Origin of the sequence: Corticibacter populi (assembly GCF_004217315.1) — a bacterium.
Lineage (GTDB): Bacteria > Pseudomonadota > Gammaproteobacteria > Burkholderiales > Burkholderiaceae_C > Lampropedia > Lampropedia populi.
In genome coordinates this window covers 171606-286081 of the sequence record NZ_SGWR01000005.1, presented here as the reverse complement: position 1 = coordinate 286081, position 114476 = coordinate 171606, and the positions used below count along the sequence as shown (strand labels likewise).

104 protein-coding genes, 3 tRNA genes, 4 pseudogenes and 2 riboswitches (2 of these 113 cut by a window edge) are annotated in these 114476 nt (G+C 65.0%); of the genes and pseudogenes, 51 read left to right on the top strand and 60 right to left on the bottom strand.

The window, feature by feature from the left end; all coding sequences use genetic code 11:
• On the top strand, window positions 1-513 hold the 3' portion of the coding sequence (locus EV687_RS17820) for a TauD/TfdA family dioxygenase (protein ID WP_122225714.1). It extends 480 nt beyond the left edge of the window; 513 of the gene's 993 nt are visible here — the last part of the coding sequence; its start codon lies off the left edge, out of view; its stop codon occupies window positions 511-513.
• A gap of 302 nt (window positions 514-815) precedes the next feature.
• Here EV687_RS17820 and EV687_RS17815 read toward each other — a convergent pair whose 3' ends face one another.
• Window positions 816-1289 carry a MarR family winged helix-turn-helix transcriptional regulator gene (locus EV687_RS17815; protein ID WP_207226501.1) on the bottom strand — a complete coding sequence of 158 codons (474 nt, stop codon included), beginning with the start codon at window positions 1287-1289 and terminating at the stop codon, window positions 816-818.
• Between the two features lie 320 nt (window positions 1290-1609).
• Here EV687_RS17815 and mfd point away from each other — a divergent pair, with 320 nt between their 5' ends.
• From mfd to EV687_RS17760, 11 genes are all read left to right on the top strand, one after another.
• A complete protein-coding gene (mfd, locus tag EV687_RS17810) occupies window positions 1610-5146 on the top strand; it encodes a transcription-repair coupling factor (protein WP_122225713.1) in 3537 nt (1178 codons plus the stop codon).
• Between the two features lie 123 nt (window positions 5147-5269).
• Complete coding sequence (fabI, locus tag EV687_RS17805) at window positions 5270-6034, top strand: enoyl-ACP reductase FabI (protein ID WP_122225712.1); 765 nt, start codon at window positions 5270-5272, stop codon at window positions 6032-6034.
• Between the two features lie 11 nt (window positions 6035-6045).
• Window positions 6046-8727 carry a DUF3141 domain-containing protein gene (locus EV687_RS17800; RefSeq protein ID WP_122225711.1) on the top strand — a complete coding sequence of 894 codons (2682 nt, stop codon included), beginning with the start codon at window positions 6046-6048 and terminating at the stop codon, window positions 8725-8727.
• A 1-nt stretch (window position 8728) separates the two neighbouring features.
• Entirely contained in the window at window positions 8729-10117 is a 1389-nt protein-coding gene (locus EV687_RS17795) for a bifunctional enoyl-CoA hydratase/phosphate acetyltransferase (RefSeq protein WP_122225710.1), read from the top strand.
• Entirely contained in the window at window positions 10114-10767 is a 654-nt protein-coding gene (locus EV687_RS17790; RefSeq protein WP_122225709.1) for a CoA transferase subunit A, read from the top strand. Before EV687_RS17795 ends, EV687_RS17790 begins: the two co-directional genes overlap by 4 nt.
• 94 nt (window positions 10768-10861) lie before the next feature.
• Entirely contained in the window at window positions 10862-11581 is a 720-nt protein-coding gene (locus EV687_RS17785; protein ID WP_122225708.1) for a 3-oxoacid CoA-transferase subunit B, read from the top strand.
• A gap of 349 nt (window positions 11582-11930) precedes the next feature.
• The gene (locus EV687_RS17780; RefSeq protein WP_122225707.1) at window positions 11931-13016 is read left to right on the top strand and encodes a branched-chain amino acid aminotransferase; all 1086 of its coding nucleotides are present in this window, start codon (window positions 11931-11933) and stop codon (window positions 13014-13016) included.
• 19 nt (window positions 13017-13035) lie between these two features.
• Window positions 13036-13908 (top strand): NADPH-dependent 7-cyano-7-deazaguanine reductase QueF, encoded by an 873-nt coding sequence (gene queF, locus EV687_RS17775; protein WP_122225706.1) that lies wholly within the window; start codon window positions 13036-13038, stop codon window positions 13906-13908.
• A gap of 154 nt (window positions 13909-14062) precedes the next feature.
• Window positions 14063-14170, top strand: a riboswitch (glycine riboswitch).
• Window positions 14171-14204: 34 nt separating this feature from the next.
• Window positions 14205-14310: riboswitch (glycine riboswitch) on the top strand.
• A 91-nt stretch (window positions 14311-14401) separates the two neighbouring features.
• On the top strand, window positions 14402-15631 hold the full coding sequence (locus tag EV687_RS17770) for a D-amino acid dehydrogenase (protein ID WP_122225705.1): 1230 nt from the start codon (window positions 14402-14404) through the stop codon (window positions 15629-15631).
• A gap of 288 nt (window positions 15632-15919) precedes the next feature.
• The gene (locus EV687_RS17765) at window positions 15920-17089 is read left to right on the top strand and encodes a Dyp-type peroxidase (protein ID WP_122225704.1); all 1170 of its coding nucleotides are present in this window, start codon (window positions 15920-15922) and stop codon (window positions 17087-17089) included.
• Between the two features lie 83 nt (window positions 17090-17172).
• Window positions 17173-17982 carry a family 1 encapsulin nanocompartment shell protein gene (locus tag EV687_RS17760; protein WP_122225703.1) on the top strand — a complete coding sequence of 270 codons (810 nt, stop codon included), beginning with the start codon at window positions 17173-17175 and terminating at the stop codon, window positions 17980-17982.
• A 150-nt stretch (window positions 17983-18132) separates the two neighbouring features.
• Here the strand turns inward: EV687_RS17760 and EV687_RS17755 are convergent, their stop codons facing one another.
• From EV687_RS17755 to EV687_RS17740, 4 genes and pseudogenes are all read right to left on the bottom strand, one after another.
• Window positions 18133-18768: an IbrB-like domain-containing protein gene (locus tag EV687_RS17755; RefSeq protein ID WP_122225702.1), complete on the bottom strand. Its 636-nt coding sequence runs from the start codon at window positions 18766-18768 to the stop codon at window positions 18133-18135.
• On the bottom strand, window positions 18761-19192 hold the full coding sequence (locus EV687_RS17750) for a GNAT family N-acetyltransferase (protein ID WP_122225701.1): 432 nt from the start codon (window positions 19190-19192) through the stop codon (window positions 18761-18763). Before EV687_RS17750 ends, EV687_RS17755 begins: the two co-directional genes overlap by 8 nt.
• A gap of 30 nt (window positions 19193-19222) precedes the next feature.
• The gene (locus EV687_RS17745; protein ID WP_242612712.1) at window positions 19223-20476 is read right to left on the bottom strand and encodes a phosphoadenosine phosphosulfate reductase; all 1254 of its coding nucleotides are present in this window, start codon (window positions 20474-20476) and stop codon (window positions 19223-19225) included.
• A gap of 305 nt (window positions 20477-20781) precedes the next feature.
• Window positions 20782-21630: pseudogene (locus EV687_RS17740) on the bottom strand (IS3 family transposase).
• A gap of 666 nt (window positions 21631-22296) precedes the next feature.
• Here EV687_RS17740 and EV687_RS17735 point away from each other — a divergent pair.
• Window positions 22297-23106 (top strand): response regulator transcription factor, encoded by an 810-nt coding sequence (locus EV687_RS17735; RefSeq protein ID WP_130466552.1) that lies wholly within the window; start codon window positions 22297-22299, stop codon window positions 23104-23106.
• 45 nt (window positions 23107-23151) lie between these two features.
• Window positions 23152-23694, top strand: a complete 543-nt coding sequence (locus EV687_RS17730) for a flavin reductase family protein (RefSeq protein ID WP_122225698.1) — start codon at window positions 23152-23154, stop codon at window positions 23692-23694.
• 35 nt (window positions 23695-23729) lie between these two features.
• Here the strand turns inward: EV687_RS17730 and EV687_RS17725 are convergent, their stop codons facing one another.
• The 4 genes and pseudogenes from EV687_RS17725 to EV687_RS17710 all read right to left on the bottom strand — a co-directional run bounded on the left by EV687_RS17725 (window position 23730) and on the right by EV687_RS17710 (window position 27360).
• Window positions 23730-24392, bottom strand: coding sequence for a methionine ABC transporter permease (locus EV687_RS17725; RefSeq protein WP_122226989.1), 663 nt, complete (start codon window positions 24390-24392; stop codon window positions 23730-23732).
• Window positions 24382-25485, bottom strand: a complete 1104-nt coding sequence (locus EV687_RS17720; protein ID WP_242612711.1) for a methionine ABC transporter ATP-binding protein — start codon at window positions 25483-25485, stop codon at window positions 24382-24384. Before EV687_RS17720 ends, EV687_RS17725 begins: the two co-directional genes overlap by 11 nt.
• A 32-nt stretch (window positions 25486-25517) precedes the next feature.
• Complete coding sequence (gene rnhA / locus EV687_RS17715; protein WP_122231716.1) at window positions 25518-25958, bottom strand: ribonuclease HI; 441 nt, start codon at window positions 25956-25958, stop codon at window positions 25518-25520.
• A gap of 157 nt (window positions 25959-26115) precedes the next feature.
• A pseudogene (locus EV687_RS17710) lies at window positions 26116-27360 on the bottom strand (DesA family fatty acid desaturase).
• 262 nt (window positions 27361-27622) lie between these two features.
• Here EV687_RS17710 and EV687_RS17705 point away from each other — a divergent pair.
• From EV687_RS17705 to EV687_RS17685, 5 genes are all read left to right on the top strand, one after another.
• Window positions 27623-28651, top strand: a complete 1029-nt coding sequence (locus EV687_RS17705) for a phosphoglycerate mutase (RefSeq protein WP_130466550.1) — start codon at window positions 27623-27625, stop codon at window positions 28649-28651.
• A gap of 120 nt (window positions 28652-28771) precedes the next feature.
• Complete coding sequence (recJ, locus tag EV687_RS17700) at window positions 28772-30478, top strand: single-stranded-DNA-specific exonuclease RecJ (protein WP_122231650.1); 1707 nt, start codon at window positions 28772-28774, stop codon at window positions 30476-30478.
• A 161-nt stretch (window positions 30479-30639) separates the two neighbouring features.
• Window positions 30640-32706, top strand: coding sequence for a DNA primase (gene dnaG, locus EV687_RS17695; RefSeq protein WP_122231648.1), 2067 nt, complete (start codon window positions 30640-30642; stop codon window positions 32704-32706).
• Between the two features lie 372 nt (window positions 32707-33078).
• On the top strand, window positions 33079-35559 hold the full coding sequence (rpoD, locus tag EV687_RS17690) for an RNA polymerase sigma factor RpoD (protein WP_122231646.1): 2481 nt from the start codon (window positions 33079-33081) through the stop codon (window positions 35557-35559).
• Between the two features lie 349 nt (window positions 35560-35908).
• Window positions 35909-37213 (top strand): MFS transporter, encoded by a 1305-nt coding sequence (locus EV687_RS17685; protein WP_122231644.1) that lies wholly within the window; start codon window positions 35909-35911, stop codon window positions 37211-37213.
• 642 nt (window positions 37214-37855) lie between these two features.
• Here EV687_RS17685 and EV687_RS17680 read toward each other — a convergent pair.
• The 23 genes from EV687_RS17680 to earP all read right to left on the bottom strand — a co-directional run bounded on the left by EV687_RS17680 (window position 37856) and on the right by earP (window position 53454).
• Window positions 37856-37932: transfer RNA gene (locus tag EV687_RS17680), tRNA-Met, on the bottom strand.
• 24 nt (window positions 37933-37956) lie between these two features.
• Window positions 37957-38361, bottom strand: a complete 405-nt coding sequence (gene rplQ, locus EV687_RS17675) for a 50S ribosomal protein L17 (RefSeq protein ID WP_122231642.1) — start codon at window positions 38359-38361, stop codon at window positions 37957-37959.
• An 82-nt stretch (window positions 38362-38443) separates the two neighbouring features.
• Complete coding sequence (locus EV687_RS17670) at window positions 38444-39436, bottom strand: DNA-directed RNA polymerase subunit alpha (protein ID WP_122231640.1); 993 nt, start codon at window positions 39434-39436, stop codon at window positions 38444-38446.
• A 103-nt stretch (window positions 39437-39539) separates the two neighbouring features.
• Window positions 39540-40163 carry a 30S ribosomal protein S4 gene (gene rpsD / locus EV687_RS17665; protein WP_122231638.1) on the bottom strand — a complete coding sequence of 208 codons (624 nt, stop codon included), beginning with the start codon at window positions 40161-40163 and terminating at the stop codon, window positions 39540-39542.
• An 81-nt stretch (window positions 40164-40244) separates the two neighbouring features.
• The gene (gene rpsK, locus EV687_RS17660) at window positions 40245-40643 is read right to left on the bottom strand and encodes a 30S ribosomal protein S11 (protein ID WP_122231636.1); all 399 of its coding nucleotides are present in this window, start codon (window positions 40641-40643) and stop codon (window positions 40245-40247) included.
• Between the two features lie 29 nt (window positions 40644-40672).
• The gene (gene rpsM / locus EV687_RS17655; RefSeq protein WP_122231634.1) at window positions 40673-41026 is read right to left on the bottom strand and encodes a 30S ribosomal protein S13; all 354 of its coding nucleotides are present in this window, start codon (window positions 41024-41026) and stop codon (window positions 40673-40675) included.
• Between the two features lie 16 nt (window positions 41027-41042).
• Window positions 41043-41156 (bottom strand): 50S ribosomal protein L36, encoded by a 114-nt coding sequence (rpmJ, locus tag EV687_RS17650; protein ID WP_122231632.1) that lies wholly within the window; start codon window positions 41154-41156, stop codon window positions 41043-41045.
• A 32-nt stretch (window positions 41157-41188) separates the two neighbouring features.
• On the bottom strand, window positions 41189-42502 hold the full coding sequence (gene secY, locus EV687_RS17645) for a preprotein translocase subunit SecY (protein ID WP_122231630.1): 1314 nt from the start codon (window positions 42500-42502) through the stop codon (window positions 41189-41191).
• Window positions 42503-42532: 30 nt separating this feature from the next.
• Window positions 42533-42964, bottom strand: coding sequence for a 50S ribosomal protein L15 (gene rplO / locus EV687_RS17640; RefSeq protein WP_122231628.1), 432 nt, complete (start codon window positions 42962-42964; stop codon window positions 42533-42535).
• A gap of 10 nt (window positions 42965-42974) precedes the next feature.
• Window positions 42975-43157 carry a 50S ribosomal protein L30 gene (gene rpmD, locus EV687_RS17635; RefSeq protein ID WP_122231714.1) on the bottom strand — a complete coding sequence of 61 codons (183 nt, stop codon included), beginning with the start codon at window positions 43155-43157 and terminating at the stop codon, window positions 42975-42977.
• A 13-nt stretch (window positions 43158-43170) separates the two neighbouring features.
• Window positions 43171-43692, bottom strand: a complete 522-nt coding sequence (gene rpsE / locus EV687_RS17630) for a 30S ribosomal protein S5 (RefSeq protein ID WP_122231626.1) — start codon at window positions 43690-43692, stop codon at window positions 43171-43173.
• Between the two features lie 15 nt (window positions 43693-43707).
• Window positions 43708-44061, bottom strand: a complete 354-nt coding sequence (gene rplR / locus EV687_RS17625) for a 50S ribosomal protein L18 (RefSeq protein ID WP_122231624.1) — start codon at window positions 44059-44061, stop codon at window positions 43708-43710.
• Window positions 44062-44072: 11 nt separating this feature from the next.
• Window positions 44073-44606 carry a 50S ribosomal protein L6 gene (gene rplF, locus EV687_RS17620; RefSeq protein WP_122231622.1) on the bottom strand — a complete coding sequence of 178 codons (534 nt, stop codon included), beginning with the start codon at window positions 44604-44606 and terminating at the stop codon, window positions 44073-44075.
• A gap of 24 nt (window positions 44607-44630) precedes the next feature.
• The gene (rpsH, locus tag EV687_RS17615) at window positions 44631-45026 is read right to left on the bottom strand and encodes a 30S ribosomal protein S8 (RefSeq protein WP_122231620.1); all 396 of its coding nucleotides are present in this window, start codon (window positions 45024-45026) and stop codon (window positions 44631-44633) included.
• 20 nt (window positions 45027-45046) lie between these two features.
• A complete protein-coding gene (gene rpsN / locus EV687_RS17610) occupies window positions 45047-45352 on the bottom strand; it encodes a 30S ribosomal protein S14 (RefSeq protein WP_122231618.1) in 306 nt (101 codons plus the stop codon).
• An 8-nt stretch (window positions 45353-45360) separates the two neighbouring features.
• On the bottom strand, window positions 45361-45900 hold the full coding sequence (gene rplE / locus EV687_RS17605; protein WP_122231616.1) for a 50S ribosomal protein L5: 540 nt from the start codon (window positions 45898-45900) through the stop codon (window positions 45361-45363).
• Complete coding sequence (gene rplX, locus EV687_RS17600) at window positions 45901-46233, bottom strand: 50S ribosomal protein L24 (RefSeq protein WP_122231614.1); 333 nt, start codon at window positions 46231-46233, stop codon at window positions 45901-45903.
• 8 nt (window positions 46234-46241) lie between these two features.
• A complete protein-coding gene (gene rplN / locus EV687_RS17595) occupies window positions 46242-46610 on the bottom strand; it encodes a 50S ribosomal protein L14 (RefSeq protein WP_122231612.1) in 369 nt (122 codons plus the stop codon).
• A gap of 210 nt (window positions 46611-46820) precedes the next feature.
• Window positions 46821-48473 (bottom strand): glycerol-3-phosphate dehydrogenase/oxidase, encoded by a 1653-nt coding sequence (locus tag EV687_RS17590; RefSeq protein ID WP_122231712.1) that lies wholly within the window; start codon window positions 48471-48473, stop codon window positions 46821-46823.
• A gap of 206 nt (window positions 48474-48679) precedes the next feature.
• On the bottom strand, window positions 48680-49678 hold the full coding sequence (miaA, locus tag EV687_RS17585; protein WP_242612710.1) for a tRNA (adenosine(37)-N6)-dimethylallyltransferase MiaA: 999 nt from the start codon (window positions 49676-49678) through the stop codon (window positions 48680-48682).
• A gap of 59 nt (window positions 49679-49737) precedes the next feature.
• Window positions 49738-51081 carry an NADP-specific glutamate dehydrogenase gene (gdhA, locus tag EV687_RS17580; RefSeq protein WP_122231710.1) on the bottom strand — a complete coding sequence of 448 codons (1344 nt, stop codon included), beginning with the start codon at window positions 51079-51081 and terminating at the stop codon, window positions 49738-49740.
• Between the two features lie 225 nt (window positions 51082-51306).
• Window positions 51307-51861: an elongation factor P gene (gene efp / locus EV687_RS17575; protein WP_122231608.1), complete on the bottom strand. Its 555-nt coding sequence runs from the start codon at window positions 51859-51861 to the stop codon at window positions 51307-51309.
• 282 nt (window positions 51862-52143) lie between these two features.
• Window positions 52144-53454, bottom strand: coding sequence for an elongation factor P maturation arginine rhamnosyltransferase EarP (earP, locus tag EV687_RS17570; protein ID WP_122231606.1), 1311 nt, complete (start codon window positions 53452-53454; stop codon window positions 52144-52146).
• Window positions 53455-53474: 20 nt separating this feature from the next.
• Here earP and uvrC point away from each other — a divergent pair, with 20 nt between their 5' ends.
• The 7 genes from uvrC (at window position 53475) to EV687_RS17535 (ending at window position 59741) form a co-directional block, all read left to right on the top strand.
• Window positions 53475-55613: an excinuclease ABC subunit UvrC gene (uvrC, locus tag EV687_RS17565; RefSeq protein ID WP_122231604.1), complete on the top strand. Its 2139-nt coding sequence runs from the start codon at window positions 53475-53477 to the stop codon at window positions 55611-55613.
• 189 nt (window positions 55614-55802) lie between these two features.
• Entirely contained in the window at window positions 55803-56372 is a 570-nt protein-coding gene (pgsA, locus tag EV687_RS17560) for a CDP-diacylglycerol--glycerol-3-phosphate 3-phosphatidyltransferase (RefSeq protein ID WP_122231602.1), read from the top strand.
• Window positions 56373-56575: 203 nt separating this feature from the next.
• Window positions 56576-56848 carry an HU family DNA-binding protein gene (locus tag EV687_RS17555; RefSeq protein ID WP_122231600.1) on the top strand — a complete coding sequence of 91 codons (273 nt, stop codon included), beginning with the start codon at window positions 56576-56578 and terminating at the stop codon, window positions 56846-56848.
• 13 nt (window positions 56849-56861) lie between these two features.
• A tRNA-Val gene (locus tag EV687_RS17550) sits at window positions 56862-56937 on the top strand.
• Between the two features lie 165 nt (window positions 56938-57102).
• Window positions 57103-59016, top strand: coding sequence for a peptidylprolyl isomerase (locus EV687_RS17545; RefSeq protein ID WP_162846672.1), 1914 nt, complete (start codon window positions 57103-57105; stop codon window positions 59014-59016).
• Between the two features lie 28 nt (window positions 59017-59044).
• Window positions 59045-59120: transfer RNA gene (locus EV687_RS17540), tRNA-His, on the top strand.
• A 219-nt stretch (window positions 59121-59339) separates the two neighbouring features.
• Entirely contained in the window at window positions 59340-59741 is a 402-nt protein-coding gene (locus EV687_RS17535) for a hypothetical protein (RefSeq protein ID WP_130466549.1), read from the top strand.
• A gap of 65 nt (window positions 59742-59806) precedes the next feature.
• Here EV687_RS17535 and EV687_RS17530 read toward each other — a convergent pair whose 3' ends face one another.
• Window positions 59807-61678, bottom strand: coding sequence for a gamma-glutamyltransferase family protein (locus EV687_RS17530; protein WP_122231594.1), 1872 nt, complete (start codon window positions 61676-61678; stop codon window positions 59807-59809).
• Window positions 61679-61831: 153 nt separating this feature from the next.
• Between EV687_RS17530 and EV687_RS17525 the strand changes: the two genes are divergently transcribed.
• The 3 genes from EV687_RS17525 to adk all read left to right on the top strand — a co-directional run bounded on the left by EV687_RS17525 (window position 61832) and on the right by adk (window position 63673).
• Window positions 61832-62014 (top strand): Trm112 family protein, encoded by a 183-nt coding sequence (locus tag EV687_RS17525; RefSeq protein ID WP_122231592.1) that lies wholly within the window; start codon window positions 61832-61834, stop codon window positions 62012-62014.
• The gene (gene kdsB, locus EV687_RS17520) at window positions 62011-62847 is read left to right on the top strand and encodes a 3-deoxy-manno-octulosonate cytidylyltransferase (protein WP_122231590.1); all 837 of its coding nucleotides are present in this window, start codon (window positions 62011-62013) and stop codon (window positions 62845-62847) included. The genes EV687_RS17525 and kdsB overlap by 4 nt, the downstream gene beginning before the upstream one ends.
• 169 nt (window positions 62848-63016) lie before the next feature.
• Entirely contained in the window at window positions 63017-63673 is a 657-nt protein-coding gene (gene adk, locus EV687_RS17515; protein ID WP_122231588.1) for an adenylate kinase, read from the top strand.
• 56 nt (window positions 63674-63729) lie between these two features.
• Here the strand turns inward: adk and EV687_RS19315 are convergent.
• The 8 genes and pseudogenes from EV687_RS19315 to EV687_RS17475 form a co-directional block, all read right to left on the bottom strand.
• A pseudogene (locus EV687_RS19315) lies at window positions 63730-64267 on the bottom strand (LysR family transcriptional regulator); the annotation flags it as partial.
• A gap of 25 nt (window positions 64268-64292) precedes the next feature.
• Window positions 64293-66437, bottom strand: a complete 2145-nt coding sequence (locus tag EV687_RS17505) for a xanthine dehydrogenase family protein molybdopterin-binding subunit (protein ID WP_122231586.1) — start codon at window positions 66435-66437, stop codon at window positions 64293-64295.
• Window positions 66434-66898 carry a (2Fe-2S)-binding protein gene (locus EV687_RS17500; protein ID WP_122231584.1) on the bottom strand — a complete coding sequence of 155 codons (465 nt, stop codon included), beginning with the start codon at window positions 66896-66898 and terminating at the stop codon, window positions 66434-66436. Before EV687_RS17500 ends, EV687_RS17505 begins: the two co-directional genes overlap by 4 nt.
• Window positions 66899-66929: 31 nt before the next feature.
• Window positions 66930-67829 (bottom strand): SMP-30/gluconolactonase/LRE family protein, encoded by a 900-nt coding sequence (locus EV687_RS17495; protein ID WP_122231582.1) that lies wholly within the window; start codon window positions 67827-67829, stop codon window positions 66930-66932.
• A 39-nt stretch (window positions 67830-67868) separates the two neighbouring features.
• Window positions 67869-68549 carry a hypothetical protein gene (locus EV687_RS19055; RefSeq protein WP_207226499.1) on the bottom strand — a complete coding sequence of 227 codons (681 nt, stop codon included), beginning with the start codon at window positions 68547-68549 and terminating at the stop codon, window positions 67869-67871.
• A gap of 34 nt (window positions 68550-68583) precedes the next feature.
• Window positions 68584-69756, bottom strand: coding sequence for an MFS transporter (locus EV687_RS17485; protein WP_122231580.1), 1173 nt, complete (start codon window positions 69754-69756; stop codon window positions 68584-68586).
• A 47-nt stretch (window positions 69757-69803) separates the two neighbouring features.
• Window positions 69804-70331 (bottom strand): MarR family winged helix-turn-helix transcriptional regulator, encoded by a 528-nt coding sequence (locus tag EV687_RS17480; protein WP_242612709.1) that lies wholly within the window; start codon window positions 70329-70331, stop codon window positions 69804-69806.
• Window positions 70332-70760: 429 nt separating this feature from the next.
• Entirely contained in the window at window positions 70761-71270 is a 510-nt protein-coding gene (locus EV687_RS17475; protein ID WP_242612708.1) for a hypothetical protein, read from the bottom strand.
• A 44-nt stretch (window positions 71271-71314) separates the two neighbouring features.
• Here EV687_RS17475 and EV687_RS17470 point away from each other — a divergent pair, with 44 nt between their 5' ends.
• Entirely contained in the window at window positions 71315-72010 is a 696-nt protein-coding gene (locus tag EV687_RS17470) for a TetR/AcrR family transcriptional regulator (RefSeq protein WP_242612707.1), read from the top strand.
• Here EV687_RS17470 and EV687_RS17465 read toward each other — a convergent pair.
• The 3 genes and pseudogenes from EV687_RS17465 to EV687_RS17455 form a co-directional block, all read right to left on the bottom strand.
• A pseudogene (locus EV687_RS17465) lies at window positions 71977-72132 on the bottom strand (DUF3363 domain-containing protein); the annotation flags it as partial. The gene EV687_RS17470 and the pseudogene EV687_RS17465 overlap by 34 nt on opposite strands.
• Before the next feature lie 35 nt (window positions 72133-72167).
• A complete protein-coding gene (locus EV687_RS17460; RefSeq protein ID WP_122231578.1) occupies window positions 72168-72872 on the bottom strand; it encodes a type 1 glutamine amidotransferase domain-containing protein in 705 nt (234 codons plus the stop codon).
• Window positions 72873-73239: 367 nt separating this feature from the next.
• Window positions 73240-73989, bottom strand: a complete 750-nt coding sequence (locus tag EV687_RS17455) for an SDR family oxidoreductase (protein ID WP_122231576.1) — start codon at window positions 73987-73989, stop codon at window positions 73240-73242.
• 100 nt (window positions 73990-74089) lie between these two features.
• On the opposite strand from EV687_RS17455, the gene EV687_RS17450 reads away from it, so the two are divergent.
• Both EV687_RS17450 and EV687_RS17445 read left to right on the top strand, forming a co-directional pair.
• Window positions 74090-74464: a winged helix-turn-helix transcriptional regulator gene (locus tag EV687_RS17450; protein ID WP_122231574.1), complete on the top strand. Its 375-nt coding sequence runs from the start codon at window positions 74090-74092 to the stop codon at window positions 74462-74464.
• 99 nt (window positions 74465-74563) lie between these two features.
• Window positions 74564-75475, top strand: coding sequence for a LysR family transcriptional regulator (locus EV687_RS17445; RefSeq protein WP_122231572.1), 912 nt, complete (start codon window positions 74564-74566; stop codon window positions 75473-75475).
• 129 nt (window positions 75476-75604) lie between these two features.
• Here the strand turns inward: EV687_RS17445 and EV687_RS17440 are convergent, their stop codons facing one another.
• The 4 genes from EV687_RS17440 to EV687_RS17425 all read right to left on the bottom strand — a co-directional run bounded on the left by EV687_RS17440 (window position 75605) and on the right by EV687_RS17425 (window position 78504).
• Window positions 75605-76468: a sigma-70 family RNA polymerase sigma factor gene (locus EV687_RS17440; protein ID WP_122231570.1), complete on the bottom strand. Its 864-nt coding sequence runs from the start codon at window positions 76466-76468 to the stop codon at window positions 75605-75607.
• Between the two features lie 15 nt (window positions 76469-76483).
• On the bottom strand, window positions 76484-76822 hold the full coding sequence (locus EV687_RS17435; protein ID WP_122231700.1) for an antibiotic biosynthesis monooxygenase family protein: 339 nt from the start codon (window positions 76820-76822) through the stop codon (window positions 76484-76486).
• A 151-nt stretch (window positions 76823-76973) separates the two neighbouring features.
• Window positions 76974-77591: a nitroreductase family protein gene (locus tag EV687_RS17430; protein ID WP_122231568.1), complete on the bottom strand. Its 618-nt coding sequence runs from the start codon at window positions 77589-77591 to the stop codon at window positions 76974-76976.
• 40 nt (window positions 77592-77631) lie between these two features.
• Entirely contained in the window at window positions 77632-78504 is an 873-nt protein-coding gene (locus EV687_RS17425) for an EamA family transporter (protein ID WP_122231566.1), read from the bottom strand.
• Between the two features lie 69 nt (window positions 78505-78573).
• On the opposite strand from EV687_RS17425, the gene EV687_RS17420 reads away from it, so the two are divergent.
• Both EV687_RS17420 and EV687_RS17415 read left to right on the top strand, forming a co-directional pair.
• The gene (locus EV687_RS17420; RefSeq protein WP_122231564.1) at window positions 78574-79113 is read left to right on the top strand and encodes a MarR family winged helix-turn-helix transcriptional regulator; all 540 of its coding nucleotides are present in this window, start codon (window positions 78574-78576) and stop codon (window positions 79111-79113) included.
• 416 nt (window positions 79114-79529) lie between these two features.
• Window positions 79530-80462, top strand: a complete 933-nt coding sequence (locus EV687_RS17415; RefSeq protein ID WP_122231562.1) for a YihY/virulence factor BrkB family protein — start codon at window positions 79530-79532, stop codon at window positions 80460-80462.
• Between the two features lie 25 nt (window positions 80463-80487).
• Here EV687_RS17415 and upp read toward each other — a convergent pair whose 3' ends face one another.
• The 3 genes from upp to EV687_RS17400 all read right to left on the bottom strand — a co-directional run bounded on the left by upp (window position 80488) and on the right by EV687_RS17400 (window position 83053).
• Window positions 80488-81129: a uracil phosphoribosyltransferase gene (gene upp, locus EV687_RS17410; protein ID WP_122231560.1), complete on the bottom strand. Its 642-nt coding sequence runs from the start codon at window positions 81127-81129 to the stop codon at window positions 80488-80490.
• 214 nt (window positions 81130-81343) lie between these two features.
• Window positions 81344-82354, bottom strand: a complete 1011-nt coding sequence (locus tag EV687_RS17405) for an inorganic phosphate transporter (protein WP_122231558.1) — start codon at window positions 82352-82354, stop codon at window positions 81344-81346.
• A 51-nt stretch (window positions 82355-82405) separates the two neighbouring features.
• The gene (locus EV687_RS17400; protein WP_122231556.1) at window positions 82406-83053 is read right to left on the bottom strand and encodes a DUF47 domain-containing protein; all 648 of its coding nucleotides are present in this window, start codon (window positions 83051-83053) and stop codon (window positions 82406-82408) included.
• Between the two features lie 291 nt (window positions 83054-83344).
• Between EV687_RS17400 and EV687_RS17395 the strand changes: the two genes are divergently transcribed.
• From EV687_RS17395 to EV687_RS17360, 8 genes are all read left to right on the top strand, one after another.
• The gene (locus EV687_RS17395) at window positions 83345-84439 is read left to right on the top strand and encodes an ABC transporter substrate-binding protein (RefSeq protein ID WP_122231554.1); all 1095 of its coding nucleotides are present in this window, start codon (window positions 83345-83347) and stop codon (window positions 84437-84439) included.
• A 3-nt stretch (window positions 84440-84442) separates the two neighbouring features.
• Window positions 84443-85351, top strand: a complete 909-nt coding sequence (locus EV687_RS17390; protein WP_122231552.1) for an ABC transporter ATP-binding protein — start codon at window positions 84443-84445, stop codon at window positions 85349-85351.
• A complete protein-coding gene (locus EV687_RS17385) occupies window positions 85348-86259 on the top strand; it encodes an ABC transporter permease (protein WP_122231550.1) in 912 nt (303 codons plus the stop codon). Before EV687_RS17390 ends, EV687_RS17385 begins: the two co-directional genes overlap by 4 nt.
• Window positions 86260-86331: 72 nt before the next feature.
• Window positions 86332-87357 (top strand): D-cysteate sulfo-lyase, encoded by a 1026-nt coding sequence (gene cuyA, locus EV687_RS17380; RefSeq protein WP_122231548.1) that lies wholly within the window; start codon window positions 86332-86334, stop codon window positions 87355-87357.
• Window positions 87358-87609: 252 nt separating this feature from the next.
• Window positions 87610-89001, top strand: a complete 1392-nt coding sequence (locus EV687_RS17375; RefSeq protein ID WP_122231546.1) for a dicarboxylate/amino acid:cation symporter — start codon at window positions 87610-87612, stop codon at window positions 88999-89001.
• Between the two features lie 377 nt (window positions 89002-89378).
• Window positions 89379-91256, top strand: coding sequence for a S9 family peptidase (locus EV687_RS17370; protein ID WP_423201109.1), 1878 nt, complete (start codon window positions 89379-89381; stop codon window positions 91254-91256).
• Between the two features lie 71 nt (window positions 91257-91327).
• A complete protein-coding gene (locus EV687_RS17365; protein WP_162846670.1) occupies window positions 91328-93145 on the top strand; it encodes a sensor histidine kinase in 1818 nt (605 codons plus the stop codon).
• Between the two features lie 16 nt (window positions 93146-93161).
• Window positions 93162-94559, top strand: a complete 1398-nt coding sequence (locus EV687_RS17360) for a sigma-54-dependent transcriptional regulator (RefSeq protein ID WP_122231542.1) — start codon at window positions 93162-93164, stop codon at window positions 94557-94559.
• 217 nt (window positions 94560-94776) lie between these two features.
• On the opposite strand, the gene ppc is transcribed toward EV687_RS17360, so the two are convergent.
• On the bottom strand, window positions 94777-97581 hold the full coding sequence (ppc, locus tag EV687_RS17355; RefSeq protein ID WP_242612706.1) for a phosphoenolpyruvate carboxylase: 2805 nt from the start codon (window positions 97579-97581) through the stop codon (window positions 94777-94779).
• 326 nt (window positions 97582-97907) lie between these two features.
• On the opposite strand from ppc, the gene EV687_RS17350 reads away from it, so the two are divergent.
• Window positions 97908-98510, top strand: a complete 603-nt coding sequence (locus EV687_RS17350; RefSeq protein ID WP_122231538.1) for a nitroreductase family protein — start codon at window positions 97908-97910, stop codon at window positions 98508-98510.
• Window positions 98511-98834: 324 nt separating this feature from the next.
• Here the strand turns inward: EV687_RS17350 and EV687_RS17345 are convergent, their stop codons facing one another.
• The 6 genes from EV687_RS17345 to EV687_RS17320 all read right to left on the bottom strand — a co-directional run bounded on the left by EV687_RS17345 (window position 98835) and on the right by EV687_RS17320 (window position 103108).
• Window positions 98835-99488 (bottom strand): hypothetical protein, encoded by a 654-nt coding sequence (locus EV687_RS17345; protein WP_122231536.1) that lies wholly within the window; start codon window positions 99486-99488, stop codon window positions 98835-98837.
• 26 nt (window positions 99489-99514) lie between these two features.
• Window positions 99515-100150, bottom strand: a complete 636-nt coding sequence (locus tag EV687_RS17340; RefSeq protein ID WP_130466547.1) for a hypothetical protein — start codon at window positions 100148-100150, stop codon at window positions 99515-99517.
• A gap of 72 nt (window positions 100151-100222) precedes the next feature.
• Entirely contained in the window at window positions 100223-100972 is a 750-nt protein-coding gene (locus EV687_RS17335; protein WP_122231532.1) for a phosphate/phosphite/phosphonate ABC transporter substrate-binding protein, read from the bottom strand.
• The gene (locus EV687_RS17330) at window positions 100969-101463 is read right to left on the bottom strand and encodes a PAS domain-containing protein (protein ID WP_122231530.1); all 495 of its coding nucleotides are present in this window, start codon (window positions 101461-101463) and stop codon (window positions 100969-100971) included. The genes EV687_RS17335 and EV687_RS17330 overlap by 4 nt, the downstream gene beginning before the upstream one ends.
• Before the next feature lie 27 nt (window positions 101464-101490).
• Window positions 101491-101853 carry a roadblock/LC7 domain-containing protein gene (locus EV687_RS17325; protein WP_122231528.1) on the bottom strand — a complete coding sequence of 121 codons (363 nt, stop codon included), beginning with the start codon at window positions 101851-101853 and terminating at the stop codon, window positions 101491-101493.
• A 238-nt stretch (window positions 101854-102091) separates the two neighbouring features.
• Window positions 102092-103108 (bottom strand): SdiA-regulated domain-containing protein, encoded by a 1017-nt coding sequence (locus EV687_RS17320; protein WP_122231527.1) that lies wholly within the window; start codon window positions 103106-103108, stop codon window positions 102092-102094.
• Between the two features lie 117 nt (window positions 103109-103225).
• Between EV687_RS17320 and EV687_RS18995 the strand changes: the two genes are divergently transcribed.
• The 7 genes from EV687_RS18995 (at window position 103226) to EV687_RS17290 (ending at window position 112252) form a co-directional block, all read left to right on the top strand.
• Window positions 103226-103402 carry a hypothetical protein gene (locus EV687_RS18995; protein ID WP_165392840.1) on the top strand — a complete coding sequence of 59 codons (177 nt, stop codon included), beginning with the start codon at window positions 103226-103228 and terminating at the stop codon, window positions 103400-103402.
• 409 nt (window positions 103403-103811) lie between these two features.
• A complete protein-coding gene (gene prpC, locus EV687_RS17315; RefSeq protein WP_122231523.1) occupies window positions 103812-104990 on the top strand; it encodes a bifunctional 2-methylcitrate synthase/citrate synthase in 1179 nt (392 codons plus the stop codon).
• A 151-nt stretch (window positions 104991-105141) separates the two neighbouring features.
• Entirely contained in the window at window positions 105142-107799 is a 2658-nt protein-coding gene (acnD, locus tag EV687_RS17310; protein WP_122231521.1) for a Fe/S-dependent 2-methylisocitrate dehydratase AcnD, read from the top strand.
• Window positions 107800-107878: 79 nt separating this feature from the next.
• Window positions 107879-109066, top strand: coding sequence for a 2-methylaconitate cis-trans isomerase PrpF (prpF, locus tag EV687_RS17305; RefSeq protein ID WP_122231519.1), 1188 nt, complete (start codon window positions 107879-107881; stop codon window positions 109064-109066).
• Window positions 109067-109120: 54 nt separating this feature from the next.
• Window positions 109121-109990, top strand: coding sequence for an isocitrate lyase/PEP mutase family protein (locus EV687_RS17300; RefSeq protein ID WP_122231517.1), 870 nt, complete (start codon window positions 109121-109123; stop codon window positions 109988-109990).
• A gap of 185 nt (window positions 109991-110175) precedes the next feature.
• On the top strand, window positions 110176-111633 hold the full coding sequence (locus EV687_RS17295; protein WP_122231515.1) for a bifunctional 2-methylcitrate dehydratase/aconitate hydratase: 1458 nt from the start codon (window positions 110176-110178) through the stop codon (window positions 111631-111633).
• 67 nt (window positions 111634-111700) lie between these two features.
• Entirely contained in the window at window positions 111701-112252 is a 552-nt protein-coding gene (locus EV687_RS17290) for a nucleoside 2-deoxyribosyltransferase (protein ID WP_122231513.1), read from the top strand.
• Here EV687_RS17290 and EV687_RS17285 read toward each other — a convergent pair.
• Complete coding sequence (locus tag EV687_RS17285) at window positions 112241-112843, bottom strand: uracil-DNA glycosylase family protein (RefSeq protein WP_207226498.1); 603 nt, start codon at window positions 112841-112843, stop codon at window positions 112241-112243. The genes EV687_RS17290 and EV687_RS17285 overlap by 12 nt on opposite strands.
• A gap of 24 nt (window positions 112844-112867) precedes the next feature.
• Entirely contained in the window at window positions 112868-113599 is a 732-nt protein-coding gene (locus EV687_RS17280) for a helix-turn-helix domain-containing protein (RefSeq protein ID WP_122231508.1), read from the bottom strand.
• 159 nt (window positions 113600-113758) lie between these two features.
• On the opposite strand from EV687_RS17280, the gene EV687_RS17275 reads away from it, so the two are divergent.
• On the top strand, window positions 113759-114476 hold the 5' portion of the coding sequence (locus tag EV687_RS17275; protein WP_165392839.1) for a hypothetical protein. The gene runs 107 nt beyond the window's last position; only the first 718 of its 825 coding nucleotides appear in the window; the start codon lies at window positions 113759-113761; its stop codon lies off the right edge, out of view.

Genomic DNA, 114476 nt, shown 5'->3' with positions numbered 1-114476 from the left:
ATCCGCAAGGCCCAATCCGGCGGCCTGAGCAGCCTGGTGAGCGCCGGCGCGATCTACAACGAAATCCTCGAGAAATATCCCGAGTACCTGGGCCTGCTGTACCGCCCGATCTACTTCGACCACCTCGGCGAGGAACTGCCCAGCCTCTCGCCCATATTCAGCCACCACGCCGGCAAGCTCAGCTGCCGCTACCTGCGCTACTACATCGAGGTGGGCCAGGAGCGGCGCGGCGTCCAACTCTCGCGGGTCGAGGTGGAGATGCTGGACCTGTTCGACGCCATCATCCACGACCAGCACATCCGGCTGGACATGATGCTCGAGCCCGGCGACATCCAGTTCGCCAACAACTACGCGGTGCTGCACTCGCGCACCCGGTTCGAGGACGCCGAGGATCTGGCCCAGCGCCGCAAGCTGCTGCGCCTGTGGCTGAAGATGCCCAACGCGCGAACGCTCGCGCCCGATTTCCCGGGCCGCAATGGCATTCCGGTACGCGCCCAGCAACCGGCCTACTAAGAACCTGTTTACGATCTTTTCATGGGTTACGCGGGAGGTCAAAAATGCAGTGGGCAAGACGCCCGTCGCAGCCCAGACTGGCCGTCTGGGCCAGGCGGGCAACGCCGCCCGGTGGTTTTTTGACCTCCCGCCCTTCGGGTTGTCCCGGCAGGCGCGCGCTGCGGCGTGACAAATCCTCGCCGGGCCACCAGGCCCGGCTGCGGTTTGCGCATTGCATCGCATCGCTTGTCGGGGCAACGTGGCCCATGAAAAGATCGCAAACAGGTTCTAAGCGAACCGGCGAACGCCAGCGCGACGCCGGTTCAGTCGTCTCGCAGGTTCTCGAACATCTGTTCGAGCATCTGGTTCAGCCGTGCGATCTTCACCGAGGACATGCCGCTGAAACCCTTGGCAAAGACCTTTTCGGTGGCCCGCTGCATCTCGACGATCATCTCGTCGCCATGCGCGGTCAGCGCCACCTCGGTGACGCGCCCGTCCATGGCCGAGGTGCTGGTCTCGACCAGCCCATCGGCCTTCATGCGGTAGACGATCTTGGTGATGGTAGAGAGCTTGACCACCGCATGCAGCGAGATCTCCGACATGCTGCAAGTGCCGTTCTGCTTGAGGATGAAGAGCACGCGCCAGGTCGGCACATCCGCACCGACCTTGCGCAGAGCCTTTTCCATGTGATGGATGTAGATGTTGTTCAGGCGGGCGATCCAGTAGAACGGAAAGTCTTCCTTGCTGAAGTCCTCGCTGGCCGGGTTGTAGCGGCTTACTCTTTTGTGAATGGTCATGATCGGCACCGATGTCGCCGCGCAGGAGATGAATGCGGCGGGGCGAAGGGATTCTATCCAACTCACTGCATCCGGCCGGCAAGCCCATCCAGCCAAACTCACGTGAAAGACGCACCACTGAAAACCATCGAAGCATGCCGCATCCCGTCCCGCGCCATCCCACCGCCGGTGTGCCCCGGGGACCTGCGCATACAATGTATTGATCTCCCGCCTGCCGACAGGGTGCGCCACGGCGCAACCCTGCTCCTGCAGGCCTTTTGCCGTTTTCTCCACGTCTGCACGCGCCCAGGGGCCCCTGATGCGCGCCACTGCCACTGGTTATGAATCTTCCCAAACTCGCCACCGGCCAGCGCTACACCATGCCGATGCCGGTGGGCTCCGCCGACGCCCTGCTGCTCGCACGCCTTGCCAACCGTGAAAAGTCCGCCGGCCGGCAACTGGTCGTGGTCACCGCCGACGCGCGTGACGCGCTGCGCCTGCTGCGCGAGATGGCCTTCTTCTCGCCCGAACTCAAGCTGGTGCTGTTTCCCGACTGGGAGACCCTGCCCTACGACAGCTTCTCGCCGCACCAGGACCTCATCAGCGAGCGCCTGGCCACGCTCTGGAGCATCCTGCAGGGCGAGGCCGACGTGCTGCTGATTCCGGCCACCACGGCGCTGTACCGGCTGGCACCGCCGTCCTTCCTGGCCGGCTACACCTTCCAGTTCAAGACCGGGCAGAAGCTCAACGAATCCCGGCTCAAGGAACAGCTCACCATGGCCGGCTACCAGCATGTCGGCCAGGTGGTCAGCCCCGGCGAATACGCGGTGCGCGGCAGCCTGATCGACCTGTTTCCCAACGGCAGCGCGATGCCCTACCGCATCGACCTGTTCGACGACGAGATCGACTCCATCCGCACCTTCGATCCGGACACCCAGCGCAGCCAGTTTCCGGTACCCGAGATCCGCCTGCTGCCCGGCCGCGAATTCCCGATGGACGAGGCCGCGCGCAAGCTGTTTCGCAGCCGCTGGCGCGAGCTGCTCGAAGGCGATCCGACCAAAAGCCGCATCTACAAGGACATGGGCAACGGCGTGGCCACCGCCGGCATCGAGTACTATCTGCCGCTGTTCTTCGAGGAAACCGCCACGGTGTTCGACTACCTGGGTGGCGCCAGCGCCCGGGATGCCGGCCCCGCCACCACGCTGGTGCTGCACGGCCCGCTGGATGCCGCGCTGCGGCGCTTCTGGGACGACACGCAGGAGCGCTACCGCCTGATCGCCGGTGACGAAGAACGCCCGGCTCTCTCGCCGGCCTCGCTGTTTCTCAGCAACGAGCAGTTCTATGCACTGTGCAAGCCGTTCGCGCAGCTGTCGCTGCGCCCGCCGGCCGATGGTGCCAGCGCCGAGAGCGAGGCCCAGCACAGCGCCGAGTTCACGCCACTGCCGGATGTCTCGGCGGTGCGCGGCGCCGACGACCCGCTCACGCGCCTGCAGGCACACATGCAGCACACCGCCCACCGCGTGCTGGTGCTGGCCGAGAGCGCCGGGCGGCGCGAAAGCCTGGCGGACTTCCTGCGCGCCAGCAGCGTGGACACGCCCGCCTTCGATTCGCTGGCGGAATTCCGCGCCAGTGACGAGAAAATCGGCCTGGCCACCAGCGCGCTGCAGCGCGGCTTCGGCTGGCCCGAGGGCGGCATCGACTTCGTCACCGAAACCGAGCTTTTCAACACCGAGCCCAGCACCCGCAAGCGCAAGCGCCACGAGCACACCACCAGCGTCGAGAACATGGTGCGCGACCTCGCCGAGCTCAAGATCGGCGATCCGGTGGTGCACGCCCAGCACGGCATCGGCCGCTACCGCGGCCTCGTCGAGCTGGACATGGGGCAGAAGAATCCCGACGGCAGCGCCGCGCTGCAGGAGTTCCTGCACCTGGAATACGCGGGCGAGGCCGTGCTGTACGTGCCGGTGAGCCAGCTGCAGCAGATCAGCCGCTACAGCGGAGTCGCCGCCGACGAAGCGCCATTGCACAAGCTCGGCTCCGGCCAGTGGGACAAAGCCAGGCGCAAGGCCGCCGAACAGGTGCGGGACGTGGCTGCCGAACTGCTCAACATCTATGCGCGCCGTGCCGCCCGCGAGGGCCATGCGTTCCGCTTCAACGCGGCCGAATACGAGGTGTTCGCCAAGGACTTCGGCTTCGAGGAAACGCCCGACCAGCTGGCCGCCATCCACGCCGTGATCCACGACATGGTCAGCCCCCAGCCGATGGACCGCCTCGTCTGCGGCGACGTCGGTTTCGGCAAGACCGAGGTGGCGCTGCGCGCCGCCTTCGTGGCGATGCTGGGCGGGCGCCAGGTGGCGTTTCTTGCCCCCACCACGCTGCTGGCCGAGCAGCACTACCAGACGCTGGTGGACCGCTTCTCCAAGTGGCCGGTGAAGATTGCCGAGATGAGCCGCTTTCGCACCACGAAGGAAATCAACGCTGCCGCCAAGGGCCTGGCCGAGGGCACGGTGGACATCGTGGTCGGCACGCACAAGCTGCTCTCGTCCTCCATCGACTTCAAGAACCTGGGCCTGCTCATCATCGACGAGGAGCACCGCTTCGGCGTGCGCCACAAGGAGGCCATGAAGGCGCTGCGCGCCGAAGTGGACGTGCTCACGCTGACGGCCACCCCCATCCCGCGCACGCTGGGCATGGCGCTCGAGGGCCTGCGCGATCTCTCGGTGATCGCCACCGCGCCGCAGAAGCGCCTGGCCATCAAGACCTTCGTGCGCAGCGAAAACCAGGGCGTGATCCGCGAGGCCGTGCTGCGCGAGCTCAAGCGCGGCGGCCAGGTCTACTTCCTGCACAACGAGGTCGAGACGATCGAGAACCGGCGCGAGAAGCTGCAGGAGATCCTGCCCGAGGCGCGCATCGCCGTCGCGCACGGCCAGATGCCCGAGCGCGAGCTGGAGAAGGTCATGCGCGACTTCGTCGCCCAGCGCCACAACCTGCTGCTGTGCTCGACCATCATCGAGACCGGCATCGACGTGCCCACGGCCAACACCATCGTCATCAGCCGCGCCGACAAATTCGGCCTCGCGCAGCTGCACCAGTTGCGCGGACGCGTCGGCCGCAGCCACCACCAGGCCTATGCCTACCTGATGGTGCCGGACATCGAGGGCCTGACCCGGCAGGCCCAGCAGCGCCTGGAGGCCATCCAGCAGATGGAGGAACTGGGCTCGGGCTTCTACCTCGCCATGCACGACCTGGAGATCCGCGGCGCCGGCGAGGTGCTGGGCGAGAACCAGAGCGGCAACATGATGGAGATCGGCTTCCAGCTCTACAACGAGATGCTCTCGGACGCCGTCAGCGCCCTCAAGGCCGGTCGGGAGCCGGACCTGCTCGCGCCCATGCAGGCAGTCACCGAGATCAACCTGCACGTGCCCGCACTGCTGCCCAGCGACTACTGCGGTGACGTGCAACTGCGCCTGTCGTTCTACAAGCGACTGGCCACCGCGCACGGCCTGGACGCCATCGACCTGCTGCTCGAGGAAATCGTCGACCGCTTCGGCAAGCCGCCCGAGCAGGTCCAGTCGCTCATCGACACGCACCGCCTTCGCATCCTCTGCGAGCCCTATGGTGTGCAGAAGGTCGACGCCAGCCCGGCTGCCATCACCATCAGCTTCCGCCCGAACCCGCCGATCGAGCCGCTGCGCATCATCGAGATGATCCAGAAGAACCGCCACATCAAGCTTGCCGGCAACGACCGGCTGCGCATCGAGCGCGAACTGCCCGCCATGCGGGACCGCGTTCAGATGGTGCGCGACGTGCTGCGCAACCTGGGGGTGCCGCTGGCCCAGGCTGCCGGCACGGCCGAGACCGCCAGGACGACTGCTTGACGCCAGTGGGCAGCCTCTATCCGGACTGCCCACTGGCGGCGCCGGGGATGCCGCGGAGCTGACACAGGAATGGCTTATCATGCTGCAACGCATCATGATTTCGCACCATTTCGAAAGGCGACGATGTTCTCCCTGCACGGACAGCATGCCTTGATCGTCGGCATTGCCAACCAGGACTCCATCGCCTGGGGCTGCGCACAAGCCCTGCATCAGCAGGGCGCGCGGCTGGCCATCACCTGGCTCAATGACAAGGCCGAGGCGCACGTGCGGCCGCTGGCCGAATCGCTGGGTGCCGAGCTCATGATGCCGCTCGATGTCACGCAGCCCGGCCAGCTCGAAGCGGTGTTCCAGGCGATCGGCGCGCGTTGGGGCCGGCTCGACACGCTGCTGCACTCGATCGCCTTCGCACCCAAGGCCGACCTGCACGGGCGCGTGGTGGACTGCTCCGCCGAAGGCTTTGCCCAGGCCATGGACGTCTCGGTGCACTCGTTCCTGCGCATGATCCGCCTGGCCGAGCCGCTGATGGCCACCGGCGGCACCTGCATGGCGGTGTCCTTCCTCGGCGCACAGCGCGTGGTACCGCGCTACAGCCTGATGGGGCCCGTCAAGGCCGCGCTGGAATGCGCGGTGCGCTACGCCGCCGTCGAACTCGGCGCCAAGGGCATCCGGGTGCACGCGCTCTCTCCGGGGCCGATGCCCACGCGCGCGGCCTCGGGCATCGACCAGTTCGAAACCCTGCTCGAGGCGGCGCGCCAGCACGCCCCCACCCACCAGCTCGCCAGCCTCGCCGACGTGGGCGCACTGGCGGCTTTTCTTGCCTCGCCAGCGGCGCGCAACCTCACCGGCGGCGTGTACGACATCGACGGTGGCTTTTCGCTCATTGCCTGAAGGAGTTCCACATGGCCAATGTTTTTGATTTCTTCGATCCGCGTCAGCCGTCCCCCGAACTGCCCCGTCTCGACAATGACGTGGCCAACGCCGTCGACGGCAACCTGACCAGGCTGCAGCAGGAGGTCGATGCCGCTACCGGCACCGGCGAGATACTCACCACGGCGGTACGCCGCCACGGCCAGCACATGCTCGCCGAGCACTCCAGGCGCGGGCGCCAGCAGGCCGAGGATGCGCGCGCGCTGTTCGAGAACCTGCGCCAGCAATACGGCAGCCACACGCTGGCGGGCAGTTGGCTGGAGTACCTGCGCGATGCCTCCGAGCGCGCCATCCTCACGGCCGACACGCTGAGAAAACGCGGGGACATCTTCCTCGAGCACGAGGCGGCCAACTGCCCGCCGGTGCTGATCTACGACTATGAAGTGGTCATGGATGGCAAGGATCTGCCCTACCCCTGCAACTACTTCCTGCTCAAGATCCTGCCGCCCGAAGGCGTGACCATCGACGACACGCGCCGGCCCTACGTCATCATCGACCCGCGCGCCGGCCATGGCCCCGGCATCGGCGGCTTCAAGCCCGACAGCCAGGTGGGCGTGGCGCTGCGCGCCGGCCACCCGGTCTACTTCGTGGCCTTTCGCAGCCGGCCGGAACCGGGGCAGTACCTCTCCTACGTGACGCGCGCCGAAGCCGCCTTCGTGCGCGAGGTGATGCGGCGCCACCCAAAGGCCTCCAAGCCGGTCATCATCGGCAACTGCCAGGGCGGCTGGGCCACGCTGCTGCTGGCAGCCATCAACACCGACCTCACCGGCCCCATCGTCATCAACGGCGCGCCGGTGGCGCCCTGGGCCGGCAAGGTCGGCGAGAACCCGATGCGCTACAACGGCGGCGTGCTCGGCGGCACCTGGGTGCCGATGTTCTTCTCGGACCTGGGTGGCGGCATCTTCGATGGCGCCTGGCTGGTGCAGAACTTCGAGCTGCTCAACCCGTCGCGCACGCTGTACCGCAAGTACACCGACCTCTACCGCGACATCGACAAGGGCGACAAGGTCTTCCTCGAATTCGAGACCTGGTGGGGCGGCTTCTTCCTGCTGACTGAGGCCGAAATCCGCTGGGTGGTCGAGCAGCTCTTCGTCGGCAACCGCCTGGCCAAGAATGAGGCACGCATCGAGCCGGGCCGGCCGGTGGACATCAAGGCGATCCGCGCGCCCATCATCGCCTTTGCCAGCCACGGCGACAACATCACGCCGCCGCAGCAGGCGCTCAACTGGATCGTCGACACCTACGCCGACGTGCAGGAAATCCGCATCCGCGGCCAGCGCATCATCTACATGGTGCATGAGCAGGTCGGCCACCTGGGCATCTTCGTGTCCTCACAGATCGCGCGGCGCGAACACACCGAGATGGCCTCGACGCTGCAGACCATCGAGGCGCTGGCGCCCGGCCTCTACGAGATGATCATCGAGGACATCCAGGAGCAGGACGGCCGCACCACCTTCACTGTCGGGTTCGTCGAGCGCTCGCTCGACGACATCCGCGGCCTCGACGATGGCGTGGCCGACGAACGCCCCTTCGCCGCCGTGGCGCGTGCCTCGGAGGTGCAGGCCCAGTTCTACGACGCGCTGGTGCGCCCGGCCGTCAAGGCCGCCGTCACGCCCACCAGCGCCGAGCTCAGCCGCGCGCTGCACCCCAAGCGGCTCGAGCGCGCGCTGGCCTCCTCGCAGAACCCGGCCATGGCGACCGTCGAGAATGCTGCCAAAGTGGTGCGCGAGAGCCGCCACAGGGCCGCTGCCGGCAACCCGTTCGTGGCCGCCGAAAATCTCTGGTTCCAATGGGTCGAGCAAGGCATCGACTTCTGGCGTGACAGCCGCGACGCCGCCTACGAGTTGAGCTTCCACAGCCTCTGGGGCTCGCCCTGGGCGCGCGCCTTCGGCCGCACTCATGAGGCGCGCCGCACGCTCAAACACATCGATGAACTGCGTGGTCTGCCGGAAGTGGCGGCAGCGCTCTACAACGTCAATCGCGGCGGCTTCGTCGAAGCGGTGATCCGCATGCTGATCCTGCTGGCCGAAAGCCGCGGCGGCGTGCGCCGCGACCGGCTCGAACGCTCCAGCAAAGTGCTCACGCAGGATGAGCCGTTCAAGTCGCTGGGCGCCGAGCGCCGCGCCATGATCATCCATGAGCAGACGCTGATCGTCACCTACGAGCCCGAACGCGCCATCGAAACCCTACCGCTGCTGCTGCCCACCCCTGCCGAGCGCGAGTTGGCCGCACGCATCGTGCGTTTTGTGCCGGGCCACCGCAGCGAAATGTCGCCCGGCACGCTGGCCTTGCTGCGGCGCCTCGAAGAGGTGCTGGGACTGCCAGTCAGCAGCGAGGATGTGGATGCCGATCCGCTGGAGGCCGCCGCCGCAGTGGAGTCGATGGCCCCGGTGGCCGCTGTCAACACCGAAACTGCCCAGGCCGCCAGCGCCGCACGCCGGCCACGCCGCGCCCCGAGCGCGGCAGTCCGCCCGAAGCCCAGAACCGACACCAAAACCGAAACTGTAGCGGGGGCCGATCCGCAGCCCGAAAGCCAGGCCGCCGCGGCACGCGACCCCAAGACCGAGGCCGGCCCAGCCACCAACGTTCCCGAAACCGCGCCAGGCACCCCCGCCAAACCAAGCCGCCGGGCCCAACCCGCCAAGAAAGCCTGAGATGCGCCTGACCAACCGAACCTTCGACGAACTGCAGGTGGGAGATAGCGCCGAGTTGCGCCGCCTGCTCACCCTGGACGATCTGTACGTGTTTGCCGCCGCGTCGGGCAACTACAACCCCATGCATCTGCCCAGCGAGGACGTGGACGGCGACGGCGTGCCAGAGAACGTGGCACCCTCGATGTTCGTGGCCGCGCTGATCGCCAGTGTGCTGGGCAACCTGCTGCCCGGCCCCGGCACGCTGATCCGCCGCCACAGCTTCGAGGTGCACACCCGCGCCCACGCCGGCGACGAACTGCTGTGCCAGGTCAAGGTGCAGGACAAGACCATCGACGGCACCGTGCGCCTGGAGACCCGCGCCACCCGCCTGGGCGACAATGCCCCCATCCTCAGCGGCATCGCCGAAGTCATCGCCCCCGCGCAGAAGTTCGACCGTGACGACATCGAGGTGCCCGGCCTGCTGGTGCAGCGCCACCGCCATTTCGAGGCACTGGTCGAGCGCACCCGCCAATTGCCGGCCGTGCCCGTGGCGGTGGTCTGCCCGGATGACGCCAATTCGCTCGGCGGCGCGCTGCTGGCCGCGCGCGAGGGCCTGATACTGCCGATTCTGGTGGGCAACGCCGCCGCCATCCACGCCGCGGCCGACGCCATGGGAGCCGACCTGGCCGGCCTCGAGGTCATCAACGTCAGTGCCGGCGATGCCGCCGCCTCTGCAGCGGCCTGCCAGCTCGTGCATGAAGGCCGCGTCGCCGCGATGATGAAGGGCCACATGCACACCGACGACCTGCTGCGCCCCATGCTCGACAAGGCACTGGGCCTGCGCATCGGCCGGCGCTTCACCCATGTGTTCCTGATGGATGTGCCTGGGCGCCCCGAGCCGGTGATGGTCACCGATGCGGCCATCAACATCGCACCGGATCTGCTCACCAAGGTGGACATCGTGCAGAACGCCATCGACCTGGCGCTGGCGCTGGACATCGAGCCGCGCGTGGGCGTGCTCTCGGCAGTGGAGACCGTCAACCCCGCCATCCAGTCCTCGATCGATGGCGCGCTGCTCTCCAAAATGGCCGAACGCGGCCAGATCAAGGGTGGTCTGGTCGACGGCCCGCTGGCCATGGACAACGCGGTGGACCTGGGCGCCGCGCGCACCAAGGGTCTCAAGGGCGGCGTGGCCGGCCACGCCAACATCCTGGTGGTGCCCGGCATCGACGCCGGCAACATGCTGGCCAAGCAGCTCACCTTCGTCAGCCACGCGGAAAGCGCCGGGCTGGTGCTGGGCGCGCGCGTCCCCGTCATTCTCAATTCCCGCTCGGACAGCCCGATGTCTCGCCTGGCCTCCTGCGCCGTCGCCGCGCTGCACCACGCTGCCACGCAAAAGTCACTCGCATGAAAAGCACCCTGAACGCCGCCGCCGCGGCGGCCTTGATTCCCGATGGCGCCAGCCTGCTGATCGGCGGCTTCATGGCCGTGGGCACGCCCGAGCACCTCATCGACGCCCTGGTCGAGCGCGGCGCCCGCCAGCTCACCGTCATCGCCAACGACACCGCCCTGCCAGGGCATGGCATCGGCAAGCTCATCAGTGCCGGCGCTGTCGCGCGGGTGGTGACCTCGCACATCGGCCTCAACCCCGAGACGCAGGCGAAGATGCTGGCCGGCGAGATCGACGTGGAACTGGTGCCACAGGGCACGCTGGCCGAGCGCATCCGCGCCGGCGGCGTGGGCCTGGGCGGCGTGCTCACCCCCACCGGCCTGGGTACCGAAGTCGAGGAAGGCAAGCGCGTCATCGAAGTCGAGGGCAAGCGTTTTCTGCTGGAGACTCCCATCACCGCCGACTTCGCGCTGCTGGGGGCCTGGCAGGCGGACTATATTGGCAACCTCACTTACACGCTGACCGCGCACAATTTCAACCCGGTCATGGCGATGGCCGGCCGCACCGTCATCGCCGAGCCCGATGCCATCGTGCCCACGGGCGTGATCGGTCCCGACGCCGTCAAGACCCCGGGCGTACTGGTCGACCACCTGGTCAGCCATACCGCCTGAGACACAAGGCCAACAAGGCCGGATGCCGGCCTGGGTGGACATCGCCACGCCCCCAAGCACAGCACAAAGAGAAAAACAACAAGGAGAGAATCCAATGGATGCCAAGGAGCTCATCGCCCGCCGCGTGGCGATGGAAATCGAACCAGGAATGCTGGTCAATCTCGGAATCGGCCTGCCGACCATGGTGGCCAGCTTCGTGCCCGCCGACAAGGGCGTGTTCTTCCAGGCGGAGAACGGCATCATCGGCCAGGGCGGGCGGGCGCCCAAGGGCATGGAGAACCCACACCTGACCGATGCCGGCCGCGGTTTCGTCACCGCCGTGCCGGGAGCCGCCAGCATCGACAGCACCATGAGCTTCGGCCTGATCCGCGGCGGCCACCTGGACGTGACCGTGCTCGGTGGCCTGCAGGTCGATGCCGCCGGCCATCTGGCCAACTGGAAAGTGCCCGGCCAGATGGTACCCGGCATGGGCGGCGCGATGGACCTCGTCACCGGTGCTGCGCGCGTCATCATCGCCATGCAGCACACTGCCAGGGGCGAGCCCAAGATCGTGCCGCAATGCACGCTGCCGCTGACCGCGTTGCGCCGCGTCGATCTGGTGATCACCGAACTGGCCGTCATCGAACCCGGTAACAGTGGCCTGATCCTGCGCGAGCGGGCCCCCGGCGTGCGCATCGAGGACATCCTCGCCGCCACCGCCGCCACGCTGATCGTGCCGGGCGAAGTGCCGGAAATGGCCTTGGGGCAGCCAATTGAGACAGGCATTGAGACAGGCATTCGAATAGGCATTGAAACAGGCGTTGACGGGCGTTGAAATACGCCTTGGCTCGGGCACCACGCCATCATTGCCTCCCATCCGGATGAAGCGGCTCCGCGCCAGGCGGGCTCACAATCGGTATCATGTGCGGATGGCTCTGAACACCAGAATTCCGGGCAGACAGCCACTGCGGATGATTGCATTCGACCATCCCCCGGCCGTAGCGCGCCTCATGACAGTTGCATCGCGATCCGATGGACGCCAGAAGCGCGGACTGCCTGCCCCATGCTGACCAGACCATGGCCGCAAGCCCGCGCTTGGGGCCAGCAGTTTCGGCGCCTGGATGGCGCCCGGTTGTTTTTGACGGCTCGCGTCCAACGCGGGTTCCCTGTTTTCCGGAGGCTCCATGCCTGACACCCTGACATTCACGCACATTCCCACCCCGACTCCGACACCTGCCGCCGAACGCGAAGCCATCCTGGCCAAGGGCGGCTTTGGCACCGCCTTCTCCGACCACATGGTCACCATCGAATGGACCGAAGGCCGCGGCTGGCACGACGCCCAGATCCGCAAGCGCGAGCCGTTCCAGATTGACCCGGCCGCCGCCGTGCTGCACTACGCGCAGGAGATTTTCGAGGGCCTCAAGGCCTACCGCGCCGAGAGCGGCGGCGTGACCCTGTTCCGTGCCGACCAGAACGCCAAGCGATTGAACAACTCCGCCACACGCCTGGCCATGCCGCAACTGCCGGAGGCCAGCTTCCTCGAAGCCGTGGAATCGCTGGTGCGCATCGACAAGGACTGGATTCCCGGCGGCAACGGCAGCCTTTACCTGCGCCCCTTCATGTTCGCCAACGAACCGTTCCTGGGTGTGCGTCCGGCCCACCACTTCATCTTCAGCGTGATCGCCTCGCCGGTGGGCGACTACTTCAAGCACGGCCCCAAGCCGGTCAATGTCTGGCTCTCCAAGGAATACACGCGCGCGGCCGTCGGCGGCACCGGCGCCGCCAAGTGCGGCGGCAACTACGCGGCCAGCCTGATCGCGCAGGGCCAGGCCTATGACAACGGCTGCGACCAGGTGCTGTTCCTCGATGCCGCCGAACACCGCTGGATCGAGGAACTCGGCGGCATGAACATCTTCTTCGTGCGCGACGACGGCAGCCTCTTCACCACGCCGCTGGGCACCATCCTGCCGGGCATCACCCGCGCCTCGCTGATCGAACTGGCCACCAGCAAGGGCATCCAGGTCGAGGAGCGCAAATACTCGTTCGAGGAGTTCCAGGCCGACGCGCAAAGCGGCAAGGTCACCGAGGCCTTTGCCTGCGGCACGGCCGCCGTGCTCGCCGCCATTGGTGAAATCCGCTTCACCGGCGGTTCCTTCAAGATCGGCGACGGCAATGGCGGCCCGCTGACGGCCACGCTGCGCGACGAACTGGTGGGCATCCAGCGCGGCCGCATCGCCGACACGCGCGGCTGGGTGCGCAAGGTACTCTGAGAGGCCCGAGCATTCAGCAATGAACAGCAGCCAGCCTGACCAGCCCATTCCAGCCGATCTGCCGCTGGGTCGGGAGGTCGCCTACCCCGGCGCCTACGACCCCGGCCTGCTGTTCCCGATTGCGCGCGCCGCGCAGCGCGCGGAACTGGGCCTGGACGCAGCCCGCCTGCCCTTCGTCGGTGCCGACGTATGGACGGCCTTCGAACTGAGCTGGCTCAATCCACACGGCAAGCCGCAAGTGGGCGTTGCGCATTTCACCTTCCCGGCCGAGACGCCCAACATCATCGAGAGCAAGTCCTTCAAGCTCTATCTGAACAGCCTCAACAACGCCGTGTTTGCCGACACGCAGGCGCTGCGCGAGCGTCTGCGTGCCGACCTCTCCGAGGCGGCCTGGCGTGGCAGCGAAAGCGGCCTGCGCAGCATCGGCGTGCGCATCGTCGAGGCGGCCGGCTTCGATGCCGAACCCATGGCCGAACTGGACGGCCTGGACCTGGACCGGCTGGATGTGGAATGCACCCACTACCTGCCCGCCCCCGAACTGCTGGGCAGCCGCCGCAGCGAGGCCCTCGTCACCGAGACGCTCACCAGCCGCCTGCTCAAGAGCAACTGCCCCGTCACCGGCCAGCCCGACTGGGCCAGCGTGCAGATCCATTACAGCGGCCACCCCATCGACCAGGCCGGGTTGCTGCGCTACATCGTCAGCTTCCGCAACCACACCGGCTTTCACGAGAACTGCGTCGAGCGCATGTTCATCGACATCTGGCAACGCTGCCAGCCCCTGCAGCTCGCCATCTGGGCCCGCTACACCCGTCGTGGGGGCCTGGACATCAACCCCTTTCGCAGCAGCCACCCACAGGCCATACCGGCCAACGTGCGCACGGCACGGCAATGAGGTCCTGCTGGAAAACTGGGTGCCTGCGATAAAGGCCGCGAGCCTTTGCCTCATGGTCCCGCGCGTTCTTTTTGCAGCACAGGCCTGCGCGGATGCCTGAACGGATGCGCGGGTGGCTCCGATTTACGCCATAATCCGCAGGCGGCCCAGTGCCGCGTCGATACCGGGAGAGACGGGCCCTGCCGCCACATGCTGCGGCAGGGCCCGCGCCGAAGGAGCAACCGCCCCGGAAACTCTCAGGCAAAAGGACCGGTATCGACTTCCGGCCAGGCTGAACGGATCCGTTCGTTCAGCCTGGCCTTCACTCTGAAGAGTGGCAGGCGCAACCATGCACCGGCCCACCGAAGGAGCAAACCCGGGCCTGCCGGGTGAATCTCTCAGGTTGAACACAGAGGGGGTGCCCAGCGCAACAGTCACACTGGCGCTGATTTCCCCACCTGTGGCGTCCGGGCTCCCATCCCGCCGTACGCCCGCCCCTTCTGGAGTGCATTGCATGAAAAACCCTTCGATCGCCGTCATTGGCAGCGGCATCACCGGCACCACCAGCGCCTACGCATTGGCGCGGCGCGGCTACCGGGTCACCCTGTACGAGAAGCACCGCTACCCGGCCATGGATACCTCCTACGCCAATGGCGGACAGCTTTCGGCCTCCAACGCCGAAGTCTGGAACCAGACCTCCACCGTGCTCAAGGGCCTCAAGTGGATGTTGCGCAAGGACGCACCGCTGCTCGTCAATCCCCGTCCCACCTGGCACAAGCTGAGCTGGTTTGCCGAATTCCTCGGCCACCTGCGCGACTACGAAGCGAATACCGTGGAGACCACGCGCCTGGCCATTGCCGCACGCCAGCACCTGTTCTCCTGGGCCGAGGCCGAAGGCATCGAGTTCGGGCTGCGCCGCCAAGGCATTCTGCACTTCTACCGCGACCGCCAGTGGTTCGAGCATGCCGGCCGCGTCAATGCCATGCTGGCCAAAGGCGGGCTCGAACGGCGGGCTGTCACGCCCGAGGAAATCCGCGCCATCGAACCCACCCTCAGCGGGAACTACTACGGCGGCTACTACACCGAGAGCGACGCCAGCGGCGATATCCACCTCTTCACCAATGGCCTGGCCGCTGCCAATGCACGGCTGGGTGTGCGGCAGCGCTTTGGCGCCGATGTCGCACGGTTGGCGGCCACCGATTCGGGCGCGACCGTGGCGCTGGCCGATGGCGAGCAGGCCAGCTTCGATGCATTGGTGGTGTGCGCCGGCGTTGCCAGCCGCGCCCTGGCCGCCCAGCTGGGCGACCGCATCAACATCTATCCGGTCAAAGGCTATTCGATCACCGTGAACCTGCGCGACGAAGCCAGCCGCCGCGCGGCACCCACCGTGAGCCTGCTCGACGACGAAACCAAGCTGGTGGCCAGCCGTTTCGGCGATGACCGCTTTCGCGTGGCCGGCACGGCCGAGTTCAATGGCATCAACCGCGACATCCGGCTTGACCGCATTCGCCCGCTGGTCGAGTGGGTCGAGCAATGCTTCCCGGACGTCGACACGCGCAGTGTCGTGCCCTGGGCCGGCCTGCGGCCGATGACACCGAGCATGATGCCCAGGGTTGGTCCGGGGCGCACCCCCCATGTGTTCTACAACACCGGCCACGGCCACCTCGGCTGGACGCTCTCGGCCGCCACGGCTGACATGGTGGCCAGCCAGGTGGCCCAGCATCTGCCTGTTCCCGCAGCCTGAGCGGGAGCGCTTCATACCCGCCAACCACGATGGTTGCCATCGATTTCAGGAATCGGAAGCCAGTGTCGTGAATTGGAAGTTCGTTGAATCAACAAAGATGTCGAAATCGTTGTCAGGCAAGGCGCAAACCGCAGCGATAGCCATAGCTATCGCGAGGATTTGCAACGCGGCATGGCGGCGATTCTCGGCATCTTTATGAGACGAACTTCTGATTCACGACACCAGTACGGTGTTTCCCAAAGTGAGTGCTAGACTCAGAACCAATTCAAGGTCAGATTCTCCCCACTCATGACAGCATCCTCCATCCCGCCCCTGAGCGAGACCACCGTCGCCAGCGGCCAACCCGGCCCGCAGCCGGTCGTCGAACAACAGGGCATGGCCGCCCACTTCATCGTGCTCAACATCGCCCCGGGTGCCGCTGCCGAAGAGACGGTGCGCGCCTTCTTCGGCAATGCGGCCGCCCTGGTGCGCAGCGTCGGGCGGCGCCTGCCGGAGCTGCGCCTGAGCATGGTCGTCGGCATCGGCTCCAACGCCTGGGATCGCCTGTTCGGCACGCCCCGCCCGGCCCACCTGCATGTCTTCAAGGAGCTGCAGGGCGGCAAGCACCGAGCGCCATCCACTCCGGGCGACCTGCTGCTGCACATCCGCGCGCAGACCGTGAGCATGTGCTTCGAGCTGGCCATGCAGGCCATGCGTGCGCTCGAAGGCGCGGTCGAGCCGGTCGACGAGGTGCACGGCTTTCGCTACTTCGATGCACGCAGCATGGTCGGCTTCGTCGACGGCACCGAAAATCCCGAAGGCCAGGAAGCGCTGGAGGCCACGCTGATCGGCACCGAAGACCCCGACTTTGCCGGTGGCAGCTACGTGATCGTGCAGAAGTATCTGCACGACATGACGGCCTGGAACCAGCTCCCGACCGAGGAGCAGGAGCGCGTGATCGGCCGCACCAAGCACGATGACATCGAACTGGCCGACGACGTCAAGCCCAGCAACTCGCATGTGGCGCTGAATGTGGTCGAAGACGAGAATGGCAACGAACTGGCCATCGTGCGCAACAACCTGCCCTTCGCCACCCCGTCGCGCGGCGAGTATGGCACCTACTTCATCGGCTATGCGCGCGATCCGGCGGTGACGGAGCTGATGCTCACCAACATGTTCATCGGCCGCCCACCCGGCAACTACGACCGGCTGCTGGATTTCAGCGTGGCCGTCACCGGCACGCTGTTCTTCGTGCCCTCGCAGGCATTGCTGGAGGCGCTCGCCGATGGCAACCCGCTCGCCGGCGACGATGCGCCGGATGCGGCTGAAACAGCTGAAACGGCAGCCAGCACGCCCAGCCCGGTGGCGGCATCCGCCGCCGGCACACTGCAGATCGGCTCGCTCAAGGGGCAGCCGCAGTTGAACCGCACAACCAGCAGCGGTGGTTCCGCCCAGCCTGGCAGCGAGCCCGCGCCTTGACGGCCGGCCCGCAACATGCCTCTGGCGATCCACCAGCATTCATCACTCAAATCCTCCCATCATTCCCCGTCAGGAGCACCCACATGAACAATCTCCACCGTGAACTAGCCCCCATTTCCGCCAGCGCCTGGGCGCAGATCGAAGAGGAAGTGGCGCGCACCTTCCGCCGCAACCTCGCCGGCCGCCGCGCCGTGGACGTGAAGGTGGCCGAAGCCGGCGGCAAATGCTCGGCCATCGGCACCGGCCACCTGAGCACGCTGACACCGCCACAGGACGGCGTGCTCGCGCGCCAGCGCATCGTCATGCCGCTGGTGGAGCTGCGCGTGCCATTCGAGCTCTCGCGCGAGGCCATCGACGACGTCGAACGCGGTGCCGACGACTCCGACTGGCAACCCGCCAAGGATGCCGCAGAACAACTGGCCTACGCCGAAGACCGCGCCATCTTCCTCGGCTACGGCGCCGCCGGTATCGAGGGCATCCGCGAAGGCAGCTCCAACCCGGCGCTGAACCTGCCCGAGGCTGCCATCGACTACCCCGACGTGATCGCCGCCGCGCTCAAGCAGCTCAAGCTGGTGGGCGTGGATGGCCCCTACGTGACCGTGCTGGGTGCCAACGCCTACACCGCGCTGCAGGAAGCCAACGACAAGGGCTATCCGGTACTCAACCACATCCAGCGCCTGGTCGGAAGCGACAACATCATCTGGGCCCCGGCAATTGAAGGAGCCTACGTGCTCTCCACTCGCGGCGGTGACTTCGAGCTGCACCTCGGGCGCGACCTCTCGATCGGCTACCTCAGTCACAACGACGTCAGTGTCAAACTCTACCTGGAAGAGACACTCACGTTCCGCCTGCTCACCGCCGAGGCGGCCGTGGCCATCCTGCCCAAGGCCTGATCGGCCAGCCCGCTGCCAGAAACTGCGCTGAACAGCCCCACTGGCTCTCGCCACCGCCTCCTGCGGCGGCAGGCGGGCCGAACTCCAACGTGAAACCATTCGCAGCGCGCCAGCTGCGAGCAGGTCCTGGCAAAGATTGACTGGGGCTGATCACTCCCACGATGACGAATAGACATGGTGGCGAAACAGCTCCGGCAGGCCGGAGACCTGCTTGAAGCGCAGCACCTCATCCTCGTCCATTCCCAATTGGCGGACCACCTCCTGTTCGCTCCAGCCGGACTGCAGCAGCCTGACTACCACGTCCGTCATCGGCAATACACCATGCACGCCTCGCGCGCGGTTGTGCCGGATGGTTGACGCAATTCGGTCCCGCAGGTCGCTGCGCTCAGGCTGTATCGCCACCACCGGCAGATAGCCCTGCAGGCGCTGACGGATACGGCGGGACTTCTTGCCCACCCGCTGCCGGTGGAAACCATCCACCACCTCGTATTGCTGCGCATCGCCCGGATGCACCACGATGGGCTGGGTAAAGCCATCCGCCTCAATGGACAGCTCCAACAGCCGCATCTCCGGCGGCGCCACCGTGTTCGGGTTGTACGCATTGCCCTCGACCTGCTCCGCAGGGACCCATTGCACGCAATCCACCGGTTCTCGCATGAAGGGGCTGTGATCACGCAGCTTTCGGCGAATTCGGTTGATGGCATCGATGCGCCGGTCGACCGGCAATGCATCCAGTTCACGAAACAGGTCTTCGGCACGGCGGGCGAGTTGTGCGACTTCAGGCATTCTTGTTGCTCCTGTACATGGTGATCCATTCACCCCGGGTGGTTTTGATAACAAAACCGTATTTTTCCAAGAATGGCGCACTGGCGCACTGAACCCGGGTCGAACAATCCAGGCCTGCCGAGTCGGCATGGGCCAGCGCTTGCGTCAACAGTTCGCGAAACAGTCCGATGCCACGAACCTCGGCACGCACATAGCCTTGCCGCAGGTGCAGTACCTTCTCCTGCCGCTCCACACTGATGAACCCCAATACTCGCCGATCATGGCGAGAACGCAGTATGAACCACCGGTAGAAGGGCCCATCGTTGAGCGGGTAGCCGCCACATTCGCGCCGCACCATCGGGCTGGCAAAGAACCGCCCCATGGCGGCGAAAAAGGTGCTCTCGTCATCGAACGAGCGCCACTCCACAATTTCCAGCGCGTCCATTTGCCTCACGTTTGTCTCACATTTTTTGTCTCATGCAACGCAATCACGGGAAAACGCCAATGCTCGCGTGTCACGCCTGGCATAGCCGAACGACAGCGACCGGGCCATATCCTGCTTGAGCAGCGACGTCGCAACACGCCGCCACGAGGGCTGCTGCTTGCGGTTCTCCAGCTCCGGAATTCCTGCATCGGGCCACTGTGCCAGTGGATACCCATGCTGTTCCCACCAGCGGATGAACACATCGATGCGACGGCGGTACACCTCGCGTACCTGCTCTGGCATGCTTTGCAGCAGGAACTGGCTGTACTGCTGCCAGCTCGAGAACGTGGCAGGCAAACCCAATCCGCCCCGGTATCCCAGGAAGCGCTGGCGGCTGTAGCGCGCGCCATAGTTCGCGCCAGCGACCCGGCTCACGACGCGAAACCACGTATCCGGCTCCAGCCGGTGGAACAAATCCAGTCCCTTGCGCTGGTCATCCCCATAGGGCTGGCAGATGCGCATCTGCGAGAACGGCACGCCGGCACGGTACATGTGATCATAGAGACGGTTGTATGCATGACCATGTTCCGCCACATAGCGCCACAGATCGGCAAACTTCCAGTCGTAGATCGGGAAAAAGCTGACGGCACGGCCTCGCGGATCGCGCGAGCTCCATGGAATCGGGATTTGCGAACCAGGCGCCGTCCAGGCCCGCTTCTTGCCGCTCTGGCGCGGTTTGACAGCCAGATAACGGCTGAGCGATTCATCCGAGCGGATGCCTACCAGGAACGCTGTCGACACATCTGCCGCCATCCATTCGTTGAAAGCCGGCACGAACTCCTCAAACTCCATCCGATAGCGGTAGAACGGGAAAAAACCCTGGTCGCTGATGACTGCCGGATGCTCCGGCATGGGCCGAACCCAATCCGTCTCCCTTCCAGGCTCCCAGGCACACCAGTACGGCTCCTGCAGACTGGAGGCATTGCGCAGATTGATCGGCAGGCAAATCCACCATGGACGGACATCTTCACGGCCGAACATCTCGCGCACATGGTCGATCGTGCTGCGATACTGGCCCTCCAGATCGATGAACAACGCATGCACGGGCCCCTTGCCGAGCTCTCGCGCCACCTCCAGCGCCAGATGCAGCGTGACAGAACTGTCCTTGCCGCCTGAGAACGCCACGCAGACCCGGTCGAAGTGCTTGAAAGCCAGTCGAATCCGCTTTCTAGCGGCTTCAAGGACATTGCTGTCGCAATGATGTTTATCGACCATGCCTCTCTCATTCACCGTTGGCAGCCCCACGCTCGGCGAGCAATCACCGCAATCACAGAGCAAGGCCTGATGGCGGCAAGATCCCCTTCTCAGAGGACAAGAACACCTGGGTACATGCCCACCAGTCGGGCATGTTCACTGCGACGCGGAATCGTAACGCATTTTCCCGAAACGCCCGCGCCCGAGACCACAAACCCACATCCACGCGGCGCAATATGTGGCACACCACCAAAATCCACGCATCCATGGAAGGCATCCGGCTTTCGGTCATATCGACACATCTCCATGGACCACTCATCGAAACGATGCCGGCCGGTGCTGACCCTGTACCCGACTCAGTACCGCCCTGAAGTAGAAACTTCCTGCTCCTCTGATATCGCCGTTGCTGTCTGCAGGCAGCAACGGCGGGCGAATTCGGCAGGTGTCGCCCACCTCAGCGCAGAGTGGGGGCGACTCTCGTTGTAGTCCCTGCGCCAAACCCCGATCTTGGCCTGCGCATCGGCCAATGACAAGAACCAATGTGCATTCAGGCACTCCTGGCGCAACCGGCCATTGAAGCTCTCCACAGCCGCGTTGTCGGTCGGCCTGCCCGGTCGGCTGAAGTCGAGCTCCACACCACGCTCATAGGCTCATCTGTCCATCACCCTGGAGATGAATTCGTTGCCGCTGTCGGTCCTGATCGTAGCCGGCAAGCCGCGCTGAGCCGCGATCGCATTGAGTGTTCTCACGACATCTTCCCCTTTGAGGCTCTGCCCGACATCAATGGCCAGGCACTCGCGCGTGTACAGCTCAACAACCGTCAACATGCGCAGCTTGCGCCCGTCGAACAGCGCGTCGGCCACGAAATCCATGCTCCAGATCTCGTTGCATCCGAAACGCTGCATCAATTCGGGCACCAACGCCAGGCGCTGCGAAGGCCTCAAAGCTTTTTTCGACCACCGCCTGCAGCATCGCCTTGTCCAGGCTCAGGTCGGCCACGATCTGCTTGAGCTTGCGCTTCTCTTCTTCGAACTGGCGCAGCCGACGCAGCTCCGATGGCCCCACGCCCGCGTACTTCTTGCGCCACACATAGAAGGTGCATCGCTGATGCCCATCTTGCGGCACACCTCCTCGACGCTGATGCCCAGTTCCGCCTGCTTGGGCGCAAAGGCCATCTGATCCTCAGTGAACATGCTCTTCCTCATGACATGCTCCTGGCCCGATCCGGGCCTTCAATCATGCCGGTCGTTCTGCTACCGAACGGTTCGAAATCATGGGACAGGGTCACTCCAGGACTTTCGAACGAGCTTGACTGCCCGGAGAATGGACCAGTTACGCGTGTCGGCCCGAAACCAGCATTGCCCCGGGTGAGACAAGCTGTTGATTTGAAAACAGCACAGCTGACGCCATACCGTCAGCGGCGCCCCGAGAAAGGGTGCGCAGCGATCAGAAGCATCCAAAGTAATCACGAATATCGCGTATCAAAATGTATATGCCATCAACCTGGCTCGTCTTTTGCATGCGCGCACCTATGCCTCCACGCATTCTGTTAGCCATTGCGCAGGAGTAATGTTTATAAGTTCCAGTGACGAACCGTTGGCAAGGCAACGCGTATCAGATACTTACAACAGAAGTTCAAAGAGAATTTTGTCCTTCGATTGTCAACCATTCAGCATGGCCGTAATGACCAAAGCAGTGCCGTCATTTCAGGACGATACAAACAATACATAAATCACGATTCTCGAAAGCTTCCACGAACAAGACAGTTTTTCTGCTCGCGACTAGAATCGCCTTCCACTTCTTCCGACATGCCGCTTCGCCTGAACTCCAGTATCTCCAGAGCACCGATCACCGAGCCAGTGGTACTGACCATGAAGACCATGACCGGTATTGCCATCGGCGCGCTGGATGCCCTCCCTGACTTGCTCAGGCAAGTAGGCGTGCGCGTTCGCACATGCACCAGCAGGCGGGATCTCCTGATCGAATGCGGAAGTCCGGGCACGGCCGTCGTGATACTGCACGCTTCGATGAGCCAGAGCGAGGACATCCATTCACTGTGCCTTCATCTGCAAGCCTCGCTGCGGCTGCGCGTCGTGATGCTCGGTGTGGACGATGTAGCCGCGCGTGCCAGGATGCTGTACTCGGGCGCTGATGTCTGCCTGCCCGGTGACGCTGGCGAAGAAGAAATCATCGCCACCATACTCGCGATGACACGCCGCTTCCTGCAGTGGAGTGCGGCAGAAGCATCATGGCGAGCCTGTGACAGGCCCGTCACGCATCCCCGGCCTGAGCCGGCATTGACATCAGGCACCTGGGAGCTTGATCTGGATGCGAAGCTGTTGCGAGCCCCGTCGGGCGCCACCATCGTCCTGACCCCGTTCGAATGCTGCATTCTGGATATCACCGCGCGCCATGCACAGCGGCTGTTGCGTCACTCGACCTGGGCTCGGCTGAAAGAGCGCCTGCTGCCAGATGACACCGGCCATACGCCGCTGAAAGTTTCCGTCAGCCGGCTGCGCAGCAAGGTAAGGCGCAAGACTGGCGAGGAGCTTCCCCTGCGCACCTTCCACAGAGTGGGCTACCAGCTCACCGAGCCGCTGAATGTACGCGGCACGGTGCGGCTGTCGCGACTCGAAGAGGCATCTGAGCCTGCCGCAGCCACTGTCATGCCAGAGCGGTGATATAACCAGCTATGGCCGGGCGCCCTCCGGTCTGGAGGGACATGCATGCAAACGCTGCCACTTGCCCAAGCCTTCACGCTGCTGGAGCCCGGCCCGGTGGTCCTGGTCACCACGCACGACGGACATCGGCCCAACGTCATGACCATCTCGTGGACGATGGTGATGGATTTCACGCCGGTGTTCGCCATCACCACCGGGCCATGGAACCATTCGTTCGCCGCACTGCGCCAGCAGCGCGAATGTGTCATTGCCATTCCCACTGTGGACATGCTCGATACGGTCGTCGGCATCGGCACCTGCTCGGGGCTGGATACCGACAAGTTCGTCCAATTCGACCTGCACTCGGAGCCGGGCCGCCAGGTCAAGGCACCGCTGATTGGTCAATGCCTGGCCAATATCGAGTGCCTGGTGACAGACATCATCGAGCCCTACTGCATCGTGGTGCTTGAAGCCGTGGCCGCGCATATCGATCCCTTGCGCAAGGAGCGCCGCGCCATCCATGCCATCGGCGATGGCAGTTTCATCGTCGACGGCCGCAAATTCGACCGCCGCGCCATGATGGCGTCGAAGCTGCCACCGGGAGTCTGAGAACCTGTTCTCAGGACTGGGTGTCCTGCCGGCAATCACCGGCTCTTGAGCCAGCGCACGTAGCGGTCCCCGGCAAACTGCACCAGCGTGACCATGGCCACCAGCAGCACGATGACGATCAGCATCACCTGCGTGTCAAAGCGCTGGTAGCCGTAGCGGATTGCCAGGTCGCCAAGCCCGCCGGCACCCACGGCCCCGGCCATTGCCGAAGAGCTGATCAACGCCACCAGCGTGATCGTGAAGCCGCCGATGATCCCCGGCAGCGCCTCGGGCAGATAGACGTGGCGGATGATGTGCCACTTCTTGCAACCCATCGCCTGCGCCGCCTCGATCAGGCCCGGATCAACCTCGCGCAGGCTCACCTCCGCAATCCGCGCAAAGAACGGCGTGGCGCTGATCGCCAGTGGCACGATGGCCGCCCACACGCCGATCGTCGTGCCGACGATCAGCCGTGTGAAAGGAATCAGCGCCACCAGCAGCACGATGAAGGGGACCGCGCGGAATCCATTGACGACATAGCCGACCACGCGGTTGAGCCTGGGTGATTCGAGGAAGCCGCCCGGCGCTGTGACGATCAACACAATGGCCAATGGAATGCCACAGACGAAGGCGATGGCTGCCGACGCGCCGACCATGGTCAGCGTATCGAGCAGGGCCTGCCAATAGCGCATGGCAGGAATGGAGAGTTCAAACGGCATGGGCAGGGACATAACCGAGCACCTCGATATGGTGGGCAATGGCACCCGCGCCTTGCGTGAGTGCGTGAAGGTCGGGCAGCACCGCCGCGCCATCGACGGCCAGCAACAGGCGCCCGTGCGCATGGCCCTGGATGCGGTCGACACCGCCGTGCAGCAGCCGCACACCAGGCAGCGCCTGGCCGATGCGCACGAGGTCGGGCTCCAGCCCGCCCTCGCCGCTGTAGGAGAGCTGCAGGATCTGTTCGTAGCGCCCCGCCTGTGGCGCCTCTTTGACCAGCCGCGTCTGCAGGTCATCGGGCAGGCCATGCTGCAGCGGCGCCAGCAAGGCCCTGGTGGCCTCGTGCTGCGGTGCCCCGAAAACCTTCCAGACTGCGCCCAGCTCGGCAATGCGCCCTTGTTCGAGCACCAGCACCTGGTCCGCAATTTCCCTGATCACGCTCATCTCGTGGGTGATCAGGATCACCGTGATGCCCAGACGCCGGTTGATGTCCCGCAGCAGTTGCAGGATGGATTGCGTGGTCTCCGGGTCCAAGGCCGAGGTGGCTTCGTCACACAGCAGGATCTCCGGGCCGGTGGCGAGCGCACGGGCAATGCCCACGCGCTGCTTTTGCCCGCCCGAGAGACGCGCCGGGCGCACGTGGTGCTTGTCCTGCAGGCCCACCAGCGCCAGCAGTTCGTTCACGCGCCGCGTGACTTCGGCCCGAGGCACTCCCGCCACCTGCAGCGGCAGCGCCACGTTCTCGTACACGGTCTTGGCCGAGAGCAGGTTGAAGTGCTGGAAGATCATGCCGATGCGCCGGCGCAGCGCAACGAGTTCGGCCTCGCCCAGCGTGCCAATGTCCACGCCGTCGACGATCACCTGCCCGCTGCTGGGTTTCTCCAACCGGTTGATGGTGCGCAGCAGGCTCGACTTGCCCGCGCCGCTGCGTCCGATGATGCCGAATATGCTGCCTGCAGGCACCTCCAGGCTGATCTCCGCCAGCGCATGCACCGGTCCGCCCGATGACGGGTAGGTTTTGCCCACGCTCTTGAACACCACGGCGGCATGACCCGGTGCAACTGCCCCATTGTCATTGTTGTCGTCGCAACCCATGGTTCTCCACATTCCTGCGATGCCGCCGGCGTTCAGGCCAGCTCCTGCACACCCAGATTGGCCAACTCGTCGGCCCGCTCATTGCCGGGAATGCCGGCATGGCCCTTGACCCAGCGCCAGTCGATCTGGTGTCCCTGCTGCTGCACCAGCGCATCGAGCTCGCGCCACAGCTCGGCATTCTTGACCGGCTGCTTGCTGGCGGTCTTCCAGCCCTTGGCCTTCCAGCCATGGATCCACTCGGTGATGCCTTTGCGCACGTACTGGCTGTCCAGGTACAGCGTGATGCGGCAAGGCCGCTTGAGCAACCGCAGCGCCTCGATCACGGCACGCAGCTCCATGCGGTTGTTGGTCGTCTCGTGCTCACCGCCATGGATCTCCTTGATGGAACCACCGGACTGCAACACCGCGCCCCAGCCTCCCGCGCCGGGATTGCCCTTGCAGGCGCCATCGGTGTAGATGGTCACCGCCGTCAGCTTGTCATTCATGAATCGTTCTGTCCTTGCCTGTTGCTCTCTGATGGGACACTGCCGGCGCGGGCAGACCCATGCGCGCGCATCGCGCGAAAACGTCCGATTGTCGGGTTTTTTGGCAGGCCGCCAGGGAATCCGGGGCGCTGCCAGTCCGAAAGGATCAGCAGGCCGCGCACAGCTTGCGCGAGAAATCCTGCAGCGCGGCGATGCCGCTGTCCTCGGCCTGCTGGCACCACAAGCGCAGCCGCTCGAGCAGTTGGTCGCGGCCGAGCGTGGTGTTGAGCCAGAGCTGGCGCAGCTCTTCGCGCATGTGCACCATGGTGTCGATCACCGGTGAGAGGCTGCGCAGCTGCTGCACGCGCGGCAGCACATGGCCGGGAATCCTGTCGGCATCACGGTGCCACCAGCGCCGTGCCAGGCGCGCCAGTTGGCGGTCCGCCCCTGCGCGGTGTTCGCCCAGGCGTTGCAGTTCGGTCTTGCAGGTGCTGCGCAGGCCACGGGCGTAGCGGGCCATCATTTCGTAGCGGTTGGCGATCAGCGTCTCCAGCGTGCCGGCATCAAGCACGGCCACCGGCCGCACGGCTCCCAGCCGCAGGCGCGGCGGTACCTTCTTGACCCTGACCAGCCGCAGCGCCTGCAGCACGCGGATATGGCACCAGCCCAAATCGAATTCATAAGGACGCACGGAAAAACGCGCCGAAGTCGGATAGGTATGGTAGTGGTTGTGCAGTTCCTCACCGCCGATGAGGATGCCCCAGCGCGAGATGTTGGTGCTGGCGTCCTGCACCTCGAAATTGCGGTAGCCCCAGTAATGGCCAAGGCCGTTGACCACGCCAGCCGCCCAGAACGGAATCCACACCATCTGCACGGCCCACACCAAAAGCCCAATGGCGCCCAACAGCAGCACGTCGATCACCAGCATCAGGCCCACGCCCAGCAACGTGTGACGGCCATACAGCCGGTTTTCGAGCCAGTCGTCGGGCGTGCCATGGCTGAATTTCTTCAGCGTCTCGGCATTGGCGGCCTCGTCACGGTACAGCTCGGCACCCTGCCACAGCACCTTGCGAATGCCCTTGACCTGCGGGCTGTGAGGATCGTCCGCAGTCTCGCACTTGGCGTGGTGCTTACGATGTACCGCCACCCACTCGCGCGTACTCATGCCGGTGGAGAGCCACAGCCAGAAGCGAAAAGCATGCGCCAGTGCCGGACGTACCTCTAGTGTCGTGAATCAGAAGTTCGTTGAATAGATAAAGATGTCGAAATCGTTGTCAGGCAAGGCGCAAACCGCAGTGATAGCCATAGCTATCGTGAACAGCAGGACCTGCCACCAGGCCCAGTCCAGCCCCCCCTGCGAGAGCCACTGCAAAAGTCCCTGCCAGGCTGAGGAGAACGAAAAATCCGTCATGGCAGGCCCTCCTTGCAAACCGTGAATGCGCCACCCGCCCCGGCCGAGCCGGCTCTCGCCGGGCCGATCTGGCGATCGGTCGCGAACAAATTCCAGTGGCCTCGTCAGGCTCGCGGCCCCATGGCCGGAGCGATGCCCATACAGTCCATCGGTGATGGTACGAAATACGCGCACCGGAGTGTCAAGACAGCCGGACAGGACAAGTCGCCCCGGACCCGGACGCACTGTTCGCAAGCCGCATCACTACAATGGCGCACCTGCCATGAATATGCCCATCCACATCCTGCCCTTTGCAGCCATCGACGGCCTGCAGGAGTACGGCACCACCACCGGCCACCGGCCGGCCCTGCCGCAACTGAACCGGCTGCTTGCCCGGCTCCCGCAGCGCCATTGGCTGCGCATCGGCGCCGATACGCCGACTGCGCCGCATGAGTTCGCGCTCTCGCACCTGCTGGAGACGCTCGGGGGTCCCGCACGGGAATTTTCGGCAGAGCACCCACCGCTTTCGCTGGCCGCCCTCCAAGCCCATGCGCTGAAACTGGCCGGCAGCGCCGGCCAGCCTGCCGGCTGGGCCTTCGTCACCCCCAGCCACCTGCAAATCACAACCGACCGCATCCAGCTCACCGATCCCGCGCAACTGCAGCTCTCGCCCGCGCACAGTCAGGCCTTGCTGGCATCCGTGCAGGCCCTGTGGGAAGAGGATGGCATCACCCTGCATGCCATCGCCCCCGACCGCTGGCTGGCAGGTGCCGACTGGCTGGACGGCCTGCCCACCACCTCGCTGGACCGCGCCATCCACCGCGACGTGCGCCAGTGGATGCCCGCGCTTGGCCAGACCGGCCGTCTGCAGCGCCTGCAGACGGAAATCCAGATGCTGCTCTACCACCATCCGGTCAACGACGCGCGCGCCGCCACCGGGCTACCCGCCATCAATGCGCTTTGGTGCTCGGGCACCGGACGCAACGACCATCTGGATGCACTGACGCCGGGCCTCGCCCGGCTGCATGTCGAGGAGAGCCTGCGCCAGCCCGCACTGGCCGGCCATATCCAGGCCTGGCTGAACCAGTGGCAGACGCTCGATGCCGACTGGCTGCCCCAGCTCGAGGCGGCCCTGGCGCGCGGCGAAGACCTGCAGCTGGTACTCTGCGGCGAACGCCATGCGGTGATCCTCGCCGCCGCAACCTCACCGGCAAGCCGCTGGCACCAGTTGGGTACCCGCCTGCGGCAGTGGCGACCGTGGGCCACGGCGCGCCGGACGGACCCCGTCACCGATCTGCTGCTGGAGCTGTAGATGTCGCAGTGCTGATCGCCGCAGCGCGGCAACCCGCGCAACGCTACCCTCCCCTTCCACCTTTTCTTCCAGGCGCGACCTGCCCAATTTGAGGCACGCGCCCCACTGATCGCATCGACCATGCAATTTCGCCAACGCGAAATCCCCGACGCCATCGCCCTGCAACTGCAACAGGCCGGTGTTCATCCATTCCTGGCGCGGCTGCTGGCCGCGCGCGGCATCGCGTCGGCCAGCGAGCTCGACCACCAATTGCGCAGCCTGCTGCCACCCCAGGGTCTCAAGGGCATCGACGCGGCGGCCGCGCTGCTCGCCGAAGCCATTGCCGCCGACTGGCGCATCTGCATCGTCGCCGACTATGACTGCGATGGCGCCACCGCCTGCACCGTGGCGCTGCGCGGTCTGCGCATGCTGGGCGCCAGGCACGTCGACTACCTGGTGCCCAACCGCATCCAGGACGGCTACGGCCTGACCGCCCCGCTGGCCGAGCGCGTGCACCAGCGCGGCGCCGAGCTGCTGCTGACGGTGGACAATGGCATCGCCAGCATCGAGGGCGTGGCACGCGCAAGGGAATTGGGCCTGAGAGTGCTCGTCACCGACCACCATCTGCCCGCCGCGCAACTGCCCGAGGCCGATGCCATCGTCAATCCCAACCAACCCGGCTGCGCGTTTGCCAGCAAGCATCTGGCCGGGGTAGGCGTGCTGTTCTATACGCTCCTGGCGCTGCGCAGCCGGTTGCGCGCGCAGGGTGTCTTCACCACCGCCAGCCAGCCGCGCCTGGATACGCTGCTGCCACTGGTGGCGCTGGGCACGGTGGCCGATGTCGTGCCGCTCGACGCCAACAACCGTCTATTGGCCGGCCAGGGACTGGCGCGCATCCGCGCCGGGCAGATGCCGGCCGGCATGGCGGCCCTGTTCGAGGTGGCCGGCCGCAACCCCGCACACGCCCAGGCCAGCGACATGGGCTTTGCGCTGGCGCCACGACTGAACGCCGCCGGACGCCTCACCGACATGACCATCGGCATCGAATGCCTGCTCACCGACGACGCCCAGCGCGCCGCCGAACTGGCAGCCATGCTCGATGACATCAACCGCGCCCGCCGCGAGCTGGAAACCGACATGAAGCAGGTGGCCATCGGCGGCCTGATCCAGCGGCTGGCACGCAACCAACGCATGCCGGCCGTCATCACCGCCTGCGACGCCTCCTTCCATGAAGGCGTGGTCGGCATCGTTGCCGCCCGCATCAAGGAGCAGTTCCACCGTCCCACCTTCATCTTCGCGCCCAGCGCCTCGCCGGACAGTCCCGGGCTGCTCAAGGGTTCGGGGCGCTCCATTCCCGGCTTTCACCTGCGCGATGCGCTGGACCTGCTGGCCAAGCGCCACCCGGGCGTACTCGACAAGTTCGGCGGGCATGCCATGGCGGCCGGCTGCAGCCTGGCCGAAGCGCAGTTGCCGATCTTCCAGCAAGCCATCGAGACCATCGCGACCGAATGGCTCGATGCCGCCGCGCTGCAGGGCGAAACCTGGGTCGACGGCCCGCTGCCGCCCGAGCACCGCTCGATCGCCACCGCCGAGCTGCTGCGCCTGCAGATTTGGGGCCAGGGCTTTGCAGCGCCGCTGTTCCTCGAAGAGCTGGACGTGCTCGAGCAGCGCGTGGTTGCAGGCAAGCACCTGGCCATGAAGCTGCTGCACCACGGGCAGGTGATCGATGCCATCTGGTTTGGCCATACCGAGCGACTGCCGGCGCGCGCGCGCCTGGCCTACCGGATGGAAACCGACGAATGGATGGGCCGCAAGCGCTTGCGCTTTCTCGTCGAGGCGCAGGCATGAGAAGGTTCGCACGGATCCGGCGCGCCCTCCTTCTGACCTCAGAACCTGTTCCCGATCTTTTCGTGAACAGGTTCTGAAAGCCGCACCGCACACCATCCTCCCGTCACGCCGGTTCATAATCGTCACCTTGGCGTTTCGTTTCTCCCTCCGCATCCTCCACCGTGGCCATCCCGCAGAACTTTCTCGATGACTTGCTCGAGCGCGTCGACATCGTCGATGTGGTCGGCCGCTACGTCACGCTCAAGAAAGGCGGCGCCAACCTGCTGGGACTATGTCCGTTCCATGACGAGAAATCGCCCTCCTTCACCGTCAGCCCCAGCAAGCAGTTCTACCACTGCTTCGGTTGCGGCAAGCATGGCAACGCCATCGGCTTTCTGATGGACTACACCGGTGTCGGCTTCGTCGATGCCGTGCACGATCTGGCCCAACAGGCCGGCATGCAGGTGCCGCAGGAAGATATCTCGCCAGCCCAGGCGGTCGAGCGCCAGCAGCGCAAGGCCGAGCAGCAGACCCTCTCCGGCATCAACGACCGGGCCGCCAAGGCCTACAAGCAGTTGCTGCGCCAGGCCCCGCAAACCATCCAGTACCTCAAAGGCCGCGGCGTCTCGGGCGAGATCGCGGCGCGCTTTCAGCTTGGCTACGCACCACCGGGCGAACACAGCCTCGCGGCGGTGTTCCCCGACTATGCCGACCCGCTGCTGGAGACGGCCGGCCTGGTGATCTACAAGAGCGAGACCAACCAGCGCTACGACCGCTTTCGCGACCGACTGATGTTTCCCATCCGCAACGTGCGCGGCGAATGCATCGGCTTTGGCGGGCGCATTCTCGGGCAAGGCCAGCCCAAGTACCTGAACTCGCCCGAAACCCCCATTTTTCACAAGGGCCGCGAGTTGTACGGCCTGTTCGAAGGCAAGCAGGCCATCCGGCAAATGGGCTATGCACTGGTCTGCGAAGGCTACATGGACGTGGTCGCGCTGGCCCAGTGGGGCTTTGCCAACGCGGTGGCGACGCTGGGCACGGCCAGCAGCGAACAGCACGTGCAACTGCTGCTGCGGCACACCGACAGCGTCGTGTTCGCCTTCGATGGCGACAACGCCGGCCGCAAGGCCGCCACCAAGGCACTGCTGTGCGCCCTGCCTTTTGCCACCGACACGCGCAGCATCCGATTCCTGTTTTTGCCCAAGGAGCACGACCCCGACAGCTTCATCCGCGAGCGCGGCCAGCCCGCATTTGCGGAGCAGATCGAACTGGCGCTGCCGCTGAGCCAGTACCTGCTGCAGGTCGCCGGCCAGGACTGCAACCTGGCCACCCCGGAAGGGCGCGCGCGCATGGCCCACCAGGCCCGTCCCCTGTGGGCAGCACTGCCCGAAGGTGGGCTCAAACTGCAGATCCGTGCCGAAGTCGCCCGCATCGCGCAGATGGACAGCGCCGACCTGCAGCAATTGTGGCAACAGGCCGGAGCAGCCCAGGGCGCCTCCCCCCGCCGCTCGCAGCCCCATGCGACGTCCAGCGCAGCACCTGGCATGCCAGGCATGCCGGCAGCACCCGACGCCCCGGAAGCCTACGCGCCATTCGACGCCTACGAGCACCCCGACTACCCGCCGCCTGCCGACGCCCACGGCGAGACGGGGGCACCATGGCCGCCCTATGAATACGAGGCGCCATCGCAGTCTCACCAACCCAACGGCCCACAGACATCGAGTCGGGCCAGCTCATGGTCGCCGGCCGGCCATGGCACCGGGCGCAACTGGCGCAACAACAAGGCCAACCAGGGTGGACGCGGCGGCACCCCCACCGGCCCGCTGCGCCAGCGGCCACTGCGCAGCGAGGAACACGCCGCCTGCATTCTGCTGGCCCACATGGGTCTGCTCGAGACACTGAGCGAACAGGACTTGGCGCTGCTGTGCCGCCTGCCGCAGCCCGATGGTACGCTGTTCGCCTGGGTTGACGACCACTACCAGCATCATGGCGTGCAAGACTGGGAGACACTCAAGCCGCTGCTGCTGACCACGCGCCAGGGCGCCATCGAGCGCCTGCTCGCACGCATCGAGGACATCGCCCGCCAGCCAGCGGACAATTACCGCAGCGAATTCACCAGCGTGCTGCGGCAGATCATGAAAAAGCAGCTGGCATGGGAGATCGAGCAGGCCACCCGCGCCTACGAAACCGACAGCCAGGCGGGTGTGCGCCTGCGCCAGCTCACCAGCCACCTGGCAACACTGAAGTGAAGTGAAACGGCCCGCATGCCGGCGCTTGCGCGCCGACGGCCGGGGAATACCGTATCAGCCCCGTATCAGCCCTGCCTATTGAAAAAGGGCGTGTTGGTATAATATGCGTTCTTGTCAGCAAGAGCGACAGCAGCACCTCCGGGGCAGGCAAGCGTGCAACAGGACAGCACCGCCTCCAAATCCGCAAGGACTGTACGCCAAATGTTCGCCCTCATCTTGCTTCGAAAATCTCAACCAGCACGCAGCGCCTGATGGGCGGTCGCGCAGCCGTGAGGCCGGTTTCACCGTACCCACGCAGCAGGCCCCATGCCCTGGACGACGTGCGTGCTGGGATATGTTTTGATTTGTCCGGATCACCAGCGAGATTGCACCATGGCCAAAGCCTCCAAGACGACGACTGCCACTCCCCAAGCGCGTACTGCAGCCAGCAAGAGAGCCGCTGCCGCCGCACCAGTGACGGCCAAAGCAGTCAAGGCCCCGAAGGCCGCAACGGGAGCAAGCGCCAATGAACCGGACAAGACCGCCAGCAAAACCACAAAATCCACCAGGGGCACCGGCAAGGCCCCGGCCTCATCATCCACAGCGAAAACCGTGACAACCGAGAAGAAAACCACCCCATCCAGGACTGCCGCCAAGGCCAGCAAGGCCACGGCCTCCAAGCAAGGCGCAGCCGCAGACATCGAGCAACTGGATGATGCACCAGTGACGCCGGCCAAGGCCGCCAAGACGGCCGGCAAGCCCAAGGCCGCAGCCAAGAAGACCGGCAAGACCACCGCCGCCAAGGGCAAGAAGACGGCTGACAAGAAGGCCAAGGACGATCTGGACGACGACTTTGTCGATGACGACCTGGATGTCGGTGGCGACAGCGAGTTGGAGATCGAAGAGGAAGTCGTCGCGGAAGAAAGCGAAGCCAGCGAGACGGCCGAGAAGGTCAAGCCGCTGCGCATGAAGATCAGCAAGGCCAAGGAACGCGCCTTGATGAAGGAATTCGGCCTGGACGATTCGGTGGTCTCCGAGGAGGAAGACCGCGAGCGGCGCGAACGCCTCAAGACCCTGATCAAGATGGGCCGCACACGTGGCTACCTCACGCACGGCGAGATCAACGATCACCTGCCCGACAAGCTGGTCGAGGCCGAGACCCTGGAAGTCGTGGTCGCGCTGCTCTCTGACATGGGCGTGGCCGTCTACGAACAGACGCCCGATGCCGAAACCCTGCTGCTGACCAACACGGCGCAGAACGTCACCACCGAGGAGGAGGCCGAGGAAGAGGCCGAAGCCGCGCTCTCGAACGTCGACAGCGAGTTTGGCCGCACCACCGACCCGGTGCGCATGTACATGCGCGAGATGGGTACCGTGGAGCTGCTCACGCGCGAGGGCGAGATCGAGATCGCCAAGCGCATCGAGGGTGGCATGCAGGACATGATGGAAGCCATCAGCACCTCGCCTGCGGTGATTGCCGCCATCCTGGGCATGGGTGAGGAAATCCGCGAGGGCAAGGTGTTGATCACCACCATCGTCGATGGCTTCAGCGACCCCGATGAGGCCGACGACTTCGTCGCCGAGGAAGACTTCGACGAGTTCGACGAAGAGGACGATGACGATGGCAAGGGCGGCTCCAAGGCCATGACCAAGCGCCTCGAAGAGCTCAAGAACAAGGCCATGGAGCACTTCGACCACCTGCGCGAGCTGTTCGAGGGCCTGCATCAGGCCTACGACAAGCACGGCTGGGGCTCCCGGCAGTACAACGATCAGCAGGCCGTGCTCACGCGCGAGTTGATGTCGATCCGCTTTACCGCCAAGACCATCGACACGCTGTGCGACATGGTGCGCGAGCAGGTCAAGTCGATCCGAGACTCGGAACGCAAGATCAAATCCATCGTGGTGGACAAGTGCGGCATGCCGCAGGAGCGCTTCATCCAGGAATTCCCGCCCAACCTGCTCAATCTCGCCTGGGTCGAGCAGCAAGCTGGCGCGGGCCACGCCTGGAGCGACGTGCTTAGCCGCAACATCCCCGACGTACAGGAGTTGCAGCAGGGTCTGATCGAGTTGCAGCGCCAGATCGTCGTGCCGCTCGACGAGCTCAAGAACATCAACAAGCGCATGCTCGCCGGCGAGAAGACGTCTCGCGACGCCAAGAAGGAGATGACCGAGGCCAACCTGCGCCTGGTGATCTCGATCGCCAAGAAATACACCAACCGCGGCTTGCAGTTCCTCGACCTGATCCAGGAAGGCAACATCGGCCTGATGAAGGCGGTGGACAAGTTCGAATTCCGCCGCGGCTTCAAGTTCTCGACCTACGCCACCTGGTGGATCCGCCAGGCCATCACGCGCTCGATCGCCGACCAGGCGCGCACCATCCGCATCCCGGTGCACATGATCGAGACCATCAACAAGATGAACCGCATCTCGCGTCAGCACCTGCAGGAATTCGGCTACGAGCCCGATGCCTCGATCCTGGCCGAGAAGATGGAGATGCCCGAGGACAAGATCCGCAAGATCATGAAGATCGCCAAGGAGCCGATCTCGATGGAAACCCCCATCGGCGACGACGACGACTCGCACCTGGGCGACTTCATCGAGGACACCAGCAACGTTGCGCCGATGGATGCAGCCATGCAGGCCGGCTTGCGCGACGTGGTCAAGGACATCCTCGACTCGCTGACGCCGCGCGAGGCCAAGGTGCTGCGCATGCGCTTTGGCATCGAGATGAGCACCGACCACACGCTTGAGGAAGTGGGCAAGCAGTTCGACGTCACGCGCGAACGCATCCGCCAGATCGAGGCCAAGGCGCTGCGCAAGCTCAAGCACCCGAGCCGCTCGGACAAGCTGCGCAGCTTCATCGACAACCTGTGAGAAACCGGTTCACGATCTTTTCGTGAACCGCTTCTCAGCACTGCCATCAGGCCAATTGCCCGGGCTTCGACCAAGTCCAGGCAGACCATGAGATGATGCCCGCGAGAGGCTTGTTGCCCCGGGAGCGGGCGGCAACAGGCCTAGCGGACGCTTCGAACAACGACCATACCGTGCCGCAGACATGCCTGCGGATATGCGTCGTGGGCCGACAAATTCTCGCAGGCATTCCGCCGTATGCATGGGCATGACGGCATCGGTACTGCTACCCCGCGCCAACGCATCACTGGCACAGGAAATGGATACATAATCGCATCTCATTCTTATTGATGCACGTTGCCGCATTTCATCCATGCCCCCCGCTCCTGCCCATCCAAGCCCCAGCACAGCCCTGACACCACCGCTGGGACCGGTCCGCAGCCAATGGCTGGTTGTCGCGGCCTGCTGCGTCATCATGATGACCGAAGGCTTCGACCTGCTGATCTACAGCAACGCCATTCCATCCCTGCTGATGGACAAGGACATGGGCATCGACAAGGCCCAGGCCGGAACCATCGGCAGCATGATCTTTCTGGGCATGCTGCTCGGTGGCGTCATGGCGGGGCGCCTGACGCAATCGCTCGGCCTGGCCCGAACCGTGAGCTATGGCTTTGCCGGCTTCACTGCCGCGACCACCTTGATCGCCCTGGTGCAAAGCGGCTGGCAGTTCGGGGCACTGCGCCTGCTGGCAGGTTTCGGGCTGGGCGTCGTACTCCCCGCCGGACTGTCGCTGGCCCGCAAGCACAGCCAGCAGCACCACGGAGCCATGGCCATCAGCATCGTGATGTCCGGCATCCCGCTGGGGGGCATGCTGGCTGCCGTGGTCTCTCACGCCATCATTCCCCACTGGGGGTGGCGCCCGCTGTTTGTGGCCGGGGGCATCATCGGCTTGCTCGCGATATTGTCCATTGCCCCCTATCTCGGCAGGATCGAACGGCAAGCCCGCCACTCGGACGCCAACCAGACGGTGCGGCAGCATGACTGGCGCACGATCCTCCGCGGCGCCAGCCTCGGTGTGCTGGTACTCGGCACCCTGGCCACGCTGGCCGACCTGCTGACCTGGTATGGCGTCAGTGTCTGGCTGACGCAGCTGATGCGCGAGTTCGACGTGCCCTTCACCGATGCCATGCAGATGATGTTCACCCTCAACACAGGTGCCATTGTGGGCTCACTGCTCACGGCCAGCCTGGCGTTTCGCTGGGGCTCCCGTCCGGTAGCCATCGTCGCCGGCCTGCTGGCCAGCGCGTGCCTGGTGCTGGTTGCGGCACGCGTACTCAACGGTTGGGGTCTGTTCGCCGTTATCGCCCTGCTGGGCATGAGCGCCATCAGTGCCCAGAACCTCGTCAATGCCTTGGTGGCCGATGCCTTTCCGGAGCATTATCGCGCCGCCGCCATTGGCATCACCCTCGGCCTGGGTCGTCTGGGCGCCGTCATCGCACCCGTGCTCGGCGGACATATCCTCGCCGCCGGCTACGGCCCTTCATCGGTGCTGCTGGTGTTTGCCGTTTCAGCCGGCGTGGGTGCGCTGGTGTTGCTGGGCCTCTCCACTACCTTGAGCCGCCGCTGTCTCGCCAGCCTCTCACCGCCCCGGTCACGCACCGAAGACCAGCATCCATAACCGGTGCATGCCGCGATGGTGAAACCCGCTCCTATTTCCCGCGCGGGGGATTTTTTCCCCACTCCAGTGGACCGGGCTTGTTCCATCCACTCCCTCTGCTAGCAGCGCAAACGCAAGACATCTCGCCTGCCCGCCGTCGAAGTCACCGACTCACCGAGTGCCGCCCCAACCACCGAGTATTTCGGCACCTTCTTCGCCACCGGTCCGAGTACCACGGCCCTCGCCTGGGCCTGAGCCTGCGCGAGACGCCCCAGTGGGTCAGACTGATCACGTGCTCGCGCAACTCGGCGACCAGGGTCTGTAGACCATCGACGACGTGCGCCTGCAAACCGCCCAGGATTTACCTGAGCCAGATTGGCGGCGGCTGCAGCTACCAGTTCACGGCGCGCGGATTCAAGAAGCTGCAGCACGGCCAGCCGAGTCATTGCCGACTGGATCACAGCTGCAATCAACAGTGCCGGCACCAGACGCTTGGCATGAGGCCCCCGCTGAGCCATTTGCATAAGTGTGGCTTGACCTCTGAGCAGGTTGAACCGAACCAAATACATCAGAACGCTGGATGCCCATCAAGAATGGCACCAAGCATCAATGATTTCTGCAAAAAAAAGAAGCCTGCTGGCATTCCAGCAGGCTTCTTGAATTTGGTTGCGCGAGGAGGATTTGAACCTCCGACCTTTGGGTTATGAGCCCAACGAGCTACCAGACTGCTCCATCGCGCGGTAAGCAAAAATTATAACACAGCTTTATGCGTTGTCCTGAACATTTGCAGAATTCTCTGCTTCGGCCTCTTCTGGACGGTCCACAAGCTCGACCAACGCCATCGGAGCATTATCACCCACGCGGAAGCCCATCTTCAGAATGCGGGTGTAGCCACCGGGACGGGTCTTGAAACGCGGCCCCAGCTCATTGAACAGCTTGGTCACGGCATCACGGCTGCGCAGGCGGCTGAAGGCCAGGCGGCGATTCGCCACCGAGTCTTCCTTGGCCAGCGTGATCAGCGGCTCGACGACACGGCGCAATTCCTTGGCCTTGGGCACCGTCGTCTTGATCAGCTCATGCTCGATCAGCGAGTTGCTCATGTTGCGCAGCATGGCCTGGCGGTGGGCACTGGTGCGGTTGAGTTTACGAAGTCCATTACGATGTCGCATGGTAGTTTCCTTTTTAGATTAAATAACTGCGGGCCGTATCAGGTACCCGCAGGTGCAACAAAAGTGGCGCGGTGGAAAGGGTTTACTCGAGTCCGGCGGGCGGCCAGTTCTCGAGCTTCATACCCAGCGTGAGGCCACGCGAGGCGAGCACCTCCTTGATTTCGTTGAGCGACTTGCGACCCAGGTTCGGCGTCTTGAGGAGTTCGTTGTCGGTGCGCTGGATCAGGTCACCGATATAGTAGATGTTCTCGGCCTTGAGGCAGTTGGCCGAACGCACAGTCAGTTCCAGTTCGTCGACCGGACGCAGCAGGATCGGATCGAAGGTTGCAGCGCTGCGCGAAGCGGTCGTGGTCGTCGTGAAGTCGGCCAGGTCACTGTCGTCCAGCTGCGCGAACACCGCCAGCTGTTCAACCAGGATCTTGGCCGAGGTGCGCACGGCATCCTCGGCAGTGATCGCACCATTGGTCTCGATCTCCATCACCAGCTTGTCCAGGTCGGTGCGTTGTTCCACACGGGCGTTCTCGACCGTGTAGTTCACTCGCAGCACCGGCGAGAACGAGGCGTCGAGCACGATGCGCCCGATCGACTTGCTGGTGCCTTCGTCGGCAAAGCGTCGCACTGTGCCGGGCACATAGCCACGACCCTTCTCGACCTTGATCTGCATGTCGAGCTTGGCCCCTTGGGACATGTGGGCAATCACATGCTCGGGGTTGACGATCTCGACGTCATGCGGCGTCTGGATGTCAGCGGCGGTCACCACGCCCTCGCCTTCCTTGCGCAGGCTCAACGTCACTTCATCACGGTTGTGCAGCTTGAAGACCACGCCCTTGAGGTTCAGCAGAATGCTGACCACATCTTCCTGGACACCATCGATGCTGGAGAATTCGTGCAGAACGCCAGCAATCGTCACTTCGGTGGGTGCATAACCGACCATCGAAGACAGCAACACGCGACGCAGCGCATTACCCAAGGTGTGTCCATAGCCACGCTCGAACGGTTCGAGCTCGACCTTGGCGCGGTTGGTTGCGATCTGTTCAACGCTGATGGTCTTTGGTTTTAGCAAGTTGGTCTGCATAGATACTTCCTGTCAATACCCCCGGCTCGTTACACCGGTAAGGCTGGTGAAGCGAGTAAACCGCGAACGAGTCGCGGTTCTTTATTGAATGAATCAAAAACGATCAACGCGAATACAATTCGACGATCAGCGACTCATTGATGTCAGCGCCGAATTCATCACGATCCGGGGCCTTCTTGAACACGCCTTCGGCCTTGTCGAGGGCCACTTCCACCCATGCCGGGAAACCGACTTGTTGGGCCAGCTGCAGGGCTTCCTGCACACGAGCCTGGTTGCGCGACTGCTCGCGCACGGCGATCACGTCGCCAGCCTTGACCTGGTAGGAAGGGATGTTGACCTGCTGGCCGTTGACCAGAATGGACTTGTGCGAGACCAGCTGACGGGCTTCGGCACGGGTCGAGCCGAAACCGAGGCGATACACCACGTTGTCCAGGCGCGATTCCAGCAGTGACAACAGGTTCGAGCCGGTGTTGCCACGGCGGCGATCGGCCTCGGCAAAATAGCGGCGGAACTGCTTTTCCAGGATGCCGTACATGCGCTTGACTTTTTGCTTTTCGCGCAGTTGCAGGCCGTAGTCGGAAGTGCGGCTGCCGGAGATGCGGCCATGTTGACCAGGCTTGCTGTCGAACTTGGCCTTGTCGGCGATGGAGCGGCGAGCGCTCTTGAGGAACAGATCGGTGCCTTCGCGGCGGGAGAGTTTGGCCTTCGGCCCAGTGTAACGTGCCACTTGATTTTCCTAGGTTCATCTGCTGCGCACATAGGCACAGGAGCCATTTCTCGACAGAAATGGCGGTGGTCTTGAATGAAATTAGATGCGACGGCGCTTTTGCGGACGGCAGCCGTTGTGCGGAACCGGCGTCACGTCGGAGATCGAGGTGATGCGGATGCCCAGTGCGCCCAGTGCACGAACCGAGGATTCGCGGCCGGGACCAGGACCCTTGATCTCGACATCCAGGTTCTTGATGCCGTGCTCGATGGCGGCGCGGCCGGCCACTTCGGAAGCCACCTGGGCTGCGAACGGCGTGGACTTGCGAGAGCCCTTGAAACCCTGACCACCCGAAGAAGCCCAGGACAGCGAGTTGCCCTGGCGATCGGTGATGGTGATGATGGTGTTGTTGAACGAGGCGTGGATGTGGGCAATACCGTCCGCAATATTCTTGCGGACCTTTTTGCGCACCCGTTGCGACGCGGAAGAAGTCTTAGCCATTGTTATCCTTGCTAACTTTAATCAGCGATTTATTTGACACCCTTGCGCGGGCCCTTGCGGGTGCGTGCGTTGGTACGAGTGCGCTGGCCGCGCATCGGCAGACCACGACGATGACGGAAACCACGGTAGCAGCCGATGTCCATCAGGCGCTTGATGTTCATCGTGGTTTCGCGACGCAGGTCACCTTCGATGGTGAACTGCGCGATCTGGTCACGGATCTTTTCCAGGTCGCCATCGGTCAGATCCTTGACCTTCTTGGTGTACTCGATGCCTGCAGCCTCGCAGATCTTGCGAGCGCGGCTGCGGCCGATACCGAAGATTGCCGTCAGACCGATTTCGGTATGCTTATGCGGCGGTACGTTGATACCAGCAATACGTGCCATATACGTCCTTTAATTATCAACCTTGACGCTGCTTGTGACGCAGGTCGCTGCAGATCACGCGCACCACGCCGTTGCGGCGGATGATCTTGCAATTTCTACACATCTTCTTCACAGAAGCTGAAACTTTCATAGCTAACTCCCAAATTTCCCAAATGCGTCCACTTAACGCGAAACCGGCTTGAAGTTGGACTTCTTCAATAGCGACTCATACTGCTGCGATACCAGGTAGTTCTGGACCTGTGCCATGAAGTCCATGGTCACGACCACCAAAATCAGCAGCGAAGTGCCCCCGAAATAGAACGGCACGTTGTAACGCAGCATCAGGAACTCTGGGAACAAGCAAACCGCCGTGATGTAGATAGCACCAGCCAGTGTCAAACGGGCGAGGATTTTATCAATATATTTGGCAGTCTGCTCACCAGGGCGAATTCCTGGCACGAACGCTCCACTTTTCTTCAGGTTGTCTGCCGTCTCGCGGCTGTTGAAAACCAGGGCCGTGTAGAAGAAGCAGAAGAAGATGATGGCCGATGCGTACAAGAGCACATAGATTGGCTGCCCCGGCGTGAGCTTAGCAGCAACGTCCCGCAGCCAGCGCACCGACTCACCGGTACTAAGCCAGTTCACCAAGGTGGCGGGCAACAGGATGATGGACGAAGCGAAGATCGGTGGGATCACGCCCGCCATGTTGAGCTTGAGCGGCAGGTGCGAGGACTGGCCGGCGTACACCTTGTTGCCAACCTGCCTGCGGGCATAGTTGACCAGGATGCGACGCTGCCCGCGCTCGACGAACACCACGAAGTAGGTCACCAGCACCACCAGCAGCGCGATCACCAACAGCGTGATGATGTTCATCGCACCGGTGCGCACCAGCTCCAGCGTCCCCGAGAGGGCATTGGGCAGGCCGGCGGCAATACCTGCAAAGATCAGGATCGATATGCCATTGCCCAGACCACGTTCGGTGATCTGCTCGCCCAGCCACATCAGGAACAGCGTGCCAGCCGTCAGGGAAACCATGGTGGTGACCATGAAACCCATACCCGGCGCCAGCACCAGGCCAGGCTGGCTCTCCAGTGCGATGGCAATACCCATCGACTGAAACAGCGCCAGCACCAGCGTCCCGTAACGGGTGTACTGGGTGATCTTGCGACGTCCGGCTTCCCCTTCCTTCTTCAGGGCCACCAGGCTCGGCACCACGTAGGTCATCAGCTGCATGATGATCGATGCAGAGATGTACGGCATGATGCCCAGCGCCAGAACCGAGAAGCGCTCCAGCGCACCGCCGGAGAACATGTTGAAGAGGTTCAGGATGCCCTGCTGCCCGGAAAACAGCCGCTCGAGTTCGAGCGGATCGATACCGGGCACCGGAATGTGCGTGCCGATGCGGTAGACAACCAGCGCCAGCAGCAGGAAAACCAGCCGGCGACGCAGGTCACCGAATTTTCCCGACTTCGCCAGTTGTGCAGTGTTGGTAGCCAAAATCCAGCCTCGCTTGCGCTAGTTGTCCGATTACGCCACGGCGCCGCCGGCAGCCTCGATGGCAGCCTTGGCACCAGCGGTCGCGCCGATGCCGCTGAGCTTGACCGCACGGGTCAACTCACCGGACTTGACGACCTTGACGACCTTGGCGATCGAGCGCACCAGACCGGCTTCCTTGAGCGCCAGCAGATCCACTTCGGCGGCGCCGAGCTGCTCGAGGTCAGCCAGAGTCACTTCGGCGTTGTACTTCAGCGTCGTGGACTTGAAGCCGCGCTTGGGCAGGCGGCGCTGCAGCGGCATTTGACCGCCTTCGAAACCGACCTTGTGATAGCCACCGGCACGGGACTTCTGGCCCTTGTGACCGCGACCGGCCGTCTTGCCGAGACCGGAGCCGATACCGCGCCCAACACGGCGCTTTGCATGCTTGGCGCCTGCAGCCGGCTTGATTGTATTGAGTTGCATCGTCGACCTCTTACAGGACTTTGACCAGATAGCTGATCTTGTTGATCATTCCGCGCACTTCAGGCGTGTCTTTGAGTTCGCTCACGCTGTTGAGCTTGCGCAGACCCAGGCCACGCACGGTGGCGCGGTGGGATTCCTTGGTACCAATCGGGCTACGCACCAACTGGACCTTGATGGTTTGATTCGTGGACATGTGCATCACCTCTTCAAGCCAGCAGCTCTTCGACAGTCAGGCCACGCTTGGCGGCGATTTCCGCCGGCGTCGTCGACCGCTTCAGTGCGTCCAGCGTGGCACGCACCATGTTGTAGGGGTTGCTCGAGCCGTGGCTCTTGGCCACGATGTCCGTGATACCCACGACTTCGAAAACGGCGCGCATCGGGCCGCCGGCGATGATACCGGTACCCTGGGGAGCCGGTGCCAGCATGACGCGCGCGGCGCCGTGCTGACCGACCACACCGTGGTGCAGGGTACCGTTCTTGAGCGACACCTTGACCATGTTGCGACGCGCTTCTTCCATCGACTTCTGCACGGCGGCGGGCACTTCCTTGGACTTGCCCTTGCCCATGCCGATGCGGCCATCGCCGTCACCAACCACGGACAGTGCAGCGAAGGCCAGAATACGACCGCCCTTGACCACCTTGGTGGTGCGGTTGACCGCGATCATCTTCTCGCGGAAACCGTCATCGCGGCCTTCGTCCTGCGTTCTTGCTTGATTCTTTGTAGCCATTGCCATTCGCCTCGATCAGAACTGCAGACCTGCTTCGCGCGCAGCCTCTGCCAATGCTTTTACACGACCATGATATGCAAAGCCTGCACGATCAAAAGCCACTTTCTCAACACCAGCCGCCTTGGCCTTCTCGGCAATGCGCTTGCCGATCAGGGCAGCCGCCTCGGCGTTGCCGCCCTTGACGTTGCCGCGCACTTCGCTCTCTTGCGTAGAGGCGGTGGCCAGCACGCGGGCACCATCGCCGGAGATGATGGTCGCGTAGATATGCTGGTTGGTGCGGTGCACAGTCAGGCGGGCCGCGCCAAGCTTGGCGATGCGGATACGGGTCTGGCGGGCACGACGCAAACGCTGTTCTTTCTTGTTCAACATCTTGCAGCCTCTTACTTCTTCTTGGTTTCCTTGATGACCACCGTCTCATCCGAATAACGGATGCCCTTGCCCTTGTAGGGCTCGGGGGGACGCACTTCGCGCACGATGGCGGCGAACTGGCCCAGCACCTGCTTGTCGGCACCCTTGAGAATGATCTCCGTCGGTGTCGGTGTTGCAGCGGCCACGCCTTCCGGCAGGTCGAACTCGACCGGGTGCGAGAAGCCGACCGAGAGGTTGAGCTTCTTGCCGTTGACAGCAGCCTTGTAGCCCACGCCCACCAGGTTGAGCTTGCGCTCGAAACCCTTGGTGACGCCGATCACGAGGTTGTTGACCAGCTGGCGCAATGTGCCAGCCAGCGCGTCGGCTTCGCGGGAGTCATTGGCCGGCGCAAACCTCAGGGCGCCGTCTTCCTGGGAAACCTTGACCAGAACATTCTCGGCGACCGACAGCTGCGCTGCGGAGCCCTTGACCGAAATCCGTCCATCCTTGATGGCGACTTCAACGCCGGAGGGAATGACCACCGGCAGTTTTGCTACTCGAGACATTTCAGTATTCCTTCCATTCCCGGCTTAGGCCACGTAGCACAAGACTTCGCCGCCGACACCGGCAGCGCGGGCCTTGCGATCGGTCATCACGCCCTTGGGGGTGGTGACGATCGCCACACCCAGGCCATTCATGACCTGCGGAATGGCCTTGCTGGGCTTGTAGACGCGCAGGCCAGGCTTGCTGACGCGCTCGATGCGCTCGATCACCGGGCGACCGGCGTAGTACTTGAGGTCGACGCGAATGTCGGACTTGCCGCCTTCGCTCTTGACCTCGAAACCGTCGATGTAGCCTTCATCCTTGAGCACTTGCAGGATGGCCAGCTTCAGCTTGGAAGACGGGACGTTGACGGATGCCTTGGACACCAGCTGCGCATTGCGGATGCGGGTCAGCAGGTCGGCAATCGGATCACTCATACTCATAATCTATACTCCTACCGTGCTTACCAGCTTGCCTTGATGACACCAGGGATGTCACCCGACATGGCCAACTCGCGCACCTTGGCGCGCGCCAGACCGAATTGGCGGAAGGTGCCGCGCGGACGCCCCGTCAGTTCGCAGCGGTTGCGCTGGCGCGTCGGGTTGGCGTTGCGGGGCAGCTTCTGCAGCAGCAGACGGGCCTGGTAGCGCTCTTCGTCGCCACGCTTGGCATCGTCGATGATGGCCTTCAGCTCGGCGCGCTTGGCGGCATACTTGGCAGCCAGCTTCTCACGCTTGAGCTCACGTTCAATCAATGCTTTCTTAGCCACGTTGCACCTCAGTTCTTGAATGGGAAGCGGAAAGCAGCCAGAAGCGCCTTGGCTTCCTCATCCGTTTTCGCCGTAGTGGTGATGCTGATGTTCAGACCGCGCAGAGCATCGACCTTGTCGTATTCGATTTCCGGGAAGATGATCTGCTCTTTCACGCCGACGTTGTAGTTGCCACGGCCGTCGAAGGACTTGCCGGAGATACCACGGAAGTCACGCACGCGCGGCAGCGCGATGGTCACGAAGCGGTCCAGGAATTCGTACATGCGCACGCCACGCAGCGTGACCATGCAGCCGATGGGCTGGCCTTCGCGGATCTTGAAACCGGCGATGGCCTTGCGCGCCTTGGTTACGACGGGCTTCTGACCAGCGATCTTGACCAGATCGGCCACGGCGTTGTCCAGCACCTTCTTGTCGGCAACCGCTTCGCCCACACCCATGTTCAGGGTGATCTTGGTGATGCGAGGCACCTCCATCACCGACTTGTAGCCAAATTGCTTGGCCAGATCGGCAACCACTTTCTCACGATAAAAATCTTGCAGTCGTGCCATTTACGCCACCTTGATTGCTTCACCACTGGAGCGGAACACACGCACGCGACGTTCGCCCTTCTCCGCAGACAGATCGACCTTGACGCCCACGCGATCACCCTTGCCGGTGCTCGCGTTGTAGATCGCCACGTTGGACTGGTGAATCGGCATCACCTTGTCGACGATACCGCCAACCTCACCCTTCATCGGGTTCGGCTTGACGTGCTTCTTGACGACATTGACACCCTCGACCAACAGGTAGGAATCATCCTTGCGCGACAACACAACGCCACGCTTGCCCTTGTCACGGCCTGCCAACACGATGACTTCATCGCCCTTGCGAATCTTGTTCATGCCACACCTCAAATCACTTCGGGAGCCAGGGAGACGATCTTCATGAAGCGCTCCGTGCGCAACTCACGAGTCACCGGCCCAAAAATACGCGTGCCGATCGGCTCGAGCTTGGCATTGAGCAGGACGGCAGCATTGCCGTCGAACTTCACCAGCGAGCCATCTTGGCGGCGGATGCCCTTGGCGGTACGCACCACCACAGCGTTGTAGATCTCGCCCTTCTTGACGCGGCCACGCGGAGCCGCTTCCTTGACGCTGACCTTGATAATGTCGCCCACGCTGGCATAGCGACGCTTGGAGCCGCCGAGCACCTTGATACACAGGACGGATTTAGCGCCCGTGTTGTCGGCAACCTCTAACCGAGATTCTGTCTGGATCATTGTTTAAATTCCCAACTTTTCCTGCGCAATGAACGAGGCAAAGCCTCGCCACACAGTCAGTCTTGGACCCGTCACCGGACGCTGTTCGCGCCCGGCGTTTGGGCAGAAAATCACCCTAAAAAAGGTGAAGCCGCCAATTATCACTACTTTCAAATGGACAGTCAACACCTTTCTTCACAGCGCGCAGCTGTTCGGCAATGGGCCAGTGGCTCAGCCCACGTCCTGCAGCGCGTACTGCCCCGCCAGCGCAGCGAAGTCCTCGCCTTGCGGCCGCTGGCCGAGTTCCTCTTCCAGCAGTGCGGCCACCCGGGGGGCCACCTGGACCGCCAGACGGGCATCGAGGAACAACAGGCGGCTGCGGCGCGCCAGCACATCCTCGACGCTGCGCGCGTATTCATGCCGCACGGCAAAACGCACCATGGCCTCGGTCAGGCCCAGGTCAGGCGCCAGCGGTGCATCGGCGCCCGGCAAGGCCTGTACCCAGGGTGCATCGGCTCCATAGGCCTGCAGGCCCTGGGACAGTGCCAGGCTGTGCGTCAACTGTGGACGGCCTGCCTCGCGCGCACCGGCACCGGCCAGTGCCAGGTTGCGGGTAATGCTGCCCGGCAGCTTGACCGGCAGCACGCCGGCCAGCTGGCAGTGCCGGATCACGTCCTCCGCCATGGCCCGATAGGTGGTCCACTTGCCGCCGGTGACGGTGACCATGCCACTGGCCGACGTCTGCACCGTGTGCTCGCGGCTGATGCCCTTGGTGTTGCCGCCTGCATCGGCGGTCGGCCGCACCAGTGGACGCAACCCGGCCCAGGCGCTCAGCACATCGCTCAGTTCCGGCGCTTCGGCCAGGTAGCGGCCAGCCTCCTGCAGGATGAACTGCAACTCCTGCACCAGGGGGCGCGGCTCCAGCGGCAGATCGCTGCGGGGATGATCAGTGGTGCCCAGGATCACCTTGCCCAGCCACGGCACCGCGAACAGCACACGGCCATCGTGTGTCTTGGGCACCAGCAGCGCATGTTCGCACGGCCAGAAGCGGCGATCGACCACCAGGTGGGCGCCCTGGCTCGGGCTGACCATGGGCGCGACGCTGCGGCCAGCCGCCTGCTCGTCGAGCGCGCGCACCGCATCCACCCAGACTCCCGTGGCATTGACGACACAGCGCGCCTGGATTGCAAAATGCTGCTGCGTCTCGGCATCCACCACGGTGGCTCCACAGGCGCGGCCCTGGCCATCGTGCATCACGGACGCGACACGGCAGTAATTGGCCAGCAGCGCTCCGTGCTGCGCTGCCGTGCGTGCCAGCGCCAGCGCCAGCCGCGCATCGTCAAACTGGCCATCCCAGTACTTGACGCCGCCACGCAGTCCATGCCGCTGCACATTGGGCAGCAGCGCCGTCACTGAGCGGGTCGACAGCAGCTCGGTCGCGCCCAGTCCGGCCGCGCCGGCCAGCGCGTCATAGGCGCGCAGGCCGGCGCCATAGAACGCCGTCTCCCACAATTTGTACGATGGCATGACGAAGGGCAGTGGCTGCGCCAGATGCGGGGCATTGGCCAGCAGGCTGGCACGTTCGTGCAGGGCTTCGCGCACCAGGCCGATGTTGCCCTGGGCCAGGTAGCGTACGCCGCCATGCACCAGCTTGGTGGCGCGTGACGAGGTGCCCTTGGCGAAATCGTGCGCCTCGACCAATGCCACCGAGAGGCCTCGCGTGACGGCATCCACGGCCACGCCAAGGCCGGTGGCGCCGCCACCGATGACCAGCAGATCGAAACCAGGATGATTGGCCAGTTGCGAGAGCAGTTGCGCGCGCCGGGTCGGCAATGGCGCCGGGCCTGCCGGCACCGGGTTGGGGTGGTAGGAATCCGTGTTCATGGTATCGATGCGCAGGCCGTCCATGCCGGCGCCGGGTATTGACGGTGTATGGGCCGAACCGGGTCCGTGCATCAGCCGGGCACGCCAGCCACAGGCGCGGGCGGTGGAGCCAAAGGCTGCGGCAGGCGTTCAGACGAACCTGTTCCAAGCCGCAACGATACTACGCTTTGGCGCCTGTGGGCGCCTGCGCCGCACACGTTCCCTTGCTAGCGCTGACTGTCGGCCAGCAGCGGGCGCAGCAGTGCCAGTGCCTGCGCGCGCAGCTGCGCCGCATCGAGTTGGTCGCTGGCGGCGATCTGGCGGCCGGTCATGGCGCGCAGCCAGGTGATCTGGCGCTTGGCCAGCTGGCGCGTTGCCGCCTCGGCGCGGGCGGACAGCTCGGCCATGGGGAAAACGCCATCGAGCGCCTGCCAGGCCTGGCGATAACCGACACTGCGAATGGATGGCAGCTCCGCGTGCAGCAGCGGATCGGCGCGCAGCCGCTCGACCTCGGCCAGAAAGCCTTGCCCGAGCATGGCCTCGAAGCGCCGGCCGATGCGCTCGTGCAACCAGGTTCGTGAGGCAGGCTCCAGCGACAGCATGTGGGTGCGCAACCAGTCGGCTTGCCAGGCCGATGATTGCGGCGTACGGGTCTGCAGGGCCGAGATCGGCTGACCGCTGACCAGCCAGACCTCCAGCGCGCGCTGGATGCGCTGGCTGTCATTGGGTGGCAGACGCGCCGCGGCGACCGGATCCACCTGCGCCAGCCAGGCATGCATGGCGGGCCAGCCACGTGTGGCGGCCTCGGCCTCCAGTTGCGCGCGCACCGCGGCATCGGCCTGCGGCAGCGCATCGAGACCATGGAGCAACGCGTGGATGTAGAGCATGGTACCGCCCACCAGCAGCGGGAAGGCGCCACGCGCATGGATGGCGTCCACCAGCGCCATGCAGTCGCGCACGAACTCGGCCGCGCTGTAAGGCTGGTGCGGCGCGCGGATGTCGATCAGGTGGTGCGGCACCTGGGCCAGCTCCGCCGCGCTGGGCTTGGCCGTGCCAATGTCCATGCCACGATAGACCAGCGCCGAATCCACGCTGATGATTTCGAGCGGGCGCTCGGCCGCCACCGCCTCGGCCAGTGCCAGTGCCAGTGCCGACTTGCCGCAGGCGGTCGGGCCGGTGAGGATGAAAAAGCGCAGATCATCCGGGCGGCGCGGCATATCGCTCATTGCTTCACGTCCTTGCGAGTTCGGTTCACGATCCCCACGGCCGCTCCATCAGGCAGCCATCAGACCACGCCCTGCGCCAGCATGGCATCGGCCACCTTGACGAAGCCGGCGATGTTGGCGCCATTGATGTAGCTGACACTGCCGTCGGGCTTGCGACCATATTCGATACAGGCAGCATGGATGCCGCGCATGATCTCCAGCAGGCGGCGATCAACTTCCTGGCGCGGCCAAGCCAGACGGGCGGCGTTCTGACTCATCTCCAGCCCCGAAGTCGCCACACCACCGGCGTTGGAGGCCTTGCCGGGCGCGAACAGCACGCCAGCGGCCTCGAAGGCCTTGGCCGCCTCCATGGTGGCGGGCATGTTGGCTCCCTCGGCCACGCAAACCGCACCATTCTTGATCAACGCCAGCGCATCCTGCTCGTCCAGTTCGTTCTGCGTCGCGCACGGCAGCGCCACCTCGACCGGGATCTGCCATGGGCGTTGCCCTTCCAGGTAGCGTGCGCCGACACGCTCGGCGTAATCCTTGATGCGGCCGTACTGCTGGTTCTTGACCTCCATCAGGATCGCCAGCTTTTCGGGGGTGAAGCCTTCCGGGTCGTACACGGTACCGCTGGAGTCGGAGGCGGTGACCACCTCGGCGCCCAGCGCCATGCATTTCTCGATGGCGTACTGCGCCACATTGCCCGAGCCGGAGATCGCCACCTTCATGCCCTGCAGCGACTTCTTGACCGCACCCAGCATTTCCTCGGCGAAGTACACCGTGCCGTAGCCGGTGGCCTCGGGGCGGATCAGCGAACCGCCCAGCTGCAGCGGCTTGCCGGTGAACACGCAGTCGGCCCGGTTGCTCAGCTTCTTGATGTAGCCCGAGAGAAAACCGATCTCGCGCGCGCCTACGCCGATGTCGCCAGCCGGCACATCGGTGTCGGCGCCGACGTGGCGGAACAGCTCGCTGGCAAAGGCCTGGCAGAAGCGCATGATCTCGCCGTTGCTCTTGCCTTTGGGATCGAAGTCCGAGCCGCCCTTGGCGCCGCCCATCGGCAGCGTGGTCAGCGCATTCTTGAAGGTCTGCTCGAAGGCCAGGAACTTCAGCACCGACAGGTTCACGGACGGATGAAAGCGCAGGCCGCCCTTGTAGGGGCCGATGGCCATGCTGTGCTGGATGCGAAAGCCCCGATTGACGCGCACCTGATGGTTGTCGTCGACCCAGCTGACGCGAAAGATGATGATGCGCTCGGGCTCGACCAGGCGCTCGAGCAGCCCATGCCCGGCGTAGCGCGGATTCTTGGCGATGAAAGGCCACAGGCTCTCGAACACCTCCGTGACAGCCTGGTGGAATTCGGGCTGCAGCGGATTGCGGGCGGCGACATCGCCAAGGAATTGGGTCAGTGACAGTTCGGACATGATGATTACCAGAAAGGAACGAAAGAACGCATGCGGTGGCCCTTGCTGCCCCATTTCCGTGAACACGTTCTGCATCCGGCGGCTCGAAACCGCCGTGCAGGCGCGAAAAAAAGCTCCGCGATACGGAGCCTTTTCGAATGAACGTCCAACAAATGCACCAGTACGGCGCGCAGGCCAGACGGAAGTATGCACCATTCAGGTGCCATGCAACAATACGCCGGCGACTCAGACGCGCTTGCGGTATTCACCCGTGCGGGTATCGATTTCGATGCGGTCGCCCTGGCTGACGAACAGCGGCACTGCCACTTCGAAGTCGGTGGCGATCTTGGCCGGCTTGAGCACCTTGCCCGAGGTATCGCCCTTGACGGCCGGCTCGGTCCAGGTGATTTCGCGTTCCACGCTGGTTGGCAGTTCGACCGAGATGGCCTTGCCGTCGTAGAACACCACTTCGGCGGTCATGCCGTCTTCGAGGTAGTTCAGCGCGTCGCCCATGTTGGAGGCTTCGACCTCATACTGGTTGTAGTCGGCATCCATCCAGACGTACATCGGATCGGCGAAGTAGGAATAGGTGCACTCCTTCTTCTCCAGGATCACGTTGTCGATCTTGTCGTCGGCCTTGAAGACGACTTCGGTGCCCATGTTCGAGAGCAGGGCCTTGAGCTTCATGCGCACCGTGGCGGCGCCGCGACCACCGCGGGCGTATTCGGTTTTGAGGACGATCATCGGATCCTTGCCGTGCATGATGACATTGCCGGCACGGATTTCTTGCGCGATTTTCATAAAGACTGTGTGGTGTGTTGCGAAACGAAGGCCTGCTGCAAATGGAGACAGGCAAAGAACAGCATGGCCGGTGAAGGCGCCGGTGCGGCGCGATCAACGCGCTCCAGCGTTCCTTGCGGTCCCGGAGCTGACGAAGGCACTTGCGAAAGGCACTTGCATGCTTGGGCGCGGATTTTAACCGCAGGGAACCGATTCCCCAAATTTGGCCCCGGTGAAAGCCGGTCCGCTCCAATGGCGGCAGCGAGCATCGCTGGCGCCATCCGTGGGCCATGCGCTCTTGCGCTATGGCGATGGATGGCGCTGCAGCCAGGCCATCAACTGGGTCACCAGGTCGGGCCGGGCCAGCAACCGCTGCTGTGCGGCCTGCAGCGCAGCCCGCCAGCGCCCCTGCGGATCGAAAGCCGGCCCGCCCGGCACGGCCGCCGACGCCTGGCCAATGCCATTGAAGGCAAACATGCAGTCGCGCCAGTCCTGCGGTGCCTGCAACCAGTCCAGCAAGGCGGCCAGCTTGGCGTGATGGGCATCGTCATGCTGCGGATAAATGTGCCAGAGAAAAGGCCCTCCGGCCCACAGTGCCCGCACCAGCGAATCCTCGCCGCGCACGATGTTCGCGTCACAGCCCCACAGCAGTTCGTCGAAGGCGGCCTGCGGCATGAAGGGCAGGCCGTGCACCGTGAGCGCGCCAGACCTCCCCCATGCCAGGCCGGCGCCATCCGCACGCTCTGCATTCCCCTCTGCGCGCTGCCACTGCGGCCAGCCCAAGGCCTGCCAACAGGCCTTCAGGTGCGTCTGGGACCGTCCGGCAGCAGCCAGCAGATGCACCGGCCGGGGGCTGGCAGCCCAGGCCTGCAGCCAGTCGGGCAGGCCGGGCAGCTCGTAGCTGAACAGACTGATCCACTGGGCCTGGCTGTTCGTCTCGGCATCCTGCTCGGCGATGGTGTGTGCCAGTCCGGCCTGCGCCAACCGCGCACGGCGCCAGGCAGACACATCAAAGCGTGCGCGCCGCGCCAGCAGACCCGGCTCGCGCAGCAGGCCGCCGGTGCGCTCCGTGAAGCCCGGGTAGAAGAAGGTCTTGGTTTGCCCGGCCGCCGGGCCGAACATCACCGGCGACGCGAGCAGATGCATGCGTTCGACATAGGCCTCGGCACTGAGGTATTCCAGATTCAGCCAACGCGGCCAGCGCCTTGGCGCAGCGCCGGGGCCGCCATCGCGGCGCTGGCTGGCGAGATGGCGCAGATAGGCCTCGGGAATCTCACAGCCGAAGGCCTCGATCAGCACCTCCGGTGGCCCCAGTGCCTGCAAAGCGGCACCGCCCTCCTGCGCGCGGCGCCAGGGCAGCACCTCAACGCGGCCAGCACCGGCATCGAAATGGGCCCCGCCATCAGCCGTCGCGGCAGCAGCGCCCATCCATTGCAGCGGCGTTGCATCATCCACCCACAGGCGCACCGTCTGGCCCCGTGCGGCCAGATCGCAAGCCAGCCGCCAGCAAACACCGGCATCCCCATAGTTATCGATGACCTGACAAAATACGTCCCAGCGCACGCGCCCTCCTTCCAGCCATTGCCCACCACTCCTGCGCCGGCCTTTTGACATCCGAACCGGTTCCTTCCCCGATGGACGAATCCTCCCTCCTGATCCTGCTGCAGCAGGTGGCCTCGCTGCCAGGCCTGCCCGGTGTCTACCGCTATTTCGACGAGAACGGACAGTTGCTGTATGTCGGCAAGGCCAAGAACCTGAAGAAGCGCGTCTCCAGCTACTTCCAGAAAAACCACGATGGCACACGCGTCGGCCACATGGTCTCGAAGATCCGGCGCCTGGAGACCACCGTGGTGCGCTCCGAGGCCGAGGCGCTGCTGCTGGAAAACAACCTCATCAAGACCCAGCACCCCCGCTATAACATCCTGTTCCGGGACGACAAGAGCTACCCCTATCTGAAGATTTCGGCGCACGCCGCCCACCGCCCTGGAGGCGCGGAGACCGACGCCGTTCAGGCTGCGCATTATCCGCGCATCAGCTATTACCGCGGCGGCACCGACCGGCGGCACGACTACTTTGGTCCCTACCCCAATGCCTGGGCCGTCAAGGAAACCATCCAGCTGCTGCAGCGCGTCTTCCTGTTGCGCACCTGCGAAGACACGGTGTTCAACAACCGCACCCGCCCCTGCCTGCTCTACCAGATCAAGCGCTGCACCGCCCCTTGCGTGGGCTTCATCAGCGAGGCCGGCTACCAGAGCGACGTGGAAGAAGCCAAGGCGTTGCTGCGCGGCCAGACCGATGGCCTGCTGCGCAAACTGGAGGCCCGCATGATGCAGCATGCCGAGGCGATGGAGTATGAGCAGGCCGCGCAGGTGCGCGACCGCATCGCCTCGCTCTCGCAAGTGCTGCACCAGCAGGCCGTGGACACCTCCGGCGACAGCGATGCCGACATCATTGCCGTGCACATCCAGGGCGGCAAGGCCTGCGTCAACCTGGCCATGGTGCGCGGCGGCCGCCACCTGGGCGACCGCCCCTACTTTCCCAGCCAGATCGACGCGGCCCTCGGGGTGCATGCCGCCGGTGGCATGGATGCCGAAGAGAGCGATGAAGCCGGAGAGGACCCCGTCGATGCCACCAGTGCGGCGGCCACGCCCGCACAGGATGCGGCAGCCCCCGAGCGGCTGCCCGAACAGGCCCGCCAACTGGTGCTGGAGGCCTTCATGGCGCAGCATTACCTGCACTACCCGCCACCGCCGCTGATCATCACCAGCAGCCGGGTCGAGCCGGGCCTGGTCGAGCTGCTGTCCGAGCATTGCGGGCGCAGCGTACGCTGCATCCACCAGCCGCGCGAACAGCGCCGCGTGTGGCTGGAAATGGCACAGCACAATGCCCGGCTGCAACTGGCCCGGCTGCTCTCCGAGGAGGGCTCGCAGAAGGCCCGCACCCAGGCGCTGGCCAAGGCCCTGCGGCTCGACCTCGACGATGCGGCGCTGGACGACTGGCGCATCGAATGCTTCGACATCTCGCACACCGCCGGCGAAGCCACGCAGGCCTCCTGCGTGGTGTTCCAGCACCACCGGATGCAAAGCGGCGAATACCGCCGCTACAACATCCGCGGCATCACCGGCGGCGACGACTACGAGGCCATGCGCCAGGTGCTGCTGCGCCGCTATGGCAAGCTGGTCGAGGCCATGCAGGCGCGGGAAGCCGCCGCAACTGCCACAGTGACAACCGCGGCAGACGACCCGGTGCCGCCTCCGACGAGCGGGGAACCCGGCGCGGGCGCTGAGCCGAACCAGGCACAGCCCCTGCAGCGCAGCGCGCTGCGCATGCCCGACCTCGTCCTCATCGACGGCGGCAAGGGGCAGATCTCCGCCGCGCGCGAAATCTTCGAACAACTCGGCCTCGACATCGGCCTGCTGGTGGGCGTCGAGAAGGGCGAGGGGCGCAAGGTCGGCCTGGAAGAGCTGGTCTTCGCCGATGGGCGCCCCAAGGCCAGCCTGCCCCATGACAGCGCCGCGCTGATGCTGGTGGCGCAAATACGCGACGAGGCCCACCGCTTCGCCATCACCGGCATGCGGGCCCAGCGCGCCAAGATCCGCACCGGCGCCAGCCGCCTCGAAGACATTGCCGGCATCGGCCCCAAGCGGCGGGCGCGCCTGCTGCAACGCTTTGGCGGCATCCAGGGCGTGGCCGATGCCAGCGTGGATGACCTGGCCTCGGTCGAGGGAGTCTCCCATGAACTGGCCGCCAGCATCTACCGTGCCCTGCATTGAGCAGGCGGAACACCTGGTTGCACCCACCGCCGCCGCAACGCGGCGATAGCGCCGATAATGTGCACTGCACAGACCCCGACAATCGACCGGCCGTCCTTTCGTCCCCGCTCTCCACTTCCTGTCCGTTCCGTCAGTTTCTTCTCAGCGGCCGGCGCACCGCTGCCCCGCCCGGGCGGCTTTGGCACCACCATGTTCTTCACCATTCCCACCCTGCTGACCTGGAGCCGCATCATTGCCATTCCGGTGATCGTGCTGGTCTTCTACCTGCCTCTGGGCACCTCCCAGGCCAACATCATCGCCACGCTGCTGTTCATTGCCTTTGCGATCACCGACTGGCTCGACGGCTATCTGGCCCGCAAGCTCGGGCAAACCTCCGCATTCGGCGCCTTCCTCGATCCGGTGGCCGACAAGTTCCTGGTCTGCGCCACCCTGCTGCTGCTGGTGCACCTGCAGCGCATCGACGTGTTCGTGGCGCTCATCATCATCGGCCGCGAGATTGCCATCTCGGCGCTGCGCGAATGGATGGCGCAGATCGGCGCCTCCAGAAGCGTGGCCGTGCACATGATCGGCAAGCTCAAGACCACCGCGCAAATGGTGGCCATCCCGTTCCTGCTCTATGACGGGCCGATCGGCACGCTGTTCCACACTGCCCATATCGGCCTGGTGTTGCTGTGGATCGCAGCCGTGCTGACCATCGCGTCGATGGTCTATTACATGCGGCAGGCCATGCCGGAAATCCGCGCCAGGGTCGGCCATTGAGCCAGCCTGGCACTGCCCGGATAAGCGAAACCCGCGAATCCTTGACAGCGCCTCCCGAGCCGCTATTTAATGGACGCTTTGGATTCGGGCCGTGTTTATTTCCGCTGCCGGGCCATTTGCGGCGTGGGTTTGGTGATACAGTTGCTCGCCTAACATGCCGGTACTGAAATGCTTGGCATCCATTTCTTTGAGAGAGGCACATCGTGAACAAAACAGAACTTGTCGAACACATCGCAGCCAACGCAGACATCTCCAAGGCCGCCGCCGCACGCGCGCTCGAGGCCACCATCGGCGCCATCAAGACCACCCTCAAGAAGGGCGGTGCCGTCTCCGTGATCGGCTTTGGCACCTTCGAGGTCTCCAAGCGCGCCGCCCGCAAGGGCCGCAATCCGCAGACCGGCGCCGAAATCAAGATCAAGGCTGCCAAGGTGCCCAAGTTCCGTGCCGGCAAGGCCCTCAAGGACGCTGTAAAATAACCGTTTCCAGGTTGGGTGCTTAGCTCAGTTGGTAGAGCGGCGCCCTTACAAGGCGTAGGTCAGCGGTTCGACCCCGTTAGCACCCACCAACCGATCCAGCCCGATCATCCGGGCAAGACCAGGGCAGGCAATGACAAAGGGCGACCTTCCGGGATCGCCCTTTTGCTTATGCGCACATCGATGCGCTAGCCCCCATGCAGGCGCGTTCCCTCCGGGTGACGCGCGTGGCTTCACTCTATCTCCTGCAGGCAAGCATGTTTGAATTCATCCGCAAGCACCTCACGGTGGTCATGATCATCTTCTTTCCACTGGTGATCTTTGCCTTTGTTTTCGTTGGCGTGGACACAAGCTTTCTGACCCAGCGCAGCCCGGTGGTGGCGCGCGTGGCCGGCCAAGACATCACGCAGGCCGACTGGGATTTCGCCCACCGCCAATGGGCCGACCGCAACCGCAACATCCCCGTCCAGCAACTCGATTCGCCGACGGCGCGCTACGGCACGCTCGAGCGCATGGTGCGCGATCAGGTCATCAACGCCGCCATCCGGGATCGCCACTACCTCGTCAGCGATGCCCAGCTGGCGCGCGAGCTGCAGAATCAGCCCGAGATCGCCGCGCTGCGCGGTGCCGACGGACGCCTGGACATCGAGGCCTACCGGGCCCTGCTGGCCCAAAGCGGCCTCTCACCCGAAAGCTATGAGGCCAACGTGCGCTACCAGCTCGCCACCCAGCAGGTGCTGGGCGTGGTCCAGGAAGCCTCGCTGACCACGCCGCGCCTGGCCCGCAACGCGGCTGGCAGCGTGTTCCAGCGCCGCGACGTGCAGCTCGCGCACCTGCAGCCTGCCGACTATGCGGACAAGGTCGAGGTCACGCCAGCGGCCCTGCAGGACTACTACCAGGCCCATCTGGCGCTGTTCCAGCAACCCGAGCAGGTCGACGTCGAATACGTGGTGCTCGATCTCGACAGCATCATGCCCAGCATCCAGATCAGCGAGGACGAGCTGCGCCAGTACTACGAAAGCAACAAGGGGGGCTATGCGCGCGCACCCGAGCAGCGCCGCGCCAGCCACATCCTGATCAACTCCGATGCCAGCATGTCAGAGAGCGAGCGCGAGGCCGCGCGCGCCAAGGCGGAGTCGCTGCTGGCGCAAGTGCGCGAGAATCCCGCCCGCTTCGCCGAGCTGGCACGCGCCGAGTCGGAGGATCCCGGCACCAGGGACAATGGCGGCGACCTCGGCTTCATGGGCCGCGGTGAAATGGTCAGCGCCTTTGACGATGCCGTCTTCAACATGAGCAAGGGCGCCATCAGCAATCTGGTGGCCACCGAGTATGGTTTTCACATCATCGAGCTGACCGACATCAAGCCTGCCGACATCCCGTCGTTCGAGGAAGTCCACGAGCGCCTCGAACAGGATGTCAAGAGGAACCTGGCCAACACCCAGTTCATCGAAGCTGCCGACCAGCTGCGCAACCTTGCGCACGAGCAGCCTGACAGCCTGGAGCCGCTCGCCGGCGCACTGGGCCTGCAGATCCAATCTGCCAAGGCCGTCGAACGCGACAATGCCGCCAGCGCCCCCGAGGCATTGCGGAACCCGGCCGTCCTCGATGCCCTGTTCAGCAGCCGCGCCACCCAGGAAAAGCTCAACATCGACGCCGTCGACACCGGCAGCAGCCAGGTCGTCACCGCCCGTGTCAGCGAGTTCCACCCCGCCCGCCAGCAATCCTTCGAGGAAGTGCAGCCACAGGTGGAGGCTCAGTTCCGCGCCCAGGAGTCCGCCAAGCTGGCGCAGGCCGACGGCGAGGCCAAGCTCAAGGCCTGGCAAGCCAGCCCGGACGACGCCCAACTGGCCGAATCGGTCACCGTCTCGCGCGTCAATCCGCAAGGCCTCGATGAAACCAGCCTGCGCCAGGTCATGGCCACCCCGACCGATGCGCTGCCGCAGTTCCTGGGCTTTGTGCAATTCGACGGCAGCTACCTGATCGTCAAGGTCACGGCCATCGCGCCGCTGGAGAACCCCGACATGCCAGCGCAGGAACAGGCCCGCCTGACCAGCGCCTATGAGCAGCAGATTGCCCAGATGCAGGCCGTGGCCGAACTCGAGGCTTACTACGAAGTGCTGAAACAGCAATACAAGGTCCAGATTCGCGTACCGAATCCGATTGGTGGCTGATTTATCCGCTATAATTTCGAATTCTCCGGTGGCTGTAGCTCAGTTGGTAGAGTCCCAGATTGTGATTCTGGTCGTCGTGGGTTCGAGTCCCATCAGCCACCCCACCGAATATCCAGCAGAATCAAGGCCCTCCGGGGCCTTTTCTGTTTTCTGGGGGTACGCAGGGGATCATCAGGCGCCGCTTTCTCTGCCACGCCAACGCAGCAGCAGCCAGTCGGCCGCGCCATCGCGCCTTGCCCTGACCATCCCGTCCTACAAGCATGGGCAGCCGATCGGCCTACACTGAGCATTCCTTCATCGTTTTCGAGCAAAGGAGCACATCCATGCAAGCCAAACCCACCGGAGCCACACTGGCACTCACGATGGCGGCACTGCTCATTGCCTCCGCGCCTGTAGCCCATGCGCAGCAACGCAGTGGCACCGGCCAGTCCCAGTCAGTCTGTGAAGACGGCGAACAGGACCGCACCGCCTGTCGCCGCGAAATGGCCACCGTGCAGCGCACCGCGCCCATCGACCCGCACGGCGCCAACGCCGACACCTTCACAGAGAATGCGCTCAAGCGCTGCGCCGTGCATGCCGCCGGCTCCGCCGACCGCAGCGCCTGTGAAGCACGTGTGCTGGGTACCGGCAATGCAAGGGCCAGTGGCAGTGTCATGGGCGGCGGCCTGTGGCGCGAGGACACCGTCACGCTGCCGCCCGAGACTCCTGCAGGCAGGCAGCCCTAGGAACCTGCCCACGATCGCCTCATGAACAGGCTCTAAGCGCCACACCAAGCGGGAGCGCACCAGCCTCAATCCCCCATCACAATTCCTTCCCGCCGGGGGTCGGCTCCACCAAACCACAGCTTGCGGCCATGGGCCACGCCCTGCGTGATGGCCTGCAGACCGCTGGTCATGTCCACTTCCCGCACCTCGGAGCCTCGGGTCTTGAGCTGCTCGACCAGAGGAGCCGGGAACATTCCAGCCTCAAGCAAGGTGGGTCCATTGAGCGAACCGAAATTGGGCAGGTCAATGGCCTGCTGGGGTGTCAGGCCCCAATCGAGCACGCCATACAAGGTCTTGGCGGTGTAGTGGATGATCAACGCCCCGCCAGGGCTACCCAGGCTGGCCAGCAACGCACCACGGCTGCCATCGGAATTGCGGGCATACACCAGCGTCGGCGCCATTGAAGAGCGCGGGCGCTTGCCCGGTTCCACGCGGTTGGCCACCGGCCGGCCTTCGGCGTCGCGTGGCGCAAAGCTGAAGTCCGTCAGTTCGTTGTTGAGCAGAAAACCGTGCACCATCTGACGTGCGCCGAACTGTGCTTCGATGGTGGTAGTCATCGCCACGGCATTGCCCTGGCCATCAACGACGCTGATGTGGCTGGTGCCATATTCGGGTTGCTCCGCCATGGGCGCGAAGGCCTGCGGTGCAGCCGGCCCCGGCGGCACACCGGGCAGCGCGCTCCCCATGCTGGTGGTGCCAACAAGGCCGGCCCGCTGGCGCAGGTAAGCACCATCGAGCAGGCTGTGCCAGCTGCCCCCCGGTGGCACCACGAAGTCAGGGTCGGCCACATACTGGGCACGGTCGGCAAAGGCCAGGCGCGCCGCCTCGCCGTAGGCATACAGCCAGTCGGCGGAGGGCAGGCCATCGACCAGCGGCAGCCCGGCCGCCGGTGTGTGCTGCAGAATGCCAAGGATCTGCCCGATCGCCAGCGCACCGGAGCTTGGCGGCGGAAAGCCGCAGATGACATAGGCGATCTGCTGGGCCGTCACATGGTCGTGACACAGCGGCTCACGCTTTTGAGGCTGATAGCCGGCCAGATCGGCCAGGCTGAGTAGCCCCGGATTGGCGGGATGGGAACGCACCTTCTGCACCATGGCCTCGGCAAGCTCCCCTTCATGCATGACCTGTGCGCCCTCACGGGCGATGCGGCGCAACACCTCCGCCAGCGCGGGATTCTTCAGCACATGCCCGACCGGCCATGGTTGGCCTTTGGCGTCGTAGAAATACCGGCGTGCCTCCGGGTCCTGCCGCAGCGCCGTCTCCCCCGCCAGCATCTGGTGCAAACGCGGGCTGACGGCGAAGCCCTGCTCGGCCAACGCGATGGCCGGTTCGATCAGTTGCGCCCAGGGTAGCTGGCCATGCTCGCGGTGCGCCAGCTCCAGCATGCGCACCACGCCCGGCGTGCCGACCGAACGGCCGCCAACCACGGCTTGCTCGAAAGACATGGGCCCACCATCAGGCTGCAGGAACAAGTCCTCGCCAACTGCAACGGGTGCCGTCTCGCGCCCGTCGTAGGCCTGCACCACGGCGTCATTGCCAAACAGCAGAAAGGCCCCGCCACCAATACCGCTCGATTGGGGCTCCACCAGCGTCAACACCATTTGCACGGCAATGGCCGCATCCACCGCGCTGCCGCCTGCCTTGAGCACCTGATAGCCGGCATCGGTGGCCAGCGGGTTGGCCGCAGCCACCGCAAAGGATTGGGTCACCCAGCCGGGTTTCTCGCTGCGCCCGGTAGCCACCTCGGGCTGCGTGGGTATCTGGTACTGGAAATTCGTCGCCCTGCCCTGGGAGGCTCCGTCCGGCAACCAGGACGCGCAGCCAGCCAATGTGGCGGCCAGCAGCCAGATGGCGCAGGCGGCGCCCTGGGCGCGCCATGAAGGGATGGGGTGATGCATGGGGCGTACTCCTTGATGCAGGGTCAGGCGGAGGAAGAGTCCGGTGGAGCGAATGCGACCGGAACGATCGGGGCGGCGCATGCCGGCAGGGCCGTGCCCATCCCGTATCATTGCGTTTTCCATTCGAACCCCACAAGCATAAGGATCACCGCCATGGACAGCAAGCTGCTGGAACTGCTGGTTTGCCCGGTCACCAAGGGCCCGCTCAGCCTGGACCGCAAGCGCCAGGAGCTGGTCTCGCGCAGCGCGCGCCTGGCCTATCCGGTGCGCGACGGCATTCCCGTCCTGCTCGAGAACGAGGCCCGTCCCCTGACCGACGAAGAACTCGCCCAATGACCATCCCCAGCCGCTCCCCGGCGGCAGCTTTCACGGTGCTGATTCCGGCCCGCATGGCGTCGAGCCGCCTGCCGGACAAGCCACTGGCCGACATCGGCGGCCTGCCGATGGTCGTGCGGGTGGCTCGCCAGGCCGAGCGAAGCCATGCCACCCAGGTCGTCGTGGCCGCCGACGATGCCCGCATCGAGCAAGCCTGCGCGGAGCACCGGGTGCGCTGCCTGCGCACCCGCGCCGACCACCCGAGCGGCAGCGACCGGCTGGCCGAGGCGGTGGAACTGCTCGGTCTCGATGACCAGGCCATCGTCGTCAACGTGCAAGGCGACGAGCCTTTCATCGAGCCGGCCCTCATCGATGCCACCGCGGCGCTGCTGGCCGCCCAGCCCGATGCGGTGATGGGCACGGCCGCGCATGCCATCGATGACGCCGCGGACTTCCAGAATCCCAACGTGGTCAAGCTGGTGCTCAACGGCCAGCAGCAGGCCCAGTACTTCAGCCGCGCCCCCATTCCCTGCTGCCGCGATGCCCGTCAGCCCGACTGGTGGCATGACGCGTCAGCACCGGGCGCAACCGCATGGCATGCCCCGCTGCGGCACATCGGCATCTACAGCTACCGCGCCGGCTTTCTTCGCACGTTCCCCGCCCTGACGGCGGCGCCAACCGAGCAAACCGAATCGCTGGAACAATTGCGTGTGCTCTGGCATGGACACCGCATTGCAGTGCACGTCAGCACGGCCGCGCCCTTGCCGGGGGTCGATACCCAGGCCGACCTGGAGCGGGCTCGCCAGCACGCGCTGGCGCTTGTTGCCGCACAGCCGCGCACGCAACACAAATAAGGCGGCTCAAGGCACCAAGGCGGCCACTGCATGCTATTCTTGCGACGGTCTGAAAGACCGCGCATGCACGGCCCTGGCCAAGCAGCCGCGGGCGCACTGCAAACCATGGTGCCGACGGCACCGTCTGGCTGGCGCGCTTTCATCCACAACAAAGAATTTGAGGACATCCATGAGATTGATTCTGCTCGGTGCGCCAGGTGCCGGAAAAGGAACCCAGGCCGCATTCATCACGGAAAAATTCGGCATTCCACAGATTTCCACCGGTGACATGTTGCGCGCCGCCGTCAAGGCCGGCACGCCGCTGGGGCTGCAGGCCAAGGCCGTCATGGACGCCGGCCAGCTCGTCAGTGACGACATCATCATCGGCCTGGTCAAGGAACGCATCACGCAACCCGACTGCGCGGGCGGCTTCCTGTTCGATGGCTTTCCACGCACCATTCCGCAGGCCGATGCGCTCAAGGATGCGGACGTGCCGCTCGACTACGTGGTCGAGATCGACGTGCCATTCGAGCACATCCTCGAGCGCGCCACCGGCCGCCGCCAGCATCCGGGCAGTGGCCGCACCTACCATGTGCGCTTCAACCCGCCCAAGGTCGAGGGCCTCGACGACGTCACCGGCGAGCCGTTGATCCACCGCGACGACGACAAGGAAGAGACCGTCAAGAAGCGCCTGGAAGTCTATGATGCGCAGACGCGCCCGCTGGTCGACTACTATTCGCAATGGGCCGCGCAGGAGCCGGCCAAGGCACCCAAGTACCGCAAGGTCTCGGGGGTCGGCTCGGTCGACGAGATCACCCAGCGTGTCTTCGACGCACTGGCTTCCTGAGCCACTGGCATCGCCACGTCTCCATGGCCGCGTCACGACGCGGCCTTTTTCATTTCATCCACGGTGCGAAGTACGCGCGCGATTTCGCAGCAGTAGCCCTTGCAGATGCGCGGATCACACATCACCAGCGGATAGCGCGACACTTCCTCCGGCGGGACACGCTTGTGAGTCAGCAGGAGAAGATGGCGCAAGGGCACGGACACCACCAGCGGATCGCATCGGCCTCGTGGATCGGCCTCGGGGCCATCCTCGCGGCACTGCACCAGGAAAGCGCATGGGCGCGACGGTGTGAGGCCATCGGAGATGGGCAACATGTGATTGGCCGCCCTGACCGGCCGCAGCTGCTTTGACGCTCTCGCGGGCCTGCTGCAAGGTGATGAAGATGCGCAGGACGTGCCCCAGGAACATTTGCCCGACGCGCGCCAGGCAGGCGCTGCGCGCGATGCAGATGAATAGCCGCATGCCCAGGTCTTCTTCCAGTTCCTTGATGGCGCGCGACAAGGACGACTGTTCGATGTGCAGCCGCTCGGCGGCGCGAGCGAAGTGGCGTTCTTCGGCTACGGCCAGGAAGCAGCGCAAATGACGCCGTTCCACACCACATCTCCCGATGTCCCGCCCTTCATGGCGACCGCACCAGTGGCAATGTCCTGGTGCGATAACCACGCAGCATTGCGACGGCGTTGGCCACCGCTGCGCCACCCGGGCCTTGCGCGGCTTCCCCAAGGCCGAGATAGGCTTGGCCTGGCTGGTCGATCAGGTGAACTTCTACCTGCGGCGAGTCCCCGAATCGCAGGATGGGATAACTGCTCCAGTCGGTGCTGGTAATGCGGGTCTGATCGAACCCGACCTGCTCATACAACGTCCAGCTTGCGGCCTGTACCAGACCGCCTTCGATCTGATTGCGTACCGAATCGGGATTGACGAGTTCGCCGCAGTCAACAGCGGCCACCATGCGGGTGATGCGCGGCTGTTCCCTCTCGTTATGCACGGCTTGAACACAGACCGCGACATAGGCGCCGTATCCGTTGAGACGGGCAAACCCGACCCCTTGCCCCACTGCTGGCGATCTGTCTGCGCGCCAGCCGAAACGTTGGGCGGCCAGCCGCAGTACGCTCGTGGCTCTCGGATCGTCCAAGTGCGCGAGGCGAAACGCGACGGGATCGACGCTTGCCAGTGCCGCCAGTTCGTCCATGAAGCTCTCGATGGCGAACACGTTGGCGTAAGCGCCCAGGCTGCGCAGCGCCGAGGAACGCAGCGGCGCCCGGCGCACGAAACGGTTGTCCACCATGGCCGGAACGCGATAGTAGGGCTGTGCGTTGTAACTTCCGCCGCCAGCCCAGGTCGTCAGGCTGTCGAGAAACCCCGGCGCGATCGGCGGATCGAGATGCCGGGCTGCCAGCAGGCGCTGTGCGCCACCAGGGCGGGACGAATGTGTGGGGCTGGCAACCACATGCCGCCATTGAGCGATGCGTCCAAGCTCATCGACCGAGCCTTCCAGGCGCATCACCATCGCCGGGCCATAGGGCTCCCAGCGGTGTTCGTCTTCTCGTGACCACTGAACGCGCACCGGCACGCCCGGCAGAGCACGTGCGATCAAGGCGGCGTCGGCGGCTGCATCGTCAGCGCCATTGTGGCCATAGCATCCGGAGCCTTCGAGATGAATGCAGCGAATGGCGCGCGCAGGCAAATCCACGAGTCCAGCCAGAGATGAGCGCAGCGGAAAAACACCCTGGGCATGCGTCCAGACGGTAAGCTGTCCCTGGTTGAACTGCGCCACCGCGCAGCTTGGCCCGATCGAGCCGTGCATACGGTACGGCACTTCGTAAGTCGCCGTGAGCCGCCGCTCTCGGGACAAGTGCCTGGATTCGGGTTTGGGTTCGGGCAGGCCGGCTTCCCGGCGCAGATAGGCGTACAAGTCCTGCGGTTCGGGCAAGCTCGCCGGTTCGCTCCATACGCACGAGGCGCGCAGCGTTTCCAACGCGGCGATGGCCTGTTCCTCGCGCTGCGCCACCACTGCCAGGAAACTGCCATTGCGCAATACCTGCTGCACGCCCGGACATGCTTGTGCCGCAGCCAGATCGGCACGGCGCAATACGGCACCGGGGCTGGGTGGGCGCAGTACGCGCGCATGCAGCATGCCGGACAGGCGAAGATCCTGCACAAAGGCGGGCGCCCCCCTTACCTTGGCCGGAAGATCAGGACGCGGAGCCGGGCGGCCCAGCAGACGGTACTCGTTTGGACGCTTGAGTGTGCCGTGTGCTGACGGCAATGTCCGGACGCCGGCCAGCAACTGCCAATAGTCGGTATTGCGGCCATCTTCGGTTCGCACCGTGCCATCCTCAACGCGCAGGCTGGCAGCGGGTACGCGCCATCGCTGCGCTGCCAATGCCAGCAGCACGGCCCGCGCGTCGGCAGCGGCGCGGCGAACGGCCATACCGGCGCCGCGCATCGACGCACTGGAATCGGTGAAACCCTCGTCGGGCGCGCTGGCGGTATCGACGGGTGCCACCTGGATGCGAGCCATATCCAGGTCGAGTTCCTCGGCCGCAAGCTGAATCACGGCGGCGTAGAGCCCCTGGCCCATCTCAATGCGGCCAAGATGCAGCCGTACCGTGCCGTCGCCGTTCACTTCGATACGGTCATTGAGGGCCTGCGACGGCATGGCTTGCGCGCCGTCCGTGCGACGGCAGGCCGGCGCCAGGATAAGCACGACCAGCGCACCGGTGCTGCTTAGAAATGCGCGGCGCGACCGGCTGGCGCTCATGGCGTCATCCTTGCCGCAGCGCGCTGCACGGCACGGATGATGCGGTGATAGGTGCCGCAACGGCACAGGTGTGCGGCCATCGCCTCGCGGATGTCGCCTTCGTCGGGCCGCGGGCTGCGGTCGAGCAATGCCTTGGCGGCGATCACCATGCCTGCCGTGCAGTAGCCGCACTGCGCGGCCTGTTCGTCGATGAATGCCTGCTGCACCGGGTGCAACCGGCCATTCCTGGCCAGCCCTTCGACCGTTTCGATGCGCAGGCCAACGGCGGCCGACAGCGGCACTACGCAGGATGGAACGTCGCGGCCATCGAGGATGATCTTGCAGGCGCCGCACTGAGCCGCGCCGCAGCCGTACTTGGCGCCGTTGAGTTGCAGGTCGTTGCGCAGCACGTAGAGCAGCGGCGTATCGAGCGCCGCATCGACGACGGCCTCGCGGCCATTGACGTGAATGCGGGTCGGCATGGTGCGTACCTCCTTCTGATAACCCTTGGAATCAGGGGATGGGCGCCAGCACCAGACTGTCGGCACGCAGCAGCGGCAGAAGGATGCGGTTGCGCTTGACATCGAAATGGAAGTCCGCCGCCGGCGCGGCGAGCTTGCCAAAGGGACTCGACACCTGGCCGTCCGGTGTCACTGCATAGACTTCGGCGGTTTCCCAGGACGAGGCGAAAACACGGCCGTCCGGCGCCAGGCCGACGCCATCGACGATCTTGCCGGGCAGCGTGCGGACGTTGCGCTTCTCGCCTTGGTGCGTGAGTTCATAGACCTCGGCCGCGCCGCGCGTGGAGACGAGGAAGTGGCCCGAAGGCAGCGCGGCAATGCCATTGGGCTGGTTGAGTTGGGGAGACTGCGCCACGATGGCAACACGCCGGTCGGTGCCGATGCGGTAGATGAAATCCTTGCCGGTCGGCGTGACGGTGGTGCCTTCCACCAGCAGGGCGCTTTCCGTCCCGACCACCTCCCCTGAAGGCAACGCCGCCAGGCCGTTGAGGAAGGTCGCGCCGGGGATCGGAATATCGCCCTGCGGTTTTCCCGTCGCCAGGTCGAACAGGCGCACGGTGTCGATGTCGGCCGCGTACAGGGTGCGGCCCGCGATCGTGAGGCCCTTGGGCGCATGCAGCGTAGTGCCCGCGGCTGCGCCATCGGCCCATTTCAGTGCCAGCACTTTGCCGTCCGGTGCAATGCGGCTGATGAAACCGTTGCCGTCCTTGTCGGCGATACCGCCATTCATGTTGGAGACGTAGTAAACGTCGTCCACCGTATCGTGAACCACCGATTCCGGCGCGGCCAGGCCCGCGTTCTCGACGGTGATGCGCTCGGCGGCCAGGGCCACGGCCGGCGCCAGCAAGGTCGACGCCAGCCAGATTTTCAGGTTTGGATGCAGGAAAGACATGACGACACTCCTTTGTTCAAATCAACGTTGTCCAGACATTCACGCACTCTTGCCGATGGCGTGCCCGTGCTCCTTGAGCCAGGCATCGTGCAGCCACTTCTCGGTCTTGCGGCGGCCGGGGAATGTGATCCACACGATGTCGCGCTCAAACACCATCGGCCGTTCATCGGCGCCGACGATGACCCAGAACCAGCGGCCATCGGCCAGGTTGCGCGCCTTGACCTTCATGCCGGTCAGCGTCACCGTTTCGGTGCGGCTGTCGCGTTGCACGCGAATGGGTTCATCGTGGGCGTCGATCCAATGAATCTCCATGCGCGGCAGCAGATCAGGGGCGTAGGTTTTCAGGAAGTCGCGCGCCACGGCCTCGGTGCGCTCGCGTGAAGGCAGCGGCTTGCCGGCCAGGTCCAGCGCGATGTTGGCGAAGCCCTTGAGCGTGCCATCGGCCGCCACCACGGTGCTGAAATGCTCGCCTTCCAGGCCCGCGTTGCGGCCATCGCGGCGTTCGTGGCGGGTGAGCCTGACCGTCTCGCCATCGACGGACACCGCGCGGTGGCCGACCTCGCGATGCATGGCTGGAATCAAAACGGCAATGGCGTCTGCGGCGGCGGCGCGGGTCATGGTGTCCGGATCCTGGGAAGTGCTTTGTGCAGTGACTGGCAGTGCCGCGGTGGCAGCGATGACGGCCGATAACAGGGCGATGGCGGATGGCTCGGATTTCATGGCGAAAGTCCTTTCGGGCAAAGAAAAAGAGGATTCACGGAGATGGAGTGCACCGCCCCGAAATCGCGTACATGGCCCCAGCGCCCAGCAACGCAGCCAGCAGCAGGAAGGCGTATTCGACTGGCCAGGCGGCGGTCTGCCGCGCCAGCCACGGCCCCAGGCTGGCACCAACGAACAGCACGAAGGTGTAGAACGCCACGGCCAGACCGCGCAGCGGCGCTTCCGCCATGCCGGCCACCCGCGCGATCAAGCCCGGCACGCTGATACCGATGCCAGCGACGAACATCACGCTGGCGGCAAGCAGCCCATACAAGTGCGCGCCGCCGGCCCAGGCGCATAGGCCGAGCCCAACGGTGGCAATGGTCAGCCCGACCATGACGACGCGCTCGGCGCCCCAGCGTGGCATCACGGCAGCCACGGCCAGCGGCGCCAGAAACCCCGGCAAGGCCAGTTCCCGTGCGGCCAAGGCAGAGATGCCCCGCGCTTGCAGCGCCGGCCCGAGCCGCGCGTCCAGTACGAGGTAGAACGCGACGAAGCACATCAGCAGCAGTAGCGCCGGAGCATAGACGCGGCGCAGTTGCGGATCGGCCAGCAGCCGGCCAAACTGGCGGTATCCACTCGACAATGGGGCATTGGCAGCGCGAGCCGGATCGGCCGGCGTGCACCAGAGCCAGCAGGCGGTCAGGGCAAAGACGGCGGCCAGCGGCAGCGGCGCCGCGCCCATCCCCCATCGCCCCGCGACCGACGCGCCATAGACTTGCCCGAGCAGCCCGGCCGACAAGAATGCCGTGCTCAACCACGCGACGCTCCACACCCGCTGGCGCGGCGTGCCGCGCTCGGCGAGGTAGGCGATGACCACCGGCGGAAAAGCGGCAGCAGCCAGCCCCTGCACGGCGCGGCCGGCCAACAGTAGCGGCGCCGACTTGGCTGCGGCCAGCAGCGCAGTGACCAGGGCCAGTGCCGTCAATCCGTACACCATGACGCGACGGCGGCCCAGCCGATCGGACAGCGGGCCGAAAACCAGGAAGCCCGAGGCATAGGCCAGTCCGAAGACGCTGATGATGCCCGTTGCCGCAGCGCCAAGGCCGTGGGCCTGCGCCAGTTGCGGCAGGATCGGCAAAGGCAGGTACAGCAGGGACACCACGGCTAATGCGCAGGCCACCAGCAAGGCACGCAAGGCGAAAGACGGCAGGTACTGAGATTGCATGAGGTCCCCAAATAGACAGCAAGCTACATAAATTCTTAAAAAAAACGTCAGCCCGCTTCGTTCGTTCCGCCAGGCAGCAGCCCGGCCTTGTTGAGCTTGAACATGAGCTGGTTGAGCATCTGGCGTTCTCCGGCGTTGAAGTGGCGCATCAGCTTTGCCACCCAGGCATAGTGGCTGGGCAGCGCCTTGCCGAGCATGTCGTCGCCGGTCGGCGCAAGCTTCACCAGCCGTGCCCGTGCGTCCGCCGGATCAATGTCGCGGCTGCACAGACCCGCGCCCACCATGCGGTCAATCACCCGCGTCATGGTCTGCGAAGTCACCGACACGCCTTCGGCCAGCGCGCCTACGCTCAATCCGTCCGGGTTGCGCTTGAGCAGCAACAGCACGAAGAACTGGGTCTGCGACAGGCCGCAGGCACGCGCCAGATTGGCCTCGAACGCCGCCAGCATTTCCTGAGTCGCCGACGCCCAGATCAGCCACGTCTGAAGCCCCTTCACGTCGGGATTGCCGTAGAGCGACCCGAAGGCTTCCAAGGTGTCATAGCTGGGCAAGTCTTTAAGCTCGAACATCGGCATGCGTCCTCCTTTCGATAAATGTAGCTGGCTACATATTACCTGTCAACCTCAATGTCTGAGTGCCATCGCACTGGACGAATCCATCAGGACTTCGGCGGTGTTCCCGATAGCGTGTCTGCCCGCCTGCGTCGGCTGCGCACTGCGGCTGGTGCGAACGAACAACTACTAGATGTAGTGACCGCAGCTAGACCCAAGATTGCCGTCTTACCGCAACCCCACCATTCGATAGGTTGCTTCACGCGCTCAGAACCTGTTCAAAGTCTCCGCATGGATCCGCATGGCAACGCCATGCCCTGTGAGTTGCGGCTGAAATGCTACGTCTGCGGCGTTGCAAAGCCTCGCCGGGCCACCAGCCCGGCTGCGTTTTGCGCCTTGCAGCCACAACCTTTCAACCACAACGGCTCTCATACCAAGACTTTGAACAGATTCTCAAGGCATAGTGGTTCGAACTTGCACGAGAGCTGTCACGGGTTTGCCATCGATCAGCACGGGCTGGTGGTGGTCGTCGGCCAATAGCACGCCGATCACATGCTCGCCTGTTGGCACGGCGCAAGCGCCAAAGTTGGCCTTGATTAGCGGTCCGCCGAAGTCGCTATTCATGCTGTTGTAGGGGCGGCCCGGTAGATTGCAACTGTCCCCTTGTGGGTCGATTTTCATATGGACGTGCCCGCAACGCTTGTCGCTGCCACACTGGCCAGCAGCCAGCAGCTTGAAATTGCTTTCCACCAGCACGCCGATGGCACGCTCTCCATCCGCGTTCAGGGGTACGGTGGCGCCCGAGGGCGGCCAAACAATCTTCAGCGTAGCCGGCTCAGTCTGCGCCGTAACAGGTCCGGCAAGGTTGACACAAAGCGAGGCCACGCTGGCCCGAAACGCCGCTTTTAGGAAAGAAGAGCTGAAACGCATGACGAACTCCAGAAAAATTTGTTGATGACCCATGCAATGTAATCAATGAATACATCGCATGGGCAGCTTACACTGAAATGATCGGTGATTACATTTCCCATGAGCCCTCTCCAGGCATGCCCCACTCTCCTCCACTCAAACCACGCGCTCAGTCCACGCGCAAGAACTACCACCATGGGCATTTACGCGAAGCTTTGATTGAGGCTGCCGTACAGCTGATCGAGGAGCAGGGAGTGGATAAGCTCAGCGTGCGCGAAGCCGCCAAGCGTGCAGGCGTGTCGCCAGGGGCGCCTTTCCGTCATTTCGCTACGCGCACAGCGCTGCTCACCGCAGTCGCCGAGCAGGCGGCTGAGCATCTGCGTACGCAGGTGCAAGGCGCCTTGCGAACTGTCGAAAAGCAGCCGCCACTGGTACGTCTCGCAGCCATTGGACATGCTTACCTGGGCTGGGCAAGTGCGCACCCGACACACTTTCGCGTTGTCAGCGAGCGCCCGTTGATCGACTATGAAAGTTCCGAAACGTTGACACGCAGCAATGCTGCGATCCGCGAAGTGATGGAGCAGCTGCTAGCTGAAGCCTTCAAGGACCACATGGACTTACGGAGCCAAGGACTAGCGAAAATCGCGGCGCGTGCTTTGGTCTATGGGCTGGCGCGCATGTCCGTAGACGGTCACTTCCCTGAATGGGGCGAGCCGCAGCGCGCGACGGAACAGACAATGACAGATACTCTCGATTTTTTCATCGCGCTTCTGGCGATACCGACCACTCGCTGACCGTTGGCCACCGGGCGAGATTCCAGGCCGATTTCCGCCGCAATGTCCTTGGCGGCCTGCGCCAGTTCCCGGTTGCGCAGCATGCCTAGCAGGTTGCGAGCCAGGATGACTCGCTGGCCGCACTTACTCGACCGGGCCCTGTTCGCTCGATCATGGATCAATCCTGCGCTGCGGTAGCGAGCACGAGCAGCGGCAGCATCGCTTCGGCCACGCCCTTGGCCGACGCCGGGTTCTGGCCCGTCACCAGCCGCTCGCTCGTCACCACCTGCGCCTGGAAGTTCGGCGCGGGAAGGTGGCGGGCACCGCGTTCCTGCAAGGCATCGGCCAGCAGAAGCGGCACGGTGTCGTACAGGCCGACCGTGCGTTCTTCATCGTTGGTGAAGGCCGACACGTTCTTCCCATCGACCAGATAGCGGCCATCCGACATCTTGAGGTTCACCAGCCCGGCCGGGCCATGGCAGACTGCCGCGACCACGCCGCCGCGCTCGTAGATGCGCGCGGCAATCGCGGCCAGCTCGGCGCTATCGGGGAAGTCCCACATGGTCGCGTGGCCCCCGGCATAGAAGATCGCGGCATAGGCGTCGGCATCGACCTGGGACGGTGCCAGCGTGGTTTCGGTGGCGCCGCGCAGGGTTGCATCGTTCCAGAACGCGGCATTGACCGGATCGTCCAGATCAAGGCCATCGACGTGTGTTTTTCCTCCTTTGGGGCTGACGAAATCGACGGCATAGCCGGCATCGGCCAGCACCCGGTGCGGATGCGTGACCTCGGAGAGATAGAAGCCGCTGGGCGCTGCATCGGCGGCGTCGGCCGGCCCCTTGCGGTCGTGGCTGGTGAGGACGAAAAGAATGCGCTGGGTCATCGGAAGCTCCTGATGGAAATGGAGCGTTTCATTCTGGCGGGCTTGGTATATTCTTTAAATGACCCAAATAGACAAACACTTTCTACGAAATAAACCAAATTTCCCTGCGTAACTGCGATTACTTGACCGTCGTGATGGCGCTGACTCGCGATATCGCACCCTTGACCTGCACCCACCCGGCCGCGAATCCGTTAGCGGTTCGCCAATCCAGTTGACGAACACAATGCCGATGTTCGCCGCCAACACATTGATGGTCGGCGCGATGTCCTCCGTGCCCACTCGATCGTGCAAAGCTGATTGCGGGTTTGCCGAAGCACGGGTAGTGCTTGAAACGATGCTGAAAGCGCACGCCGCATACGCGGTCGTGCTACAGGCTGGCCACGCCGCCATCGACCAGCAGTTCCGTGCCGACGACGAAGCGCGATTCGTCGGAGGCCAGGAAAACGGCCGCCTTCGCCAGTTCCCACGGCGTGCCCATGCGGCCGATGGGTACCAGCTTGCGGATGTCATCCTGCATGGCGCGTTGCTGTTCCGGGGACAGCCCCAGCTTGCCGAGGGCCGGGGTTTCGGTCGGGCCTGGGCTCAAGCCGTTGACCCGCACGCCGCGATCCGCCAGCTCCGCCGAAAGCGTGCGCGCCAGCGACAGCAGGCCAGCCTTGCTGGCGGCATAGGCGCTGCTCTGCGGCAGCCCGATATGGGCACTGCTCGATCCGCACAGGATCACCGACGCCGGATCGGCCAGCAGCGGCAACAGGGACTGGATCAGGAAGAACGGCCCCTTGAGGTTGATCGCCATGAGCCGATCCCACGTCGTCTCGTCCCAGTCCTGTAGCGGCCGATGGGTGACGTCGCCGGCGTTGGCATACAGCACGTCGAGGCGCGGCCATTGCTGTGCAAGCGCCTGCGCCAGATCGTGCTGGGCGCCGATGTCGCCGGCATCGCAGCGGATCGCCAGCGCGGCGCTGCCCAGCTCTACTCTTGCGCGCTCCAGCGCGCGCTCATCGCGGCCGGTGATGGCGACCGTCGCGCCCTCGGCCAGGAATTGCCGCGCCGTCTCCAGGCCGATGCCGCTGGTGCCGCCCGTGACCAGGGCGAATTTGTCTTGCAGTCGTTTCATGCGTGCTCCCGTGATTCGATTGGAAAGCCGCATTGTTTTCTCAATGGTATCCTTTGCATAGTAGGCACCTATTGGATACCAAGGAGGTCATTGGATCGCCATGCCGCATCACATTCCCGCAGCCCCTCCATCTTCTCCACCATCGGGCACGATCGAACCGTGCCCGATGGTGAGTTTCGTCAATCTGGTGTCGGGCAAATGGGCCATTCCGATCCTCTACCGCCTGATCGTGATCGGCGTAGCTGTCCGTTTCAGCGAGCTACAACGCGCCATCGCACCGATCACGCAGAAGGAGTTGACGCGACAACTGCGCCTGTTCGAGCGGCGAGGACTGGTCCGGCGCCAGGTGTATGCCGAGGTGCCGCCGCGCGTGGAGTACCAGATCACCGCGCTGGGCCAGTCATTACGGCCGACGCTGGATTCGCTCGCCGACTGGATGCGAACGCATGGCGAGGCACTGGCCGGGGACGATTGACCCCGCTGCGGCTTGCCGATTTTGGATCGTCATTCTGGTGATTTCGGGCTATCCTTTGAATCACCAGAATCGACAAACACTTTCTACGAAACGACCCAAATGGCCCTGCGCAACCTCGATGACCTGGCGGTGTTCGTGCATGTGGTGGAGCGCGAGAGCTTCTCCGCCGCTGCGCGCGCCCTGCACCTGGCGCCCAAGACCGTGAGCAAGCAGATCGCCCGGTTGGAACAGGCGCTGGGCACCACGCTGTTCGAGCGCAACACCCGCAACCTGCGCATCACCGACGAAGGCCGCGCCATCGCCGAACGCGCGCGCGTGGCGCTGGGCGTGCTGGAAGAAGTGCAGGAACTGGCGAGCAGCGGCAGCCAGGAACTGCGCGGCGTCATCCGCCTGACCGCGCCCACACCTTTCGGCCGCAAGTTCGTCGCCCCGGCAATCCATGACTTCTGCCGCCTGCATCCCAAGGTCGGTTTCGACCTGCGCCTGTCCGATCAGGTGCAGGATCTGTATGGCGGCGACCTGGACTTGGCGATCCGCATGGGTGAACTGGCCGATTCGCGGCTGGTGGCGCGGCGCGTAGCCGGCAACCGGCGCGTCCTGGCGGCTTCGCCCGTCTATCTGAAATCGCATGGCCGGCCCGAAACGCCCGAAGACCTGGCCCGGCACAACTGCCTGGTGTTCGCTTATCCCGGCTTGCTGCAAAACACCTGGCCGCTGCGCAAGGGGCGTCGGGAAAAACCCGTCACCGTCAGCGGCACGCTGTGCAGCGACAGCGGCGACGTGCTGCATGCGTGGTGCCTGGCCGGCTTGGGCATCTCGCTGCGCGAAACCTGGGACATCCACGAGGAACTGCGCGACGGGCGGCTGGTACGCGTGCTGCCGGAATGGGAGGCCACGCCCTCGAAGATCAGCATCCTGCGGGCGCGGCGCGAACCCGTGCCGCGTCGGCTGACGGCGTTCAGCGATTTCCTGGTGGAGCGTTGGCGGCAGGCGCCGTGGGACACCATCTAACGCTCTCCCGGTGCGGGACATGACGGCATGCACACGGGCCGAGCACCAAGCCATCGTTTCCGAGCATTCGGCAAGAGGCGCGGCAGGCAGAGTCATGGGAACTGATGTGGACAGGCGCTATGGGCGCCTTCAAACACTGCCGATGTGCCGCAGCTTGTCCGGGTTTCTGGTGATGAAGATGCCAACGATCTTTTCTTCCTCAATTTGCAAAGCGGTGGTCTGAACGATTCCTCCCCCCTCGATGCTGACAAAGCCCGGAAGTCCATCAATCACAACATAGCGGACCAGCGAGGACGGCGACTCAATGAACGCCCGCGCAAGCGCTGCGTGCCGTGCCATGACTTGTGCAATGCCGATCAACGGATGCAGCGAGGCAGGAACCTTGCCTCCGCCATCGGTGCAAGCCATCACATCGGCTCTGAGAAGAGACCGCAGGCTGTCCAGGTCGCCATTTCTGGACGCCATGAAAAATGCGGCGGCGATTTCCAAGCCATGCTCCTTCGTCACGGGAAAGCGCGGACGGGCTGACTGGATGTGGTCACGAGCACGGCTCGCGAGCTTTCGACATGCCGCCGTGTCGCGATTCAGGGCATCGGCAATGTCATCGAATCCGATGCCGAATACGTCATGCAGAAGAAACGCCGCCCGCTCCAATGGAGAGAGGCGCTCCAATACCATCATGAGTGGCAGCGTCATATCGTCGATTGACTCCATCTCGTCGGCTTCGACGATGGGCTCCGGCAACCATGGCCCGATGTAGGTCTCGCGCCTGCGCCGAGCGGATTTCAGCTCGTTGAGGCAAAGCCTGGTCACGATGGTGCGCAGCAACGCCGCTGGCTGGCGCACCGCATCCCGGTCTGTCACCAGCCAGCGCAGATAAGCATCTTGAACGACATCCTCCGCATCCGCGACCGAGCCCAGCATGCGATACGCAAGACGGACAAGGCGAGGACGGATCTCGGTGAACGTCGGGTCAGAAAGGATGTCGCTCATGGCTGCATCTGTGCGCTACGCTGCATGCACCGCGTTGACCTTGTAGAGGCTTGGCGCGACCGATTTCGCGAGGCCGGCAAACTGCTTGAGTTGCGCCTGTGTCTGCGCCTTCGCCATGAATGCTTCGAAATGCTCCTTTGATGCCCATTGGGCATAGTTCACCACCTTCTTGCCATCAAGGCTACTGTGGATGCTGACCGATACGAAGCCGGGTTGGTGGCGGATGGTGTGCTCGGTCGATTCCGCAAGCGCCTTCACCAATGCAGCCTGATGGTCAGGTTCTACCTCGTAGACGTTTATCAGCGTCAGGTACGCCGCCGTTGGGTCGATCGTTGCCAGCTGTTTGCCAGTCATGGTTTCTCCTCTGAGTTGGGTTGTGACGATGGTGGCCGCGAAAGAAGCCACCTGAGACATGACAAGACAACCCGCAAAAACGTGACATGGTCGGCCAATGAGCATGGCTTGAGCACGCAACGCCGGCACAGAAGCGCCATCACGGCGCCCTTCAAACGATGGCCAGAATTTCAGGTAGCGGCTTGCGTGGTTTCTGTGGCCAATTGCCGGTTGCCGGATGACCGATGGCGACAATCACCACGGGCAATTCAGATGGGCCCAACCCAAACGCCTGAGCCACCTGTGCTGCATCAAAGCCACCCATCGCGCATGAACCCAGCCCCATGCCCTGCGCGGCCAGCATCAGGGTCATGGCAGCCAGGGAAGCCGAGCGCACAGCCTCGTCACGCTGCAAGACTGCGTCATTTTCATGGGACGCGCTGGCCTGCGCGACCCACGCATCGACCACCCGCTGGGCCATGACGTGGGCTTCTACGCTGGGCTGCAGAGCCGCCCTCAATTGCCGATGCGCTGCCAGCGTGCCGCAGATGATGAAAGTCACGGAAGCATCGACAACCTTCTGCTGCCCGAAGGCAGCCGCCTTCAACCGCACTTTGGCGTCTTGCGAGCGCACGGCGATGAAGCGCCAGTTCTGCAAGTTATAGGCAGACGGAGCCCTTGTCGCCAGGTCAACCAGCTTTGCAATGGCACCATCATCCAGCGGAAGATTGGGCTGAAAGTCATTGACCGATGTTCGAGTCTCGATGGTGCTTCGTATGGAAGTATTCATGCCATTACCGATGGAAAGTAAGAGGTTTGAAGGGGCGCAGTCACTTGCTACGCGGCGTCGTCCACTGCACGGCGAAGACACTGGTCAGCACCATCGCCAGTCCGAAAAGTGCCCCTCCCGTGATCGACTGCGAGAGCAGCGCCCAGCCCAGTACCACGGCGGTGAGCGGACTTAGCAATCCCAGGGATGCCACTGCGACGGTCGGCAGGCGGGCCACGCCACGGAACCAGAGCGCATAGGCAAGCAAGGCCCCGGCCAGGCTGAGGTAGGCGTAGGCAACCCATTGCAAACGCGCCAAGGGCGGCAGCGGCGCGTCGGCCAGCCACGCGACGGGCGCGAGCATCAATCCGCCGATGACCAATTGCCAGCCAGTCAGCGGCAACAAGGGCAGATCCAATTGCCAGCGACGTGTCAGCCACACGCCGCTGGCCATGCACGCCGCACCCAACAATGCTGCGGCTACCCCTACAGGATCGAACACCGTCTGCGGCGACAGCAGCAGAATCGCCATTCCCAGAACGCCCGCTAGCGCCGCCCACAGCGTGGTTTGCGCTGGCGATCGGCCATCCACAGCCCAGGCCAGCACCATGACCAGCAACGGCTGGATCGCGCTGAGCACGGCCGCCAATCCGCCAGGCAGGCGATAGGCCGCCACGAACAACAGCGCCTGGAAGATGCCAATGTTCAACGCGCCAAGCACCAGCAAACGCCACCAGTCCCGCCGGGCAGGCATCTGGCGCGTGAACAGAAGCAGCAGCAGACCCGCGGGCAAGGTCCGGATGAGCGCAGCCGTGAAAGGCCGATCGGGAGGCAGCAGTTCCGACGCCACGATGTAGGTGGAGCCCCAGATCGCCGGGGCCACCGCGGTGAGGATGACATCGCGCCAGTAGGGCAATGCGCTTGCAGTCGACATGATCTTGCCACTTGTCTTTAATTCAAGACAATAGGATTGTGTCGATCAATTATCTTGAAGTCAAGACATATGAAGAAAGCCAGTCAACGCCCACCCGATGCGGTGGACGCCATCCTCGACCAGTGGGCGCAAGCGCGGCCCGATCTCGATGCCAGCCCGATGGGGCCGATCGGGCGCATCAAGCGCTGCGCTGCGTTGTTGGAACAGCGCCTGGAATCCCGCTTCGCCGAATTTGACTTGAGCCTCTGGGAGTTCGACATGCTGGCCGCGCTGCGGCGCGCTGGCGCCCCGTACCGCCTGAGTCCGACCGAGTTGTTCTCCACCTTGATGGTGACCTCCGGCACGATGACCCATCGGCTCAAGGGCCTGGAGGCCAAGGGCTGGATCGAGCGCGTGCCCAACGCGCAGGATGCGCGCAGCATGCTTGTGCAGCTGACGCGCAAAGGCCGCACACTGATCGACCGTGCCGTGGAGGCGCACCTCGACAACGAGCGCCGGATTTTGTCCGCTCTGCCAGCGGCGGCGCTGGAAGAGTTGGACATGCGCCTATCCGAGTTGCTGCGGAGTCTGGATGCGCCTGCGAACCGCGCCGCTTCTGGGAACAGGTAGCGAATCATCCACCCGAAGGGCCGCATTGCCGTCCAGCCATCCAGGACACGCCGCTGCGGCGCACCGTGGCGACGATCTGCTGCCCCTAGCCGCTGCTCCATCATTTGCAATGCCGCCATGCGATGAAGACGCCCTTTTCCATGCGAGTTACGTGCGAGACACCACACCGGCCTATTGACCCCATCAGGCTTTCCACACACCTGTCCGGCCTCGGAAAAGCTTGGCAGTGAACGTTCCCATGCTTTCCCCAGCTAAGCCGCATGACCCCTTCTTCGCCTGCTTTGGCGGCTCCATTCGACATGCCCGTAAGCACGTGGTCAAAGTCTCGACACGCTTGCCGACATGCCAGAAAAATCGTGGCGTCCACCTGGCGAGACTATGAACACGCTCTCAAAACAGGCTGCTAAAGTAGCGCCATGGACAACAAGCAATTGATCGAACGATCGGTCGCGCTCAAGGAGCGCGCCGAGGGTTTCTGGCTGGTGCGGGCCGTGCAGTCCTGGATGGCCGCCGACGGCATGCGCATGAGCGCAGCCATGGCGTTCTATGCCATGCTGAGCCTGGCGCCGCTGCTGGTGCTGGTGGTGGCCGGGCTGGGCTGGTGGCTGGACCGATCCACCGTCGAGAGCACCCTGATCAATCAGGTCCAGGCCGTCACCGGCGAGCGCGCCGCCAGCGTGGTACGGCAGGCGCTCAGCAGTGCCACCACCAAATCGGAAGGCATCATCGCCTCGCTGATCGCCTTTGGCGTGCTGCTGTCGGCGGCCACCGGAGTGTTCGTGGCCCTGCAGGATGCGCTCAAGGCGATCTGGGGTTCCAACACCGAGATCCAGCGGCCCTGGTGGTGGATTCTGGTGGTGCGTCTGCGCGGCGTCGGCTACATGCTGGTGCTCGGCGGCCTGCTGTTCGCCTCGCTCGTGATGTCGGCGGTGCTCAAGGTGGTGGCTTCCTGGCTCGACGGCGTGCTGACCAATCCGTGGTTCTGGTCGCTGCTCAACGAAACGGTATCGTTCCTGTTCGTGGTGCTGCTTTTTACAGGGCTGATGCGCATCAGCGATGGCCCCAAGCCCTCGCTGCGCTATCTGGTGGTGGGCGGGATGATGGGCGCCGTGCTGTTCATCATCGGCAAGCACGTGATGGCCATGTACCTCTCGGGCGCCGCCGTGGTGTCGGCCTATGGCGCCGCCGGATCGCTGGTGGCGCTGCTGATGTGGCTGTACTTCTCCAGCGCCATCCTGCTGCTGTCGGCCAGCTTTGCCAAGGCGCTGGCCGATTCCCGCGAGCCGCCAGAAACCGAAGCAGCCACTGCACCGGAGCCGGCGCCGCCTGCCGCAGGCGGCAGCCACTGACCGGCCGCCTTACACCGGAATTGGCTTACTTGGTGCCAAAGATGCGGTCCCCCGCATCGCCCAGGCCGGGCAGGATGTAGCCGTGGTCGTTGAGCTCGCGGTCCACCGCCGCCGTGTAGATCTGCACGTCGGGATGGGCCTGCTGCAGGGTCTTCACACCTTCTGGCGCGGCCAGCAGGCACATGAACTTGATCGAGCGCGGCCCCAGTGCCTTGACGCGATTGACAGCGGCCACCACCGAGTTGCCGGTGGCCAGCATCGGATCGACCAGGATCACGTCGCGCTCGGCCACTTCCGAGGGCATCTTGAAATAGTATTCGACCGCCTGCAGGGTTTCGGGATCGCGATAGAGGCCGATGTGGCCCACGCGCGCGCCGGGCACCACATTGAGCACGCCGTCGAGGATACCGCCACCGGCACGCAGGATCGACACCAGCACCAGCTTCTTGCCGTCGATGACGGGTGCGAGCATGGTCTCCATCGGGGTTTCGATCTCGATGTGCTGCACCGGCATGTCGCGGGTGACCTCATAAGCCATCAGGGTGCTCAGCTCGTTGAGCAGACGGCGGAAACTGTTGGTGCTGGTGTCCTTCTTGCGCATCAGGGTCAGCTTGTGCTGCACCAGCGGATGGTCGATGACGTGCAAGGTATCGTGATGTTGGGTCATTGTCGGGAATGTTCAGGCTGCCATCCAGGCAGGCGCATGGGCATGGGCATGGGCATGGCATGACCACGGCCGTCGTCCTTCATGCGGGCCGCGATGGCAAGGTTGGAGACAGCCGCAATTCTACGGAGGCCGCAGCGGCCGATGCGGCTGTGCCACACCCTGGCGGCTGTTTTTTGCAGCCAGCGCCGAACACCGCGCGGCGCGCGCGGCCGGATCAGTACAGCAGCAGGCTGAACCAATACGCCAGCGCAGCCACGAAGGCACTGGCCGGAATGGTCAGGATCCAGGCCCAGACGATGTTGCCGGCGACGCCCCAGCGCACTGCACTGGCGCGCTGCGTGGAGCCGACGCCGACGATGGCTCCGGTGATGGTGTGCGTGGTCGAGACCGGAATGCCCATCACGGTGGCGATGAACAGCGTCATCGCGCCGCCGGATTCGGCGCAGAAGCCGCCCACCGGCTTGAGCTTGGTGATCTTCTGTCCCATGGTCTTGACGATGCGCCAGCCACCGAACATGGTGCCCATGGCAATGGCCATGTAGCAGGAGAGGATGACCCACAGCGGCGGCGCCTCGGCACCGGAATCCAGATAGCCGGTGGCCACCAGCAGCAGCCAGACGATGCCGATGGTCTTCTGCGCGTCGTTGCCGCCGTGACCCAGGCTGTAGGCGCCGGCCGATACCAGCTGCAGACGGCGGAACCACTGGTCCACGCGACCGGGCCGGCTGCGCCGACAGATCCAGGCCACCGCCACCATCATCAGCGAGCCCAGCAGGTAACCCAGCAGCGGCGAGACGAAGATGAAGGCCACCACCTTGAGGATGCCCGACACCACCAGCCCGGAGGTGCCGACCTTGGCCACCACGGCACCGACGATGCCGCCGATCAACGCGTGCGAGGAACTGCTCGGGATGCCGTAGTACCAGGTCAGCAGGTTCCAGGCGATCGCCCCGACCAGCGCGCCGAACACCACATGGGTGTCCACCACCTCCGGGGTGACGATGCCCTTGCCAACCGTGGCGGCGACGCTGAGGTGGAAGATGAAGATGGCGATGAAATTGAAGAAGGCCGCGAACACCACCGCCTGGGTGGGCCGCAGCACGCCGGTGGAGACCACGGTGGCAATGGAGTTGGCCGCATCATGAAAACCGTTCATGAAGTCGAACACCAGCGCCAGCAGCACCAGCAGGATCACGACCCAGAGGGCCGCCTGTACCGTAACCATGATTGAGGGTCCGCCTGTGGGTTGTTGTGCTTGCGGGTTGTGACGGATCCGTCAGGAATTCTCAAGGACGATGCCCTCGATGATGTTGGCGACGTCCTCGCAGCGGTCGCTGATGGTCTCGAGCAATTCGTAGATGGCCTTGAGCTTGATGAGCTCGCGCACGTCCTGCTCCTCGCGGAACAGCGCGCTCATGGCCGAACGCAGCACGCGGTCGGCATCGTCCTCGAGCTTGTCGATCTCCTCGCAGGTCTTGAGCGCCGCCTCGGCCACCGTGCCGTCGGCGATCTTGTCGAGCGTGCCCACGGCCGAGCGCACGCGCTCGCAGCAGCGCATGCTCAGGTCGGCAAAGCGGTGCATGGCCTCGGTGATGGTCTGCACGTCATACAGCACCAGGGTTTCTGCCACGTCCTGGATCAGGTCGGCCACATCGTCCATGGTGTTGATCAGACTGTGGATCTGCTCGCGGTCGATCGGCGTGATGAAGGTCTGGTGAATGGTCTTGTTGACCAGCACGGTGATGGTGTCGGCCGCGCTCTCGGCCTCGTCCACCGCCAGGGTGTACTTCTCGCGCAGCAGGGGATCGGCATAGTGCTTGATCAGCTGGTTCAGCGCCTCGGCCGCCTCGACGATACGGTCGGCGTGCTGGTTGAACAGCACAAAAAAATTGCCCTCGCGTGGCAACAGTTTCCCAAACAGCATGCGAAATCCTTCGGTATTGGATGGTCGTCATATTAACGACACAAAATTGTAAAAGAACTTGCCTGCATCGCCGGCCTGGATGCCCCAAACCGTGTCGGCTGTGGTTTTCATGTGGCGTCATATATCGATTTGAAATTAGCAAACCACAAACAAATCGTTTTCCATATATCTCTGCTTGCATAAAGTCACGGCTTCACCGAGGCCTGCTGGCATGTTCAAGCTGCCGGGGTGCCTCATCCAGTCAAACAGAGATGGCCTTCCCCCAATGCGGCAGGCCACGAGGAGAAGCCCATGACCATCCGTTGGAACCCGCTGCGCTGGAGCGCCCTGTTCAAGCGCAATACCGGCGGGCACGCCGCCCACCACCACCGGCAGCGCCGGTTGGTGGTCTGGAGCGCCGCCGCCAGCATCCTCGCCAGTGGCCTGGCACTGCCGGGTCTGGCCCAGGCTGCCGAAGGCAAGATCCGCATCGCCCAGCAGTTCGGTATCGTCTACCTGCTCATCAACGTGGCGCAGGAGCAGCAGTTGATCGAGAAGCACGGCAAGGCCGCCGGCGTGGACATCGATGTGGAGTACCTGCGGCTTTCGGGCGGCGCGGCCGTCAACGACGCGCTGCTGTCGGGCTCGATCGACATCGCCGGCGCCGGCGTCGGCCCGCTCTTCACGATCTGGGACCGCACCAAGGGCCGCCACAACGTCAAGGGCGTGGCCTCGCTGGGCAACTTCCCGTACTATCTGGTGAGCATCAACCCGGATGTGAAGACCATTGCCGACTTCAGCGACAAGGACCGCATCGCGGTGCCGGCGGTAACGGTGTCGGTGCAGTCGCGCATCCTGCAGCTGGCCTCGGCCAAGTTGTGGGGCGACGAGCAGTTCAACCGCCTCGACAAGCTGCAGGTCCAACTGCCGCACCCCGAAGCCACCGCGGCACTGATCAGCGGCGGCACCGAGGTCAACGCACATTTCGGCAACCCGCCGTTTTCCGAGCAGATCCTGGCGAACAACCCGAATGCCCACATCGTGCTCAATTCCTACGAAGCGCTGGGCGGCCCGGCCTCAGCGACGGTGCTCTATGCCACCGAGAAGTTCCGCAACGAAAGCCCGAAGACTTACAAGGCCTTCGTCGACGCCCTGGGCGAGGCGGCCGAGTTCATCACGAAGAACCCGGAGGAAGCGGCCGACATCTTCATCCGCGTGACCGACTCCAAGACCGACCGCGGCCTGATCCTGCAGGTGCTCAAGAACCCCGAGGTGACGTTCACCACCACGCCGCACAACACGCTGCAGTTGGGTGAGTTCCTGCACCGCGTCGGCGCGATCAAGAACAAGCCCGAGCGCCTGACGGACTACTTCTTCGACGACGCCCACATCCAGGGTGGCAGCTGAACCATGAGCCTGACGACTAGCACGCCCGCCGGCCCTGCGCGGGCAGGAGAGGGCACGCGCTCGGCGCAACCCGGGCCGCTGTTGCAGGTCAGCGGCGTGACCCTCGAGTACGCCACGCCCAGCCACGTGGTGCGTGCCACGCACCAGGTCAGCTTCGATGTGCATGCGGCCGACCGCTACGTGCTGCTGGGCCCCTCGGGCTGCGGCAAGTCCACGCTGCTCAAGGCCATCGCAGGCTTCATCGCGCCCACCGAGGGCGAGATGCGCCTGGACGGCCAGCGCATCCACCAGCCCGGCCCCGACCGCGTGGTGGTGTTCCAGGAGTTCGACCAGCTCGCGCCCTGGAAGACCGTGCTGCAGAACGTCACCTTCGCGTTGCTGGCATCGCGGCGCATGGGCAAGGCCGAAGCCACCGAACGCGCCCTGCACTACCTCGACAAGGTGGGCCTGGCCCGCTTCGTCAATGCCTATCCGCACACCCTGTCTGGCGGCATGAAGCAGCGCGTGGCGATTGCCCGCGCGCTGGCCATGCAGCCACGCATCCTGCTGATGGACGAGCCCTTTGCCGCCCTGGACGCCCTGACGCGCCGCAAGATGCAGGAAGAGCTGCTGCAGCTGTGGGACGAGGTGCGCTTCACGCTGGTCTTCATCACCCACTCGATCGAGGAAGCCATGGTGGTGGGCAACCGCATCCTGCTGCTCTCGCCGCATCCCGGCCGGGTGCGCGCCGAGATCAACAGCCACCAGTTCGACCTGCATGGCGGCGGTGGCGCGCAGTTCCAGCGCACCGCGCGGCGCATCCACCAGCTGCTGTTCGACGAGCAGCATCCGCAGCCGGGCGATGAGGCCGAACAAAACAATGTCTTCTGGCTGCGGCCCAATGCCGACGGCTATTTCAACATCTCGGTATGAGCACGCACACGCCCCATCACCCGCCCGTCCCCGGTCATGGCGACCATGCGGTGCCGCCGGTGCGGCCCGAATACGAGCTGGAACTGGCCCCCTTCACCGATGCGCCCGTGGTGCGCCACCGCTCCATCGCCAGTCGGCTCTGGCAGCAGACCTGGCTGCGCAAGGGCCTGATTCTGCTGGCACTGGCATTGCTGTGGGAGCTTGCCGGGCGCATCGCCGACAACGACTTGCTGCTGCCGACCTTCCTGCAGACCGCGCAGGCATTCTGGCAGGGCCTGGCAAGCGGCGAACTGCTGGTGCGCGTGGGCACCTCGCTGAAGGTGCTGCTGCAGGGCTACCTGGTGGGCGTGCTGGCGGCCTTCGCCCTCACCTCGCTGGCCGTCTCGACCCAGCTCGGGCGCGACCTGCTCTCGACGCTGACAGCCATGTTCAACCCGCTGCCGGCCATCGCGCTGCTGCCGCTGGCGCTGCTGTGGTTCGGCCTGGGCGACAAGAGTCTGATCTTCGTGCTGGTGCACTCGGTGCTGTGGCCGCTGGCCCTCTCGACCTACACCGGCTTCCTGTCGGTACCGAACACGCTGCGCATGGTGGGCCACAACTACGGACTGCGGGGCTTTCGCTACATCTTCCAGATCCTCGTGCCGGCGGCCCTGCCGGCCATTCTCTCGGGCCTGCGGCTGGGCTGGGCCTTTGCCTGGCGCACGCTGATCGCCGCCGAGCTGGTGTTCGGCAGCAGCTCGGGCAATGGCGGGCTGGGCTGGTACATCTTCCAGAACCGCAACGAGCTCTACACCGACCGCGTGTTCGCCGGCCTGGCCATGGTCATCCTGCTGGGCCTGCTGGTCGAGAATCTGGTCTTCAACACGCTCGAACGCGTCACCGTCAGGCGCTGGGGCGTGCAAAAATGACACGGCTTTCCATTTGTTGACCGACCTCGTCCGGCCTGTGCGCCCGGGCTTTCCCCTCTTGAGACCATCACCATGCATCTGAGCCGCTTTCCCCGCGTCAAACTCACCCAGGCGCCCACGCCGCTGCAGCCCCTCGCGCGCCTGACGGCGTTGCTGGGCGGGCCCAATCTCTACATCAAGCGCGATGACAACACTGGCCTGGCGCTGGGCGGCAACAAGACCCGCAAGCTGGAGTTCCTGATCGGCGAAGCGCTGGCCAGGAAGGCCACGCACATCGTCACGCAAGGCGCCGTGCAGTCCAACCACGTGCGCCAGACGGTGGCCGCCGCGGCCCTTCATGGCCTCAAGGCCACCGTGCTGCTCGAGGAGCGCGTGGCCGAGGCGGATGCCATCTACCGCGAGAATGGCAATGTGCTGCTCGACCAGATCTTCGGCGCGAGCATCGAGTACCGCCCGGCAGGTCTGGACATGAACCAGGAGCTGGTGGCGGTGGGTGAGCGCCTGCGGGCCGCTGGCGAGGAGCCCTACCTGATTCCCGGCGGCGGCTCCAATCCGGTGGGTGCGCTCGGCTATGTGGAATCGGCGCAGGAGCTGATCGCGCAGGCCAATGACCGGCAGTTGCGCATCGACCACGTGGTGCACGCCACCGGCAGTGCCGGCACGCAGGCCGGCCTGGTGGTCGGCCTCGAGGGCAACAACGCGCAAATCCCGGTGCTGGGTATCAGCGTGCGCGCACCGCGCGAAAAGCAGGAAGAGAACGTCGCCCGGCTGGCCCAGGCGACCTGGGAGCTGCTGGGCATTCGCGGCGACTTCCCGCGCGAGGCCGTCGAGGCCAATGCCGACTACGTGGGCGGCGGCTACGGCGTGCCCACCGAAGGCATGCTCGAAGCCGTTCAGCTGCTCGCCCGCACCGAGGGCATCCTGCTCGACCCGGTATACAGCGGCAAGGGCTTCGCCGGCCTGTTGGACCTGATCCGCAAGGGCCGCTTCCGCAAGGACGAGAACGTGGTGTTCGTGCACACCGGGGGTGCCGTCGGCCTGTTTGCCTACCAGCCGGTGCTGGCCCGGCATGCGGCGCAGGCAGCGCAGGCGTCCTGAAGAAGGCCACGCTCGAAAGCTCCATTCAATGGATTTCCATACAGACAAACAGATGTCTGTATGGAAATCCATTGAAAACACCCGTCGGGCAATGCCCATTCCCTTGAAAATCAGTTAGATACCCGAGTCTGTCAACTGGCATTGGTCTTGCAGAAGGGCCTGCCGGCGCATGCGGCGCCCATCCCTTCCAGAGCAACCAGCCACGCCACTGCGCCCCGCGCTGCGGCGCCATCAGCCAGGAGACAGACAAACATGGGAAATCCCACGACCACGCCCGCGGCCAACAGCGAGTGGAACCAGCCCCGCCCCCCGCTCTACAAGAACCTCTACGTCCAGGTCATCGCCGCCATCGTCATCGGCGTCGCGCTTGGCCACTTCTTCCCCGACAGCGGCAAGGCCATGAAGCCGCTGGGCGACGGCTTCATCAAGCTCATCAAGATGATCATCGCGCCGATCATCTTCTGCACGGTGGTGGTGGGCATCGCCGGCATGGAGGACATGAAGCGCGTGGGCAAGACCGGCGGCCTGGCGCTGCTGTACTTCGAGGTCGTCAGCACCATCGCGCTGCTGATCGGCCTGCTGATGATCAACGTCATCCAGCCCGGTGCCGGCATGAACGTCGACCCCTCCAAGCTCGATGCCGCCAGCGTGGCGGCCTACACCGAGCCGGGCAAGATGAAGACCACCACGCAGTTCCTGATGGACATCATCCCGAACACCGTTGTCGATGCCTTTGCCAAGGGCGAGATCCTGCAGGTGCTGCTGTTCGCCGTGCTGTTCGGCTTCGCGCTGCACCGTTTCGGCGGCCGCGGCACGCGGGTGTTCGACTTCATCGAGAGTTTCTCGCACGTGCTGTTCGTGATCGTCGGCTACATCATGCGGCTCGCGCCCATCGGCGCCTTCGGCGCCATGGCCTTCACCATCGGCGAGTACGGCCTGGGTTCATTGCTCAACCTCGGCAAGCTGATGCTGACCTTCTATGGCACCTGTCTGCTGTTCATCTTCGTGGTGCTGGGCACCATCGCACGCCACACGGGCTTCTCGATCCGGCGCTTCATCCGCTACATCAAGGACGAACTGCTGATCGTGCTGGGCACGTCCTCGTCCGAATCGGTGCTGCCGCGCATGATGCACAAGATGGAGAACCTGGGCGCGCGCAAGTCGGTGGTGGGCCTGGTGATCCCGACGGGCTATTCCTTCAACCTCGACGGCACCTCGATCTACCTGACCATGGCGGCGGTGTTCCTCGCGCAGGCCACCAACACGCCGATGTCGCTGTTCGAGCAGCTCACCCTGCTGGCGGTACTGCTGCTGACCTCCAAGGGCGCCGCCGGCGTGACCGGCAGCGGCTTCATCGTGCTGGCGGCCACGCTCTCGGCGGTCGGCCACGTGGATGTCACCAGCATCGCCATCCTGCTGGGCATCGACCGCTTCATGTCGGAGGCGCGCGCGCTCACCAATCTGATCGGCAACGGCGTGGCCACGCTGGTGGTGGCCAAGCACACCGGCGACCTCGACACCGAGCGCATGCACAAGGTGCTGGCCGGCGAGCCGGTGGACGATCTGGCCCCTGTCGCCGACGCCGGTGTGGATGCGGCAGCAGACGATGCCATGGAAGCCTCGCACAAGCCGGCCCAGGCCTGAGGCGGGCAGAAACGGGCGACATGGCTTGAACCGGCCGCCCCCCCGCCGGGACACCATCACCCCATCGAGAAGAGCATGGGGCGACACGAGCACCGGCACAGGTACAGGCAGCGGCCCAGGAGTACGAAACCCAGACTGCGGACCGCAGCCTTCGCCACGGCAACGGTTTGTAACAACACGGCAGGCACCCGGGCCGGGCTGCCTGGCGTACGGGATACTTGTCCAGCGCATTGCAGGTCGCCCCTCGACAATGCGTTGAACGATTGGCGGCCATCCGGTATCCAAGGAGGCTCCATTCCTCCCGAACACCCAGCCCCATGCACTCCATGTCCCGCCCGGCTCTGGCCGGCTTTCTTGCTTTCTCGATGGCCTTTTCCATGACCGCTAACGCCACAACCGAAGCCACAGCCTCACCTGCCCGGCAGTTCCCGCTGCAGGATTTCTTCCGCAATCCCGACAAGGGTTATTTCCGCCTGGCCGATGATGGTCAAACGCTGGCCTTCATGCAGCCGGTCTCCGTCGATGGCCAGCCGCCCCGCATGAACATCTTTGTGCAGGCGCTCGACGGCCTGGCGCCAACCGGCGCGGCGCGGCGCCTCACTGCCGAGACCGCACGCGACATCGGCGGCTATTTCTGGAAGGGCAGCCACACCGTCCTGTACTCCAAGGATTTCGGCGGTGACGAGAACTTCCACGTGCTGGCAGTCGACGCCAGCAGCGGCGAGGTGCGCGACCTGACGCCGTTCGAGAACGTGCGCGCGGGCATCATCGACGACCTGGAAGATGATCCCGAGCACGTGCTGCTGACGCACAACCAGCGCCAGCCCGAGGTGTTCGACGTCTACCGCGTCAACGTGCACACCGGTGCCTCCGAGCTGGTGGCCTCCAACCCCGGCAACATCGTCGGCTGGCTCACCGATCACCAGGGGCGGGTGCGCGTGGCGATCGCCAGCGACGGCCTGGAGAGCGTGCTGCTGTACCGCGATGACGAGGCCGGCGAATTCAAGCCGCTGATCTCCACCAACTACCGCACCGAGGTCAGCCCGCTGTTCTTCAGCTTCGACGACAAGAAGCTCTACGCATTGAGCAACCGCGGCCGCGACAAATCGGCGCTGGTGGTCATCGACCCGGCTCGGCCTGACGAAGAGGAACTCGTCTATGCCAGCGAGCAAGTGGACATCAGCTCGGCCTCCTATTCGCGCCTGCGCAAGGTGCTGACCGAGGTGTCCTGGGAGACCGACAAGGAGCAGCGCCACTTCTTCGACGCGCAGGCGCGCCAGCGCTACGAGGCACTCAGCCGGCATCTGCCGGGATACACGGTGGCGCTGCAGGGCGCCAGCCGCGACGAGAACACCTACATCGTCGCCGCCTACAACGACCGCACGCCCGGCTCGCGCTATCTGTACGATGCGCGCGCCGACACGCTCGCCAAGCTTGCCGACATCAACCCGGCGCTGCCCGAGTCGCAGATGTCGCAAACCCGCCCCGTCAGCTACACCAGCCGCGATGGCCTGACCATCCATGGCTACCTGACGCTGCCGGCCGGCCGCGAACCGCGCAATCTCGCCTGCATCGTCAACCCGCATGGTGGCCCATGGGTGCGTGACAGCTGGGGCTACAACCCCGAGGTGCAGTTCCTCGCCAACCGCGGCTACTGCGTGCTGCAGATGAACTACCGGGGCTCGACCGGCTACGGCCGCCAGTTCTGGGAAGCGGGCTTCGGCGAATGGGGCCTGAAGATGCAGGACGACATCACCGACGGCGTGCACTGGCTGATCGAGCAGGGCATCGCCGACCCTCGGCGCGTGGGCATCTACGGCGGCAGCTACGGCGGCTATGCCACGCTGGCGGGAGTGGCCTTCACTCCCGACCTGTATGCCGCCGCGGTGGACTACGTGGGCGTCTCCAACCTGTTCACCTTCATGGAAACGATCCCGCCGTACTGGAAGCCCATGCTGGAGAAAATGCGCGACATGGTGGGCGACCCGGTGCGTGACAAGGAGCGCCTGACGGCGACCTCGCCCGCCCTGCATGCCGAACAGATCACCACGCCGCTCTTCATCGCCCAGGGAGCGCGCGACCCGCGCGTCAACAAGGCCGAGAGCGACCAGATGGTCGAAGCCCTGCGCAAGCGCGGCGTGGAGGTGGAATACATGGTCCGCGACAACGAGGGCCATGGCTTCCACAACGATGAAAACAAGTTCGCGTTCTATGCCGCGATGGAAGCCTTCCTGCGCCACCACCTGCAGCCGTGAGCCGCAGCCTGCCGCGTGGCAGGGCGATGAATCTGGACTATGCTTGGCGCTGTCCCGCCCCACGGCCTCGCATGCCCTCTTCGCCCCTCCCGGTCTTCCCGATCCTCCCACCCCTTCGCCGCTGGCTGCTGCCGCTGCTGGCCCTGGCGCTGACGCTGGCCGCCGCCTGCGGCGCGCACGCCTGGGTATGGCGCCATGGCCTCGCCGAGCTGCGCGATGCCGGGGCACACCGGCTTGAGCTCCTCACGCTCGACCTGGAGGCCACGCTGGCACGCTTCGAATACCTGCCGGCCCTGCTTGAGCACGCCCCGGATGTCATGCGGCTGCTGCAGCACGGCGATGACCGCACGCTGCAGGCGACGGTCAGCGAGCACCTGCACCACATCAACGCCACCGCAGGCGCCGAGCTGCTGTACCTGGTGGACCGCAGCGGCCTGGCCGTCGCCGCCGACGATGCTGGCCAGCCCGGCTCGCCATGGGGCACCTCGTTCGCCTACCGCCCCTATGTGCAGCAGGCACTGGCCGGCGGCCGCGGGCACTTCTTCGGCATCGGCATCACCACCGGCCGGCCGGGCTACTACCTTTCGTATGCGCTGCCGCGCGCGGCGCAGCCCGAACATGGCGACGCGGTGCTGGGTGTGGCGGTGGTCAAGATCGGCCTGAGCGATGCCGAGCAGCGCTGGCACAAGCTGCCGGGCGAAGTGCTGGTGCTCGACGAGAACGGCGTGGCCGTACTGTCCACGCAGGGCCGCTGGCGCTACCACCCGCTGAACCCGATTCCCGACGCCACCCGCGCCAAGCTCGACCGCGAACGCAGCTACCGCACCACCCTCGGCGCATCGCTGCCATGGCGGCCTTTGCAAGACCTGGGCCCTGATGCGCAGCTCGTGCGGCTGGAGGAGACCTCCTATCTGGCTTCGCGGCGCGCCTTGCCTTCGGGCGGGCTGCAGGTGTTGGTGCTCGAGCCCACCGGCCCGCTGCGCCAGCGCGCCCTCGGCGCGGGCGCGCTGGCGGCGGCACTGGCCGCCGTCGCTTTCCTGCTGCTGGCGCTGCGCTACCAGCGCCAGCGCAGCCTGCGCCAGCGGCTCGCCAGCCAGCAGGCATTGCAGGCCGCCCACGATTCGCTCGAAGCCGAGGTCGAGCGCCGCACCCGGCAGCTGCAGCAGACCCAGCGGGAGCTGATCCAGGCCGAGAAGATGGCCGCGCTCGGCCAGATGTCGGCCGGCATGGTGCACGAGATCAACCAGCCGCTGGCGGCCATGCGCACCCTGGCCGACAACGCCCAGGTGCTGCTGCAGCATGACCGCCATGCGGACGTGGCGCGCAACCTGCAGCGCATCGGCACGCTGGTGCAGCGGCTGGCGGCCATTGCCCAGCCGCTCAAGGTGTTCGCGCACAAGCCGACTGCGCCGCTGCAGGCCGTGCCGGTGGCGCAGGCCGTGCAGCAGGCGCTGGCCGTGCTGGAGCCGCGATTGGCCACCGGCGGCCCGGCGGCCGTGCAGGTGCAGGTCGACATCGCGCCGACCGACCTCGCGGTGCAGGCCGATGCACTGCGGCTTGAACAGGTGCTGGTCAATCTGATCGGCAATGCCGCCGATGCCCTGCAGCAGCAGCCGGCGCCCCGCATCGCCATCCAGGCCCGTGCAGATACGGTTGGCGAAGCCAGACAGGTCCGCATCGCCATCTGCGACAACGGACCGGGCATCGCCGCCGACATGCTGCCACGCCTCTTCGAGCCGTTTTCCACCAGCAAACCCGCCGGTGTCGGCCTGGGCCTGGGCCTGATGATCAGCGAACACCTCGCGCGCGAGATGGGCGGGCGCCTGAGCGGCGAGAATCGTCCCGCTGGCGGCGCCTGTTTCAACCTGCAGTTGCCTGCCGCCACCTGAACACCTGCCGCACACCATGACCGACAAACCCACTGCCCCTCCCATCCGCGTCCTGCTCGTCGAGGACGACGCCGACGTGCGCCTGGGCTGCCAGCAGGCTCTCGAACTCGCCGGCTTCGCGGTCGAGGCGCACGCCAGCGTCGAGACCGCGCGTGGCGCGCTGCATCCGGGCGCGCCATTGGTCATCGTCTGCGACGTGCGCCTGCCCGGCACCAGCGGGCTGGCCTGGTTGCCGCAGGTGCTGGCCCAGGATACCGAGCTGCCCTTCATCCTGGTGACCGGCCACGGCGATGTGGCGATGGCCGTGCAGGCCATGCGCCAGGGTGCTTACGACTTCATCGAGAAACCGTTTTCCTCCGAGCAGCTCGTGGCCACCGTGCGCCGTGCCATCGACAAGCGCCGCCTGGTGCTGCAGGTGGGCACGCTGCACAGCCAGCTGGCCCAGCGCGATGCCCAGGCGCGCCACGGCCTCGAGGCGGTGCTGATCGGCCACTCCCCGGCCATCGAGCGGGTGCGCCAGACCATTCTGGCGCTGGCCGCCACCAACGCCGATGTGCTGATCTATGGCGAGACCGGCACCGGCAAGGAACTGGTGGCGCGCTGCCTGCACGACTTCAGCGCACGCCGCCAGCATGCCTTCGTGCCGCTGAACTGCGGCGGCCTGCCCGAGAACCTGGCCGAGAGCGAACTGTTCGGACACGAGGCCGGCGCCTTCACCAGCGCGCAGAAGCTGCGCGTGGGCAAGTTCGAGTATGCCCATCAGGGCACGCTGTTCCTCGACGAGATCGAGAGCATGCCGCTGGCCATCCAGGTCAAGCTGCTGCGCGCACTGCAGGAGCGGCAGGTCGAGCGCATCGGCTCGAACCGCGCCATTCCCATCGACACCCGCGTGGTGGCCGCCAGCAAGCACGAGTTGCGCGCGCTCAGCGAGCGCCAGCAGTTCCGTGCCGATCTCTATTACCGCATCGCCGTGGCCTTCATCGAGTTGCCGCCGCTGCGCGAGCGGCGCGAGGACATCCCGCTGCTGTTCGAGCATTTCTGCCTGCTGGCCGCGCGGCGCTACCAGCAAGCGGTGCCGCCGCACGATGCGGCGCTGCTGGCCACGCTGATGGCGCAACCCTGGCCCGGCAATGTGCGCGAACTCCGGAACGCCGCCGACCGCCATGTGCTCGGCCTGCCCGGCACCGCGCCCTGGCAGCCGCCGGGCCGCCAGGCACCGCCGTCCGCGCCCGCCGCGGGTGGTCTGGGCGAACAGCTCGGCTGGTTCGAGAAGGCGCTGATCACCGATGCGCTGCGCCAGGCCCGGGGCGATGTGACCGCCGCCGCAGCCGCCCTGCAGCTGCCCAAGCCCACGCTGTACGAGAAGATCCGCAAGCTCGGCATCGATCGGGCGCAGCTGCAGCGCGAGGACTGAGAACCTGTTCAAAGTCCCGGCGGGCTTGCCGTTGCGCCTGAAAGATCGTGATGGATGGCAAGGCTCAGGCCGCAGCCGCGGTTTTCCAGGTGCAGCCCGAACGGCATGGCACAGCCATGCGGCTGCGCGGCGAGACCATGAACACGCCCTGAACGCCCTCACCGCATCTGGGTCACAGCCACGCTGAAGAGCAGGACCGGCCGGACGCCTGCCCGGCTCAACCCGTGTTGCGCAGCGCCGCGGCAATGCCGTTGATGCTGATGTGGATGGCGGTTTGCACGCGCTCGTCGGTCTCGCCGGCGCGCCAGCGGCGCAGCAGCTCGACCTGCAGGTGGTGCAGCGGATCGATGTAGGGGAAGCGGTGGCGGATCGAGCGCGCCAGTCCCGGATTGGCGGCCAGGCGCTCGCCGTGGCCGGTGATCTGCGTCAGCGCGAGGACGGTGCGCTGCCATTCGGCCGCCATCGCCGCAAAAACCTGCCGCGCCAGTGCCTGGTCGGGCACCAGCGTGCTGTAACGCTCGGCCAGCGCCAGGTCGCTCTTGGCCAGCACCATGTCCATGTTCGAGAGCAGCGTGCGAAAGAACGGCCACTCGCGCGCCATCTGCTGCAGCCGCGCCAGGCGTTCGTCGCGTCCGGCCGGCTCGGCCTCCAGGTAATGGGCCACGGCGCTGCCGAAGCCATACCAGCCCGGCAGCGTCAGGCGGCTCTGGCCCCAGCCGAAGCCCCAGGGAATGGCGCGCAGGTCCTCGAGGCGCTGGCCCGGCTTGCGCGAGGCGGGGCGCGAGCCGATGTTGAGCTCGGCGATCTCGCGCACCGGCGTGGCGTTGAAGAAGTAGCTGGCGAAGTCCGGCGTCTCGTAGACCAGTTGGCGATAGGCGGCCATGCTGGCGTCCGAGAGCTGCTGCGCCGCCTGCAGGAAGTCGGCCGGCACCTCGCGGCGCTGCGGCAGCAGCGTGGCCTCGAGCGTGGCGGCCACCAGGGTTTCCAGGTTGCGCCGGCCGATTTCGGGATTGGCGTACTTGGAGCCGATCACCTCGCCCTGCTCGGTCAGGCGGATCTGCCCGCACACCGTGCCCGGCGGCTGCGCCAGGATGGCGTCGTAGCTGGGGCCACCGCCGCGGCCGACGGCGCCGCCGCGGCCATGGAACATGCGCAGGCCGATGGCGCTGCCATGCTGGCGGCCCAGCTCGGCAAAGCATTCGGCCAGCCGCGTCTCGGCCACGTAAAGCTCCCAGTTGCTGGTGAGGATGCCGCCGTCCTTGTTGCTGTCCGAGTAGCCGAGCATGATGTCCTGCTCGGCGCCCGAGGCCAGCACCATGCGGGCGATGCCGTCCTGCGCGTAGTAGTCGCGCATGATGCCCGGGGCATTGCGCAGGTCGCCGATGGTCTCGAACAGCGGCACGACGATGATGGCCGCGCGCGCGCCCTCGGCCAGCAGGCCCTGCACCAGCCCGGCCTCCTTGAGCAGCAGCAGTGCCTCGAGCAGGTCGCTGACGCTTTCGGTGTGGCTGATGATGTAGTGGCGGATGGCCTGCGGGCCATAGGTGGTCAGCGCCTCGCGGGCGGCATCGAAGATGGCCAGTTCGCCCTGTGCCTTGTCGGAATAGGCGTGATCCAGCACGCGCAGCGGCCGCGCCTCGCCCAGCAACTGCAGCAGCAGGCGGCAGCGCGCGGCCTCGTCCAGCGCGGCGTAGTCGGACTCGACGCGGGCGACCTGCAGCAGTTCCGTCAGCACCGCTTCGTGCTGGTCGGAGCTTTGCCGCATGTCCAGCGTGGTGAGGTGAAAGCCGAACACCTCGACCTTGCGCAGCAGCGGCTGCAAGTGGGCGCTCAGCAGCGCCGTGCCATGGTGGCTGCGCAGCGACTCGGCAATGACCTGCAGGTCGGCCAGCAGTTCGCCGGCGTGGGCATAGGCCGGGCCGGGCCGCTGCACCAGCCGGGGCGGCTGGGCGCCGGGCGAGAGCTGCGCCAGCGTAGCGGCCAGGCGCGCATAGATGCCGGTGAGCACGCGCCGGTAGGGCTCGTCGTCACGGTGCGGGCTGTCGTCGCCGCTGCGTTCGGCCAGCGCGCGCAGCTCGGCGCTGACACCGGCGCGCCGCTCGGACATCGAGAGCTCCGCGCCCAGCGCATGCACCTCGTCGAGGTAATGGCGCAGTGCCACCGCCGCTTGCCGGCGCAGCGCATAGCGCAATGTCTGGGCGGTGACGTTGGGGTTGCCGTCGCGGTCGCCGCCGATCCACTGGCCCATGCGGAAGAAGCTGGCGATGTGGGGTTCGTGCAGGCGCTTTTCCAGTTCGGCATAGAGCTGCGGGATCTCGCGCAGAAAGGTGGCTTCGTAGTAGCTCAGCGCGTTCTCGATCTCGTCCTGCACGCTCAGGCGCGAGTAACGCAGCAGGCGCGTCTGCCACAGCTGCGTCACGCGCGCGCGCAGCGCCTCCTCGTTGTCGGCCAGCCGCCCCGGCAGGCGCGCATCGGGCTGCGCATCGAGGCGGGACTGCTCCAGCCACTGGCCGCGCTGGGCCAGCAATGCGGCAATGGTCTTCTCGGCATCGAGAATGCTCTTGCGCTGTACCTCGGTGGGATGCGCGGTGAGCACCGGAGACACATAGGCGTTGTCGAGCATGCGCACGATGGCGCCGTTGTCCACACCGGCCTGGCGCAGCGCCTCGAGGGCGCCGGCAATGCTGCCGCGCGAATGCTCGCCGCGCCGCTCGTGCACCTCGCGCCGCCGCAGGAAATGCTGGTCCTCGGCCAGGTTGGCCAGGTGGCTGAAATAGGTGAAGGCGCGCACCACCGTCACGGTCTGGTCACCCGAGAGCTGCTCGAGCAACCGCTGCAATGGCACCTCGTCGGAGCTGCGCTCGCGCCGGTCGGCCACAGCCAGCTGGCGGATGCGTTCGATCAGCGCGAAGTCGTCCTCGCCCTCCTGCTCGCGGATCACATCACCAAGAATGCGGCCCAGCAGGCGGATGTCTTCCAGCAGGGGACGCTCTTTCTCGCTCTCGTTCGGGTAGGTGTTCATGGTTCTTGCGCTCATGGGGCAAGGGTTCGCGCATCACGCCGCGCGCGCCCATGCCGGATCGATGGGGGTGGATAGGCAAACGCAAACATTATGCAAGCAGCACGGCCCGCGCCCGCGCCCGCGCCCGCGCCCGCGCATCATGCATCGCAGCCGCGTCTGCAGGGAATTGCGATTTCGGCTATCTTGTGCGCTGCAAAACCAGGCTGGGCCGAAGGGGTGTGCAGCACGGCAAACGGCCACGCCGCCGCTACCGCTGGCCTCATCCCCATGTCGGCCGATGCCTGGAGCCTGTTGACGATCTTCCACAACGAAAGCCTTCTGCAACCATGAGCAATCCCGCCATCGACGCGCTGCGCAAGCGCCGCACCCAGTACGCACTCGGCAAGAACCTGCCCATCGCCGAGACCGAGGCCGAAGCCCTGATCCACGAGGCCGTGCGCCTGGCGCCCTCCTCGTTCAATTCGCAGAGCTCGCGCGCCGTGATCCTGTTCGGTGCGGCCAGCGTGAAGCTGTGGAACATCGTGCGCGAGACGCTGCGCCCGCTGGTGCCGGCCGACCAGTTCGGCTCGACCGACAAGAAGCTCGACGGCTTTGCCGCCGGAGCCGGCACCGTGCTGTTCTTCGAGGATGGCGAGACCATCCGTGACCTGCAGGAAAAATATGCGCTCTACGCAGAGCACTTTCCGGTGTTCTCCGAGCATTCGGCCGGCATGGCCCAACTGGCGGTGTGGACGGCGCTGGCCGAGGCCGGCATCGGTGCCAGCCTGCAGCATTACAACCCGCTGATCGACGCCGAAGTCACGCGCACCTGGAATCTTCCGCCAGCCTGGAAGCTGCGTGCGCAGATGCCGTTCGGCTCGAACGAGAAGCCGTTTGGCGAGAAGACCTACATCGACGACGCGATCCGCTTCCGCACCTTCCGCGATTGAGCCGGACACCCAGTCCCTCAGGACCTGTTCACGCCGATCTCCGAAGAAAAGGCCGCTGGAAAGCGGCCTTTTCCATGCGCATCGATGTGCTCAGAACCTGTTTGCGATCTTTTCATGGGTCACGCGGAAGGTCAAAAATGCAGTGGGCAAGGCGGGCAACGCCGCTCGGTGCGTTTTTGACCTCCCGCCCTTCGGGTTGTCCCGGCAGGCGCGCGCTGCGACGTGACAAATCCTCGCCGGGCCACCGGCCCGACTGCGGTTTGCGCCTTGCATCGCATCGCCTGTCGGGACAACGTGACCCATGAAAAGATCGTAAACAGGTTCTCAGAAATCCGGCAGGAAGCGCTTGCCGGCCAGGCAGATGCCCCAGACCAACTCGACCAGTGCCAGGTTGTTGAGCAGGGGCTCGTCACCGATGATGATCCAGTAGCCGGCGCCATCGACCCAGATCGGCACGAACGACCAGCTCGGCAGCAGCAGCTGCGGATCGTCGAAGAAGGACACATAGCGGCTCGCGCCCTGCCAGCCACGACGCGCCTGACGCCGCGCATATTCGGAGAAGTCGGCAGCGGCGGCACTGAGCGCCTCGGCCTCGTCCTGCTCAACGCCCACGCGATCAAGGCAGAAACCGCTCTCGGAAGCGAGCACCGCGCGGCGCTCGCCCGAGAGCGGCGCGATGACGTGGCGGATGAAGTCCGACAGGCGCGTATCCGGGCCGTTGACCGGCGCCGACAGCACCTGCACCCATTGCTGATCGCGCGCCTGTTCGAGGTAGGCATTGTGGCGCGTCGAAATGCTCCACTCGCTCTTGCTCACGGCCAGTTCCTTGCGCAACAGCGATTGCAGGGCCAGCTGCAGCTCATTTGGCTCGGCCGAGCCGAAGGCCTGCAGGACACCTTGGGGCGTGAGGGTCAGCCAGCTGTCGAACAGGCCGTTCGACGGCCGGGCTCGTGACGATGAAGGTGGGATCGATGACATAGGAGAAGGGGCTTGGGATGTACGGGTCAGGAGGCGCTGGCCGCGCCGGCGGCATCGCCTTCGAGCTTCGCGGCCACATCCAGCCAGGCCGGTGTGAGCTCCAGGCCCTGGCGCAGCAATTCGCGGCGTGCCAGCATGAAGGCCAGCTTGTCCTGGCAGGCGCTGCAGTGTGCCAGGAATTCGTATTCCAGCAGCTCGACGGCGGCACTGGCATCGGCGGCATCGCCACCGGTCATTGCGCGCACCACCTGTTCGGCCAGACGGCGCGAGTCGTCGCCGCTGGCGCGGCGACTGCGCGCCGGCGCCGCCGCCGAGGGCTGCACCATGACGCTCCAGCGGTTGGCCACCAGACTGATCGGCCCGATCATCTGGCCACTCTGGCGCAGTTGCTGGAACACACTGGAGACGTGCCGCGGCAAACGCGCCTGCGCCAGCTCGCTGGCCAGCTGGCGCAAATCCTGACCACGGCTCGCCGTGACGGCATGGAACAGGTCGGCCAGGCAGCCCTGCAACGGATCGCTGCCCGGCAGGTCCATGGCCGCCTGCAGACGTTCCAGGTGGAGCTGCGCATCATCCGGGCGCACGCGCAACTGGCGCGCCAGTGCACGCATGCGCTGTCGCGCCAGCCAGCCCAGGGCTTCGGATGGCAAGGCATCAGGCATGGTCAACCCCTCTCGGGCCGGGCCTGCTGGCACCGGCGGTGCGGTCGTGGCTGTGACTGTCCATCGCGGGCGTCAGTCCAGCAAGGTGTCCATCAGGTCGATCATGAACTCGGCGTCCTCCTGGTCCATCGGCTCAAGGCCCTCCCCCAACCCCATGGCCTCGAGCACGTCGGCATCGCCAGGCTGCGAGCCGATGCCCAGCATGGCGGTGCGGATCACCGGCAGGTCGGCCTGCACGCGCGGGTGCGCAATCAGCACGTGCGAGATGTCCTTGAGGGAACTCTCGACCAGCGGCCTGAGCTGGCTGAGCGTCAGCCGCGAGAGCGAATGGAAGGCCGAGGCCAGGAAGAAGCCGGCATCGACCTGCCCCTTGATGACCTGCCTGGCGGCCGCCTGGTAACTGTCGGCCAGCACCCATTGCACATCGGCCTCGGCCAGATCGGCGGGTTCCAGCAGGCGCAGGCCGATCAACTTGACGTCATGGTTGGCCGTCAGCGCGATCCGGCAGCCCGGACGCAGGTCCTCGACCCGGTTGATGACGGAGCTGGCCGGCACGGCGATCACCATCTCGTTGGAACGGTTGACCGGCCGCGCGAACGGGATGTAGCCTTTGTCGCGGATCAGCTCGGCGGCGTCGAAGGGGTTGGCGTAAAGCACATCGACCGTCTCCTTGTCCAGGAGCGCGGCCTGCTCGACGGCATCCTGCGGCATGACCAGATGCAGCTGCATGCCCGCACGCCTTTGCAGCACGGTGTTGAAGAGGTGCCAGCCGGCGAAGTTCTGCGGCGGAAAGTCGGGGGCGACCAGGAAATTGAGAGTCATTGGGCCTGCCCTTCCTCAGCCAGCCAGTCACGGTAAAGCGGCACGACTTCCTCGATGCGGGTGCGCGAGGGTTTGCGCCGCACCGAGGTGTAGCCGACCACCTCGCCATGGCGCACATTGGGCACCACCGTGGCATAAACCCAGTAGAAGCCGCCATCCTTGCGCAGGTTCTTCACATACCCATGCCATTTCTTCTTGGCAAAGGCATCGTCCCACAGGCTCTTGAAGGCCTTGGCCGGCATGTCCGGATGGCGCAGGATGTAGTGCGGCGCCCCCAGCAGATCCTCGCGCGCATAGCCGCTCATCAGCACGAAGGCGTCATTGGCGTGGGTGATGACACCCTGCAGATCGGTGCGCGAGACGATCAGTTGTCCTTCCGGAAACGGCGTCTCCACCTCGGTCCAGTAGACCTGGCGGGACGTTCCATCGAAATAGGTCAGCCGCTTGCCCTGGCTCTCCCCCTCGGGCTGTTGCATGTCCGGCAATCCCATGGTGCTTCTTCCTCCGCTCTTTCGATCTCAGATCTGGCTGGCCAGGGTTTGCGCGGCCCGCTTGATGTCGAGGAACAACAGGCCCAGCTTGGCGTTGGCCTTGGCGGTGACGGTCAGCACCGCCTCTTCGCCGGCGGAGGTCATGATGATGACGCCGTTGCTGCCCTGGATCAGCACGCGCTCGAGTGCGCCGCGTGCGAGCTCGCGCGCCGCGCGCTCGCCCATCGACAGGATGGCCGCCGACATGGCGCCAATGCGGTCCTCATCCATGCCCTGCGGCATGGCCGAGGCCACCAGCAAGCCGTCGATGGAGATCAGTGCGGAGGCCTCGATATCGGCCGTCGAGCCGTTGAGCTCCTTCAAGGTGCTTTCAAGAATGTCAATACGCATGGCTACCCGTTCTAGTGTGCATGACACTTCGCTGCAGCGGAAACGAAGTGTCAAAAATTCATCAATCAACTGCCAGTCTACCAAAATGAAAGATACAAGTAATGACAGAAATCAACAAATTGCATTCAATTGAGGCGTGCGTTGCCGTGCTCTTCCTCTGCGCGCCATCGTGCGAGTAGACGCCCGGCGCGGCTCGCCGTCAAGTCCGGCATCCCGGATGGGACATGGCGCGACGGGTTCAGAACGGAGCGCCGGGACGGTACCGGTAAAAGGCATTGGGCTCGCTGGCCACGTAAATGTGTCCATCGGCATCCAGCGCCAGGCCCTCAGGCTGGGGCATGGGCAGCGCATCCCACCAGCGCTCGGGCATGAGGCTGCGCACCCCGAGCAGGCGGCCCTGGGCATCGATCTCGACCAGGCTTTGCGATTCGTCGCTCAGCAGCAGCAGGTTGCCGGTGTCCGCGCGAAAGGCAATGGCCGAGAGGTCGGTCAGAAACGGCACCTTGGCCAGCAGGTGGCTGACATCCTCGAGCGCCGGCGTCTGTCCCTGCGGCAGCGTGCTGAACTGGCGGATGCGGTAAAGCGCCACCGGACTCTTTTCCTTGGCAATGTAGAGGCTGTCGCTGGTGGCGTCATAGGCCAGCCCTTCATAGCCGCGGTTGTTCTGGTCATGGAAGCTGAGCTTCCAGCGCCGCACCGCCTCTTCGGGAACCTCGGCTTGGTCGGGCGCGGGCAGATCGAACATCACCAGGGTGTTGCGGCCTTCCTGAATGGCGACGACCTTGCCTGCGCCCAGGTACACCAGATCCTCCAGATCCGACATGCCATGGATGCGGTGGCGGCTGACCAGTTCCCCCTCGCGCGTGAGCCGCAGCAGATCGGCAGGCCGGTTGAGGATGCCCAGCAACTGGCCATGTTCGGGCATGTAGGCTAGGCCGGAAAAGTTGTCGCGCACGCCATCGATGCGGGTCTTGAAATCGAACGCATAGCGGTGCAATGACAAAGAGTCGATCGGCCCGGCATCGCCGGATGCCCAGACCTGCTGCATGTGCTCGTCATGCCCAAACCACCAGCGCTCCAGCCGGTTGTGCGCATGGTAGTAGCGAATCGCCACGAACAGCACCGCACTCACCACCACCAGCCCGAGCAACAGCTTGACCGTCTGCCATACCCTCCGCAGCAAACGCTGGCGCCAGCCACGCTGCGGCGCAGTTGCGGGCAGCCCTGCAGGGGCTGCGGCCATACCGTCACTCATGTGAATTCCTCTTCCATGCCGTTGTGTCGCCTTGACTGCGCCTGTTTGTGGAATGCCAGTCCTCCGGCATTCCAGGACACGCCGATCCTGTCGCGGCAAGGATTCTAGGCGGGCAATGTGACTAAGAACCTGTTTACGATCTTTTCATGGGTCACGCGGAAGGTCAAAAATGCAGTGGGCAAGACGCCCGTCGCCGCCCAGACTGGCCGTCTGGGCAAGGCGGGCAACGCCGCCCGGTGCATTTTTGACCTCCCGCCCTTCGGGTTGTCCCGGCAGGCGCGCGCTGCGGTGTGACAAATCCTCGCCGGGTCACCGACCCGACTGCGGTTTGCGCCTTGCATCGCATCGCCTGCCGGGGCAACGTGGCCCATGAAAAGATCGTGAACAGGTTCTGAAAACCTGCCGAACAGCCCTGCGGGCATCCTGGCCATACCTACAAACATTGCGAAGCCCTTCGCAAAAAGATCGTTCCATAGGGGTGCACGACTGGCGCCGGCGCGACACATTCCCTCTGTCGGCGGGGACGGAGCGCTTCATAATTCGCAATATTCGCAAATAGCCATGCTTTTCTTCACAGGAATTTGCGCATTCAGTGCTTCACTGCAGGGGCCGGATGTCTCTACAGTGTGCCAAGGATCTGCGCACCGCCCCGGCAGGCGGCGGCACCCGCCCCATTGATTGATGACCGTTCCAAGGAGACTCCATGACAAGCACGTCCAGCAGCGCAACAGAAAACACCAGCACCCCGGCCTTCAAGCCCAAGAAGTCGGTGGCCCTCTCGGGCGTGGCCGCCGGCAATACCGCGCTGTGCACGGTCGGCAAGACCGGCAATGACCTGCACTACCGCGGCTACGACATCCTGGACGTGGCCGAACAGTGCGAATTCGAGGAAATCGCCCACCTGCTGGTGCACGGCAAGCTGCCCACCGCCGCCGAGCTCAAGGCCTACAAGACCAAGCTGCAAAGCTTGCGCGGCCTGCCTGCACAGGCCAAAGCTGTACTGGAAGCCATTCCCGCCGCCGCCCACCCGATGGACGTGATGCGCACCTACGTCTCGATGCTGGGCACGGTGCAGCCCGAGAAGGACGACCACAACCTGCCCGGCGCGCGCGACATCGCCGACAAGCTGATGGCCTCGCTGGGCTCGGCGCTGCTCTACTGGTATCACTTCGCCAACAACGGCCGCCGCATCGAGGTGGAGACCGACGACGACTCCATTGGCGGCCACTACCTGCACCTGCTGCATGGCAAGAAGCCGCCCGAATCCTGGGTCAAGGCGATGCACATCAGCCTGATCCTCTACGCCGAGCACGAATTCAACGCCTCGACCTTCACCAGCCGCGTGATCACCGGCACGGGCTCGGACATCTATTCGGCCATTGCCGGCGGCATCGGCGCACTGCGCGGCCCCAAGCACGGCGGTGCCAACGAAGTCGCCTTCGAGATCCAGCAACGCTACGACAACCCGGATGAGGCCGAGGCCGACATCCGCGCCCGCGTCGAGAAGAAGGAAGTGGTGATCGGCTTCGGCCACCCGGTCTACACCATCAGCGACCCGCGCAATGTGGTGATCAAGAAGGTGGCCAAGCAGCTCTCCGACGAGGCCGGCTCGACCAAGATGTACGACATCGCCGAGCGCCTGGAATCGGTGATGTGGGAAGTCAAGAAGATGTTCCCCAACCTGGACTGGTTCAGCGCCGTCAGCTATCACATGATGGGCGTGCCGACCGCGCAGTTCACGCCGCTCTTCGTGATCGCGCGCACCGCCGGCTGGAGCGCGCACATCATCGAGCAGCGCATCGACGGCAAGATCATCCGCCCCAGCGCCAACTACACCGGGCCGGAGAACCAGGCCTTCGTGCCGCTGTCCGAGCGCCGCTGAGCCCTGCCCGGGCCGGCTCCATGCCAGCATGGCCCGGGCATGCCAGCCCGGGCCGTTTCACCATAACAAGTCCATCCAAGCCCCTGCGCGCCAGTGACACACGGCGCGGCCCCGAACACCGGCGGCGGCTGTGCCCACGAGAACAAGCCCCATGAACACGCCATTTCGCAAACCCCTTCCAGGCACCGGCCTGGACTATTACGACGCCCGCGCCGCCGTCAACGCCATCCAGCCAGGCGCCTGGGAGCAGTTGCCCTATACCGCCCGCGTGCATGCCGAGAATCTGGTGCGCCGCGCCGACCCGCAAAAGCTCAACGACTATCTCACGCAGCTCATCGAGCGGCGCCGCGACCTGGATTTCCCGTGGTTTCCGGTGCGCGTGGTCTGCCACGACATCCTGGGCCAGACCGCGCTGGTGGACCTGGCCGGGCTGCGCGACGCCATTGCCGATGCCGGCGGCGATCCGGCGCAGATCAACCCGGTGGTGCCGGTGCAGCTCATCGTCGACCACTCGCTGGCGGTGGAATGCGGTGGTTATGTCCCGGATGCCTTTGCCAAGAACCGCGCCATCGAGGACCGCCGCAACGAGGACCGTTTCCACTTCATCGAGTGGACCAAGGATGCCTTCGACAACGTCGACGTGATCCCGGCAGGCAACGGCATCATGCACCAGATCAATCTGGAGAAGATGTCGCCGGTGGTCTATGTGCAAAAAGACGGGGAACGGGGCGTGGCCTTCCCCGACACCTGCGTGGGCACCGACAGCCACACGCCGCACGTCGACGCGCTGGGGGTGATCGCCGTGGGCGTGGGCGGACTCGAAGCCGAGAACGTGATGCTGGGACGCGCCTCCTGGATGCGCCTGCCCGACATCGTCGGCGTGCGCCTGACGGGCCGGCGCCAGCCAGGCATCACCGCCACCGACATCGTGCTGGCACTGACCGAGTTCCTGCGCAAGGAGCGTGTGGTGGGTGCCTATGTGGAGTTCTTCGGCGAGGGTGCCGACAGCCTCTCCATCGGCGACCGCGCGACCATCTCGAACATGTGCCCGGAGTACGGCGCCACTGCCGCGCTGTTCTACATCGATGGTCAGACCATCGATTACCTCAGGCTGACCGGCCGGGATGACGAACAGGTCAAGCTGGTGGAGAACTACGCCAGGACCGCCGGCTTCTGGGCCGACAGCCTGAAAACCGCACAGTACGAGCGCGTGCTGGAGTTCGATCTCTCCAGCGTGGTGCGCAACATGGCCGGCCCCTCCAACCCGCACCGCCGCCTGCCGGTGGCGGCCCTGGCCGAACGCGGCATCGCCGACGAGGCCAAGCTGGCTGCAGGCAAGGCCGGGGAAGCCCAGGGCCTGATGCCCGATGGCGCCGTCATCATCGCCGCCATCACCAGCTGCACCAACACTTCCAACCCGCGCAACGTCATTGCCGCCGCGCTGATGGCGCGCAACGCCAACCGGCGCGGCCTGATGCGCAAGCCCTGGGTCAAGACCTCGCTGGCGCCCGGCTCCAAGGCGGTCGAGCTGTACCTGAAGGAAGCCGGTCTGCTGGAAGACCTGGAGCAGCTCGGCTTCGGCATCGTCGCCTTCGCCTGCACCACCTGCAACGGCATGAGCGGCGCGCTCGACCCCGCAATCCAGCAGGAGATCATCGACCGCGATCTCTACGCCACCGCCGTGCTCTCGGGCAACCGCAACTTCGACGGCCGTATCCACCCCTACGCCAAACAGGCCTTCCTGGCTTCGCCTCCACTGGTGGTGGCCTATGCGATTGCCGGCACCATCCGTTTCGACATCGAGCAGGATGTGCTCGGCATGGACGCCGACGGCAACGAAGTGCGCCTCAGGGACATCTGGCCCAGCGACGAGGAGATCGACGCCATCGTGGCGCAAGCCGTCAAGCCCGAACAGTTCCGCAAGGTGTACGAGCCGATGTTCGCCGCCCGCGTGGAGAGCGGCGAGACCATCAGCCCGCTGTATGACTGGCGCCCGATGTCCACCTACATCCGCCGCCCGCCCTACTGGGAAGGCGCACTGGCCGGCACGCGCACCTTGAAGGGCATGCGCCCGCTGGCGGTACTGCCCGACAACATCACCACCGACCACCTCTCGCCCTCGAACGCCATTCTGATGAACAGCGCCGCTGGCGAGTACCTGCACAAGATGGGTCTGCCGGAAGAAGACTTCAATTCCTACGCCACCCACCGCGGCGATCACCTGACGGCCCAGCGCGCCACCTTTGCCAATCCCAAACTCGTCAACGAGATGGCCGTGGTCGATGGCGAAGTCAAACAGGGCTCGCTGGCGCGCCTGGAGCCCGAGGGCAAGGTGCAACGCATGTGGGAGGTGATCGAGACCTACATGGCGCGCAAGCAGCCGCTCATCATCATCGCCGGTGCCGACTACGGCCAGGGCTCCAGCCGAGACTGGGCCGCCAAGGGCGTGCGGCTGGCAGGCGTGGAAGCCATCGTCGCCGAGGGTTTCGAGCGCATCCACCGCACCAACCTGATCGGCATGGGCGTGCTGCCGCTGGAATTCAAACCCGGCACCACCCGCAAGACGCTGGGCATCGACGGCACCGAGACCTTCGACGTCATCGGTGAGCGCACGCCGCGCGGCACGCTGACGCTGGTGATCCATCGCAGGAATGGAGAAACCGTCGAAGTCCCGGTGACCTGCCGCCTGGATTCCGACGAAGAAGTGTCGATCTATGATGCTGGCGGCGTGCTGCAGCGCTTTGCGCAGGATTTCCTCGCCTCCAGCGGCTCCGGCGGCAACACCCGGCAGACGCAGGCGGTGCACTGACGCCCACCCATCCACACCGGAACCCGCCCTTCGCCGCACCACCAACCGGCCATCGAGCCCAAGCAGGAGACCATCGCCCATGTCCAACGCCGCGCAAGTCAAAGTTCCAGCCACCTACATGCGGGGCGGCACCTCGAAGGGCGTGTTCTTCCGTCTGGAAGACCTGCCGGCCGCCGCGCGGCAGCCGGGACACGCCCGCGACCGCCTGTTCCAGCGCGTCATCGGCAGCCCCGATCCTTATGCCAAGCACACCGACGGCATGGGGGGCGCGACCTCGAGCACCAGCAAGTGCGTGATCCTCTCGCCCAGCGCGCAGCCGGACCACGACGTGGACTACCTCTACGGGCAGGTCTCGATCGACACCGACTTCGTCGACTGGTCGGGCAATTGCGGCAACCTCTCGACCGCCGCAGGCGCCTTCGCGGTCCACGCCGGCTATGTCGATCCGGCGCGCATTCCCGCCAATGGCAGCGTCGCCGTGCGCATCTGGCAGGCCAACATCGGCAAGACCATCATCGCGCATGTGCCCATCACCGACGGACAGGTGCAGGAAACCGGTGACTTCGAGCTCGACGGCGTGACCTTCCCGGCCGCCGAGATCGTGCTGGAGTTCCTCGACCCGGCCGAAGACGACGACAACGGCGGCGCGCTGTTCCCCACCGGCAACCTGATCGACGAGCTTGAGGTGCCCGGCATCGGCCGCTTCCAGGCCACGCTGATCAATGCCGGCATCCCCACCATCTTCCTCAACGCGGCGGACATCGGCTACACCGGCAGCGAACTGCAGGAGGCCATCAACAGCGATGCCGCCGCGCTGGCGCGCTTCGAGACCATCCGCGCCTGGGGTGCCGTGCAGATGGGTCTGATCCGGGATGTCGCCGAAGCCGCCACACGCCAGCACACGCCCAAGGTCGCCTTCGTTGCGCCGCCGGCCGCCTACACCGCCTCCAGCGGCAGGCAAGTGCGGGCCGAGGACATCGACCTGCGCGTGCGCGCGCTCTCGATGGGCAAGCTGCACCATGCCATGATGGGCACTGCGGCGGTGGCCATCGGCACCGCCGCGGCCATTCCAGGCACGCTGGTCAACCTGGCCGCCGGCGGCGGTGAACGACAGGCTGTGCGCTTTGGCCACCCGTCGGGCACGCTGCGCGTGGGCGCCGAGGCGCGGCTGGAGCATGGCCAGTGGCGCGTCACCAAGGCCATCATGAGCCGCAGCGCCCGCATACTGATGAGCGGCTGGGTGCATGTTCCCGGTGATGCCTTTTAAACTGCGCTGATAGGCCCTGCCGGCTGTCGGACTCTCTCTCAAGGAACCCCTTCCATGTCCATCCATACCACCCGCAAGAAACTCAGGGAACTCGTCAATGCCAAACGCGGCGTGATCGTGCCCGGCGCCTTCAACGCCCTCTCGGCCCGCGTCATCGCCGACCTCGGCTTCGAGGCCATCTACGTCACCGGCGCCGGCGTCACCAACATGTGGTTCGGCATGCCCGACCAGGGCTTCATGGGCCTGGCCGAAATCGCCGATCACACCGCACGCATCCGCGATGCGGTGGACGTACCGCTGCTGGTCGATGCCGACACCGGCTTCGGCAATGCCCTCAACGTCTACCACACCGTGCGCACGCTCGAGCGCGCCGGTGCCGACTGCATCCAGCTCGAGGACCAGGTGGCGCCCAAGCGCTGCGGCCACTTCAGCGGCAAGGACGTCATCAGCACCGAGGAGGCCGTCAGCAAGATCAAGGCCGCCGTCGATGCGCGGCGTGACCCGGATTTCCTCATCATGGCCCGCACCGATGCCGCCGCCGTGCATGGTTTCGAGGCCGCCGTCGAGCGCGCCCAGCAATTTGCCGAGGCCGGCGCCGACATCCTGTTCGTCGAGGCCGTGACCAAGCCGGAGGAAGTGCGCGCACTGCCCCAGCGCCTGGCCACACCGCAGCTGATGAACATGGTCATCGGCGGCAAGACGCCGATCTTCAACGCCACCGAACTGGGCGAGCTGGGCTTTGGCATCGTGCTCTATGCCAACGCCGCACTGCAGGGGGCGGTCATGGGCATGCAAAAGGCCCTGACGGTGCTGCGCGACGAGAAGGAAGTGCTGGAATCGAGCGGCCTCGTCACACCCTTTGCAGAACGCCAACGCCTGGTTGGCAAGCCCGAATGGGATGCGCTGGAGAAAAAATACAGTTGAGTATCATGGTCCGGCGCCGCATGTGACAGCACGTGGCGCCGGACCACCCGAATCCCCGCCCCCAGCCAGGACATCCAGCCAGGCCAAGGGATTGCGCCCACCGGCAGCCCGCACGGCTGACGCGCCGCGTCCGCACGCGCCGCCCGCTGCGTTGCCATCCGCAACCTTTCACTCCTGGAGATGCCATGTCCTCGCCCATCAGCAACGTCCGCCCCGATTTCGACCAGGTCATCGTCGACATCGCCGACTACGTTCTCAACGACCAGATCCAGTCGCCGCTGGCCTATGAGACGGCGCGCAACTGCCTGATCGACACCCTCGGCTGCGGCCTGGAGGCGCTGGAATACCCTGCCTGCACCAAGCTGCTCGGGCCCATCGTGCCCGGCACCGTCGTGCCCCATGGCGCCAAAGTCCCCGGCACGCAGCACCAGCTCGATCCGGTGCAGGCGGCCTTCAACATCGGCGCGATGATCCGCTGGCTGGATTTCAACGACACCTGGCTGGCCGCCGAATGGGGTCACCCATCCGACAACCTGGGCGGCATCCTCGCCGTGGCAGACTGGCTCAGCCGCCGCAATGTGGCCGCCGGACGCAAGCCGCTGACCATGCGTGACGTGCTCACCGGCATGATCAAGGCGCACGAGATCCAGGGTTGCATCGCGCTGGAGAACAGCTTCAACAAGGTCGGTCTCGACCATGTGGTGCTGGTCAAGGTGGCCTCGACGGCGGTCGTCGCGCAGTTGCTCGGCCTCTCGCGCGACGAGACCCTCAATGCCATCTCGCTGGCCTGGGTCGATGGCCAGTCGCTGCGCACCTACCGCCACGCCCCCAACACCGGCAGCCGCAAGAGTTGGGCCGCGGGCGACGCCACCAGCCGCGCGGTGCGCCTGGCGCTGATGGCGCAAACCGGTGAAATGGGCTACCCCAGCGTGCTCACCGCGCCGGTGTGGGGCTTCTACGACGTGCTGTTCAAGGGCCAGCCGTTCCGCTTCCAGCGGCCCTATGGTTCGTACGTGATGGAGAACGTGCTGTTCAAGATCAGCTTCCCGGCCGAGTTCCACAGCCAGACGGGCGTGGAGGCGGCCATGACGCTGTACGGCAAGCTCCAGGCGCTGGGCAAGACCGCCGCCGACATCCGCAAGGTGACCATCCGCACGCACGAAGCCTGCATCCGCATCATCGACAAGCAGGGGCCGCTGGCCAACCCGGCCGACCGGGACCACTGCATCCAGTACATGGTGGCCGTGCCGCTGATCTTCGGGCGGCTCACCGCCGCCGACTACGAGGACAAGGTCGCCGCCGATCCGCGCATCGACGCGCTGCGCGAGAAGATCAACTGCGTGGAAGACCCGCAGTTCACCCGCGACTACCACGACCCCGACAAGCGCAGCATCGCCAACGCGCTGACGGTGGAGCTCAATGACGGCACCGTGCTCGACGAAGTGGTGGTGGAGTACCCGATCGGCCACAAGCGCCGCCGCGCCGACGGCATTCCGCTGCTGGAGGCCAAGTTCCGCACCAACCTGGCGCGCAAGTTCCCGGCCAGGCAGCAGCAGGCCATCCTGGATGCGTCGCTGGACCAGGCCACGCTGGAAAACATGCCGGTCAACGAGTATATGGACCTGTACGTCATCGCGGCCTGACCGCCGCGACCGGCAGCGGGGATAAGCGAGGTACAGTGGGGCCGCACTCTGCACATCACCGCTGCCCATGCGTTCACCACCCTTGTCCACGCAGCCGCGCATCTACCTGGCCGGCCCCGACGTCTTCCTGCCCGACCAGGCCACGCGCTACGCGCATTACAAGCAGATCTGCGCCCGACTGGGCCTGTGCGGCCTGAGCCCGCTCGACGGCGAGGTGCCCACCGGTCTGCCTCCGGCCGAGCAGGCCCGCCACATCTACCAGGCCAACATCGCGCTGCTGGCCAGCTGCGACGCGGTCATCGCCAACCTGTGCGCGTTCCGCGGCACCGAACCCGATGCGGGCACGGTGTTCGAGGTCGGCCATGCCATCGCCAGCGGCAAACCGGTGGCAGCCTGGCTGGGCGAGCAGGCCAGACTCGATTACCTGGCCTGGGCACGCCAGCGCCTGCAACTGCCTGGCCATGCCATGCACGATGCCGACGGGGCCGCTCTCGAGGATTTCGGGCTGCCGCTCAACCTCATGCTGGCGTGCTCCTGCACCGCCTTGACGAGCAGCTTCGAGGAGGCCGCGCAGGCACTGGCGCGGCATTGGCAGCAAAAGCCGCGCTCATCGCAATAGCGCGGCCACCCGTGCGCGCAGTGCCGGCAGCAGCTCGGCCTCGAACCAGGGGTTGCGGCGCAGCCAGAGCTGGTTGCGCGGGCTGGGGTGCGGCAGCGGCACGTAGGCCGGCCACAGCGTGCGCCAGTTGCGCACGGTGTCAGTGAGCCGCTGACCGCGCTGCGCCGGCAGATGCCAGGCCAGCGCGTACTGGCCCAGCAGCAGCGTGGTCTCGATGCGGGGCAGTGCATCGAGCAGCGGCTGACGCCACAGCGGCGCACACTCGGGCCGTGGTGGCAGATCGCCATGGGCGCCACGACCGGGATAGCAAAAACCCATCGGCAGGATGGCAAAACAATCGGGATCGTAGAAGCTGGCGCGGTCCACCCCCAGCCAACGGCGCAGGCGCTCGCCGCTGGCATCGTCGAAAGGAATGCCCCTCTCGTGCGTGATGCGTCCCGGCGCCTGCCCCGCGATCAGGATGCGGGCCCGCGCGCCCGCCTGCACGATGGGCCGGGGAGGCAACGGCAGGCTGGCCGCGCAGTGGCGGCACGCTCGCACCTGCCGCAGCAGTTGCGGCAAAAGCGGCTGCGCTGGGGTGGTCGCCGGCATTTGCGGCCCGCCGCTCGGCATCGCTCAGCGCCGCAGCGCGGTAAAGGCGCCGTATTCCCAGCGCCGCAAGGCCAGGATCATGGTGTAGCCCTCGCGCTCACCAGCGGGCACCTTCTGGTCGCTCAGGTGTTGCTGCGAGAAATCGTGGCCGATCTTCTGCATGCGATCGAGCAGGCCGGGAGCCGCCGCACGGCTGATGTTGCCATGCACCAGGAACAGTGCCTCGTCCTCGTGCGCGAAGGCGCCGCCGAAATATTCGAGCGCGACATGCTCGCGGAAGAACTGCATCACCGGACCATTGGGGCGCCACTTGAAGGTCTTGGCCAGCTTGAGCCGGTAGCGGTTGAGCGGACGCAGCTCCAGGATGCCCAGACGGTCGAGCTGGATCAGGTACTTGACGCATTCGGCCTCGCTGATGCGGTAGGCCGCCACGATCTGCTCGACGCTCCACTGGCTCATGGCGTAGACGGCCACCAGCAGCAGCTTCTTGTCGGCGATGACGGCGCGCTCCTGCTCGACGCTCAGCTGGCTCAGCATCGGGCGCTCGTCGGCGACGCGGCGCGAGAGTTCGGCGAAGTCGGTGCCCAGCACGCGGCAGATCGCGTCGATGCGCGAGAGCGCCATGTCCCCCTTGGCCAGCATGCGCTTGACGCTCGATTCGGCCATGTCCAAGGCTGCGGCCAGATCCGCATAGGTCATGTGCTGGGCCTTGAGCTCCCGCTTGATGACCGCGATCAGATCCTGGGTACTGCTCATGGTCGCTCCTTGTCTTCCAAGAACCCGTTCAAAGGTATTGGATTCTAATACCCATGGATACGGCATGAAGACCGGTGACTGGCCATCGACCGCGCCAGAGCGGGCCGGCACCGATACTGCCTGTGGCGCCTTGCCATGCCAATCGTTTGCTCCGTCACCATGCCGCTTCCCGCTCCTCCCGCCGCACCATCCCGGCCCGCCCCCATCAACCATGTGCGTCGCTGGCTGGCCGTTTACGCGATTGCGCTGCTGCTGATTGCAATGCTGGCGCCTGCCGTGCCCCAGGTGGCGGGCTACCACGATTTTGCCGACGCCCGGACGCTGCTGGGCATCCCGCATTCGATGGATGTGCTGAGCAACCTGCCCTTTCTGTTCGCGGCCTTGGGCATCGCCATGGCCATGGCACGGGTACGGCGTGCGCACAGGGCAGTGCCGATGCCTCTGTGGTGGCACTTCGCCGGTCTGGCTGCAGTGGGCTTTGCCGCCACGGCATGTGCCTCCGGCATCTACCATCTGCAACCCGGCGACACTGGCGTGCTGTGGGACCGGATGGCCATGTCGCTGGTGTTCACGGCAGTGGTGGGCCTGGCCGTGCTGCAGGTGGCCGACACCCGCAGCGCGGCAACGGCAGCAGCCACCACGCTTGCGGCAGCCGCCATCAGCCTGGCATGGTGGCGTGCCACAGGTAACTTCACGCCATGGAGCGTGCTGCAGGGCGGCGGCATGCTGCTGGTGCTGGCAGTGGCGCTGCGGCGATGGCGCTGGCCTGCTGCGCAGGGCGGCCGGCCACCGCTCGCGATGTTGGCCCTGTTGGCCTGGTATGCGCTGGCCAAGCTGTGCGAACTGGCCGATCACACCGTGTTCGAGGCCACTGGCC

Excerpts from the sequence above, each read along its gene's own strand:
- rplO (WP_122231628.1), bottom strand. The coding sequence starts at position 42,964 with ATGCAACTCAATACAATCAAGCCGGCTGCAGGCGCCAAGCATGCAAAG.
- EV687_RS17485 (WP_122231580.1), bottom strand. The coding sequence starts at position 69,756 with ATGCAATCTCAGTACCTGCCGTCTTTCGCCTTGCGTGCCTTGCTGGTG.
- fabI (WP_122225712.1), top strand. The coding sequence starts at position 5,270 with ATGTTCTCCCTGCACGGACAGCATGCCTTGATCGTCGGCATTGCCAAC.
- EV687_RS17760 (WP_122225703.1), top strand. The coding sequence starts at position 17,173 with ATGAACAATCTCCACCGTGAACTAGCCCCCATTTCCGCCAGCGCCTGG.
- rplN (WP_122231612.1), bottom strand. The coding sequence starts at position 46,610 with ATGATCCAGACAGAATCTCGGTTAGAGGTTGCCGACAACACGGGCGCT.
- gdhA (WP_122231710.1), bottom strand. The coding sequence starts at position 51,081 with ATGTCCGAACTGTCACTGACCCAATTCCTTGGCGATGTCGCCGCCCGC.
- EV687_RS17280 (WP_122231508.1), bottom strand. The coding sequence starts at position 113,599 with ATGAGCAGTACCCAGGATCTGATCGCGGTCATCAAGCGGGAGCTCAAG.
- EV687_RS17495 (WP_122231582.1), bottom strand. The coding sequence starts at position 67,829 with ATGTCTTTCCTGCATCCAAACCTGAAAATCTGGCTGGCGTCGACCTTG.
- EV687_RS19055 (WP_207226499.1), bottom strand. The coding sequence starts at position 68,549 with ATGAAATCCGAGCCATCCGCCATCGCCCTGTTATCGGCCGTCATCGCT.
- EV687_RS17505 (WP_122231586.1), bottom strand. The coding sequence starts at position 66,437 with ATGAGCGCCAGCCGGTCGCGCCGCGCATTTCTAAGCAGCACCGGTGCG.
- EV687_RS17445 (WP_122231572.1), top strand. The coding sequence starts at position 74,564 with ATGGCCCTGCGCAACCTCGATGACCTGGCGGTGTTCGTGCATGTGGTG.
- EV687_RS17345 (WP_122231536.1), bottom strand. The coding sequence starts at position 99,488 with ATGTCATCGATCCCACCTTCATCGTCACGAGCCCGGCCGTCGAACGGC.
- EV687_RS17290 (WP_122231513.1), top strand. The coding sequence starts at position 111,701 with ATGCGTTCACCACCCTTGTCCACGCAGCCGCGCATCTACCTGGCCGGC.
- prpC (WP_122231523.1), top strand. The coding sequence starts at position 103,812 with ATGACAAGCACGTCCAGCAGCGCAACAGAAAACACCAGCACCCCGGCC.
- EV687_RS17725 (WP_122226989.1), bottom strand. The coding sequence starts at position 24,392 with ATGCCGTTTGAACTCTCCATTCCTGCCATGCGCTATTGGCAGGCCCTG.
- EV687_RS17430 (WP_122231568.1), bottom strand. The coding sequence starts at position 77,591 with ATGAATACTTCCATACGAAGCACCATCGAGACTCGAACATCGGTCAAT.
- rpsH (WP_122231620.1), bottom strand. The coding sequence starts at position 45,026 with ATGAGTATGAGTGATCCGATTGCCGACCTGCTGACCCGCATCCGCAAT.
- queF (WP_122225706.1), top strand. The coding sequence starts at position 13,036 with ATGAACAGCAGCCAGCCTGACCAGCCCATTCCAGCCGATCTGCCGCTG.
- EV687_RS17340 (WP_130466547.1), bottom strand. The coding sequence starts at position 100,150 with ATGCCTGATGCCTTGCCATCCGAAGCCCTGGGCTGGCTGGCGCGACAG.
- EV687_RS17480 (WP_242612709.1), bottom strand. The coding sequence starts at position 70,331 with ATGCCGATGTTCGAGCTTAAAGACTTGCCCAGCTATGACACCTTGGAA.
- EV687_RS17755 (WP_122225702.1), bottom strand. The coding sequence starts at position 18,768 with ATGCCTGAAGTCGCACAACTCGCCCGCCGTGCCGAAGACCTGTTTCGT.
- EV687_RS17790 (WP_122225709.1), top strand. The coding sequence starts at position 10,114 with ATGAAAAGCACCCTGAACGCCGCCGCCGCGGCGGCCTTGATTCCCGAT.
- recJ (WP_122231650.1), top strand. The coding sequence starts at position 28,772 with ATGCAATTTCGCCAACGCGAAATCCCCGACGCCATCGCCCTGCAACTG.
- EV687_RS17530 (WP_122231594.1), bottom strand. The coding sequence starts at position 61,678 with ATGCATCACCCCATCCCTTCATGGCGCGCCCAGGGCGCCGCCTGCGCC.
- rplQ (WP_122231642.1), bottom strand. The coding sequence starts at position 38,361 with ATGCGACATCGTAATGGACTTCGTAAACTCAACCGCACCAGTGCCCAC.
- rpsK (WP_122231636.1), bottom strand. The coding sequence starts at position 40,643 with ATGGCTAAGACTTCTTCCGCGTCGCAACGGGTGCGCAAAAAGGTCCGC.
- uvrC (WP_122231604.1), top strand. The coding sequence starts at position 53,475 with ATGGACGAATCCTCCCTCCTGATCCTGCTGCAGCAGGTGGCCTCGCTG.
- EV687_RS17765 (WP_122225704.1), top strand. The coding sequence starts at position 15,920 with ATGACAGCATCCTCCATCCCGCCCCTGAGCGAGACCACCGTCGCCAGC.
- EV687_RS17785 (WP_122225708.1), top strand. The coding sequence starts at position 10,862 with ATGGATGCCAAGGAGCTCATCGCCCGCCGCGTGGCGATGGAAATCGAA.
- EV687_RS17335 (WP_122231532.1), bottom strand. The coding sequence starts at position 100,972 with ATGACTCTCAATTTCCTGGTCGCCCCCGACTTTCCGCCGCAGAACTTC.
- EV687_RS17800 (WP_122225711.1), top strand. The coding sequence starts at position 6,046 with ATGGCCAATGTTTTTGATTTCTTCGATCCGCGTCAGCCGTCCCCCGAA.
- EV687_RS17455 (WP_122231576.1), bottom strand. The coding sequence starts at position 73,989 with ATGAAACGACTGCAAGACAAATTCGCCCTGGTCACGGGCGGCACCAGC.
- EV687_RS17470 (WP_242612707.1), top strand. The coding sequence starts at position 71,315 with ATGATCGGTGATTACATTTCCCATGAGCCCTCTCCAGGCATGCCCCAC.
- rpmD (WP_122231714.1), bottom strand. The coding sequence starts at position 43,157 with ATGTCCACGAATCAAACCATCAAGGTCCAGTTGGTGCGTAGCCCGATT.
- EV687_RS17475 (WP_242612708.1), bottom strand. The coding sequence starts at position 71,270 with ATGGGTCATCAACAAATTTTTCTGGAGTTCGTCATGCGTTTCAGCTCT.
- EV687_RS17360 (WP_122231542.1), top strand. The coding sequence starts at position 93,162 with ATGACCGACAAACCCACTGCCCCTCCCATCCGCGTCCTGCTCGTCGAG.
- EV687_RS17350 (WP_122231538.1), top strand. The coding sequence starts at position 97,908 with ATGAGCAATCCCGCCATCGACGCGCTGCGCAAGCGCCGCACCCAGTAC.
- adk (WP_122231588.1), top strand. The coding sequence starts at position 63,017 with ATGAGATTGATTCTGCTCGGTGCGCCAGGTGCCGGAAAAGGAACCCAG.
- EV687_RS17395 (WP_122231554.1), top strand. The coding sequence starts at position 83,345 with ATGACCATCCGTTGGAACCCGCTGCGCTGGAGCGCCCTGTTCAAGCGC.
- EV687_RS17735 (WP_130466552.1), top strand. The coding sequence starts at position 22,297 with ATGAAGACCATGACCGGTATTGCCATCGGCGCGCTGGATGCCCTCCCT.
- kdsB (WP_122231590.1), top strand. The coding sequence starts at position 62,011 with ATGACCATCCCCAGCCGCTCCCCGGCGGCAGCTTTCACGGTGCTGATT.
- EV687_RS17320 (WP_122231527.1), bottom strand. The coding sequence starts at position 103,108 with ATGAGTGACGGTATGGCCGCAGCCCCTGCAGGGCTGCCCGCAACTGCG.
- upp (WP_122231560.1), bottom strand. The coding sequence starts at position 81,129 with ATGACCCAACATCACGATACCTTGCACGTCATCGACCATCCGCTGGTG.
- EV687_RS17500 (WP_122231584.1), bottom strand. The coding sequence starts at position 66,898 with ATGCCGACCCGCATTCACGTCAATGGCCGCGAGGCCGTCGTCGATGCG.
- EV687_RS17405 (WP_122231558.1), bottom strand. The coding sequence starts at position 82,354 with ATGGTTACGGTACAGGCGGCCCTCTGGGTCGTGATCCTGCTGGTGCTG.
- EV687_RS17390 (WP_122231552.1), top strand. The coding sequence starts at position 84,443 with ATGAGCCTGACGACTAGCACGCCCGCCGGCCCTGCGCGGGCAGGAGAG.
- EV687_RS17815 (WP_207226501.1), bottom strand. The coding sequence starts at position 1,289 with ATGACCATTCACAAAAGAGTAAGCCGCTACAACCCGGCCAGCGAGGAC.
- efp (WP_122231608.1), bottom strand. The coding sequence starts at position 51,861 with ATGAAAATCGCGCAAGAAATCCGTGCCGGCAATGTCATCATGCACGGC.
- acnD (WP_122231521.1), top strand. The coding sequence starts at position 105,142 with ATGAACACGCCATTTCGCAAACCCCTTCCAGGCACCGGCCTGGACTAT.
- EV687_RS17795 (WP_122225710.1), top strand. The coding sequence starts at position 8,729 with ATGCGCCTGACCAACCGAACCTTCGACGAACTGCAGGTGGGAGATAGC.
- EV687_RS17545 (WP_162846672.1), top strand. The coding sequence starts at position 57,103 with ATGTTTGAATTCATCCGCAAGCACCTCACGGTGGTCATGATCATCTTC.
- EV687_RS17705 (WP_130466550.1), top strand. The coding sequence starts at position 27,623 with ATGAATATGCCCATCCACATCCTGCCCTTTGCAGCCATCGACGGCCTG.
- miaA (WP_242612710.1), bottom strand. The coding sequence starts at position 49,678 with ATGAGCGATATGCCGCGCCGCCCGGATGATCTGCGCTTTTTCATCCTC.
- rplF (WP_122231622.1), bottom strand. The coding sequence starts at position 44,606 with ATGTCTCGAGTAGCAAAACTGCCGGTGGTCATTCCCTCCGGCGTTGAA.
- EV687_RS17325 (WP_122231528.1), bottom strand. The coding sequence starts at position 101,853 with ATGCGTATTGACATTCTTGAAAGCACCTTGAAGGAGCTCAACGGCTCG.
- ppc (WP_242612706.1), bottom strand. The coding sequence starts at position 97,581 with ATGAACACCTACCCGAACGAGAGCGAGAAAGAGCGTCCCCTGCTGGAA.
- rplE (WP_122231616.1), bottom strand. The coding sequence starts at position 45,900 with ATGGCACGACTGCAAGATTTTTATCGTGAGAAAGTGGTTGCCGATCTG.
- EV687_RS17400 (WP_122231556.1), bottom strand. The coding sequence starts at position 83,053 with ATGCTGTTTGGGAAACTGTTGCCACGCGAGGGCAATTTTTTTGTGCTG.
- pgsA (WP_122231602.1), top strand. The coding sequence starts at position 55,803 with ATGTTCTTCACCATTCCCACCCTGCTGACCTGGAGCCGCATCATTGCC.
- EV687_RS17535 (WP_130466549.1), top strand. The coding sequence starts at position 59,340 with ATGCAAGCCAAACCCACCGGAGCCACACTGGCACTCACGATGGCGGCA.
- EV687_RS17525 (WP_122231592.1), top strand. The coding sequence starts at position 61,832 with ATGGACAGCAAGCTGCTGGAACTGCTGGTTTGCCCGGTCACCAAGGGC.
- EV687_RS17460 (WP_122231578.1), bottom strand. The coding sequence starts at position 72,872 with ATGACCCAGCGCATTCTTTTCGTCCTCACCAGCCACGACCGCAAGGGG.
- EV687_RS17435 (WP_122231700.1), bottom strand. The coding sequence starts at position 76,822 with ATGACTGGCAAACAGCTGGCAACGATCGACCCAACGGCGGCGTACCTG.
- EV687_RS17450 (WP_122231574.1), top strand. The coding sequence starts at position 74,090 with ATGCCGCATCACATTCCCGCAGCCCCTCCATCTTCTCCACCATCGGGC.
- EV687_RS17780 (WP_122225707.1), top strand. The coding sequence starts at position 11,931 with ATGCCTGACACCCTGACATTCACGCACATTCCCACCCCGACTCCGACA.
- rpsM (WP_122231634.1), bottom strand. The coding sequence starts at position 41,026 with ATGGCACGTATTGCTGGTATCAACGTACCGCCGCATAAGCATACCGAA.
- EV687_RS17300 (WP_122231517.1), top strand. The coding sequence starts at position 109,121 with ATGTCCATCCATACCACCCGCAAGAAACTCAGGGAACTCGTCAATGCC.
- prpF (WP_122231519.1), top strand. The coding sequence starts at position 107,879 with ATGTCCAACGCCGCGCAAGTCAAAGTTCCAGCCACCTACATGCGGGGC.
- EV687_RS17295 (WP_122231515.1), top strand. The coding sequence starts at position 110,176 with ATGTCCTCGCCCATCAGCAACGTCCGCCCCGATTTCGACCAGGTCATC.
- EV687_RS17590 (WP_122231712.1), bottom strand. The coding sequence starts at position 48,473 with ATGAACACGGATTCCTACCACCCCAACCCGGTGCCGGCAGGCCCGGCG.
- EV687_RS17425 (WP_122231566.1), bottom strand. The coding sequence starts at position 78,504 with ATGTCGACTGCAAGCGCATTGCCCTACTGGCGCGATGTCATCCTCACC.
- EV687_RS17365 (WP_162846670.1), top strand. The coding sequence starts at position 91,328 with ATGCCCTCTTCGCCCCTCCCGGTCTTCCCGATCCTCCCACCCCTTCGC.
- rplX (WP_122231614.1), bottom strand. The coding sequence starts at position 46,233 with ATGAACAAGATTCGCAAGGGCGATGAAGTCATCGTGTTGGCAGGCCGT.
- rpmJ (WP_122231632.1), bottom strand. The coding sequence starts at position 41,156 with ATGAAAGTTTCAGCTTCTGTGAAGAAGATGTGTAGAAATTGCAAGATC.
- cuyA (WP_122231548.1), top strand. The coding sequence starts at position 86,332 with ATGCATCTGAGCCGCTTTCCCCGCGTCAAACTCACCCAGGCGCCCACG.
- EV687_RS17285 (WP_207226498.1), bottom strand. The coding sequence starts at position 112,843 with ATGCCGGCGACCACCCCAGCGCAGCCGCTTTTGCCGCAACTGCTGCGG.
- EV687_RS17720 (WP_242612711.1), bottom strand. The coding sequence starts at position 25,485 with ATGGGTTGCGACGACAACAATGACAATGGGGCAGTTGCACCGGGTCAT.
- EV687_RS17385 (WP_122231550.1), top strand. The coding sequence starts at position 85,348 with ATGAGCACGCACACGCCCCATCACCCGCCCGTCCCCGGTCATGGCGAC.
- EV687_RS17730 (WP_122225698.1), top strand. The coding sequence starts at position 23,152 with ATGCAAACGCTGCCACTTGCCCAAGCCTTCACGCTGCTGGAGCCCGGC.
- EV687_RS17370 (WP_423201109.1), top strand. The coding sequence starts at position 89,379 with ATGACCGCTAACGCCACAACCGAAGCCACAGCCTCACCTGCCCGGCAG.
- EV687_RS17685 (WP_122231644.1), top strand. The coding sequence starts at position 35,909 with ATGCCCCCCGCTCCTGCCCATCCAAGCCCCAGCACAGCCCTGACACCA.
- earP (WP_122231606.1), bottom strand. The coding sequence starts at position 53,454 with ATGTCAAAAGGCCGGCGCAGGAGTGGTGGGCAATGGCTGGAAGGAGGG.
- rplR (WP_122231624.1), bottom strand. The coding sequence starts at position 44,061 with ATGTTGAACAAGAAAGAACAGCGTTTGCGTCGTGCCCGCCAGACCCGT.
- rpoD (WP_122231646.1), top strand. The coding sequence starts at position 33,079 with ATGGCCAAAGCCTCCAAGACGACGACTGCCACTCCCCAAGCGCGTACT.
- EV687_RS17770 (WP_122225705.1), top strand. The coding sequence starts at position 14,402 with ATGAAAAACCCTTCGATCGCCGTCATTGGCAGCGGCATCACCGGCACC.
- mfd (WP_122225713.1), top strand. The coding sequence starts at position 1,610 with ATGAATCTTCCCAAACTCGCCACCGGCCAGCGCTACACCATGCCGATG.
- EV687_RS17420 (WP_122231564.1), top strand. The coding sequence starts at position 78,574 with ATGAAGAAAGCCAGTCAACGCCCACCCGATGCGGTGGACGCCATCCTC.
- EV687_RS17330 (WP_122231530.1), bottom strand. The coding sequence starts at position 101,463 with ATGGGATTGCCGGACATGCAACAGCCCGAGGGGGAGAGCCAGGGCAAG.
- EV687_RS17750 (WP_122225701.1), bottom strand. The coding sequence starts at position 19,192 with ATGGACGCGCTGGAAATTGTGGAGTGGCGCTCGTTCGATGACGAGAGC.
- EV687_RS17415 (WP_122231562.1), top strand. The coding sequence starts at position 79,530 with ATGGACAACAAGCAATTGATCGAACGATCGGTCGCGCTCAAGGAGCGC.
- EV687_RS17440 (WP_122231570.1), bottom strand. The coding sequence starts at position 76,468 with ATGAGCGACATCCTTTCTGACCCGACGTTCACCGAGATCCGTCCTCGC.
- EV687_RS17670 (WP_122231640.1), bottom strand. The coding sequence starts at position 39,436 with ATGCAGACCAACTTGCTAAAACCAAAGACCATCAGCGTTGAACAGATC.
- rpsE (WP_122231626.1), bottom strand. The coding sequence starts at position 43,692 with ATGGCTACAAAGAATCAAGCAAGAACGCAGGACGAAGGCCGCGATGAC.
- EV687_RS17375 (WP_122231546.1), top strand. The coding sequence starts at position 87,610 with ATGGGAAATCCCACGACCACGCCCGCGGCCAACAGCGAGTGGAACCAG.